Below are 115,343 nucleotides of genomic sequence, written 5' to 3' on the forward strand. Positions count from 1 at the left end.
TCCATGCCCGGATACATGTCGCCATTGAAGTTCATGGTGCCGCTGCCCGCGATGTCTCGCCAGATCGGCTGCGTGAATGTGCAGGTATGCGTGAAGCCGATGCCGCCTAGTTCCTTGTGGATGTATTCGAACAGGCGCTTCTGGTATGGCAGGCCGTGCTTGCGAAAGACTTCCGGTGGCAGAATGTCCGACGAATTGAAAGGGTCGAGGATATTGCAGACGTCGATACCCGACTCGAACATCAACCGACAAACATTCTTGACAATGTCTAGGGCCAGTTCAGTCACCTCATCCGCATAGTCCGGATCTTCGTTCAGAAAGGTGAGGAACTCAGATGAACCAGTCATCAACTGCGCCGTGGTGATAGGTCCGCCGACCGGCGTGGGAATGACGTGCGTATCCTTGTATCCGAGGCGAATAAATTCCTTCGCCTCCTTCATGATCTGAAGCACGCGATCGGATGGTTTGAACCCTTCCTTCTCGTACTTCTCCTTGTAACGATAGAACGCCTCCTTGGTCGGTGTAGGGTGCTTGACCAGTGACGGTTGCGCATGCGGCAGATAGTCGAGCTCACACCCTTCTACGCATTCGACGGGAGTGAAGAGATCCGTGCCGGCGATGACGACATCGCCGCCAAATTTTTGCTGTGCCTTGTGCTTGGCCTGCGCGGAGGCCACACCGTCGCGAAGCGCGGTGTCAACCGTAATGCCGCCCTCCTTGATGCCTCGAACCATCAACAGCGGAAGGCACGGTACTTGATCCGGCAGGGCTTGCATCGTGACCGCAGCGAACATGCGCTCGCGGCTGGTCATTTTACTTGGGGTAGCCATGTTAATCCTCCTCTTGCTGTTGATCTTCGGTTCAGTTTGGACCCAGCCGCTGCCGCGATGGGCGGGATTGCGGGCACACTCCCCTTCGCGAATCCAAAGGCGATGGGGAATTCCTCCTGCGTGATCGCCGGTAGCGCGGCGCCAAGCGCGGTTTGTCTTGCCTTGTCGATGAGGGAGCGAACGGGTCCAATGTCGCGAAGCGTGACCAGATCCTCTCTAGTGAGCGCTCGCACGAAGGCGGCTCCGAAGGTATTGGCCGTAAGCGAGGCGGCGGACGTGATGTTGTCGATTGGCGCGGCGATCGCCGGCATCGCCACCGCGATTTCGGTGGCGAGCAAGGCTAGTGTAGCCTTGTTGCCCTCGCGGACGGCCTCGCCGACCGCGGCAAGATTGATCGGCCCGTGAAGAATCGTCGCGGACGGAATTTCTCGCCGGACTTCGGGCAGGATCATGTTCTTTGCGTAGAAATCGAGATTGAGCATCTCAACATCGAGGCCAGCAAGATCGTTGACAATCGAGCGCACCGCGCCGCAAGAATGCAAGCAGATCGCAGCGTTTGTCATGCGGCGCAGCCGCGCGAACAGTGTCTGCATGCGCGGGTAGACGAAGGTCCGGAAATCGAGATCCGACAAGTACATACCCGACTGGAAGCCGAGATCGTCGCCGTAGACGATCACGTCGGGATCCGACGGCAGAGCGGCGAGTACGGTCTTATAGCTCTGCTCGATGGTTTCTGTGGCCCAGTCGAGCGTTGCTGAGGCAATGCGCCAGTTGCCGGTGAGATCGTCGAGAAACTGCCAGGCGTTGCGTAAGGCAAAGCAGGTGTCGAGAAGCCCTGGACACGGCGCATCGAGCACAACCAGGAGGTCGGTGCGCGCAGGATCGGGGATCTGGAGGTGGGTGGGCAGGACCGGTCGCGGATGGCGCGATATGTCCTTCCATTCGGCCGCCTGAAGCGGGTGCTGGAAGGGCGCAGGAAAGCCGTCGGTGAACAGCCAACCGACACCATATGCGTCCACGAACGCCTCGTCGCTCTCGTCACGGGGAGCGTGAAGAAAACCGACGCGCTGGAAGTCAGCTCCCAGGCGCGCGCAGTCAGACGCCGCGAGCGCCGCGGTGTTGTAAATCGGATTGGCGACATACGCACCAGATGGCGCACCCAGAGCGGCCAGCCGAACGCCGGTCAGTGACGTGGTCCCGATATCGACCGCTATCCGACCCGAAACGATCTCGCTGGCCCGTTGTCGCCAGTTGGTGCTCATGCAGCCGCCGTAAGCTTGAACATCTTGAGTAGTGCGTGCCCTTGCGGGAGACTGTGTCCGTCGATCTCCTGTGCTGCGAACCCAAGAAACACCTCGGCACTGCCGAGAGCGTGCGCCGCCACGCGGCATTTCTCGATGATTCCGTAGTGGAGGAAGTCGCCGCCCGCCATCCGCGTGCAAACGAGCGCGGTAGCCAGCGACAGATTGACCCATTCCCGGCCGAGGCTAGACAACCCCGTCCACTGCGGAAAGCAGTTGGAGAACGCGCAGCCCGCTGGATAGCCGAAGCGTTGACGCACCGCCTCGATGGCACGTATGGCGATACCGACCGAGGGCGCATCCATGACGCCGACGTCGACAATCGGCACGTCGACGCCAATCTCATCGAGCATCGGACGAAAATGGCTTTCGATCATGTTGCAGGAGCCTTCGGGTGTGGGGTCACTCACATCGTTGGCAAGAATCATCACGCCGGCTGGTCGGTGCCGATTGAGCGCCTCCAATTCCTGGTCTTCGGTATCTTCATTGAGGGATGCGAAGACACAGCGATCGAGGACACCAAGCTTTGCCGCTTCCGCGAGGCCGGCGATGCGCACCTCCGCTTCTGTAGCGTTTAGAAGCAATGGCAGGCGGGTCCTCTCCGCTACAAAACGTATGAACTTGGCAAAAGCGTCTGGGTCGGAACCAATTACGTCGAAGGCCATCTGGACGCCGTACTGCTCGGCGAGGCCATTGACGCGCTCAATCAGTCCGACCGCCTTTTGCTCATCAAATATGCCTTTGGTGGCATCGCTGATCAGGGAATGGTTGTCGTAAAAGATGCTGCCGACAATAAGTCCGGTATGCGAACCAAGCGGTCCGCCGATTGTGCCGTTGCCAATTTGCAACGTCCTAGCCTGCGCCACGCGCAATCTCCTTAAACGTTCGCCTCGACGGAACCCGGGTCATTGGATGCCCAAGTATTTCCAAGAAAATAGACTAACCTGTCTGTCTAATTTTGCAAGCGCCTTCGGCAATATTTATTGAATTTTTGACTTTGCGACCCATATGATAGAAGGCCCCAGGGCAAATTGGCATGTTGCAGTGCAGCTCGTCCGGTTGTACCGGTAGGTCCGTGAGCGGCGGTGCATTGATCGAAACGTGAGTTCGATGAGAGAAGACACTGGATTTGAAAAAGCAAAAGCAAAGCGAATGCGGCGCCAGCAATCCAGCGCTCGCAGCCGGATCCTGAACTCGGCTTATGACTTGTTTTCGCGGCAGGGTGTCGCTCAGGTCGGAATCGACACGATCATTGCCGAATCTGGATGCGCGAAGGCGAGCCTCTACAATAATTTCTCCTCCAAGGAAGAGCTGGCTATAGCTTTCCTGGAGCGGCGCGAACTGATCTGGACGCGCGGGTGGCTGGAGGAGGAGGTTCGGCGGCGTACCGCTAATCCGGAGGGGCGATTGCTCGCAATCTTTGAACTGTTTGATGAATGGTTCAAGAAGAAGAACTTCGAAGGGTGCTCGTTCATCAATGTGCTGCTAGAGTCCGAGTTCGACAGTCCGATCCACCGCGCCGCAGCACTTCACCTTACCAATATCCGCTCCATCCTGCGCGGCTTTGCGATCGACGCCAATCTTGAGGATGTCGACGGTTTCGCTCAATCCTGGCACATCCTCATGAAAGGCAGCATCGTCGCCGCCGGCGAGGGGAATCTGGACGCAGCCAAAGACGCAGCCAAAGCCGGGCGGCTGGTTCTTGCCAATTGGCCGCGTCGTGCGTCGAAGCGGTGATGAGGGCTATCAGACCGTTCTGTCTATTAACGGTTTCCCCTGTTGAGGATTGGGATTCCCTTGTTCAGGGTTCGCGCATGGGCGCGTTGCGATTAGATTAAAAGGAGAAGCGGAAGAGTTCAGCTCGTTCCGCAACCGTGAGCGGCGAGACACATCCAGAGATGCCGCTTGATGAAGACCTCCGGGATGGCGGGTGTGCCGGAGAACCGCGGGCCAGGAGACTTGCCCCGAAATCATTATCCGGATACGGGGTGATTCCGGGACTGTCCATGGCAGCGGTGATATCCATTCATCGCTGACCGGCACTAGGTCCCTCGGCAAAACATGCGGCTGCGGCTAGTCTTGACCGAGGTTAAGATAGTGAACCGGCGAGCGACACTGAAAGCAACGCGTTCTACGTGCGAGCGAATTCTTGCGCCAGCCTACCAACTGTTCATGGGGCGAGGCATCGCACAGGTTGGCATCGACGCCGTCGTTGCGGACTCAGGTTGTGCCAAGGCGAGCCTTTACAGCTAAGGAGCTGGCTTCTTTGGAACAGCGCGAGGCCCTTTGGACGCGGGGTGGTTGGAAGAGGAGGTCAGGCGCTGGACAGCCGATCCTGAGGGCCGCTTAATTGCAATCTTCGATCTGTTAGACGAATGGTTTCACAAGAAGGACTTTGAAGGCTGGTTCGGTCATCAGCGTCCTTCTTGAATCGGAATACAACAGCCGTGGGCACCGCGCTGCAGCGCGTCATCTAAGAAACGTTCTGGCCGTTATTGGAGGATTTGCCATGGACGCTGGGCTGGATGACGGCGCGGGCTTTGCCGAGGTCCCGCACATCCTCGTGAAAGGAGCATCATCAGTGCTGGCGAAGGCAATCGCAACGCTGCGAAGTCGGCGCTGCGCGCGGGCCAGACGATTCTGAGGACGTGGCCGCGACTTATCCAGTTGCCCCCCGTCCAGCTACGGCGGACGCGGTTGACACCACGCGCGAGCCATTCGGGCCCGTGGCTTCGCCCCGGACCCTTTGTTGTCGTTCGGTTGGCTTCTCGCACCGCGCACAGCAAGATCGACCACAAACCAACGCCACTCCTCGGCCCTTCCACGTCCTCTCCAATGCCCGAACCTGCACTAGCGGTGGTGCCTCGTATGACCCTTCAACCGCCTGGTCGATTTAGCAAAGGCTCATCAGTCGTTGGATGAAACGTGGTCATTGGGTGACGGCTTATCGGCATTCCTGCTGATCAAATGACGGCCGCGCGGTGGCAAACGTTGCAAGACGAATGCCAATGCAATCAGGACGGTCGCCCCAACAATTGCAACCTGGATAAGCTGGAGAAGATGGCTGGAATCGGCGTATGCGATCAAAGGAATAGCGCCGGCAGGCGGATGAGTGATGCCGAGCGACATCATCACGACGAGCGAGAACGCGACCGCCAGCGCGGTCGCCCACACTGTGCCCGGACATTGGGACATCGCGAGGAAGCCGACCGCGGCCGCGATCGAATAGCTACCGAGCACGCTAAGCGGCTGAGCGAAAGCAGCGTGAGGGTAACCAAAGACGAGAATCGCGCTTGCGCCAAAGGGCGCGATCAGCAATGGCAGCCCCGTCGGTTCGAGCAAGCCTCCCAGAACGGCGATGCCAACAAAGGCGCCGAATCCAGCCTTCAATGTCTGAACCGCACCGACGGGTTCACGCCGCCAGAAGGACACCGGAATGATTTGCTGGCTCTGACCGCGGCGGTTCATTACTGCACCAGGATGATCTGAATGTCGGCCACGTTGGTGCCGGTAGCACCCGTCAGCAATAGATCGCCAGAGCAGGCCAGCGCAGGATAGGCATCGTTGTCGGCGAGATGTCGATCCGGATCGCATCCTTGGTGCCGCATCCAACTGAGCGATCCGGCATCTACAATCGCTCCCGCAGCATCACACGGGCCATCGCGGCCATCTGTGCCAGCGCTTAAGAAAACCCAGTCCCGGGGGATCGGCTGTTGCTCGTTCAACCGCGCAAACCGCATCGCGAGTTCCTGGTTACGTCCGCCTTTGCCGGGGCCCTTCACTTCGACTGTCGTCTCTCCGCCGCAGATCAAGGCTATTGGCCGATTGCTGGCCGCGGCTGCGCTCGCCATCGTGTGCAATTTGATGGCAGCTTTGTTGACATCACCCGCGAGCCAATCACACCCAAGCACAACAGTGCCGCAGGTCTCGCGCGCTCTTGCCATGACGGCTTGGAGGGACAAGCGATTGCTTCCGACGAGAATGTTGTCGACGTGGTCGAATGCGTTCGCGTCGTGCCGGCCGTCTATTGCGCCGCGGAGATAGGACTCCATGATCTGAGGTAACTCGTCGAGCAGGCCGTATTTTTCGAGAACGCAATGCGCCTGCTCCGGGGCGACCCGGGCGGCAACGGTCGGGCCGCTGGCTATCTTCGCCATGTCATCGTCCGGTACATCCGAAAGGATAAGGCCAAGCACCTGAGCGGGACGAGCGCGCATGGCCAGACCGCCGCCCTTCAGCCGTGAAAAGATGGGGCGGACAGCGTTGATTTCAGTGATATCGGCCCCGCAGCAGATCAAGGCCTTGTGTAGCTTGATTTTGTCTTCGAGAGTTATGCCCGGCCAGGGAGCGCAAAGAAGCGACGAGCCGCCGCCGCTGACCAAAACCAGCACGAGATCCCCTTCCCTCGCGGCCATCGCGGCGCGCTCGATTGCGAGCGCGCCAGCAAGCCCGTCATGATCGGGAATCGGATGTCCAGCGCCGATGACGACGAGACCAGGATGTTGGACAGCATTCTCATGGTTGGTCAGCGCAATCGCCTGACCGAGTTTGCCGCGAGCAAATGGCAATGCGGCTGCAGCCATTGGCACGGCGGCCTTTCCCAAGGCGAGGACGATAACGCGATCGGCGCGATCAATGCTGTCAGAATAACGATCCAGGGCTGCAGAAACCGCGCGCCGCGGATCGGCGGCTGCGACACCTTCACGAAACAACGCCACCGCTTCGGCGCGCAGACGTTCGATCGCGCTCGGGACGTATCCGGGTATCATCTCTAGGTTATCCGATCGGGCGGCTCTCGGCCCTCATAAAACGCCGTCAGGTTCTGTAGAACTTTCATACCCATAGCGACGCGGGTTTCTTCGGTCGCGCTGCCCAGATGCGGCAGGAGGACAACATTGTGTAGTGCCTTGAGGCGCTCCGGAATCCTGGCCTCGTTGGCGAAGACATCGAGGCCGGCACCGGCAATGCATCCATTTTCCAGGGCGTCGATCAGCGCGCCTTCGTCGACGACATCACCACGTGCGGTATTGATGAAGAAGCTATGTGGTCGCATCTCCGCGATTCTTGTCCGGTCTATCAGGCCACGATTTTTGTCGCCGCCTGGACAGTGCAACGACACGACGTCAGCGCTCGCCAGCAACTCCTCCAAAGTATCGCACTGCCGCGCGCGAAACGAGCGGAGCTCAGCATCATCAACGCGCGAACGATTGTGGAAAATGATGGACATCCCGAAGCCGAAATGAGCACGACGTGCAGTCGCGCGCCCTATCCTGCCCATACCAACGATCCCCAGGGTCCGACCGGTCACTTTGCGGCCGATCATGTGGGTCGGACACCATCCTTTCCAAACTCCGGCGCGCAGCTCCCTTTCGCCCTGGCCGGCGCGTCGCGCTACCATCAACATCAAGGTGATCGCGAGATCTGCGGTGCAGTCGGTCAGTACCCCCGGAGTGTTGGTGACAGTGATGCCGTGTTCACGTGCCGAGTCGATTGCAATATGATTATACCCGACACCGAAATTGCCAATAAATCTGGCGCGGATACCGCCTTTCAAGATCTCCTCGGGTAATTCGTCACCGACTGTCGTCAGCACTGCATCGAAGTCGCGCAACGACTCTGCTAGTTCCTGCCTCGTCATCCGGTGGTCATCGTGATTCAGCCGGGCATTAAAGCGCTCCGCTAATAGGCGCTCGACTGGTTCCGGCCAGCGACGAGTCACGATTACGCGCGGGCCCATTTCCTACGCTGCTCGCTTGCATTGACTGAGAACGCTTGCCACGATCGGACCGAACGTGGCTGGCGTCGGTACGATGGTCGCGCCCGCATCTTTGAGTACTTCGACCTTTTCCTGGGCAGACTCGCCAAACGCTGAGATGATTGCGCCGGCATGCCCCATACGGCGACCTTTCGGCGCCGAGAGACCGGCGATGTAAGCGATCAAAGGCTTCGTCATATTCTCGCGTGCCCATTGCGCCGCCTCGACTTCCTGCTGACCGCCGATTTCACCAATCATCACGACAGCATCGGTGTCGGTGTCTTCCTGGAAACGCTCGAGGACGTCGCGGAACGACGATCCATTGATTGGATCTCCGCCGATCCCCACGCTGGTTGAGACGCCGATACCGACCGCCTTCATCTGCGATGCGGCCTCATAGCCGAGCGTGCCAGAACGGCCGACGATGCCGACGCGCCCGGGCAAATAGATCGCGCCTGGCATGATGCCCATCAGTGCAAGCCCAGGCGAAATAATGCCCGCGCAGTTGGGCCCCACGAGGAGCATGCGATCGTTGAAGCGGTAACGCCGCATGTAACGCTTCACCCGCATCATGTCCTGCGCTGGGATGCCGTCGGTAATGCAGACACAGAGGCGGACGCCTGCGTCAGCGGCCTCCATGATCGAGTCTGCTGCAAAGGGCGGCGGCACGAAAATGATGCTGGCATCCGCACCGGTCTCGCGTACAGCGCCTTTGACGGTATTGAATACCGGAAGGCCTAGATGGGTCTGCCCCCCCTTGCCGGGCGTAATACCGCCGACGACCTTTGTGCCGTAGCTCATCATGTCCTGCGCATGGAAGCTCCCGATTTTGCCGGTAAAGCCTTGTATGATGACGCGCGTATTTTCGTTGAGGAGTATCGCCATCTTGTTCCCCTAGCTCACTTTTTTGAGGCCGTTAGCTCGCCAAGCCTCGACCACGCGATCAGCGGCCTCCGAGAGCGTATCTGCCACGAGGACATTTTCGCCGGACTCGGCGAGAATGCGTCGGCCTTCAATGACATTGGTTCCAGCGAGCCGTACGACAAGCGGAAGTTTGATTCGGACCTCCCGAATCGCTTTGACCACGCCTTCGGCGACCCAGTCGCAACGATTGATCCCGGCAAAAATGTTGACGAGGATCGCCTCGACATTCTTGTCGGCGAGCACGGCGCGAAACGACTTTGCTACGCGCTCAGGCGTCGCGCCGCCACCGATGTCGAGAAAATTCGCTGGCTCGCCGCCCGCCATTTTGATCATGTCCATTGTGGCCATGGCAAGCCCTGCACCGTTGATGATGCAGCCGATTTTGCCGTCGAGGCCGACATAGGAGAGGCCGCGATCACTGGCGAAGGTCTCGCGCGGATCCTCCTGTGATTTGTCCCGCAGCTCGGAGATTTCGGGCCGTCGGAACAACGCGTTCTCGTCAAACGACATTTTGGCATCGAGCGCCAACAGGCGTCCGTCGATGGTGACAACCAGGGGATTGATTTCCAGCATCGACGCATCATAGTCACGGAAGACGCGATAACATGCGAGCAAGGTTTCGGTCGCCTTGCCGATTAAGCTGGTGTCGAGGCCGAGGCCGAAAGCGATCTCACGGGCCTGGAATCGTTGCATGCCGGCGCCTGGATCGACGGTCACGCGTATGATCGAATCGGGTTCGCGAGCCGCGATCTCTTCGATTTCCATGCCGCCGAAACCCGAAGCGACGATGGCGACCCGTTCCGCTTTGCGGTCAAGCACGATGCCAAGATAAAGTTCCTGCGCAATCTCCACGCCTTCCTCGACGTAGAGCCGAGACACCAGCCGGCCGCGGATGCCGGTCTGGTGGGTAACCAGCCTGCGACCGAGCATGGCTTCGGCCGCAGTGGCGACCTCGGTGTCGTTGTTGCAGATCCGGATGCCTCCGGCCTTACCGCGCGCACCCGAATGGATTTGCGCCTTGACCACCCAGCGCGAGCCGCCTAGCTCGTTCGCTCGATAGGTTGCCTGTTCAGGGCTGTAAGCGATGTCGCCGCGGGGGATTTGCACTCCGTAGCGAGTCAGCAGCTCCTTGGCTTGATATTCGTGGATGTCCATAGCCGCCCCCTCAGGTCGACGCAGACGCGCGGCGTTCGATCGCCTGATGCACTGCGATCACATTGCGCGCCATGCGTTCGGATGCGGCATCGATCATCTTTCCATCCAGGGCAGCAGCGCCCTTACCTTGCTGCTCGGCCTCCTTGAGCACTTCGATGATGCGGTGCGCGCGACTGACTTCCTTCGCAGCCGGAGAAAAGACGTCGTTGGCCAGCGCGATCTGAGACGGATGGATCGCCCACTTTCCCTCAATGCCGAGCGCCGCCGCTCGACGGGCTGCGGCGAGATAACCTTCAGGATCCGAGAAATCCCCAAAAGGCCCGTCGATTGCACGCAGACCGTTTGCGCGACAAGCAACCGTCATTCTCGACAGTGCGGCGTGCCACTGATCGCCAGGATAGTCGGGGTTGAGCCCACCGATGTTGACCGTACGCGCCCTGCAGCTTGCGGCATAATCAGCAACACCGAAATGAAGGGCCTCGAGGCGACCGGAAAAGCTCGCGATCGACTCGACGTTAGCCATACCAAGAGCGGTTTCGATCAGAGCTTCGAGCGCGACTTGTGACTTGAAACCCTTGGCCGCTTCGATTTGGCTGACGAGGACCTCAACCGTATAGATGTCAGCGGGGACGCCAACCTTGGGAATCAGGATCGTGTCGAAACGATCGCCCGCCTGCTCCATCAGGTCCACGACATCTCGATACATGTAGTGGGTATCGAGGCCGTTGATCCGAACCGAGACGGTCTTTCCCTTGGCGCGCCAATCGATATCGCGGAGCGCCTGGATGATGTTGTGACGCGCACGCTCCTTGTCAGGGGGGGCGACGGCGTCTTCAAGGTCTAGAAAGACGAAATCGGCGGCACTAATCGATGCTTTGTCGATCATTTCCGGATTGGAGCCCGGGACGGCGAGTTCACTACGCTGCAAGCGGAGCTTGCGCAGATGATGCTGGGTGTGGCTCATGATTGATCAACCTTCATGCTCTTACGCCGCTCTGGCAACCGTCGAAGCGCGACTACGCTGGAAATAGTCGACCGCCGCGCCGACCCCGGAGCCGGATTGGATGCGGACGCCACAATCAATGAGCGCCATCTCGACGGCCGACAGGGCGCCGCAAACCATCACATCATTCAGCCAACCAAGGTGGCCGATTCTGAACACCTTTCCCGCAACCTTGTTGAGGCCCACGCCGAGCGAAGTCTGGTATCTGTAATAGGCGCACTTTACGACCTCATCGCTGTTGATACCGTCCGGTACATGGATCGCGCTGACCGTGTCGGAATGCCACTTGGGGGTCTTTGCGCAGAGCCGAAGACCCCAGGCATTCACCGCGCTGCGCACACCTTCGGCTAACCGACGATGACGAATGAAAATCGCCTCCAATCCCTCATCGGCGATCAAGTCGAGCGAAGCACGCAAACCGCGCAGCAATTGCGTTGCCGGCGTATAAGGAAAATAACCAACGTCGTTTGCCTTGATCATATCCTCGAACGAGAAGAAGCATCGCCGGTGACCCCCGCTGCGGGCCGCGGCTAACGCTTTAGGGCTAACCGAAAGAAAGCCGAGACCGGCTGGGAGCATAAAGCCCTTCTGCGAGCCGCTGACCGCACAGTCGACGCCCCACTCCTGCTGACGGAAGTCGATCGAGCCGATCGAGGAGACGCCATCAACGAACAGCAACGCGGGATGTTTGGCTGCATCGAGCGCGGCGCGAACGCCCGCGACGTCACTCGTGACTCCGGTCGCTGTTTCATTGTGGGTCGCAAAGACAGCTTTAATACGATGGCTGGTATCGGCGGCAAGGCGTTCAGCGTAGAGTTCGAGGGGCACGCCGGTGCCCCACTCACAGTCGATGAGATCGACATCCAGTCCGAAGCGCTCAGCCATGTCGGCCCACAGAAGCGAGAATTGACCAAAGCGCGACATCAGAACGCGGTCGCCGGGCGCGAGAACGTTTTCGATCGCAGCTTCCCAAGCGCCGGTGCCCGAAGAAGGATAAATGAAAACGCGACCGGTCTCGTTCTTGAAGACGCGTTTGATGTCTTCGAACAATGGCTTGGTGAATTCCGGGAAATTCGGTGCACGCATGTCTTCCATGGGAAGATTCATGGCCTGGCGCACTTGCTCAGGAATATTGGTTGGCCCAGGAATGAAGAGATGATTGAAGCCTGCCATCATAGAAAGTCCTCCCGAAACATTGATTATACGTCGCTTCGATTTCCGATTTTGCGGCCCAGCCCAGCAACACCTTGATGGGTAGAAAGAGCGCGCATCCCGGGTGGGGCGCACCTACCCGAACGAACAGGTGGTGATGAATTCAGTCGCCTCTCGCTCGAATAGAGAGCCACCGCCATGGCACGATTGCGCACATCGAGCTTCGCGTAGAGGTTCTTTAGGTGATACTTCACCGTGTTCTCGGAGATGCCGGTACGCGCGGCGATCTGCAGGTTCGTCCAGCCGTCCGCCAGAACGCCCAATAGTTCGCGTTCACGCACGGTTAGCTGCGAAAGCGGTGTGTCGTTGATCTTGCTGACATCGATGAAGGGGATGCAGATTCGCCCATGCGCTACGGCGCGCAACGTCTCGAAGAGGATCGCGGAGTCGTCGAACTGAAGGCAGAAGCCCTGCGCACCCAGCCGAACAGCCTGTTTGACGAGAGCCACATCTTGGTCGTTGGAGAAAATGGTGATCCGCAGCTTGCGCCCTTGTTCCCGCAATATAGCGAGGATCTCCGGAGCATCCATGTCGGTGAGCTTCCAACCGATGAGCGCGACATCGAAATCCGGTTCGCCGGCCAGTTCCAAGAGCGCGGCGCCGCTCTGAACGCACCCGACGAGTAGGAAATGGCCATCGCGCTCGATCATTTCACGTAATCCCGCCACGATGAGCGGGTTCGGCTCGGCGACAAGCACCCGGATAGTCGGCTGCTTTGTCATAGCGGCTCTGCCTTTCGTTCGCTTCCCTCGTCAGCAGCGGTCTTGCGCCGCTCGGCTGCCACTCAGAAATAGTAATGATAGACTGCTCTGTCTACAACAATTTGGGCATCTCCGAGGACTTGTCGATAGTCCGTGGAGCCGAAAAAGCTACCTTGCGGTCATCCGGACGGAGCGGCGCCGCTCATTCTCACCGACTGTCCACACCGGTCGAAGGTTCGGTCGATCGCGGGTTTTACCTACAGTCTTATATAGACAGACCCGTCTAATCAATTTAGAGTGGCGAGTTGGAATGTTTCGAAAGAAAATAATGGGAGGATGATGTGACAGAAGTGAAGTCTGACATTGAGATTGCGCGTGCAGCCAAAAAAAAGCCGATCATGGAGGTCGGCAAGGGGCTCGGAATTTCGGAGCAGCATCTTCTTCCTTACGGCCACGACAAGGCAAAGATCTCAGCCGAATTCATCAAATCGGCGCAGAAGAATACCGACGGGAAGCTCGTTCTGGTCACGGCGATCAACCCTACGCCGGCTGGCGAAGGCAAGACGACGACCACGATCGGACTCAGCGATGGGTTGAACCGCATCGGGAAGAAGGCCATCACGTGTATCCGCGAGGCGTCACTGGGGCCGAATTTCGGCGTGAAGGGCGGCGCGGCAGGTGGCGGCTATGCGCAGGTCGTGCCGATGGAAGACATGAACCTTCACTTTACCGGCGATTTCCACGCTATAACCACAGCGCATAACTTGCTTTCGGCACTACTCGACAATCACATCTATTGGGGCAACGACCTCGGGATCGATACACGTCGCGTCGCTTGGCGGCGCGTCATGGATATGAACGACCGGGCATTAAGAGAGATTGTCTGTTCGCTGGGCGGCGCCGCGAACGGCTACCCACGGGAGGCCGGTTTCGATATTACAGTAGCCTCGGAAGTCATGGCGATTCTCTGCCTCGCGAACGACCTCAATGATCTGAAGAAGCGGCTGGGCAGCATTATCGTCGCCTACCGCCGCGACAAGAGCCCGGTCTACGCGCGGGATCTCAAAGCGGACGATGCGATGACTGTGTTGCTAAAGGACGCCATGCAGCCAAATCTGGTGCAGACGCTGGAGAATAATCCCGCCTTGGTGCATGGCGGTCCATTTGCCAACATTGCGCACGGCTGCAACTCTCTGGTGGCGACGACGACGGCGCTGAAGCTCGCGGACTATGTCGTTACCGAAGCAGGCTTCGGCGCCGATCTCGGAGCAGAGAAATTCTTCGACATTAAGTGCCGAAAGGCAGGGTTGAAGCCGGATGTGGTCGTGATTGTCGCGACGGTTCGCGCCATGAAGATGCATGGCGGAGTTCAGAAAGAAGATCTCGGCAAGGAAAATGCTGCCGCAGTGACAAAGGGGTGCGCCAATCTCGGACGCCATATCGAAAACATCAAGCAGTTCGGCGTACCGGCCGTGGTGGCGATCAACCATTTCGTTTCTGATACCTCCGCGGAATTGGAGGTGATCCGTGAGTATGTTGCCTCCTTCGGTGAAGAGGCGATCGTGTGCCGCCATTGGGCCGAGGGATCAAAGGGAATTGGCGGACTCGCGGAGAAGGTGGTCGAGCTCGCGGAACGTGGTGGCTCTCAGTTCTCGCCACTCTATCCTGACGAAATGAAGCTATTTGACAAGATCGACACAATCGTGAAGCGGATCTATCGGGGCTCAGAAGCGATCGCTGACAAGAGCGTCCGCGATCAGCTCAAGCAGTGGGAAGATCAAGGCTACGGCAATCTGCCCGTTTGCATGGCCAAGACCCAATATTCCTTTTCGACGGATCCTGCCCTGCGCGGCGCACCAACAGGACACGTGGTCCCAGTGCGTGAAGTGCGTCTGTCTGCAGGCGCGGGCTTTGTCGTAGCGATCTGCGGGGAAGTCATGACGATGCCTGGCTTACCCAAGGTACCGTCGTCAGAGAAGATATTCCTCAACGAGTGCGGTGAGATCGAAGGACTGTTTTGAGACGGGTACTGTTTCGCTACCGCTTTCAGTCGCTGGCGAACTTCGTCAACCCGGCGGGCCTCTGAGCCAGAGGGAGCTAGGCAGTGTCGCACAGCACGATTTTAAGGCCCCGCCCCTAGACACAGGACCGAAGGCTGCTTAGGCCACGCCCTCTGAAATTGATCATGTCCGCCTAGCTCTCAAGGGCGGCGCAAAAGCGGATCGGAGATACAAGATGCCAGCGGCGGCGAGAGCCGCCAAGGCGAAAAAGGTTAGGACAGTCGGTAGATGAGCTGGCGCGAGTTGGCAGTCGGGCCCGATGATAATTCCACTGTCGAATGATTCGGTGCTGTTCGAGCACACCGCGCTGGCGCCCGGATCGCTGGCGAGTTCCGTCTCGATTCGTGCCTCAAGGGCCGTTGCGGGTGACTGGTCGCCAGGGATTGCAGCCATGTGCGCGAGCAGTGCACGCGCCCCGGCCACATCTGCGTGGGAGCATTCGTTGAAGGGGCTCGCCTCGTCCGCAAGACTGCCGGGAACGAGGCCCCAGAAACACGCGAAGTGTTGCAGGCTCACGAAGCCGGCCAGTCGGCGCAAGGTGGGATCGGTGCGCGGCTGGCGCGCGGCCCGATCGAGTATCTCAGCGCGATATTTGGCGACGACCGGCATCTCACCGTGGGTGATGGCGGGAATGGCGATGCCGACGTTCGGCCCCTCATGCGGCGACTGATAGTGCGCCCGAACCGGGGCACAAGCCAAGAGCATCGCGACGACGACGAGCCGGCATCGCCATCCGCCGGCGGTCACGGTGCCTTGGCGCGCGCTCATCGCTCTTCCTTCAGGGGAAGCAGGGCCGGCGAGCGTCCAGCGCCCGCCGCTCCCCGAAAGCTTGGTCCGCGTCAGCGGCGCGATATCGATGTGCCGGAGGGTTTCAGGGCCGGCGCCAAGTGGGTGAGCGATCGCCGCGCGAATGACTGAAGCGTGGGTAATCGCAAGGACTGAGCCGTGACCTGCGAGTAAACCATCCATCCATCCGCCGACGCGCCTCGTCACGTCAGCAAAACATTCGCCGCCATGCGGCGCAGCATGGGGATTCTGCAACCAGTCGTCGACGGCCTGCGGCGCCTGCGCTCGGACTTCGGCTAAGGATCGCCCCGCCCAGCGACCGAAATCGCAATCCCGTAGCCTCGGCTCTTCTCTGGAGGCGATCGCAAGGCCTTCGGCTGTCTGCGCGGCGCAGAGCGCCGGGCTGCGCAGGACAACGTCACACAGTGGAAGGCGGCCGAGCCTGGAGAGACGTTCTCGTCCGCGCATCCAGCGGCTCATCCGCCGCAAAGGCGATCAAGCTGACCGAAGCGGTCGAGGCTGAGCACAGCAGATTGAGGCGCGTCGTCATGGCCGTCTGCTGCGAAGGGCGCTCAAGACGTCGAGCGGTGCTGCGCAAACTGGCGCTCGGCGGCGACACCGAACAACAGGCCGAGCGTCGTCCACATGATCAGCTGTTTTCCATGACTTAGAACTGCCAGTGCGCGCGGGCGGCAAAGATATTGACCGGTCCGCGGTCGGAATTGTAGCCGGGATTGTCGACGAATTGATAGTCGAAGGTGATCCGCGTCGACAACGTCATCGCGTAGCTGTAATAGGCTTCCAGAATCCTCTCGGTGCCGTAATTGGGCAATTGCCCGTCGCCGACCAAGATGCCGATCCCGCCGGCATTGAGGAATGCAATGTGAGCGCTGCTGATACCGTTGACGATGCCCGCGATGCCGATCGTGTCGTCCGGCCGCCCCCATGATTTGCCATTGATCGAAACGCCGCCCTGTACGGTACGGTCAATGTCGGTAAAATCCCATGGCTCCTTATTGCCGTCGGCCCAACCAGCCCGGAAAAATAATCCGAAATTATCGTTGACCTGCTGTTCAACATTCAAGCTGACGCCGGGCCGGCTGGTGTAGGAGCGAACCGCGTTGATGTCGGCAGGCGTTCCGGTCACCTGCGCCAGCGCCACCGCCGCGGAATATTCGCCCATGCTGCCACGTTCCAGGTACCCGGTGATCCTAATCTTGCCCGGCTGGCCCCACAGTTTGTGCCGCTCCTCGAGTTCGCCGACCAATTCGAACTGCTGGAAGGTCGGATCGAGCGCGTAGCCCGTCGGACTGTTGCCGCCGGCTGGCGTGTTGGACAGGTTAAAGATGCCAGCGCGCAGCGTCCACCGCCCTGTGTACCACTCCGCGGCAGCGCCGTAGCTATAACCCCAGCCGTCGCCGGCATAGTCGAAGGTGCCGGCGTTGATCATCGACCAGTTGAGGAAGTCGACTTTCGGGTTATTGGCGTATTTGTTCGTGTCGAAAATATCGACGATGCCGAACCGCCCCACCGTGAATACCAGTCGGTCGGTGCTGCGCGTGCCCGCGAACTGAAGAAAATCGTCGTCGACTTTCTCCTCCTGTCGGGCATTCTCGACATCGCCGCCGAGATCGATAGTCTGACGCAGGAACGCGCGTTGCAGGCGGGCGTAGGGATAGGCCGACCCGAGCTTGTAGGATTCCGCGCTGGGGAAGCCGGCGACGCCGTGGGTGTTGTCGAAGCCGAAGCCCTGATCGATCTCCGGATTGGCCCAGAACTCGGCGCCCTGCCACAGCTTCACGCCGGTCGACAGCACCAGGTCGAAGGTCTCTCGGCTCGTCCCACCCCCGGACAGGCTGTTGGTGCCGTCGTAAGGCGAGCGGAACGACGGGTGGGCCTGATTGACGAAGGTCGCCTGGCCGTGAACCGCGAAGATATCCATCGCGGGCATGAAGCGCGACGGTGCATAAGCATCCGGTCGCGTAGGATCATCGAAGCGATAGTTGAGGCCGAGACGGAACTGCTCCAGCGAGAGATCAGAACTAATGCGTTGCCCCGAACCCGGATAGCTGACCGTCTGGGTCGGGAAGCCGGTCCACAGAAACTCGCCCTTCACCGTCCAGCTCGGCGCTACCGGCACTTCAACACCGGCACCCGCGGCCCAGCCGAACCGCCACAGCAATCGGGATTCGTCGATGCCGGGACCAGCTTGAGTCAAGTCCTGACTGTTATAGGTCCACGCAAAGCCGCCGGTTGCGTAGAACAGCCAATTGCTGGGCGCGTAGCCGATCCGGGCGCGCACCGTGCCGGACGCCAGCATGGTCTCACTGTAGGTGACCGCACCGAGCGTTGGCGAGGTGAAGCTGGCGATGCCGCCGGTGGAGAGGCCGGAAAGATCCTGGAACGTGGGGAACGTGGCATCGGCTTCGACGCCGAGCACCACCCGGTTGTACAGCATGTAATTGTAGCCGCCCTGCACGCCTATCAGCCAGCTTCCGCTCTCGTAGAACGCATCGGGCGAGCGATACATGTCGAGCGAGCCGGATACCGGCGGCGTGCCTGGCGTCGTTGCATTCGCGGTCCAGTTCGAATTACCGAGCGCGAGGCCGACATGGCCGCCAATATAGAAGCCGGTCCATTCGTAGATTTGGTTTTCCACCGGCGCCTTCGCGGCGAATGGCGAGGATAGATCGGCCGCGTCAACTCTTGGTGCAATAAACACGCTCGCTGCCGCACAATATGCACGGGCCAGCGATACAATTCGAGATGCAAAGTGGACAGAACAGATTTTGGCATGCGGAGCCATGGCGGCACTCCTTCCGCGAGACAGACATCATTCGTCGTCATCGCAGCGAAGAACCGCCCCAAGCGCGCGCACCGCACGCTGGATGGATGACTGTTCAGGCCGGTCTCCTGACTTGCGGGTCGATGCTCTGTTTCCGCCTTCCCGGGCTAGAAAGCCCAGTGGCTTTTGGAAGAGAGCTCACCGCCTACAGTTGCGGGCGCAGTTGCGGATTTGGCTAAGCCTCACCGCATTCCCATCTCGTTGATCTCGCGACCAACGAACCTGAACGTGACCATTCTTCAGTTCGGTCGCTCCAGATGTCAAGCGGCCGCCGATGAGCCCGCCTAGAAACCGCTGTCAGCCCCTCCGCTCATGCGAAAAGCATCGTCGCGGCGCTGGAGCGCGAAGGGGACGCGGAAACCGCAGCAGCGATCCGCGGCCTAGCGCCAACGAACGTGCGGCGCGTTTCGGCGAGACGGATCACCAGCGCGCGGGATTTGATGGCCCACGGCTGCGGCAGATGGTTGCGCAGGCGCTAGGCGAATCCAGGAGCCGGGCCGAATTCGACGCGAAACTGGCGACGCTGGGTCTCCGGCTCCGGATGGGTGACCATAAGGATATCCGCGTCGTCGAGGCCGCAGACGGCACAGTGCTGGGGTCGTTGGCTCGATTGACGGGGCTGCGCAAAACTGCGCTCGAAGAGAGGATGGCGTTCCATGAGCGAAGGCAATCAACAGCGGCCGAACATCCATCAGACGACAAACAAGCTCCTGCGGCGCCTGGCGTGAGGGGGTGACGGAAGGGCGCAGAATGCGCTTGGGTACGACGGTGGTGGAGACCAACATCCACTATCTGACCGCCTCGAGCTCGTTGGGAGACGGTGTTCGGGCGCTGATCCGCACCATGAAGAAGATCACAACGATCACTGGCGAGGCCGGAGCCAGGCTGTGCGACCATAGCCGGACCGTGAGGCTGTGGGTGCTGGACATCGCGCGTGCGGCGCGTTCCAAAGCCAAGCAGAGCCGGGAGAATCTCGCGCGGGCGTACGGCAAACTGCGCAATTCGACCAGCCGTGGTGGGACAGGCGAAGCGGTTCTCCAAGGAGATCGCCGAACAAGTGAAGCGCGCTTCGGGAGCCCGCAAGCAGCTGATGCTGGAGGGCCTGCGTCAGGAACTCGATGCGATGGTGCCGCTCATCAAGCAGGTGATGAAGCAGACCAGAGCGCGCAGCTTCCGTGGTGATACACGCTCTGCAGGCAAGATCGTCAGCCTGTTCGAGCCGTCGACAGAAATCATTCGCAAGGGCAAAGAGGGCAAGCCCAACGACTTCGGCAAGATGCTGAAACTACAGGAGGCCGAAAACCAGATCCTGATTGACTATGAAGTCTACGCTCAGCGACCGCACGATTCGGAACTGCCGATTGCCGCCATCGAAACGCATCAAACGATGCTCGGACGTACCCCACGCTTCGTAGCGGCAGACGCCGCCTTTTACTCCGCAAAGAATGAGGCAGCCGCGAAAGCGAAAGGCGTCAAACGCCTATGCATCCCCAATGGCACCGACGTCGCTCCTTATGAATGCCTTGACTATCGGGCTTGAACGGTCGCACTGCGAATGAGTCGGCTCGCAACAATGCTTCGGAGATTGGCAATTCGCCTCGGATGTACCCCATGATGGCCACACCCCCGATCCTACATAGAGGCAAGTGCTGGCGAGAGGCCCACGCGAAAACGGATTGACGAGGCGGCCCGTTAGACAAGGCCGCGCCGGCAATAAACCGAACTGTAGTTCAGTTCCGCAACTCGGACGTAGCCGGCGCCAGAGAAAACGGCCGGCGCTCAACTGTAAATCGGAAACCGTGCGACTAGATCCCGTACGGCGTCGCGAGCGTTCCTCTCGACCGCCGCGTTTCCGCCCTCACCGTTGGCTCCAAGCCCGTCGATAATGGCAAGGATCAGGCGGCCGACCTCAACAAATTCAGTGGCGCCGAAGCCGCGGGTCGTCGCAGCGGGCGTTCCGAGGCGAACCCCAGACGTGACTGTCGGCGGTTGCGGATCGAAGGGAACCCCGTTTTTGTTGCAGGTCAGGTGGGTCCGGCCGAGGGCAGCTTCGACGGCTTTGCCGGTCAGGCCTCTCCTGCGAAGGTCTACCAGCATCAGATGAGTATCAGTGCCGCCCGAGACAACATCAACGCCACCAGCCATGATTGTGTCGGCGAGGATACGGGCGTTCTCGGCAACCGCTCGGGCGTAGTCCCCGAACTCAGGACGCAAGGCTTCGCCAAAGGCGACTGCCTTCGCCGCTATCACATGCATTAACGGCCCGCCCTGAAGGCCAGGAAAGACAGATGCGTTGATTTTCTTGCCGATCTCGGGGTCGTTCGACAATACCATGCCGCCGCGCGGCCCGCGCAGGGTCTTATGAGTAGTGGTCGTAACAACGTGAGCGTGATCTAGTGGATTGGCGTGAACCCGACCCGCGACCAGGCCCGCAAAATGCGCCATATCGACCATCAGGATAGCACCGACTTCATCAGCGATCGTCCTGAAGGTGGCAAAATCGATGAAGCGAGGATAGGCTGATCCTCCAGCAAGAATGATCTTCGGGCGATGTTTCCTGGCGAGATCGCGAACCTCGTCCATGTCGATACGATGATTGTCCTCTCGCACGCCATAGGAAACGACATTGAACCATTTTCCGGACTGGTTCACCGCCGCGCCGTGGGTCAAATGACCCCCGGCGGCAAGGTTGAGGCCAAGAAATGTGTGCCCCGGTTGCATGAGCGCCATAAACACAGCCTGATTGGCTTGGCTACCGGAGTTTGGCTGGACATTGACGTACGTGCAGTTGAAAAGGCGGCGCGCACGCTCGCGCGCCAGTTCCTCCGCCTCGTCGACAAACTGGCAGCCGCCATAGTAGCGGCGCCCGGGGTAGCCTTCGGCGTATTTGTTAGTCAGAACTGACCCCTGTGCTTCCAGGACGGCGCGCGAAACAATGTTCTCTGAGGCGATGAGTTCTATTTCATTGCGCTGTCGGCCCAATTCTCTGCCGATGATGCCATATAGATCGGGGTCGGCCTCCACCAGTGCAGACTGAAAAAATCGATCACCGATGGCACCAGCGCCAAATCGTGCGGAACTCTCCATCTCTGCTCCTATCCGCCCGTCGTGGGCGTGTCCCGAGTTAACCTGTCCAGCCCAAAGCCGCAGAGATGCAATTCATCGACATCAGAAGCGCTTTCACCGACCGTGGAGGCGGATTCTGACCATACGATCGGACCTCACCCAACAACTCGACTTGAAGTCGGTGGACGCCGTCCAGTTGCGGGCGCAAACGACCGATCCGGCTCCTGAAAGCGGGAAACCGGTGCGACAAGTCAACCTCACCCGTAATTTCGCGGATCATCCTTACCGTGAGGGCGTGCTCGCATTCGATTTTTGCGAACACCTGTTCGCGAACCGTTTGGTCCTCGACTAATCCGGCATAGAGCGCCCCTATTCCGAGATCGGTCTGGTAAAGCGTCTTTTCGACCTCGTCGATGATGAGCCGGAAAAAGCGAAAGCGTTCGAACATTTGGTGAAGCAGTGACCGGCCTTGCCCACCGCGCACGCTTACAAAGGAGTTAAGCGCGGATCCAATTCCGTACCACCCTGTAATGAGATGGCGATTCTGACTCCAAGCGAAGACCCACGGAATCGCTCGCAGGTCAGCGAGCTGCTTGGCGCCGAAACGACGTTGGGGACGTGATCCAATATTTAGCAAGGCTAATTCTTCAACCGGACTCGCCTGACTGAAGTAGGCTACAAAACCCGCCGTAGCAATGAGGCCGGAATAGGCGGCAAGCGACATGCCCGCGAGTGCCTCCATAGCTTCGTCGAATTCAGGGACGTGCTTTTGCGGACCTTCCGTGGACGACTTTAGCGTATGGGCTAGTACGCTGGCAGAGAGGGTCTCAAGGTTGTGCAGCGCAGTACCGCGGTTGGCGAATTTCGCCGACACAACCTCGCCCTGTTCGGTAACACGCATGCTACCGCCAACTGTTCCAGCTGGCTGAGCTGCGACCGCGCGAGCGGTGGGAGCCCCGCCACGGCTGACCGAGCCACCGCGGCCATGAAAGAACGCAATACGGATGCTGTGCTTCTCGCCGATCTTGCGGATTTCCTTTTGCGCCTTAGCAAGCTCCCAATTCGACGCCAGAAATCCTCCATCCTTGTTGGAATCGGAATAACCGAGCATGATTTCTTGGCAGTTATCGAATTGGCGCAGCGAGCGTCGAACGAGCGAATTTGAAAACAACTGGTCGAGGATTTCGGGTGCAGCGCGTAGATCGGCGATGGTCTCGAAGAGAGGTACAATTCTCGCCCCAATCGTCCCGCTTCCGTCGTTAGCAGTGGAAAGGCCGGCAAATTGGGCTAGTAGATAGACCGCGAGCAAATCGTCTACGGATTGCGTCATGCTCAGGATGAGACTACCGACGGCGTAGGGATCACGCTTTCGCGCGATGCCAACCAGCGCGAGGAGCTCAAGCAAATCCTTACCTTCATCGGAAAGGCCGATGTATCTATCGCCAAGACATTCAGGCGATCGGAGCGCCGCGCGGATGCGCTCGGACCAAGCGGCACTGGGCCCAGAGGGCACAACTCCGGCATCGTCAGCGAGAGCCAAGCACTCCCGTAGCAATCGATTGGTGACAGTTGAATTTTGGCGAATGTCCAAGGACGCAGTGTGAAAGCCGAAGGTCGCCACACGTTGGAGCAGCGGATGCAGGAGGCGCCTCGCGACGGTCTTGCTGCCCAACGATTCGAGCGCAGCCGACAGGACTGCAAGATCCTTGTAAAAACTGGCCGCATTTGCATACCCTACTGCGTGCCCTTGATCGGAATTACGTGTCGCGACGATCCGGGCCAGCAATGCGGCAACATACTGCCGGAACGGCTCGTCGTGGTTACGTTGCGCGATCACGTCCGCATCGCCGGACAAACGAAGCAACTCAGCCAATGCGTCCGAGAAGCTTTGAGGCACGACGATAACGTTTGTGCTGGCGCTGAGCGCGATGAGCAAACGGCCGAGAGGCTCTTCATAAGAACTGAGCGCCGCTTTGCGATATTCATCCAGCGCTGCGCGGGTCACAGCGGCGGTCACGTAAGGGTGGCCATCTCGGTCCCCACCGATCCACGACGAATAACGCAGGAAACAACCCACATCCATCTCGCATTGTGGATAGTGGCGCTCAAGTGCATGCTCGAGCGCGTCGTAAAGCTGGGGTGTAACCTCGAAAAGTACTTCACTGAAGAAATGAAGGCCCCAGGCGACCTCACGATCGACGGTCGGTCGCTCCAGGCGGAGCTCACCTGTCATCCAGAGTATCTCTATTTCGCTACGCAGTTCGTCGATCAAGCGCATGCGCTCGCGGGGAGTCCAACGCTCCTGTTCGAGATCATTGAGCTTGCGGTAGATGCGGCGATGCGATTCGAGGACGGTGACTCTCTTGGTCTCGGTTGGATGGGCAGTGATTGTTGGCCCAACTCTCAGCGCAGCGACGACGGATCGAATTTCTTCCGCGGAATAACCGTCGCGAGCAAGTTCACCTATAACGCAAGAAAACGAACCAACAACGGCGTCGGCGGTACGGGATCGCTCAAGGGCCCGCCTGGAGCGCATGTCGATGATTTCGCTGGCGATCGCTGATATTTGAAACCAGATACCGAGTGCCTGGAGCCCAGCGATGCGCGTTTCCACGGCAAGGGCATCCACAGAGTGGCTACCGTCGATGACTGCCAGTAGGCCCGAAGCGCGCGTCCACGCAACAGACTTGACAAGCGCTAGTAGAAGGCCGCGCACATCCCCGTCAGACGACAAGTTGAGCTCGGCAACATCAATCACCGAACCGGCTTCCCGTACGTCGGGCCGTTCGGCAACTGTCCGAATACTGACCATAGTCGCCATTCTCCCGTCTGTGCTTCGGTCTCAGTTGCGGCGCGATCTGAACGTCGCGCCCGTTCAGACTGCATGGGTTTTTCGCGACCGCAATCGCCTAAGCAGGTAGGAAAAAAGCTACCACTGGGTAGGAGCTCTCTTTCCGATCGGAGACGTTAACACCTTGGCGATCGTTCCACAGACGGAGCGAAACAGCGGCAATATCTGCAGCGCATCGCCGGAACGTTAGTGACTTTCCGGGCGTCGCAGCCGGCCTACAGGGATCAGCGCGCTCTGGTCAAACCATGTCCAACTGGTTAGGATAGCAACGCTTAAATCAGCATCGGAGACGATCAGATGTTGTATCCATTGGCCAACCTCAAGTCCAACCATCTCAAGGCAATTCAAGATCTAGAGAGGGAAATTGGCAGCCCGCTAATTGCAATGTTAGGGGTAAGCGTTGAAAGCGCTACTTTGGCCGACGATAAGCTGAGCCAGTTACAGACTCTCGAGGAGAAGTTGGGAGTGGTTCTGGTGGCAGTGAAGCCCAACTGATTTGGGCGTCAACGCATCCCTCGAGGTAAGGCATCTCACTTTAGAGTGTCCGGCCCGATGTTATCGGGCTGCTGGTTGTGTTGTTTCTAAAGCCCGACCAGTTCGCATGTTCCGCCGTCCTTTCGCTGGCGGCGATGTGGATGTTATCTGCTGATGAATCCAGAAGCTCGCTCAGCGAGCGCGGGTTCTATGGCAATTTCCTCAAGCGCTGGGTTCAGGGTCTTGGGCAACCACTCGTCGGTTTCCTGACAGCCAGAAGCAGTGCCAAAGACCTTTGCCCGCACGTCAACCGATTGCAACGATACGCGAGGCGGCAGATAGACGTCACGAGCCCTCATTTCAACTCAAACGCAGTCGAGCTTGCGCACGCGTTGTCGGAAGCGACGTTTTAAAGCTGCCGAAAAGCGGTCTTTTCCGACCGGTTGAGGAACGAGTCGACGATCTTCATGTCGTCCATGTCGTGGGGCCCGCCAAATCAATAGGACGGTTCGCGGGCCGTGAGGTAAGTCACGACGGAACGTCGGTCGAGCAGCGCCACCCTCTCGTCCAGTGATCGCAACTGCTCGACGAGTAGCCGCAGGATTGGTCTGGCCAACTCAGTTCTTTCATATTGGAGGCCGTTGCCCGCTGAAGCGTACCTAAGCTGGCGGAATGATCGGGCTTCTGTGTTTGTTCTGGCCGTCTTGGCTTCGCCATTCAAGTCGAAGATGAGGCTTGAGGTCGCTGGCGCCGCTCGCTTTCTTCAGGTCCAAGACCTGGTCGCCGATCGCCACGCCGATTCGCGCGATCGGGTCGGCTTTGGTGCTGAATACGCCGAGCGGCAGGTTCTGGATCGGAAAATCATTATCCGGACGGTTGGCGTCTTCGATAAAACTGCGCCGCGCCGGATCGTGGGTCTCGTCGAGATTGTGAGTCATGACGCCTCTCTGGTCCCGCTCAAAAGCTGGCCGCGCACAGGCTCGTGCGCGGCCCTACATGCTCACTTTTTTCAGGAAGGTAGCGACGTGGACGTCACCTCGACGCCTTCCGTGATTGCGGCGGTGAAAGAACCGGTCGTCGGGACGAGCGCCATGCCCAAAAATCCTCCGAGGATTGAACGTCGAAGCCATAGAAGGTGCGGTGTCATGGATCTTTTCAGTGCTCGAAACACGGGCCATTGGACGTTCGTTTCCCGGCTCAAAGCATCAGATGTCGGGACGCGCCGCACAAGGTCATTTACTGCCAAAGTGGAGGTCATTTCATGCCGTTACCTCCATCATGCCATCATCACGCGATGGCGGACTGCTTGACATCGCGCGTCGCATATTAGCCAAAGGTCTCGAGCCGTATCGAAGGCGCTTGTGTCCTTCGGACAGCCAATTGGGCCAGCCGGATCACGCCGGCCTGCAAGGTCATGATGCCCAGTCGGGCTTCCGGGAATACAAAGCGGCCTGACTGTACCGCTACGATCAGGTCGCAACTGAGCGCCAGTTCGAACCCCCCGACAAACTGAGCGGACACCGAGATACGGTTCATTCCGCAACCACGACGAATTCAAGCGCCTTCGACCCAATCGCAGAACGGAGAAAATTGGTACGACGGGTTGATGAGAGACAGTCGAAGGAGCGTTGAGTCCTTCAAGACGACCGAGCTGCCGTACATCATCGCGCCGCTTCAAGTGTTGAAGTATCCAACAAGCTGGCTTCTCCGAGAACCGGCCCTGGCTCAAGCTCCCAACGATCACCGAGATGACAGTCATGTTCGCTCTTCCAGCGCTGGGACTTCACCATGCCAGGCGCGATCGAACGCCTAATCGATTTCCACGGCGCCGCCTTTGAATGAATTTCAACGAGCAATCGAACTCGAACTAACCGAATCTTGCTTAGTGAAGGCGACCCAACTCGATCGGCATCGAGAGAGCTAAGGAGTGCTCTTCATCCGTACCCCTTGGCCGGATGTCTCGCTTGGGAAGATGAACTCGACGCCCTCACGCTCGAACGCTTGCCGTATAGCCCTCAGAGCATCTCGGCGTCGTTTGTCCTTGGACGAGAAATCGGACTCACCCTCCAGTTTGGAAATCGTTCGCTGCTTGAGGCCGGCCCGTTCAGCGACCTCGGCCTGGTCGAGTCCCAACAGACCTCTCGCTGCGCGCATGAGTGCCGGCGTCAGATCCTCTCTGTCCGATGTCATTCGCCCGAATCCCCTGCTTAGCCCGAATTAAGGTTAACAGGCAGATTGAGCTATGGCAGCACGAAAATCATTGCAATCAAGAAAGTTTGTGCTACTATAGTATGAACGTAATACGGAGTTAGCGATGCGTTATGCAACCTACATTGGAAGCGAGGCCTGGCGGCGCAATCCTGCGCGCCTGAAAGCGCTGTCCGACGCCGACGGGCGGTGCCGCCTTTGCGATTCGAACACGGCGCTCGAGGTTCATCATTCGACCTACAAGCGAATGGGCCATGAACACGAGAGCGACTTGATCGCGCTGTGTCGCGATTGTCATGTCGAAGTGACGAGCTTTCTGCGCGCGCGGCGATATGCCGTCTTCGAACCCAAATGGTCCGATGTTCTGTCGTTGCGCGATGGCCGAGTCCTTCCAAGCGACCCAACCGCCGAGGCCTACTGATGCAGCGCGAAACCATTCGTCTTCGCGTCACCGGCACCAAGCGGCTGCTCATGCACAGCGGTCGTTTGGCCGATCCGCTCGATCCGATCACACAGGACCTGGCGCGACTCACGTCGAAGCGACCGAAGACGGTCGCCGACCATAAGCAGATCAGTAAGGTGGAGTGGTACGGCAGCCTCTGGCTGCACAACGGCGTACCTTGCATACCGGCCGAGGCACTCATGGCAGCTTTCGTCGGCGGTGCGAAAGTGCTCAAGCGAGGCCCGCAAGCCGCGGCGGGCCTCGCCGTCGAGCACAGTGCGCCGCTTGTCTACGACGGCCCCGCCGACATCGACAAGCTGTGGGAATCCCGTGAGTTCTTTCTGCGCTGTGGCGTGAAGGTGGGTATCAACGCGAAGACCATGCGGACGCGACCGTGCTTCAAGGATTGGTACGCTGAATTCACCGCAAGCTACCTCCCATCCGTCATCGACCGCGAGCATCTGATTCAGGCGCTCGCCCAGGCGGGAGTGCGTCGCGGGCTCGGCGACTGGCGGCCGCAAAACGGGACGTTCGAGGTGAGGGAAATCGATTAGCGAGCTCGTGGCGGGGCGTGGTCCGGCGAGGCACGGCATGGCCCGGTATGGCGAGGTGAGGTAGGGGTGAAGCGGCGGGATTGCCGACGCTTCCAGACTGTGAGGGCGGCGGCCTAGCCGACGTCTCCACACCATCCAAACAATCGGCGGTCTTTCGGATCGCGCGGAGGCATCCGCGCGCACGGCGAAGCATTGCCCAACGAACGAGAGACACATGACGACGAAGACGATGAACATTGTCCGGCGTGTCAGCGATGATCGACGGATCCGAAAGGAATCGACGCCGCTGCCGCCACTCTCCTGGTGGCGCAATATGCGTGCCGATCGTTTCAACGCCACGGTCGCAAAGCTCTTGCGCGAAGCCGTTGCTGTGGTCGCAATCATCGAGGAGCCGACGTGGAATGCCGCAGTCGCAGGCGACGCGGGAGCCGCCGTCGGGTTGGCGCTTCGTCTGAACCCAGTTAGCTCTAGCCCGGCAATCTACGACCTGGTCATGACCGCGCTTCTCGCCTGCGCCGCCGAGGACGATACGACAGCTTGCCTGGTGATGGCTCACATGTTGCGACGCCGTCCGAGCTCGGGCCGGGCAGAGGCCCGGATCGCCACCAGTTGGCTCGTGCGCAATTTCACGAAGACGACGTCGCTCGAAGCCAAAGCCGGTCGCTCGACATGATCGTACAAGTCATGTCCGACCTCCACCTCGGTCCTGGATCGGAAGATCTCCCGCCGCTCGTGGACGGCGCGAAGCTGGTCGTGGTCGCCGGCGACACCTGCGAAGGCCTGGTCAACGCCATCGAATCGCTTCGGACCGCATATCCAGACGTGGGCATCGCGATGGTGGCGGGAAATCACGAATTCTATGGTCGCGTATACAAGGAGGAGCTGGAGTCCGGCCGCAAACGAGCCCATGAGCTCGAAGTAAGCCTGCTGGAGAACGACACGGCCTTCTTCGGACGCCTCCGGATTATAGGTGCTTCGTTCTGGACGGACTACCTCCTATTCGGGCCTCATCTGCGGCTGGCTGCGATGCGCGCCGCCTATGACCAGATGCGCGACCACAAGCGGATCCGCTGGAATCGCAACCCCTGGCAGCGGTTCCGCCCGCACGAAGCGCTGTCTCTGCATGTTCGTTCACGCAACTTCTTCGAAACCGAATTGTCTCGACAGCACGATGGTCCGACCATGTTGCTGGCCCATCACGGAATGATTCGAGAGGCGCTCGACCCGGCGAACGAGCGGTCCCTCCTCGCGGCCGCATACGCGTCCGAGGTGCCGTTCGCAACGCAGGCAGATCTCGTAGTCACGGGGCATACGCACCGGCCGATGGATTTTCATCGCGGCCGCACGCGCTTCATTTCGAATCCCCGCGGTTATCGCGGCGAAGGCGTGCGCTTTGACCCCTGCTTCGTCGTCGAGGTCCCAAATGTCGATTGATGTTCCGATGGGCAGCGCTGGCGTTGCCTTGAAGGCGAGCCATCCGAAACAACACGCTGGTTCCAATCCGAGTGAAAAAGGGCGAGACATGACTTCCGTTTCTAAATTTCCTGCGACCATGCCCGAGCACCCGGCGACCGGCGGCCAGATCATCGATGGCCCTCGCCGGCACATCGCCACCGCCGATGAAGTGTCCTCTGTCGCCATGGGTCCCTTGGAGCTCAAGACCTACCGGGAATGCTGGCTCGCATCGTCGCGCTTCCGACGGCGCGACGCCGAGGTCGCGGCTGAGCGAGATCGTGAGCGCGCGATAAACCAAGCAGAAAAAGCGGCCCGCATCGCGATCGAGAAAGCGATGCGAACGGGCAAGGCGCCGACGCGCTCTAAGCAAAAGAGCGGGCATTCGGCATCTCGACATCCCGTCACGGATTTCGACGATGAAGATCCCAAAGCTCGCTCGCGGCGCACATCCGGCGACGACATCCATCCTCCAAACGCAGGTGCGGTTGCCGCAAGCCTCATGCTGGCGCGCTCGTTCGATCGACGGCCCGCTCTGCTGGAATCGCTGCGAAACGGCGCTCCCGTGGTTCTCATCGACGTCGCAGACGTCCAGATGCTCGATCACGTCGCAATGATCTGGCGAAGCGTCCTCTTTGAAAGTACGGCGTCCTTCATGGACCTCGCCCAAGATCCCGTTGCACGTCGTAAGGATCTGGATGCCGTATATCTGGTCGCTGAAGCACACCTCCTAAGGGCAAGTCATCGATCGAGAAGACAGCGCTCTCGATGCTGGCGTTCGCGCTTCCGGTGATCGCCATTTCTCCGCTGGCTCGGACTCATCTTCCGCAGGCGGTGAACGCCGCCGCGACGGATCGCATCGATTTTCCGGCGCTCGACGCTGCGACAGTCCTGCGCACAATCCGGATCGTCACCGGAAAGACCTGCCGCGAAGCGATTGCAAGCGAGACGGTTGCGCGAACGACCCTTGCCGACCTTGAGATCGCGGTGCGCTTCGACCGCACGCCGCTCGAATGCGTATCGGAGCTGCGCCGGCTGGGAGCGGCGAAAGAATCAAGCAAAAAGTCGCGGGATCTCACGCTTTCGCAGCTCCACGGCCTCGGCGAAGCACGCGCCTGGGCGGAAGCGACAATCTCGGATATCGACGCCTGGAAACGTGGCGAGATCCCCTGGAGCGCCGTTGCGGCCGGAGTTGCGCTCAATGGCCCGGCAGGCTGCGGAAAGACGACCTTCGCCTCCGTTTTCGCGGCTTCCGCTGGCCTCAACTTCATTAGCGCTACATTGGCCAAGTGGCAGTCAAGCGGCGAGGCTCATCTCGGTCACCTTTTGCGCGCGATGCGTCAGGACTTCGAAGCCGCGCGCGCACAAGCTCCATCCTGCCTCTTCATCGACGAGATCGACAGTTTTCCGGAGCGGGCCGGAGTCACCCATTCGCATCGCGACTACGTCATCGAAGTCGTAAATGCGCTCCTTGCGGAAATCGACGGAATCGCAGGCCGAGAGGGCGTCGTGATCATGGGCGCAAGCAACGACATACGACGTTGCGATCCGGCCCTTCTGCGTGCAGGTCGCCTGGAGCGCGTCGTACAGATCGGCCTCCCGGACATCCCCGAACTGGAAAAGATGTTTCGCGTGCGGCTGGGCGCAGATCTAGTCGGCGAGAATATTATGGACGTCGCTGAGCTCGCGGCCGGTATGACCGGCGCAGACGTCGAGCGAGCGGTCAAAGACGCGCGGCGCGCGGCGCGCCAGGACGGCGGCCGTACCCTTACGTTCGGCGATCTACGGAACGCACTGGTCGAAGAGGACGACCGACCGGAGGAGCTACGCTGGCGTTTGTGTGTCCACGAGGCGGCGCATATCCCCACACGCCCAAGGTAGTTCACCATCGCGACGGTAAGACCGGCGACCTTGGCAGCCTGACTCACAGTGAACAAATCAAGAACATGTGATGGCATTAAATAGTCTAGCTCTCTACTAATCAAAACGCAACCTGGAGTTCCAGCACCCATGGCGTCATTGCGCAGAGCCGGCTCGAACTGCTCCATCGCGCGATCCATGTTGGCCGCGGGATCGGCGGATCGCGGGACTGTCACTGACAGAATCCGGCGAAAGGTCTTCCCGGCCGGCAACCGGCGGCCAATCTCGAAGCGGCGAACGAAGCCAAATTCCCGATCAACGAGCACGGACTGGAGGCGCCGCCGTACGCGAGTGCCACCACGAGCGCACGACAAAGGGTCACTCCGCGCGTGACGACTTCCCCGCCTGGCGTGAACGACATGGTCGAGGTCTTGCCGGTCATCGCACCGTCTCCATCTGCGTCAGACCGGATACCGCGGCAGTTTCTCGATCTCGCGGAGCGCGACCAGGGGCCACGTCTCCCCGTAGCGATCGGCAACCTTCACACCGGAGTGGCCCTGGATGATATTGCGAACGTCCTCGGGCATCGCCAGGAAGCGAGCGAGCGAGGAGAAGCGGTGGCGCCAACCGTGGTTCGGAGCGACGCGCTCGTCGAGACCCAGCGAGCGGACCCACTCGGCCAAGCGTTCGCCCACCTTCTTGTAGTGCGGATTCGAATCCTTACCGCCTCGGCTGCGGCGTGGGTCGTAGAACAGCGCCCGCGCGCCACGGGACTTCACGTAGTCAAGCAATCCCTGCTCGATCAGATGGGTGTGGAGCGGCACCTCGCGGAACTTACGCGTCTTGTTGTTCTCCGCGCGGACGCGGATCATCCAGATGCCGTCGCGCCGGACGAAGTCCCGCCCGGTCAGCGGCGTGATCTCGTTGACGCGCGCCCCGGTGTAGGCGCAGATCCAGGGCACCCACCGGCGGGCCGCTGCCATCTCGACGCTGATTTTGTCGGAGGGCTTGCGCAGCGTCGCCGACAGAATGGTCTCGGCCTCCTTGCCGTCGAAGCCCTTGTCGCGCTCCTGCAACGCTTCGCGCACGCGCACCTTGACCCCGGCGGCCGGGTTTTCGGCGAGACGCCCCTGGTCGACCGCGAACTGCAGCGTCGCCTTGATCGCCGCCACGTAGACGTCGCGGACCGTGATGTTCGAAATGCTGCCGTCGAGGAGCGCGTCCTTCCAGGTAACGATGTCGGTGCGGGCTATCGCCGCCGCGTCGTCGTGGCCCAGGTGGGCGATCAGGCGGTCGACGACCGGCGACCAGCGCTTGACCGTCGAGGGCGCGAGTTGGGCTTCTTTCGCATAGGATTCGAAGATCGGCCGCAGCGGCGTCGGCGCTTGCATCGGAATCCTGGGCGGGCCGCCGGCCGCGTTCGGGTGACGGTCCGACGGGCGACGATCTCGCCGCCGCGCAAGTCGGCTCCGCCGCGGCGGCGCACGCCGGTCCGACCGCGGCCTCGTATTCGAAACGCTCGCGGACCTGTCCGTGAGCGTCCACTATCGCGGCGTCGATCCCCGACCACGCGCGCTCGAGCCGCGCCGCCTCTTCGAGATTGCGTATCCGTGCGATGACGGGGTCGCGGGTTCGAAGCGAGAACTTGATCTCGCTCTTGCCAACGGACGGCTTCAGCCGTTCAGGAACGCGCTTCCTGAACAGGTAGATTCCGCTTTCCGGATGCCGCTTCGGAGTGCCGAGCGCTTGGACCATCTGTGTACCGACTTTGTGTACCGACGGTCGTCCGAAAAACCCTTATGTTTCAAAAGGTCCGCTATTTTAGGGCTGTTTTCGAGGCGGTGGCGGAGAGGGGGGGATTCGAACCCCCATTGTGCTCGTGGCGAGATCGCTTCTTACACCAACTATACCAACGGCACTACGGGCCGACCGCTGACCAAGGACGTGCGGTAATGGAAGCGATGCGAGTTGGATCGCCGCCAGCCGCCAGCCTAAACAATTCGCGCGTTGGATCTCTTCAGCGATGAAGCCGAGGAAATGCAAACCTGCTGAATTGGACGCGCAGACGATTGGTCATGGCGTCAAGTCATCATCCGAAAATCCCCAGACTAAGCTGGAATTTTAGTCTGGGCTACCGTAGACGCATCCCGAAATTGCTTGGCCGGCCAGAGTGTTAGATGGCGCGCCCGGAACGATTCGAACGTCCGACCCTCAGATTCGTAGTCTGGTCAGGATCGTTGAAATTGCTCAGGTCTGTTACCGTAAGGCGCGGGCCAAACGTGCAAAACCGCACGAATTAAGTTCAACGGACGCTGCGAAGTTACCGGGGACCGGTAGCCATTGCCGGCCAGTGGCGGAGAGAGTGGGATTCCCTTCCCCCATCGCATTTTTCTCCGGAAACCCCGTAAAATGAGGCCTTCGCGAAAAGTCCGGTTGCGTTTTGTGACCACCGCTGTGTACCACCGCCGGAGGGTCCGAAGGACTCGTTTTCCGACCGATCTCGACCCGAACCGAGCGCTTTCCGGCCTTTTCGCGCGTCTCCAAGGCAATCCGGTCAGGTTCGTTCGACCGATCTCATTCCGCCAAGTCCGGGCGACCTGCCCGCCGGTCGCTGGGTCCGGCCGAATGAGGCCGGTGACGTGGAAGCAGCCGGAGCGGCGTGGTATTCGAGCCGTGGCGCAGCCGGAGCGGGCTTCAGCCAGAAGGCCCTCGATGACATGGCGCCGAGGCGAGGCATTGGACAAACGACCGGTGGAACGGTCTCCGGCGGTGATTGACACTCTTCGGTAGGGGGGCCGACCATAATGCGCGTTGTCCGGCGTCATATCCTTGATTAAGAGGTCTCGCGGACGAACTGCGGCTGAACCGCCGTTCTCTCCGGGGGCGCGCCCTTACTGCTTGCCACCACCGGTGTCTCCTCCGACAAGCCCACAGAGACCTCGGTGCGTCCGCCGTCGGTGAGACCAATCTTGACTGCAAGCCGTGTGATCCGATTCTCAATGATGGTGTACACGAAACTGCCGTCGCCATCCGAACCTACGGCGGAGGCGGGTACGGTAAGCGCATCGGGACGCCGGTTCATTTCCAGCGAGACCTCTGCATACGTGCCCGGATAAAGCCGCTCTTTCGGGTTCGACAGATCGATCTCGGTCCGCATATTGCGGGTCTCGGGATCGAGACGCAGGGAGAAGCGGGTTACCTTGCCGATGAACGGCTGACCCTCGAAGCCGGCCGGCTTGACGACGGCCGGATCGCCGACGTGAAGGTGAGGCACGTCGTTCTCCGGAACGTCGCAGAACACCCGGATCGTGTCGATCCGCTGCACCTTGAAAAGTGACCCTGCGGACGGGGTCGTGCGCGAGGCCGTGGGGGCCTGGACCAGATCACCCCGGTTCACCAGGCGCTGCGCCACCACGCCGTCGAAAGGCGCCACGATCCGCGTATAGCCGAGCAGCGTCTTGACCTTCTCCACCGTCGCGGCCGCGACGTCGACCTGGTTGGCCGCCAGGGCGCGGTTCGCTTCCGCAACGCCGAGATCCGCCTTGGCGATGTCCGCGTTGGCGTGCACCTGATCGAGTGTCCGGTCGCTGATGAAATTCCGTCCCTCGCCGAGCTGGTCCCGGTCTTTCGCCAACGCGTTCATAAGCGCCAGGTTCGCCTTGTTGTGGTCTATTTGGCGGCGCGCGCCCTCCAGCGAACTTTTCCTGGACTCGAGCTGGGCCTCTGCCTCGGCAAGCTGCTGCTGCATTTCGGGGACGTCGATCACCGCGAGCACTTGACCCGCCTTCACGTGATCGCCGATGTCGACACGAACATCGGACAGGTATCCGGAGACGTTGGCGAAGATATCCGCTTCTTCGAAGGCTTCGAGGCTGGCGTTGATTTCGAGACGCTGGGCCACCGTGACGCGGCGCGGACGCACCACCTCGACCCGCGGAGGGTTATCCGCCTTCGTGGAATTCACGGGCGCCGGCGATGCCGCCAGGTGCCGCTCGGCAACGATGCTCCCCGCACCGACGGCGACCACGACCACCAAGGCCTTTATGCCCGTTCGACCCGTGAAGTTCATTGTGTTCCGCCTTTCAATCCGTTCTGGCTGTTCGGCTATTCGGCCGCCCGAGCATGGTATTGGGCGCCTCCGTCGCCACGATCAGTCGCGAGCCGCTGCTCCGCCTCGAAATAGCGGCTGTGCGGGTCGTCAGGATCGAGCGACGCGGAAATCCGGGCATGCCGCGACTGCAGCGTGGCCACGATCGCCGGCAGGATGATCAGCGTGGCGCACGTTGCGCCGAGCAGACCGCCGATCACCGCGCGCCCGAGCGGCGCGGTTTGCTCTCCGCCCTCGCCGAGGCCCAGCGCCATCGGCACCATGCCGGCCAGCATCGCGAAACTGGTCATCAGGATCGGACGCAGACGGCTGCGTGCGCCCTCGATGGCTGCCTCCCAGGGTTCGCGGCCCTCGACCCGGCTGCGCTCGGCGAAAGTCACGAGCAGGATGGCGTTTGCCACGGCCACACCGATCGCCATGATCGCGCCCATGAAGGATTGAATGTTGAGCGTGGTCCGGGTGAGCCAAAGCATGAGTACGACCCCGGCAATGACGGCGGGAATCGTCAACCCGACCGCCAGGGAAAGCCGGAACGACTGGAAATTGGCGGTCAGCAATAGAAGAATGACACCCACCGCCATCAGGAGCCCGAGACCGAGGCCCCTGAACATCTCCTCCATCGGCTGGACTTGCCCGCGCACCGTCACGTTGACGCGATCGGGCGGTTTTCCCACATCGCTGATCGCCTGCCGCACCTGGGCTGCCGCGTGTCCCACATCCTCGCCGGAGATGTTCGCGCTGAGCGTCAGCATGCGCTGCATGTTGTAGCGGTCATATTCGCCGAGCGCCGTGCCGTCGGCAACGCCGGCCACATTGCGGAGGTCGATCTGTTGACCCGACCGGCGAGCGATGGGGAGGTTCTTTAGATCCTCGAGGGAATTCATCTGGTGCTCGGGAATCTCGACCTGCACCTGATAACCAATGCCGCTCTTGGGGTCGGGCCAATAATTCGCGGAGGTGTAGCGGCTGGATGACGTGCCAGCGACGACCGATTTCGCCACATCATCAGCCGTCACCCCCAGAACACCCGCTCGCTCGCGGTCCACTGCGACCTTTACGGTCGGGTAATCGAGTTCCTGCTCGAATCCCAGGTCTCGCAGCGTCGGCACCTGTGCCAATTTCGCTTTGAGCTTGTCGGCGTACCGGCGGCTATCGGCGAGGTTCGGCCCGCTCACGGCCACTTCGATCGGTGTCGGCGCGCCGAAGCTCATGACCCGGCTGACGATGTCACTTGGCTCGAACGAGAAGCGCACATCCGGCAGTTCCTGGGGCAATTTCTGACGCAGCCGCTCCTTCAAATCCTCGATGCGGATTGCGGCGCTTCGCTTGAGCTGTACCTGCAGCACCGCTTCCTCGGAGCCGGAACTCCAGAGATAAATGGTGTTGATGGGGTAATTGGGCGGCTGCGTGCCGACAAAACCAAGGCTGATTTCCACGTTATTCGGACCCACCTCGCGCTTGATCACGTCGAGTGTCTGTAGCGCGATGTGCTCGGTGCGCTCGATGCGCGTTCCCGCCGGAGCCCGCAGATGCAATTGGAGCTGGCCGGTATCCACGACTGGAAAAATCTCGGTCCCGAGAGTGCTGCCGACCAGGACAATGATTGCGCCGCTGATGACGAGATAGGAAAGTACGACGATGCGCCGCCGTTTCATGACGGAGCGTGCGAACCGTTCGTACCTGGCACGCAGCCGGTCGAAAAACGTCTCTTGGGGCGTGTGGTGCGCGCTCGGATTGCGCAGCATCCAGACCGACAGTACCGGAACGAAGGTACTGGAAAGCAGATACGATCCCACCATCGAAAACCCGACCGCCAAGGCCAGCGGTACGAACAGGTTGCGCGCGGCGCCGGTCATAACGAAGGCGGGAATGAACACCGCCAGAATGCAGAGCATGGCGACGAACCGGGGCACCGTCGTCTCGGCCGTGGCCTCGCTCGCGGCACGGGCAAGGGTGCGGCCATCAGCAAGATGGGTGCGGATGTTCTCGATGGTGACTGTCGCCTCGTCGACCAGGATGCCGACAGCCAGGGCCAGCCCGCCCAAGGTCATGATGTTGATGGTCTGACCTGATACCCAGAGCGCCGTCACCGACGCGAGGATCGCGAGGGGAATGTTCAAGACCACGACCAGCGAACTGCGCCAATCTCGCAGAAACAGCAGCACCATGAGGCCTGTGAGCACCGCGCCGAGAGCGCCTTCGACGAACAGGCCCTCGATGGCGCCCGTCACATAGGGGGACTGGTCGAACTGGTAACTGACCTGGACATCATCAGGCAATACGGATTGGAAGCGTGGCAGGTTGGCTTTGACGGCTTGGACGACCGCGAGTGTCGAGGCGTCCGCTCGTTTGGTGACGGGGATGTAGACCGTGCGGCGTCCATTCACCAGCGCGTACCCGGTCTGGATGTCGGCGCCGTCTTCGACCGATCCGACGTCGCGGATGAAGATGGTCTTGGTTCCCTGCGAGCGGATGGGAATGTTGTTTAGTCCCTTGAAATCCCCGACGACGGAGTTGACGGGCACCATCGGCAAGAGGTCGCCGATGCGGACGTTACCCGATGGGCTGACTGTGTTGCCGGCAGCCAACGCCTGCACCACCTCGTCCGGCGACATGTTGTAGGAACGCAGCTTGCCGGGATCTACGCGGACGAGGATGGTGCGCTGGCTCGAGCCGAAGGGCGGCGGCGCCGACACGCCTGGCAAGGTCGCGAACAACGGGCGCACCTTGAAGAGCGCCGCGTCCTGAAGCTCGGCGACTGTCTTCGTCTTGCTGGAGAAGACGAGGTCGCCGACCGGCACGCCGCCAGCATCGAACCGGACCACGAACGGCGGGACGGTCCCGGCCGGCATGAAGGCGCGCGCGCGGTCCACGTAGCTCACGGTCTCGGCCAGCGCCTGGGCCATGTCGGTGCCGGGATGGAATTGCAGCTTGATCAGCGCAACGCCTTGGATCGATTTGCTTTCGACATGCTCGATGCCGGTAATGTAGAGGAAATGGTATTCGTAATAGTTGGTGATGAACCCTTCCATCTGCGCCGGATCAAGGCCACCATAAGGCTGCGCGACGTAGATGGTTGGCACCCCGAGATCCGGGAAGATGTCCCGAGACATGCGATCGACCGCCAGAAAACCGATCAATGCAACGGCTACGACCATCGTCAAAAGCGAGATCGGGCGCCGCAATGCGAGCGACACCAAGCTCATCGAGATACCTCGGCGGCCTCTGCCGCGCCCGGACGACCGAGTGCGCCTCGACGGCACCAACGGAAACTAGGGGGACATTTCGTAGAAATTCGACTCATATTTCAGTCCACAGCTCAACCCTCGAGCTCCAATGACCTCGAGTGACGAGCAGAACTTGAACGGCGAGCCGTCTTGGAATGCCGGGGGTCTGCAGGCCCCGACAACCGACGACATAGTTCAGCGAGACCCCTCGCGGAAGGTGTCGAGGACTTGGCGCACCGTTTTGTGATACGCTCGATACGGCCTGGTGTATTATCTGACGGCCAATCGCGTGCGGACTGCATCAGGGATGAGTTGCGGCGCCGACGCTGAAACTGTTCGTGATCGCCGCCCGGCATAGCGTGCGGCGCTGCCGGTTGACATAACGGCCAACCAGGGTTTTTATTCGCGACACGGGGAAAGCGATCTCCCCGCGAGGCGACATGCCCAAGAATCGCGTCCTGGTTCACCAAGGGCGCAGCATGTCATCATACACCTCGATTTCATCCGACAAACTTTCCCGTCTCATCGGCACGGCGAACGCGCCGGTGCTCGTCGATGTCCGCATCGACGAAGATTTCGCCGCGGATCCCCGTCTGATTCCGGGCGCCTTGCGGCGTTCGCATCGCGATGTCCAGGACTGGGCCTCCGGCTTCTCCGGGCAGTCCCTCGTCGTCATCTGCCACAAGGGACAGAAGCTGAGCGAAGGCACGGCCGCCAGGCTGCGTCATGGCAATATCGCGGCGGAAGTCCTTGAGGGCGGTCACGTCGGCTGGAGGCAGGCGGAACTTCCCACCGTCCCAGCCGACAAGATTCCCAAGCGCGATGGACGCGGCCGCACCGTCTGGGTGACGCGATCACGGCCGAAGATCGACCGCATCGCGTGTCCGTGGCTGATCCGCCGTTTCGTCGATCCCGCCGCCGCCTTCCTGTTCGTGACGCCCTCGGAAGTCGAGGCCGTGGCCGAGCGTTTCGAGGCGACGCCGTTCGATATCGAGAACGTGTTCTGGAGCCATCGCGGCGAACTCTGCGCCTTCGACGTGACGATCAAGGAGTTCGGCCTCTCGGCGCCGGCGCTTGAGCGGCTTGCGACGATGGTGCGGGCCGCCGACACGGGACGGCCCGAGCTCAGTCCGGAGGCCCCCGGATTGCTCGCGGCCTCGCTCGGCCTCTCGCGCATGTTCGACGACGACCTCGAACAGTTGAATGCCGGCCTTCTCCTTTGCGACGCGTTCTACCGGTGGTGCCGCGACGCGACCAAGGAGACGCACAACTGGCCGACCAACAAGGTGAAGCCATGACCGACGTTGCCGCAACCGATAAGGTCGGCGCGCAGGAGCCGACCCACGGCATCTCCTTCAACGAGGCGCTTCTCGTCTGGATCCGGGTGGCCATTCTAAGCTTGGGCGGCCCCGCCGGCCAGATCGCGGTGATGCACCGCATCCTGGTCGAGGAGAAGAACTGGATCTCCGAGGGGCGTTTCCTGCACGCCCTCAACTACTGCATGCTGCTGCCGGGGCCCGAGGCCCAGCAACTTGCGACCTACATCGGCTGGCTGCTGCACCGGACCCGCGGCGGCATCGTGGCGGGAGGACTGTTCATCCTGCCCGGCATCTTCGCCATCATGGGGCTCAGCTACATCTACGCGGCCTATGGCAACGTAGGTTTCGTCGAAGCCTTGTTCTACGGCCTGAAAGCGGCGGTCCTCGCCATCGTGATCCAGGCGGTGGTTCGGGTCGGCAAACGTGCGTTGCGCAATCCGATCATGATCGGCATAGCGGCGGTCGCCTTCGTGGCGATCTTCTTCTTCGGGGCGCCGTTCCCGCTGATCATCGTCGCCGCCGGCGTCATCGGCTTCGCGGGTGCTCGGCTGGGCAGGCCGGAATTCGCGGCGATCGAGCACGTCGGAAAGAGCTCGGCGGCGATCGACACCATGCTGGGCGACGCGGTGCCGGACCACGTCCGGCCGAACACCTCACGCACCCTTCGGGTCGGTGCCACCTGGCTTGCGCTCTGGCTTGTCCCCGTCTTCGTGCTTCTCGTTGCCTTGGGGCCGAATGACGTGTTCAGCCAGATCGCGATCTTCTTCAGCAAGATGGCGATGGTTCGGCGGGGCCTACGCCGTGCTGGCTTACGTCGCCCAGCAGGCCGCCGAATACTATCACTGGGTCAATCCGCGGGAGATGCTCGACGGTCTCGGCATGGCGGAGACCACGCCCGGGCCCCTCATCATGGTGGTCCAGTTCGTGGGCTTCATGGCCGCGTTCCGCGAGGCGACCGGGTTGTCGCCGATGCTGGCCGGCACGCTCGGCGGGTTGTTGGCGACGTGGGTGACCTTCACGCCCTGCTTCCTCTGGATCTTTGCCGGGGCACCCTACATCGAGGCGCTGCGGGGCAACAAGGCACTCGCCGGCGCGCTGTCGGCCATCACCGCGGCCGTCGTGGGCGTGATCCTCAATCTATCGATCTGGTTCGCGCTGCACACGCTTTTCCGGCAGACCTCTCCGCTTCACGGGTTCGGTCTGTCATTTGACGCGCCTGTGCTGAGCAGCATCGACTTGCCGGCGGTCGCTCTCTCTATCACCGCGGCTACGGCGATCTTCGGCTTTAACTTAGGGATGCTCGTCGTCCTCGCCGCTTCATGCGTCACCGGCATCGTGATGCGTCTGGCGGGCGTCATCTGAGGGAGCGCTGCCACCGAACGGACTTCACATCGGGCAGGGACATCACCAGGAGAACGAACATGCGAACACGGACAATCTTTTACGCAGCTCTCTTGCTGGCGATTGGCGGCGGGCTGTCCCCCGCACATGCCCTGACTCAGGAGGAACTCGTCGCCAAGATTCAGGCGGCCGGCTACTCGCAAGTCAGCGACATCAAGTCGACCGCCGAGGGCACGACCGTCAAGGCGATGAAGAACGGAAAGGAAGTGCGGCTCGTTGTCGACAGCAGCGGCCAGATCAAAGAGCGGAAGCCGACGGAGTGACCAACATGATGAGATCAACAGCGATCACGTTAGCAGCCGTTCTGCTACCAGGCTTCGCAATGTCTAAAGGCGCCGCCGTCCACCCGCCCGCGACCGAGACGTTGCGTGGCGTTGTCGACAGCGTCGATCAGGGAAACGACACGATCAAGATTCGGCTGTCTCCGGACAAGACGGAGGAGTTCAAAGTGCAGGATTGCTTGATCTTCAATTCGGTTCGCTTTGGTGACCCGGTCGAGCTCTCGGTGCAAAACATCTCCGGCTTCAGGACCATCATCGGGCTCTCGAAACAATAGCGAAGCGCGCTTTTATAGCTTCGGACGCGCCGCAATCCCGAAATCAAGTTCAAGGAGCAGAACAATGCGACATACAATCCCGGCGTTGCTCGGCATCGGCGCCTGTTTGTTCGCCTTCGACGCAAACGCTCAGCAGATCGATTGGCAGGTGTTCGCCGAGCCATTCGTCTCGACCGCCCGCGCCCAGGATGTCGATTGGCAGAAGGTCGATGAAACCCTGGGCAGGAAGCCGGCCATCACCGGCGACGTGCATCGCTACGGCTTTCCGCGGACCGATCTCACAGTGACCCTCGACGGCGTGACCATCAAGCCCGCGCTGGCACTCGGCGGCTGGGTCGTGTTCAAGCCGATGCATGGCGGCGCGATGGTCATGGGCGATCTGGTACTGCTGGAGACCGAGGTCAATCCGGTGATGACCAAGATGATCGCCGACGGACTCCAGATCACCGCCGTTCACAACCATCTGCTGCGCGCCAGCCCCGAGACCTTCTACATGCACATCGCCGGCCACGGCGATCCCGTGAAGCTCGCCACCGCGATTCGCGAAGGGTTGGCCGCGAGCAAAACGCCGGGGGCGCTACCGGCGCCCGCCAATCCGCCGCCCGCTGTCGATCTGGATACGGCGCAACTCGACCAGATCATCGGCGTCAAAGGCCAGGTCAACGGCGGCGTGTACCAGTTCAACGTGCCGCGCCGCGATCCCGTTACCGAAGACGGCATGCAGTTGAGTCCGGTCGGGCCGATGGGCGTCGCCATCGGCATCAACTTCCAGCCGACCGGTGGCGGCAAGGCTGCCATCACCGGCGACTTCGTCCTCACCGGCGACGAGGTCAACCCTGTGATCATGGCATTCCGGACGCACGGCGTCGAGGTTACCGCGCTCCACAGCCACATGCTGGACGAACAGCCGCGCCTCTTCTTCATGCACTTCTGGGCGAACGACGACGCGATCAAGCTGGCCAGGGGACTGCGCGCGGCGCTCGACAAGACGGCGAGCACGAAGATCTGAGATTCAATAAGGGCGCTGGGGCGCGACATACAAGCAGGAGAATCCAATGACCATGAATACCGAACGCCGAAACTTCATCAGGGGCGTGGGTGCCGCGGCCGCATCGACCGCCATGCTTGCGGCGACGCCAGCGCTTGCGCAAGCCAATCAACAGACAGGAGCCAAGCCGATGGCATATCAGCCCAAACCGATGCCGTTCGATCCCAAATCCATCGCCGGCATCTCGGAGAAGGTGCTCGTCAGCCACTACGACAACAACTATGTCGGTGCCGTGAAACGGCTCAACGCGATCGGAACGCAGCTCGCCGAGCTCGACTTCGTCAAGGCGCCCAACTTCGTCGTCAACGGCCTGAAGCGCGAGGAGTTGATCGCCGCGAACTCGATGATCCTGCATGAAATCTATTTCGATGGGCTTGGCGGCGGCGGCGACGCGAGGGGGCCGCTGATCGAGGCCATCGTGCGCGATTTCGGCACCATGGAGCGGTGGCGCGCAGAATTCTCCGCCATGGGCAAGGCAGAAGGCGGCGGCTCGGGTTGGGTAATCCTTGCCTACTCGCCGCGCGACAAGCGGCTCGTCAACCAGTGGGCCGCCGATCACACGACGACGCTCGCCGGCGGCCGCCCGGTGCTGGTGCTCGACATGTACGAGCACGCCTATCACATGGACTATGGCGCGGCGGCCGCGCGCTATGTCGACATCTACATGGAAGCGATCAGATGGGACAACGCCGCTAAACTGTACGACCAGTACAGCCGCGAAGCCTAGGGTGATGCGCCAGGGCGGCTTGCGACGTAGCTATTCCGGCGATTTCCATCAGTTCAGGGTGGCATGCAATTGCATGACGCATTCCATCGATGGCGCCGGGATGGGAGGTCAAAAACTCAAGTAGTGATCGGACTTCTCCAATGACTGCTTTGGGGAGGTGCGAACGCTGCCCACGCGGGCGCGGGGAAGGAAAAAGCGCAGTCCTGCGCGCCTGATAACTCGAGGAGATTGCGCATGATCGGAAGTGATCCGTTGGACCTCTCACATAAGTTCGGGGCCGCTCGGCGCGTTCATGACTTGCTTCGCCGCCAAAATTGGTCCGCCCCGCAAAGGCTTGCACGCATTATTTTGGCAAGCGCCATGTTGATCACCGTGATCAGCTCGCAGGCTTTGGCTGAACGAACCCTGAGGGGAGTCGTCGTCAAGGTGGACGGGATAATCGGAATCATTTCGGTTCGCGAAATGCACGCCGACGCAAGCGGGGTGACCTCCTACAGCGCGCCCGAAGAGTTCAAGGTGCAAGATGGGCTGCTGTTCGATGCAGTGCGGCCCGGAGATGAGGTCATGTTTGCCGCCTCCGAGATGAATGGAGCCATGACGATCACGAAGCTCAGCGAGCAGTGATGGCTTGGCTACGTTTGGCCGCCGAGGCGCCGCCTAACCGTTCGCGCCATCGCCGCCGGGGCCTCGTCGGGGATCGCGAAGCATGAACTCGCGTTGATTTCGCAGAGGACGTAGGTGTCGGCGCCGGACGCATCCCGCGGACCGTAGAGCAAGTCGGCGTCCCAGATGACGGGGAGAGATCCCTCGTCGATGCGAAGCGTTTCCATCAACTGCGGGGTCCACTCCTCCTCCATCGACCTTCTCAGCGACTTGAACGCAGGGGCGTCCGGTCCATGCATGTTCCTTGCACCTGGCTGCGCCTCCGGAGACTCCGCGCCTTCGGGTCGAGGCGGGATCAGGGCCTTGATCAGTTGTTGCCCGAAGCCTGCCACCCTGGATCCGCTCATGTAGCAGCGGATCATTCCTTCAGGCAGGCGGGGTTGAAACGCCTGGTCGATGATGCAGCCGCCCCATCCGAAATAGGTCTCGCATCGGGCGATGAAGGCCTCGAGCGGCATCTCCTCGGGTCGGCTGCCCCGTTGCGCATGAAGCACCCGCACCATCGAGACCATATTCGGCAAGGCTTCCACCTTCCAGACGCCCTGGCCTGCGTTCCCGCGGTTTTGTTTGAGGACCCTCGGGCCGGCCGCACGGAGACGCGACGGGAATTCGGAGCGCAGCGCGACCATGCTGTCGTATCGATGCGTATCGGCGCCCCAGCCCAGGTGGCGCGTCCGGTGGAGCACTTCCTTGACGCCCATCTTCAGAATGACGTCTGGATGCGCGCTCACCCACGGGCCTTGCGCCGCGACCTCGCGCAGCAGGGAATCCAGCGCCTCACGTGTCTTGCCCTGATGAATCGGATCTACCCAGACGAGTACGCCGTCCGCCGCCAGCAGTTCGTCGCGGACCGCGTCGGCGAAGGCTTCGTCGTAGACGACGGGACGTGCCTCGATGCCGACGGCCTCGAGCGCCTCGAAGACCCGGATGAAACGGCTGTTCTGCGGGGTCGCGTCCCGGCGCGCCGCTGCGTCGCCGCGCGACAGGATGGCGATCGTGGAATGAGAAAATGTCGGTCGCGTGGGGTCCATGCGCAAGCTCCCTCGATATGTCGGGCGATGCGCAGAGCTTGGACTGACGTCTCGCGGGGAGTCTGCTTTTTTCCCCGTGCGTGGAACGCTAGTCCGATCCGAGATCGGACGCAAGATACCGCCGATATGTCGCTGAAAGGCCCTCCAAGTCGGCGCACAAAGAACCCGGCCTCTGATAGACTGTAAGCATGTCTGAGCATGAACATTCGCGCGCGCACCTTTGGCCCGGCGTTCCGTTGGCATTGACGTCGGCCCTGCTGTTCGGCGCGTCGGCACCGTTCGCCAAGCTGTTGCTTGGCTCGCTCGGCAGGACTTTTGTATCTCGGCGCGGGCGTCGGTCTCGCTCTCGTCCATGCCGGACGTGCGGCGCTCGGAATCGCGGCCCCCGAAGCTCCGCTGCGAAGGACGGATGCGCCGTGGCTGGCGGCCGTGATCCTGTTCGGAGGTGTCGCCGGACCGCTCTTGCTGATGCTCGGTCTCGCGCGCACCTCGGCATCTTCAGGATCGCTGCTGCTCAACCTCGAGGGACTGGCTACGATGAGTATCGCCTGGGTCGCGTTCCGCGAGAACGTCGATCGGCGGCTGCTGGCCGGTGCTTTGTCGATTCTCGCCGGAGCCGTCGTTTTGTCCTGGCAGGGACAGGGTGTCCGGAGCGATAGCGGCAGCGTTCTGATCGCGGCAGCCTGCATCGCATGGGGTATCGACAACAACCTTACCCGGAAGCTGTCGTCCGCCGACCCCGTCCAGATCGCGCTTATCAAGGGGCTCGCCTCCGGGGGCGTGAACTTGACGCTGGCTCTGCCGCGTGGCGCAAGGCTGCCGTCCATCGAGGTGGGGGGCGCCTCTGCCATCGTTGGATTTCTTGGCGTCGGCGTGAGCCTGGTGCTGTTCATCCTTGCGCTGCGTCACCTCGGAAGCGCGCGAACGGGGACGTATTTCTCGCTGGCTCCCTTCATCGGCGCGATCGTGGCCTTGCCGCTGCTGAACGAGCCGGTCACCTTGCAACTCGTCGCGGCGGGGCTGCTGATGGCCTTCGGTCTGTGGCTGCATCTTGCGGAGCGGCACGACCACGAACATGCGCATGAGGCCATGGAGCACGAACATAGCCACGTGCATGACGGGCATCATCGTCATGGTCACGAGGGCGCCGAGACCGAACCGCATTCACATGGCATCGCCACGAGCCGATGCGCCATAAACACGTCCACTATCCCGATCTCCACCATCGACACGGTCATTCGTAATCTGCGGTTTTTCAGGCAAACACTCAGGGCAGGTTTTGCCACATCGATGCCGGACCACGCTGCTCGATGCGCTCCGCGAGCACATCGGTCTCACGGGAAGCAAGAAAGGTTGCGATCCCGGGCAATGCGGCGCCTGCACCGTCATGGTCGGGGACCGCCGCGTGCTGTCGTGCCTGACGCTGGCGCTTGCCGCGCAGGATCAGCCGATCGTCACCATCGAAGGCCTTTCCAAGGGCGGCGATCTGCACCCGATGCAGCAGGCGTTCATCGATCAGGACGCCTTCCAGTGCGGCTACTGCACGCCGGGGCAGATCGTCTCGGCGGTCGCCTGCGTCAAGGAAGGCCGCGCTGCCACCGACGACGATATCCGCGAATACATGAGCGGCAACATCTGCCGATGCGCCGCCTACCCGAACATCGTCGCCGCGGTCAAACAGGTCGGAGTTGGAAACGCGGCGCTGCGGAGAAGGTTGCATCGCCACACGCCGGCGCCGGCTCCGGGCCAATTCGCGCTGCAACGTTACGGACCTTCTCCGTCCGAGCGTGTGAAGGGCCGCACCTTCGCGCAGGAACGGATCGACGGCCGGTTGTCGCGTTCGATTTCGGAGAATTCGAATGTCCAAGAGCGAACAGCCCACTTTCACCCGCCGTCACGTCGTCGGAGGAGCCGGCGCCGGGCTGGTGGCTTCGGTCGCCCCCACGATCGCGCAAGGAAACGAAACCATGGCCACGGAAAAATTGCGGAACCCTGCCGACAAATACCCCAAGCCGCCGTACAACAAGCAATCGCAACCCTGGCCCGGCCTCGCCAGCAAGATGGATCCGCGTCCGGACCACGGGGGAAACCAGCTACAAGGGTTCGGGCCGGCTGGCCGGCCGGAAGGCACTGATCACCGGTGGCGATTCCGGCATAGGCCGCGCGGCGGCCATCGCGTATGCGCGCGAGGGCGCCGACGTCGCCGTCAACTACTTCCCGACCCAGGAGCCGGACGCCAAGGAAGTCGTCGACCTGATCAAGGCCGAAGGCCGGGTGGCGGTCGCCATACCCGGCGACCTGCGTGACGAGACGTTCTGCCGGAACCTCGTTGCTCGCGCCGTCGAAGGACTCGGCGACATCCTCGCCAGCAACGCGGGTCGGTAGCAGGCCCACGATTCGATACTGGACATCTCGTCCGAGGATTTCGACGCGACGATCAAGACCAACATCTATGCGCCGTTCTGGATCATCAAGGCCGCGCTGCCGCACCTGAAACCCGGATCCGTCATCATCGGTCCCGTCTTAGACCAGAGCCACTTGTTGCCCAGGTCGTCCAAGCGTTTGTGATAAGCGCACAACTGTTAACCTTTCAGCATCGAGGCTGAAGGTAGGAACTGACGCTTAGCTGGCATTCTTCTCTTGAGCGGAAATGACATCGTATTCGGAGCGTATCGCTTCCTTGCCATAAAGGCGCTCAAGCCGGCGCACTGTGAAATGGCCGCGCGCTATCTCCTGGAAATGCTCCATGAACGCGTAGTTGACGGCGGCGCCGCCCAGCGCCCCGACAACGGGAAGGGCCTGAGCCGCGGCCTTCTGTGTGACGACGAGGCCGAAGCGCGAGGCGACCTGCGCCACGAACTTGAGTAGGATGGGAGCGCCTTCCCTGACGACGCCGCGTTCGGCGATGAACCTTGCGGCTTCCGAGACCGTCTTGGCGAGCACGCTCCTGACGGCGAAGTATCCGCTCTCCGAAGCGTCGGACGACCCGGTCCGCCCGCCCAGGGCGAAAACTTCGACGCAGGCGAGGGCCGTCTCCGGATCCGTCAGGTCTTCGCCTTCGCTCCGTGCGATGTCGGCGATCGAGCGCAGCATAATGACGGTCGAGACCGGCAGTTCGACCGGAAGCGCCGCTAGTCCGAACATCCCGCCCGCAGCGCCCGACGCGCTCGCGAGCGCTCGGTGCAGCGGCTGGGAATGCGTAGAAGATGACGACGGGAGCGTGCGCAGCGCAACCTTGAGCGCGGCCTCCAGCCCTTTCGAAGTCGCGGACGCGATCGCTTGGGAGGCGACGGAGGGCAAGGCGTAGCCGATCAGTTCGACAGGCTTGCCGACAAGATTGGTCAACCTGCCGGCGAGGCTGGGATGTTCGAGCGCTTTGACGGCGTTTCGCAACGCCTCGCGATCGTTGCAGGTCAATTCTGCTGTCTCGTGCAACGACAATCGAGCGGTCCCATGAAGCCATTTTGAAAACGACCGCGGGTCCGTTGGGTTCCCGCTCAACCGGCCTTGCCCGGGTGCTCAGACCTGAGAATTCCAAGAGTCGCTGGATCCTTGCCATCGGGATAGAAGGCCCCGATCGCTTCGGCGAATATTTCATGCTGCGAGACGGCATCGAATAGCGTCATGCATGACCGGAATTTCATGTCGTCCGGCGAACCCAAAATATCGGTGATCGTCTTCTCGCTTGCCGCCAGGACGAGCCGGGTGCACTCGAGCAGACGAGGCCCCAACACTGCGTGCTCCAGATAAGAGACCGCTTCTGCACGCGAGCCGATCGCAAAGCGTTGCGCCATGGCGCTCGAACCGAGGCCGGTGATCTGGGGAAAGACGAACCACATCCAATGCGTCCGCTTGCGGCCGTGCGACAGCTCCTCGACGACCCGTCGATAGACCGGCTCCTGGGCGTTCACGAAACGGCGGAGATCGAACGGATCGCTCACGTGGCTGCGCTTTCCACAACCGTCAGACCGGCCTTGTGGCCAGGGCCGGACTCACCGTAACCAGATGCGCGATTTGACGCCAATGATGACGGGTTTCGAATGCCTGGTAGAACGACCGAATTGCCCAAAACAGGTTTCGCCATCGAGATCGACGGACGAGTGAAGACCGAATTCAGCACCAAGGAAGGTGCTGAGCTCGGCGCGATCGAATTGAAGCGGCGTTTTCCGATGCTTCAGATCCGGATTTACGACGCCAGCTCCCATTCGACACACGATCTTCCTGCCTAGGCGATGGCTTCCGCAAGCGTCTCCCGCGCGGCACGCACCACCGCTTCCGCATTGATGTCGAACTTCTTGTAGACGTCCGCGATCTTTCCGGATGCCCCGAAGGAGTGCATTCCGACAAAACGACCTTCGAGGCCGATGTAGCGCTCCCATCCCAGCTCAACGGCGGCTTCGACCGCGACGCGGGCGCGGGTCGAGCCGAGCACGGCCTTCCTGTAGGCGGCGTCTTGCTGTTCGAACAGAAGCCTGCACGGCATGGAGACGACGGCCGTCGGTACGCCTTGCTTCTGGAGGATTTCGCGTGCCTGGACCGCGAGGTGGAGCTCCGAGCCGGTGCTCAAGATGGTGAGCCTGCGCTCGCCGCGTTCCGCTTCTTGCAGCACGTACCCGCCTCTGGCCGACCTGTTCTCGGTGCCGGGCTCGCGTCGGAGCAGAGGCATCGGCTGCCTGGACAGGGCGAGCAGGGCGGCCTGGCGAGGCGTGCTCAGGATCGCCTCCCAGCACTCGGCGGTCTCGATCGGATCGCCCGGCCGGTAGACAGCAAGATGGGGGATAGCCCGCAGCGCCGCGAGCTGTTCGACGGGTTGATGGGTTGGCCCGTCTTCGCCGAGGCCGATGGAATCATGCGTCATCACGAATATCGTCCGCACCTGCATCATGGCCGCCAGGCGGATCGAGGGGCGGCAGTAGTCCGAGAAGCAGAGGAAGGTGCCCCCGTAGGGGATCAGGCCACCATGCAGCGCGATACCGTTCATCGCCGCCGCCATGCCGTGCTCCCGAACGCCGTAGTGCATGTAGGAGCCACCGTATTCGCCCGGCTTGATCTCGACCATGCCCTTGGCTTTGGTGTTGTTGGACGTCGTCAGATCGGCCGACCCTCCAAGCAGTTCCGGAATCGCCGCGGTCAAATGGTTGAGCACGGCGCCGCTGGCGGCCCGCGTCGCCACTTCCTTGCCGCTGGCAATGAATTCCGCGCGGGCAGCGGCGATGGCCTTCTGCCAGTCGGCCGGCAACTCGCCGTCGTTGCGGCGCTCGAACTCTGAACGCAGGTCGGCAGGGGACTCCTTGGTCCGGTCCGCCCAGGCCGTGCGGGCCTTCCGGCCTTTCGCGCCGATCTCACGCCATTGCCGCAGCAGCGGCTCGGGGATCACGAACGCTGGCGAATCCCAGCCGAGGATCTTACGCGCGCCGGCGATTTCGTCTTCACCCGGCGCGTCGCTGTGAGCCTTCTCCGTGCCGGCCTTGGTCGGGAAACCGAAGCCAATGATTGTCCTGCAGGCGATCAGAGACGGCTGGTCAGTTACGGCGCGCGCGGAGGTGATGGCATCGCGGATTGCATCGGTGTCGTGCCCGTTGATCTCCTGCACATGCCAGCCGGAGGCCCGGAAGCGCTGGATTTCGCTGTCGGAGACCGCAAGTCGGGTAGGGCCGTCGATCGTGATCGAATTGTTGTCCCAGAAGGCGATCAGGTGGCCGAGCTTGTAGTGACCCGCCATCGAGATCGCCTCCTCGCTGACGCCCTCCATCAGGCAACCGTCGCCCATGAATACGTAGGTGAAATGGTTGCAGAGATCGTTTCCGAACTTCGCGTTCAGAATGCGCTCTGCGAGCGCGAAGCCTACCGAATTGGCGATGCCCTGGCCAAGGGGACCCGTCGTCGTTTCGATACCGTCTGCGTGCTTGTATTCAGGGTGACCGGCCGTCTTGCTGTCGATCTGCCGGAAACGCTTCAACTGGTCCAAGGTCATGTCCTCGTAACCGGTCAGGTAGAGGAGGCTGTAGAGGAGCATTGACGCGTGGCCGTTCGATAGGACGAACCTGTCCCGGTCGAACCAATGCGGATCGGCCGCGTCGAATTGCATGAAGTCCCTGAAAAGGACGGTCGCGATGTCCGCCATGCCCATCGGCGCACCTGGATGGCCGCTTTTGGCGTGCTGGACGGCGTCCATGGACAGGAAGCGGATGCAGTCCGCCAGGTCGCGAAGGTTCTGATCCCGGGGCTTTGGTACCGTTTCGACGGCAGGAGCCGGCGTTGCATCGACCATGTCAGGCTCCCGATCTTCGCGGCGCGAGAGCCTAAGCCTCAACACGCGGTTTCGTTCCGGAATGAAGCCCATTGCGAGCCGGGGTGAGGTCGGTTCGGCCGCGCCTTCGGCTCGCCGAAGGACGGTTTGGCGGCCGAATAGCGACTCCGAGTTCGCTTTAAAGGACTCGATTCAGATTTAAGGGCACAGGACCGTCGGCGGCGGAGCGGCCGACGCCGAGGCTCCGAAGAAGCCAGCCAAGAAGCCGCGGAAGGCCGCCGCCGGCCAGAAGGAGATGCTGATGCCGATCGAGGGCAAGAAGCCCGCGAAGGAGACGGCGAAGAAGTCGTCGGCCAGGCAGCGCAAGTCGGCCTGAAGGGGCGCCGTCTCGTCGGAGGAAACGGGGGTCGTGAGCGTTTCCGGTCGCCCGCCCGACGACGGGATCGCGTGGAGCAAATGTCTAGGCTTTCGGGTCGTTCGTGATCGGGAAATGGTTCCGGATCGTGCGATCAAAGACCAGGGTCCGGCTTTGAGCCGCGCCCGGCCGATGACGCAATTCTGCGGGTTATACCGCGGGGTGCACGGAGCGATCAAATGCACTTCCTATGGATCGGATCGACCCTACGGAAGTTGACGTCGATGGTCGGCGGCGCGGCGACACCGGAGGAGCAACACATGACCCCGTTCTTCCACGAGGAATTTTCAGCCAGGTTGATCGACCGCAGTTCGTTCGTGGTTTTGGACGTCATGACGCCGCCTCGAGATCCCGATGATGATGGAGACGACGAGGACGAAGAGGAAGGCGACGAGGACGAAGGCGCAGACGAACCGCCGGTTGTGCGCGAGCCGGACGAAGGCTAGAGCACCATGAAGGGGAATCCGCTTAGGAACGGAGCGATCCGCCGGTCGGTTGCTCCGGCGCAATCGTGGGAGGACAGTATGGATGTGAAGGAAGCCTCGGAGATGACGGAAGCCTCCGGGCTGACGAACGACGCCATCGAGCAGACTTCCGGGGCACGCCGGCGACCGCTCCAGTCGCCTTCCCAGGAGATCGGATTCATGCCCGATTCGATCACGATGCCTGCTGCACTAAAAAGGCCCGGCATTTCTGCCGGGCCTTTCCTAGTGATGGGTGCTGAACAGTTGGACTTAGAAGTCCATACCGCCCATACCGCCCATCCCACCGCCGCCCGCAGGCATGCCGCCGCCGGCATTCTTCTTCGGCACTTCAGCCACCATGGCTTCGGTGGTGATCAGCAACGCCGCAACTGAGGCCGCGTTCTGGATCGCTACGCGAACCACCTTGGTCGGGTCGATGATGCCCTTGGAGATCAGGTTGACGTATTCGCCGGTCTGCGAGTCGAAACCGTAGGCGTACTGATCCTTCTCGAGGATCTTGCCGACGATCACCGAACCATCTTCACCTGCGTTGATCGCGATCTGGCGGGCCGGCGCGGACAGCGCCTTGCGCACGATCTCGACGCCGGTCTTCTGGTCGTCGTTCTTGGTGCGAAGCCCCTTGAGGTGCTCGGAGGCACGCAGCAGGGCGACGCCGCCGCCCGGCACGATGCCTTCTTCAACCGCCGCACGGGTCGCATGCATCGCGTCATCAACGCGGTCCTTGCGCTCCTTCACCTCAACCTCGGTCGCGCCGCCGACGCGGATCACCGCGACACCGCCTGCGAGCTTGGCGAGACGCTCCTGCAGCTTCTCACGGTCGTAGTCCGAGGTGGTTTCCACGATCTGCGCCTTGATCTGATTGACGCGTGCTTCGATGTCGGTCTTCTTGCCGGCGCCGCTGACGATGGTGGTGTTCTCCTTGTCGATCATCACCTTCTTGGCGCGACCGAGCATGGCGAGCGTGACGTTCTCCATCTTGATGCCGAGATCTTCCGAGATCGCCTGACCGCCGGTCAGAACCGCGATGTCCTGCAGCATCGCTTTGCGGCGATCGCCGAAGCCCGGAGCCTTGACGGCTGCAACCTTCAGGCCGCCGCGCAGGCGGTTGACGACGAGGGTGGCAAGCGCCTCGCCTTCGACGTCTTCTGCGATGATGACCAGCGGCTTGCCGCTCTGCACGACAGCTTCGAGCAGCGGGAGCAGCTCATTCAGCGAGGAGAGCTTCTTCTCGTTGATGAGGATGTAGGCATCTTCCATTTCCACGCGCATCTTGTCGGCGTTAGTGACGAAGTAAGGCGAGATATAGCCGCGGTCGAATTGCATGCCTTCGACGACTTCAAGCTCGGTTTCGAGCGACTTAGCTTCTTCAACAGTGATGACGCCCTCGTTGCCGACCTTTTTCATCGCGTCTGCGAGGAACTTCCCGATTTCGGCGTCGCCATTGGCGGAAATGGTGCCAACCTGGGCGATTTCCTCGTTCGAGGTGACCTTCTTGGAGTTCTTGACGAGATCCGCGACCACGGCATCCACTGCCAGGTCGATACCGCGCTTCAGATCCATCGGGTTCATGCCGGCGGCAACCGACTTGGCGCCTTCACGGACAATGGCTGCGGCCAGCACGGTCGCGGTGGTGGTGCCGTCCCCAGCAGCATCCGCCGCCTTGGAGGCGACTTCGCGCACCATCTGGGCGCCCATGTTTTCGAACTTGTCTTCAAGCTCGATTTCCTTGGCGACGGTGACGCCGTCCTTGGTGATGCGGGGAGCGCCGAACGACTTCTCGAGCACGACGTTGCGGCCCTTGGGGCCGAGCGTGACCTTCACCGCGTTGTTGAGAATGTCGACCCCGCGCAGCATTCTGTCGCGGGCATCGACGCCGAATTTGACTTCCTTGGCTGACATAATGATCTCCGTTTTCATCTGGTCAGATCCCAAAGGCCGCGCGACCGGGCGGGTTCTTGAAGGATGAGATCTGAATTGCGGGCCTCATCCTTCGAGACGCCGGCTACGCCGACTCCTCAGGATAAGGAAATCGGGCTGGCGCTTATGCGGCCTTCTTCTTGGCCGCGGGAACGTCGGTGAGGACGCCCATGATGTCGCTTTCCTTCATAATCAGCAGCTCCTGGCTGTCGATCTTGACCTCGGTACCCGACCACTTGCCGAACAGAACGCGGTCGCCGACCTTGAGGTCGATCGGGATCAGCTTGCCGGCTTCGTCACGGCCACCGGGGCCGACGGCGACGATTTCGCCCTGCAAGGGCTTTTCCTTGGCGCTGTCCGGAATGATGATGCCGCCAGTGGTTTTCTCTTCGGCGTCGATACGCTTGACTACAACGCGATCGTGAAGCGGACGGAATTTCATGGCGGCCTCCTCGGTTTGGTTTTTGTTTGGAGTTAGCACTCAGGGTTGGCGAGTGCCAACCACCTCGCACATAAGCCTGCGTTGCGCAGGCACAAGCCCTCGTGACCGGTCTCGAGGTGACTTTCCTTGAATTTGGGAATGTTGCAAGGATCCACCGGCCTCGCGCAATCTCATGCCAGGTGATTTGCGCCCGTGCATAAGTCGGCCCCGAAGCATGGGCGCCGATCTACATGGAATGAAGCGGGTGCGACTTCCGTTCTGGGTCACGAACCGGTCCTGGCGCCGGAGCAATCCGACTTCGGCAATGCCTTCGGAAGCAGACGCTCCCAGGGTCTGGCAGCAGGTCGCGATGGGCCAAAGGCAGAAGTCGCGTTTCGGCTATAGAACAAGCAAGCTTCTGTTAACGCAATGGCCATGATAATGCATATTGCGCATGATGAACGCTTAAGTTGTTGTCTATGAAACGATTTATGTTTTTCACGCTGATATCGCTCGTCGCTGCCTTCGCGACTTATAAATTCTTCTATCCGACCTACACCTATCGCTACCGGTTAACAGTCAACATTGAGGCGGACGGCAAGCTCCACTCGGGTTCAAGTGTGGTCGAGGTGATCTGGTACGCGCACTTTCTGCCAGAACTAGTGTCATTTTCACCAGAATTGCGCGGTCAGGCGGCGCTAGTACCTCTGCACAGTGATTATGACTCTTTGGAAGCGTCTGGGTAGGCTCGGCCCATTTTTGCGCGGGCTTTTTCTGTCGTGAACATCCATTTGATGCGGGAGCGTGCAGCATTTCTCTGCCGTTCCCAAGCGGTGATTTCGCGGCGCAGTCGCTTGGGGTCGTCGATCCTGCGAGCGAGGCACTGTCCCCGCAAGACGCCGATCTCGATCTCAACCATGTTGAGCCAGCTTGCGTGCTTGGGAGTGAAGTGGAACTCGATCCGCCGCGAGATCCGTCTGGCTTCGGCGGGCGGAAAGGTCTGATACAGGGCGCCGGCGGAGTGGGTCGATAAGTTATCCTGCACGACCCGGATGGTCTCGGCATCGGGATAATGGATGTCGACGAGGTCACGTACGCATTCGGCATAATCTTTTGCCGCTCGTCGCTCTGTAAGTTTGACCTTGCGCCAGGGACGATGCACGTCGAGGAGAACGAAGAGATTGACCGTCCCGTTGCGACGATACTCGTAATCGTAACGTTCGAGCCGGCCCGGCTTCATCGGGATTGGCTGACGGACCTCGCCGATGAGTTGCACCGGACTTTCGTCGAAGCACACGACCGGCCGCTTGGGATCGGGCACCTCGGCATAGAGATCAAGCACGTCCTCCATGCGGGCGACGTATTCGCCATCGACCTGCGACCTGCGGAATGCACCACATATCTTTGCGCCATGGTTTGAGGTCATTTTCCGCCAGGCGTCGCCGAACCGTCTCGTGCGACAGGCTGTCGTGTTCGGTGAGATTGACTATCGCACCTGCCAGCAGCTTGAGCGTCCAGCGGGCACGGCCCTTTGGGGGGCTGGCACAGGCGGTCGCCACCAGCAAGGCTTCTTCCTTGCCCGTGAGTTTGCGCTCCGCTCCGGGACGCGGCTCTTCGCTCAGCGCCCGCTCCAGATTGCCTTCCACGAAGCGTCGCTTGGTCCGGTACACGGTCGAGCCGCTCACGCCAACGCTCCTGGCGATCTCCTCGTCGCCGGCCGCGGCATCGGCAGCCAGCAAAATCTGTGCTCGCTTGAGCTTGCGGGACGCATGCTTGCCGCCGCTAAGCAGCGCCTTGAGTTCGGTCCGCTCGACTTGGCTGAGTTCGACCCGATAGCGTACATTCATGCCTGCCTCCTTGATCGAGGCACGCACGAACAACTGAATCGGATGGCCGGCGTGAGTCCTTCGGCAAAAGCCTTCACGCCCAAACAGGGGCAGTACCTCGCCTTCATCCACCTCTATACGCGTCTGCACCGCAGACCCCCGGCGGAAACCGACATGCGAGAGTATTTTCGCGTCACCCCGCCTTCGGTTCACCAAATGGTGCTCTCGCTCGAGCGAGGCGGCCTCATCAAAAGGCAGCCCAGGACACCTCGTAGTATCGAAGTCCTCGTCGATCCCAACGACCTGCCGGAGCTAATCTGACCGCCGACCCAACCCGTCAAAATCACTGTGCAGAGCCACTAGTTGATCTTGGGGAGCGCGGCGTGGTGGTGGCGACGCTAACAGCCGATGATTGGGGTTGGCACAATAGCAATGCGGGTTGGAGCGCACAGTGGCTTGTTCCTCGCGCATTTGGTGTCGGGGATTCAAATGAAGGGTTGTCCACACTTGCTAGTCTGCGCGGCAAGCGCGAACTCTCCCTCGACAATCTCCCGCGCTTTTTGTGGTTCTCGAATCCGCGAGACCCAACCACAGCTAAGACGATACTTGTAGACGATATGCCGTCCGAATTCGGCTCCTCTGCCAAGTTTGCGGGAGCATTTGTTGAGATCACAGGCGACCCGCTCGTAATCAACATCCTTGAACGGCTGCCGTGGATTAGGTCGCTGGAGAACAAGCCCGCCGGCGAAGATCGTATCTACCTACCGAACAAGCTTAGCATCGGCCGTTACATGTTTATTGGAGACGCTTCGTGAGATCGGAACGTCTGCAAACGCGTCGCTTCGGAGGACGGCCAGTCGGTTCCGGTCTACCCCGGTAAGCGGACCATATCTGAGCGCGCTTGCACTTCGCATATGGGCCAACAAGAGAAGTGTTGTCGTCAGCGTTGGAGCGATTTAGGCTTCTAGCCGTCGAGGGCGCTTTATGGACATCAAAAGGGAATTACCCCGGCCGCAAATTCGAAGCGTCGTACGCTCGTTCGAGGAGAGACGCGCTAAATTGGGAAGCACGGTGTTGACTTGGCCCGTTGCGGCTCGGCCTCATCAAATACTGAATATCCACTTGGCCGAGCCGTATCAGGTTCGTATCGATGGTGGGTCACCAAATGCTACGCCGGAAATGAGTGTGATCGGGCCACAGACCTATCGTCGCGCGCACGTCTATCTCTCAGGTTCGGTTCATGTTTTCAACATTCTGTTCCAACCGACTGGATTGAGCCGATTGGTTGGAACCAACATGAGGTCCTTGGTCAATCAGGACCCTGCGGCCTCGGATGTTCTCGGCAAATCTGCCGTCATCCTCGGCGACGCTGTACGCGCGGCACCGGACTTCTGTGAACGTGTAGCCGCCGTCGAACGGTGGGTAGGGACGATGATGGATGAATGCGAACCCGATGGGGTGATCGGCCACGCATCGCGTCTGCTGATAGCCGCTGGGGGCCGGGCACGGATCGAGGGCCTCGTTGAAAGGTCCGGCCTCAGCACCAGCCAATTTCAGCGCCGGTTTTCGACACAGGTGGGCATGACGCCCAAACTGTTCGCACGAACGATCCGGTTCGACAGAGCGCTGATTGCTAGGCGCAATGCTCCGGGCCGGCTTTGGACCGACATCATCCACGAACTGGGCTACTTCGATCAGGCTCACTTCATACGAGAATGCCGCTCTTTCACCGGCTTGCCGCCCGGCGGCCTCATCGGCGATTGGGACAACATTTTTTTCCCGGCGGATGACTAAAAAATACAAGCGCTTTCGCTAACCCGACGGCAAAGTGTCCCTGAACGGGAGACCGACAATGAGCATGACGCGGCGCAATCTCGGCATCGTGACTGCCAGCATCGTCGCTGCCGCTTCCGACGCAAGGACTGGAGCGATGGCTATGTCTGCAAATCTGGAACGCTTCAAGGCGATCGTCGAGCGCGGCTTTTCTCAAGGCGACCTGGCGGTGGCGGACGAAGTTTGCGCGGAGAAGCTGCTCGAACACGAATATCTTTCCCCGACCGATCTTCCCGGACCGCAAATCTTGCGATCGCAGATCGAGGGCGCGCGGCGCAGCATCAAGGATCTGAAACTGACGATAGAGGCGATCGTGGAAACGAGCGATACGGTCTGGGCGCGCAGCAAGGCGACAGGTTTCGATCCACGCTCAGGTAAGTCGGTGACCATCGATGTCGTGGACATTTGCCGATTTTCCGATGGAAAACTCGTCGAACATTGGGGCGTGCCAGACCGATTTGCACTTCTTCACCAGGTTGGCGCCTTACCACCTCCACCCAAAGGGATTTAAAATAGTGTGATAACCAAAGCGCCTTTGCCGATCTTTGTAACCGATTCAAGCGACTCCGACACACTGGAACAGATCTTTTATTGAGTTGTGCCGGTCTGCTTGTTTCCGTGTTGGTGCTTACTTGCGGCGTCGATCTCAGTCCGGGCTTCTTCTGAGCCGCAGCGTCGAAGTCCAGGTCCGCTTTGGGTGGTCAAAGGCAGACATCGCACGCTTGTGCTTTTCCCGGTTTAGGCCGTTGGTGGCGGAGCGCTGTTTAGAAGTTGCGAAACGGCGGTCACCAGCTGCGCTGTCGCGAACGGCTTTGCCAGCATAACGCTATTTGGAACACCCTTTGATGCCCAATCGTTGGCGTGCGCGCCGCTCATGTAGACGACCGGAAACACGGGGTCTATTTCGCGGATTTGCGACGCGACTTCCCAGCCGTTCAGTCTACCCCTCAAGCCGACATCGGTGACGAGCGCTTTGTAGTTTTTCAGCCTGCCCTTGAACAGGGTCAGAGCTTCTTCGCCAGAGGAAAGGATGTCCGTTGCAAAGCCGCCCTCGGTTAGCATTTCCTCGATGAGGCCTTGGACGGCATACTCGTCCTCAATGACGAGGATAACCGGTAACTCTTCCATGCCATTCCCTCACTTTGTCCGCACAAGGGCGGGCCGACCAGTACTACCCGGGAGGGGGACTTTAGTTTAAGCCCGAATTGTACAAAAGTGAACATAGCGGCATCGGGGCCCGCGTTGGGTCATGTGTGGACGACGCCCGCGTTGCAAGAGGAATTTGACGTTCGGCTTGCGGTCGGGTGCAAGTCATGTGTCCGGCCTGTTTGCGCGGCACCATGGCCGCTGGCCCTGATGTAGTCCGCGGATCGGGTCCCAATCAATCGCACGGGCTTTGACGCCCATGACCCAGAAGCGGGTTGTCCCAATCGACGGCTCGACCGTTTCGCATCACGCCATCATCACCCTCGCAATTCGATTGCCTTGCTCCATTGCCGCCTCACACTCCCATTGCCAAGCCTCTTCAGGCGGCTGCAGCAAGCTCCGGCGCTCGATAGTATCCTCCCTTGGCCATAATTGCCCACGCGATGCGCGCCATCTTGTTGGCAACGGCGACGGCCACGAGCTTGGCCGGCTTCTTGGCCAGCAGCCTCATGACCCAGGGATGCTTTTGCGGATGCTGCCGGGCATGTCGAACAACGGCTGTTGCACCGATGACGAGCAACCGTCGGAGATAGCGATCTCCTTGCTTGGAGATGCCGCCCAGCCGCTCCTTGCCCCCCGTCGAGTGCTGCCGCGGCACAAGTCCGATCCATGCGGCAAAATCCCGACCGGATTTGAAGTCACTCGGGTCCGTAACTGTGGAAGCGATGGCCGTGGCCCCGATGACGCCAATTCCAGGCACGGTCTCAAGGCGGCAGCTTATATCATTGGTACGATGATGGGCGTGAATGGCGCGATCCAGAGTCCCGATCTGCAATTCGAGGGCAGCGAGTTGATCGGCAATTGCCTGCAGCGCCTGTTTCATCGCAACTGGAAGAGCTTCGCGATTACTTTCGTCCGTGATGATCGCAGCAAGCTGCGCAACACCTTCGCGTCCCGTCTCCGCAACGAGGCCGAATTCGGCAAGGTGGGCTCGGAGCGCATTGATCAGCTGCGTGCGCTGACGGATTAAAAGATCTCGCGTTCGATGCAGCATTAGCAGGGCTTGCTGATCGGTCGACTTAATCGGCACGAACCGCATCGATGGACGTGTCGCGGCCTCACAAATGGCGGCAGCGTCCGCAGCGTCGTTTTTCGACCGTTTGACGTAGCCCTTCACGTAGCTCGGCGGCATCAGTCGCACGGTATGACCAAGTTTAGAGATTTCACCCGCCCAATGATGAGCGGTTCCGCAGGCTTCCATGCCGACCAGGCAAGGAGGAATTTTGCTAAAGAAATCGATGACTTGCTTGCGCCGCAACTGACGGCTGACAACGACCTTGCCCGCACTATCTACGCCGTGCACTTGGAACACGTTCTTGGCGAGATCAACGCCGATGGTGCTAACCTGCATGTGGACGACCCTCCGGTGATTCGTTGTTCAACGATCCCCCTTGGCACATTCGACGCCGGGAGCGGGCGTCGTCCACCACATCAATCGCGTCGTTTTTTGCAGTCGGCCAGCTACTTCCGGTCTACCCTCGATGTCGGACATGTCGCTGCACTGTGCTAACTGACGCGATGGGCCACTAACGGACTGGCGGCTTTCGTAATCGCCAGGAACACGACATTGATCGAGTAAGTCGCGCGGACGAGTGCCGTGTGCTGATAGATAAATTGGCCGTGGGGCGATCGCCTCGTCACATCGGTGGCTTCACGCCCTCAGCGCCGATCACGACCGCGGCGGCCTCAGGGCTGTCCTTTTTCATAACGACGAAGACCTTGCGCCCGACTGCGAGCTCGCCCGCCGACGGTGCCTTGACAAAGGCGACAACCGTCGCGTCCGTCGGGATGGTGATCGTCTGTTCTCCGCCTTTGTAGTTGACCCTTACCACACGGTCCGTTCCGACCTCCTCGATCTTGGAGATATTGGCGTTGGTCATCATGTTCGGTTTGGCTTCAAGATCCCATGGGTAGTGCCCCTCGGCCAGACCGCGCAACGATTCGTCAAACACATGAACCTCGCGTGCGACGCGCTTGCCATTCTGCTCGAAAGACGTGATGCCGACGAACTTGCCAGACTGGATGGCGCTCATATCGGCCTTTGTCACCAGGAAGAGGCCAGCGTCGCTGGCGAGTTTGACCGATACCGTCTCGCCCTTGGCGTTTTGCACGCCGATCATTCCGTCCGTGACGTCGGTCAGCGTGCCGCGGATATGCGCCTGCGCGAAGGCCGGCCCGGAAAGCAGCAAACCAACAAGGACCGCCGTGGCTGCAATCGGTGCGCTCAGAGTTCGAGGTATCAGCATTTGATTTCACTCCCTTTGGCGCTCGGCAGACAAGGTATTGCCCACTCCAGCGATTAGAATGCGCGCAATTGTGGCGACCTAATCTGGCCACTTTGAAGACGTCGCGGCTAAATCGAAGGAATTTTGGAGGTCGCCGACGTCCGAGAAGGTAGAGTCGAGGATGGGCGCGGTAGCTTGGGGCCAATGGCCAACGCCCCGTTTCCCATCCCCGCTCATCAAACCGGACGGGCCGATTTCCGGCATCCGGCTTTCCGACCAGCTTCACCGCAAGGCACGCGACGGGACCGCTCGGGGCAGGCGTTGGAGGCACAGAACGCCGAGTTCTCGATGAATAACATCGAATGTGAATCGGCGATTGCCGCGCCCTTGCACCTTGTGCCTTCGCGCGAGGAACCTGCGCAATCGTTCAAAGACGTATTGGTCGACGCTGCGGTATGCCTTGCTCCGCGAGCCGTAGCCAAAGTAGTTGGACCAGCCTCGCAGAGACCTGTTCAGCTTGTCACATACTTCCGGCCATGGATCGATATTGCTCGGCACCAGAAGATCGCCGATTCTTGTCTTGAACCGTTGCACACTCTTCTTGGACGGGCTTGCACCCAGATACCAATTCCCGTTCGCCTCAAACCGATGCGCGCCGAACGAGTAGCCGAGGAAGTCGAAGCGTTCCTGTCGGGCGTTTCTCAACGAAGTTTTCGCCTCGTTGATCGTCAACCCGAGCTTGGTCATCACCACCTTCGTCCACGCTAGTGCCTCCGCCGCACGACCGCGGCTGAGGATAACGAAGTCGTCGGCATAGGAGACGACGTGAGCCTGGAAGCTCTCGCCGCAGCCAGTCAAACGCCAATGCTTCAGGAACCGGTTCATGTAGATGTTGGCCAGCAGTGGACTTGCGACACCGCCTTGCGGCGTGCCACGCGTGTTTCGCTTGCCGCCACTCATACTCCGGGCTCCGTCCGCGTCCCGTTCCTCGATCGGCGCCCTCAGCCACATCTTGATGAGGCACAGGACGTTTCGATCCACCACACGCCGGGCTACTGACTTCATCAGCTCGGAATGCGGTATCGTATCGAAGTACTTGGACAAATCAGCATCAACTACGTCGGCATAGCCCCGGCATAAATGCCGGTGCACTTCCTTGACCGCGTCCACCGCCCCGCGAGCGGGCCGGTAGCCGTAGGCATTGTCCTCGAAGTCAGCCTCGAAGATGGGTTCGATCACGATCTTGGCGGCAGTCTGAATCACACGATCACGAATGGTCGGAATGCCGAGCGGACGCTCGCCACCATTCGCTTTGGGGATCATCACCCGCCGCACCGGATCAGGTCGGTACGTCTTCGAGACCAGTTCCGCGCGCAAGCCCGCCAACCATGCTTCCGGGCCCTGCTCCTCGATGCGAGCAAACGTCATCCCATCCACACCCGGTGCACCCGCATTAACGCGGGCGAGCCGATAGGCGTGGTCTAGGATGTCCTCGCGACAGATCTTGTCGTAGAGCAGATAGAAGCGGAAGGTGGGCTCCGCCTTCGCTTTGCAGTAGAGCTTTCTCTGAAGGCTCCGGATCTTATCAGGCGTTGTCAGGCTCATCACCAATCACCTTCACCTCACCATCTTCAAAAGCGCACCAGAAGTCGGGGCCCTTTGCTCCACCGGCATTACCCGGCATCAACGCTCCTACTGCCCCGTCCGACTCCCGCCGTGACCACCGCCTGATGCGATGCTGAGGCCGCTACCCTCGTCCGCGACGGGTCTCCCCCTGTAACTGCGAACTACCCTTCCGACGTGCCGTGCCCACTACCCCGGCGGATCGCGTGGGTGCGCGTGTCGATTGCTTCCCCACACGTGCGGCCTTCCCCAAATGACCGGAGGGTCGGCATCCGCATTAGAACTTTCGAGGCCTGCTCGGGCTTCACTTTTGTTACGGCCCATCAGATCGCTCAGCAGCCCACGGCTGCCTTCGTCGCAGGGCTCCGACCCAGCCAGTTACCCGGCCGAGCCGCCTGCCAGCTTCCGGACCAATCGACAATTATCCGGGTGAGTTCCTCCCTCACTGGTAGTTCGCGCCCTCGGGGCGCACGGTCAACAGCGTCGTTTGGGAGGTCGGCCAGTCACTTCCGGTCTACCCTGATAAGCGGACCGTCACAGCGGCCGCCCGCAAAGCAGAAGAAGTAGGGCACGATTGCAGACATCAAGCTCGTCAACGTCCGGCAGGTTGGCGCGCACATCGAGGGTGAGATCGATCTGAACATCAACTTCGGATTCGGCTCCATCGACTTCACCCTGCCGTTCGACGTCGATGGCGGCGCCACGGGCCATCTGCCCCGGCGCGTTCGTACATTGTCCTTGGCCTGCGGACGCCGTTTGCAGGATTGCTCTCGATGACTCCAGCTTCGATGGCGGAGGTAAGGATGCGAGAGTGTTCTGCGCGGTGGCAACGGGCTTGTCGTCCGATCGAAAACTCTCGGAAGCTTTTGGTCGCCGCATCACCAGGCGATCTGGCTTCGGTCGGGCTGATTGCTCAGGAGCGGCTTCCCGAACAGCGAGGGCGCGAGATCGTCGAGAAAGAACAGGAGCTGTGCCCGAAATCCCGGCCCGGTGCCGCCGGCATGATTAAGCGGCAAAATCGCTTCGGCCGAGACCTGCCAGGTCACGGCGACATAGGCGAAGCCGGGGTTCGCCGTCGCAGCGGTAATCTGACCCCGCGGGCTATCGAACCTGAACTCGACCAACGGCACCCATTGATTGAGCGGCTCCTCCTTCGGAGGTCCGCCGTCGAATCGGCTGGTCAGATAGAGCGTGCTGTATTGGATTGAGAAGCCCCAGTGCAATGTCTCGACGGCAGGAGACACAACAGAACCGAACCCACCGGTCGTCAGATTCGGTGCAAGCGCCCTGCCCATCGTTCCCAGCGGGATTTCGTCGATGACCGCGCCCGTGATCGCAAACGGACGCAGCCAGGAAAGCGAGTTTGGGAGATCGCCAAATCCCTTGCCGAAGAAGATGCCCGGCTGAATCGTGTTCGGCGCGTCGGCCCCCACAGAAGCGGTGCCGGAGTGACCGATGCCCCAATCAAGACTGACCGAGACCAGCGCCTCATGCTGATTGTTGCGGTAAGCCTCGTATTTCAGTCCGATGTCGGTCTTGTCGAAACCCGAGGTGTGGCCGACCGGAAAATTCTGGTGAATCCATCCGCTATCCATCGTGATCGCCAAGGTCGGCGTCAGCAGACGCGCAAACGCCCAGTTGATGCGGTTTTCGGCCACGTTGCTGCCTTGGGTCGGATATTGGGAGTTAGCCCAATGCGGCACGATCGCTTCATCGGCGACCGCGGGGTCGTCGAACGTCATGGTGCCATCGAAATAGCGGTTGCCCGCGATGCCATGGGCGCTGGCGGCTTGCGCCCAGACCAGCGGCGCGAGCAGAAGCCCTGCGTTTCGGATCAATTTTGGATTCATACGTCCCACCCGCAACGCCGTGGCAACATCGCGCTGCTTCCATTGGACATAGATAGTATACCCCCCTATATTATGATGGATAGAGAAAAGCAAATGGCTCATACGATCCGCGAAAAAGCAAAACTTCTGGCCCGGGTGCGTCGCATTCGCGGCCAGGTCGAAGCCGTCGAACGGGCTCTCGAAGGGGAGGCGGGCTGCGCTGAGGTGTTGCAGCAGATCGCCGGAGTCAGAGGCGCCGTCAACGGCCTGATGGCTGAGGTGGTCGAAGATCACATTCTGATGCATGTGGCCGATCATGGCCTTGGTCAGAAACAGCGTAGCGAAGGCGCCGCCGAACTTATCGACGTCGTGCGGGCATACCTGAAGTAACCCATGAGGACTGCCATGAGCGAGAATAGCGGCGCAGCCGACGCGGCCTTCCATAGCCATGTGTTCCTCGGTGAGGAACACCAAAAAAGTGAGCGAAAGACCTGGGCGGTTATTTTGCTTTGCACCGCGATGATGATTGCGGAGATTGTCGGCGGCTGGCTGTTTGGATCAATCGCCCTAATCGCTGACGGATTGCATATGAGCACCCATGCGGGTGCACTTCTGCTCGCGGCGCTCGCCTATACCTATGCCCGCAAATTCGCAAGCGACCCGAGGTTTACCTTTGGAACTGGCAAGCTCGGCGATTTGGCCGGATTCACCAGTGCCATCATCCTAGCGATGATCGCTTTGCTGATCGGCTATGAGGCCGTGAGTCGCCTTTTCGAACCGGTGCCAATTCAATTCGCTGAAGCCATCCCCGTTGCCTGTCTTGGACTCGCAGTAAACATTGCCAGCGCCTGGCTGCTGAGCGGTGGCGGACATCATGACCACAGTCATGGCCATGGTCACAGCCACGGACCGACAGAGCACGATCATGACGAAACTCACCAGATCGAGACCAAAGACGGCGACCTGGTTCTGGAAGTGTTCGAGGACGGGGTTCCGCCACGCTTCCGGCTTCGTTCCGAATCCGGTCCTTTGCCTGGCGCTTCCGCGGCCTCGATCGAAACGGTGAGGCCAGACGGTGCACGGCAACTCTTTACCTTTGCCGATCACGGCGACTATCTGGAGTCGGTCGATGAAATTCCCGAGCCCCATGCCTTCAGCGCTAACGTCAAAATAAGCGGGCAAGCCTATTCCGTGACGTTCGAGGAGCATGAACACGCCCATGGGGCGGCGGCCCGCGACAACAACATGCGGGCAGCCGTGATCCACGTTATCGCCGATGCTGCCGTGTCGGTGCTGGTCATCGTTGGCCTGTTGCTTGCGCGTGCCTTTGGCTGGCTCTGGATGGACCCGCTGGCCGGTATCATCGGTGCATTTGTTATCGGCAGTTGGTCATTCGGGTTGATCCGCGATACGGGAGCAATCCTGCTCGATATGACCCCGGACCGACGTATGGCCGAGAACCTCCGCCGCTCGATCGAGGACGAGGGCGACCAACTCGCCGACCTCCACCTCTGGCGATTGGGGCCAGGTCATCTCGGCGCCATCGTGTCGGTGATCACGTCTTCACAGCGGGGCGAGGCTTATTATCGCGCGAAGATAGCGCGGTTCCGGTCGCTTTCGCACCTGACCATCGAGGTCAGACAACTTGATCCGTCGGCCACTGGCAGCGTTGTCTAATCCGGGTAAAGCGGCGCTATTTCCAGATGGCCGGCGCACCGCCGCTTGGCTACCTGCTCCATATGCGCCCTCGCCGCCCATCAATTCGCGACGAACGGACTCTGGAGAGCAACCGCAGTCTTGAAACGCGGGCACGATCTCGCGTAGAGTTGTTCACGAGGGGATAAGGCAGACTCCCCGTGAGACCCTCGGTCCAAGCTCTGCACGACACGCGATCCGTCGTGGAGCTTGCGCATGGACATCGAACAACAGACATCTCATCGTTCCAAAGTCGCGATCCTGTGGCGCGGCGACGATGCCGCGCGCCGGGAGGCGACCCCGCAAAACGACCGCTTTGTCCGCGTCTTCGAGGCACTCGCCGCTTCCGGCATCGAGGCCCTTCCCGTCGTCTACGACGAGAGCTTTGCCGACGCGGTCCGGGACCAGCTGCTGACTGTGGATGGCGTGCTCGTCTGGGTCGATCCGATCCATCAGGGCAAGACGCGCGTGGCGCTCGATCCGCTGCTGCGCGAGATCGCGACGCAAGGCCCATGGGTACAGGCCCCCGCTTCGCATCGATGCCGCTTGCGATCGGACTCCGCCGAGCGCCCCATCTTGGATCAGTGTTCTGCCCAGTACAATTCTGCTAAGCTTTTTCCCATCACGTTAATCTCCTATGTTGAAGTTGACGCGCGGTTGTCCGTTCGTGCTGGTCTCGTGGCCATATAGTCGTCTCCCTTGGGCAGGACGGGCGTGACTGTGCCAAAGACGGCGAGGGCCAAGAGGGCGCCGATGGAGCGGCTGACGTTAACGAGGCCGTTCGGCATATGGATTCCGGCGAGCTGTCCAATCGTATCCAGGAAGACTGGACCGGAAAACGCGTAGTAGATGATCAGAGACAAGCACACGAACAAACTCGTCAGGCGGGCCTGGTTTGGGGTAGTGCAGGCGCGTTCAGAAGTAGGCACGTAACAAGGGGGCCGAAAAGTTGGAGCTGAATGTTTTTCATTCTCGTTGCTCACGCATCTTATCTCGACTTGTCCGCGAACAGGCCGTCAATCCGGAACGAATACCCTACGCCAACAATGTAGCTTGGAGCGTTGTGATTGAGCCCGAAGCCAACATGGAAATCAACCTGTTGTGTTGGGCTCAAGTGATACAATCCACCCGAATTCAGAAGCTGACTTGAACGCGCATTTTCGGGGTAGTCGCCAACATACTCAACGAATAGGCTCGCTCTCTCACTTACCTTCTTCTCAATTGCGAAGGTGGCTTCCGTGATCCGGGGCGTAGCTACGTCGGACGGACGAAAAAACTCTGTCAACATACCGCTGAGACCCCACCCCTCATGTAGTTCCCATGACCAGGGCATTTGCAGATATGGCTGCATGCCAGGACCAGCTATTGCGACTGCTCCGGTGGGCAACCCCACGCCAGCTACCAGCGAGACATCCACCTTTCCCGGGATCGGGCTGACCTGCCATTTGATTGCCGGCTCGACGTCTGCGAATCCCGAGCTTCCCGGGCCGCGAACCGGGCCAAAATAGGTTGGCAGGTCCACCAATACTTCAAGGCAAGGCGCAATTCCCAAGCGCCAGCGAGTGTTGGTGCCATCAACGATCTGGCCGGCGTCTTGGCTTCTAAAATTAATACCGTTCTCGCTCTGGAAGCTACCCACCGGGACGACCAGACTAGAATTCGTGACGTCAGGCCGATCCGTCGCAATTTCGTCCTTGGCCGTTGGGCATGACGATTCTGCCAGTACGCGGGTAGCCGCAAGCGACACGAGCAATATGAGACCTACACCGAGGGCGCGTAGCTTCATAGAAATCCTGAACGGAAAGACGATGGTGCAGAATGGCTGCCCATTGTACCCTTCGCACGAGTGTCGCGGGAGCGAAAATGCAGCGGCCGCTACGCCTTGGTGTGCCCGATCGGGTCCTGAATGCTGGTAGAGATCTCCGTATGCATAGCCCGGTCACACTAGGGGCCCGCAAGCGCGCGCGAGCGCACGTCGCCGAGCGCAAGCTTCGGCACGATCGGGCGCTCCATCAGGTACCCCTCGGTTACGCCGGCTGCGCCGACAGGGGAGGGTGTGGCGGCTTGGCCGTCGAGGCGAACGTCTGGAGCTGTCTCAGCTTCTGTTGCCGCAATCCGGAGAAGTGCGACCGGGTTTGCCGGAACAATCCCGACTATGCCTTTCGCGTGCAGGAGATCGACGGGTTCGAGTTGAACTTGCCGGCGGCCCCGCTGTTGCCTGCGCCGACGCCCCCTCCCGTCGTGCCTGAGATCTTCCACGGGTCCAAGCCCAAGCGGCTCTTCGCCCCGGCTCTGGCGAGCGTCTCGCTCTACAGCATGTTCGATCGCAAGGAGGCCAGCCGAAATACCGCACGCGCGGCGAGCTCAGCGACAACTTCAAGATCGCGACCGATACGCCGCTGCTGCTCACCGCGATCCAGCGGGACCGACCGCTCGAAAGATGGTGGGAGCTCGGGCAGGCTCGGCGGAAGGTGATTATTCAGGCGGCCCGGGATCTCGGTGCGGTCCTGGCGACGACGCCGAACTACAGTCTCTTCGTCGACAGGCCGCGTTGGGACGATCTTCACGCGATGAAGCGCATCGCGCTCGCGCACGCTGAATTCCTGAACGCTGGAATGCCGGCCGCATTGCACGTCAATGGCCGGACCGAATGGGATTTCGCGCGGTGGGCGGATTTCATCCTCGCACATCCGGAGGTGACGCACCTCAGCTTCGAGTTCACGACGGGGACCGGGCGTCCTACCCGTCGTCGACAACATGGGGCCTGGTTGTGCGAGGTGGCGGGGACGGCGGGGCGACCGTTATATCTTCTCGTTCGCGGCGGCAGCGACCTCTTGCCGGAATTGAGCGCTGCGTTCGCCGGCGTCACGTTCCTGGAGACTACGTCGTTCCTCAAGACCATGATGAGGTACCACGCGGTGAAGGGGCCTCGGTAGGTTGGTGGCCCTATCCCACCGCGGCCGGCCAGCCCCTGGACGACCTGTTCGAGATCAACTGGGAGATCTGCCGCGATGCCATCGCCAATGTGATGCGTCGCGATTTCCCCCCGACGCCGGCGTCCGCAATTGCCTGAGGTCGAAGACCTGACCTTCGCCGCACGGGATCGCCTTCGCGGCGTCCCGCCACCGCCTCGCCGACGTGCCCGAATATTCCGGTGTTATGGCGCAAACGCCACCGGCATTAGGAAAACGAGCAGCGCGGCGCTAAAGATGGCAACGCCAAGACAGATGCGCGCGGGGACTGAATACGGGGCGGGATGGGGCTGTTCGATCATGACGCTTCCCCCTGTGATACAGGGAAAGTTTGCGCTCGGATTTGATAGAACGCGAGTGTTATTTGGCGCTGATGAGATTCCAAAGGCACCGATAAAGCGTCTAGTCATTCACGCGTATCGGCATGCCGCCGCGCAGCGCCATGACACCGGCGGTGACGAATGCGGTCCGGCCCTGGTCGATGCTGTCCTCGATCTCCACCGTCGGCCTTTGCAGCCGCGCGGCCGAGCCGCGTCGGCCTTGCTCCGGACCTCCGCTGGAGCGTCCGCAAGGCGATTGAGAAGAGCAGCGACCTCCCGCGCCTCGTCGGCCGCGCTGCCGGTTGCGCCGGCAGCCGCTCTCAAGAGAGCCTGCGCTGCGCTGCGGATCGCCGCGACATTGTCCTGATCGCTCGGCGCAGGCTGCAGCCCGGAAGGATTGAGCGCCGGGCCGACAGCGCGCGATGCATCGCGCAAGGCCGCGATCTTCTGCTGCTGGTCATTTGGAACGAAGTTGTTCAGCGTCATCACGCGCGAGACCTCGGGAACGGTCGCGAGGCGCTTGGCTATGGTGTCGGCCTGTTGGAGCGACGGCGCCAAAACCTCTGCGTCGTTGCCGCTGGTCTGCGAATCGGACTGCAGTTGCCGATAAGTGACGACCGAGGGCGAGTCGGGATTCTGCAAGTCGACCGGGTTGAAATCGAATCGCAGATGGACCAGCAGTGGTGAGGCGGCCAGCACCACGCCGATCGTGCTGGCGATGACAGCGATGCGGTGCCGCTGCAGGAAATGATCCAGCGGCGCGAGGCTCTGGAAACCCATCGCGGCGCGTTCTCCCGGCGGATTGAGCACTGCGAGCATGGCGGGCACCAGGGTAATGCTGCAGGTGAAGGCGATCAGCATTCCGCATCCGGCGATCAGGCCCAGTTCAGAGAGACCGCGATAACTGGTCGGCAGAAAGGCGAAAAAGCCGACCGCGGTTGCGGCGGCTGCCAGGGCGAGCGGCTTGCCGGCCTTCTGCGCGGCGCTCCGCAAAGCTTTTCGCAGGTCGCCCAGCTCGTGCCGCTCAGTGCGGTAGCGCACGCTGAACTGAATTCCGAAGTCGACCCCCAAGCCTACGAACAACACGAAAAACGCGATCGAGATCAGGTTGAAAGAGCCGATCATGGTCAGGCCGAGCGCGGCAGTGGCCGCAAGGCCGGCGATCAGGCTGAAAAACACCGAAACGATCAGTTTCCAGGAGCGAAGAGCGAGCCATAGAACCATCAGCACGCCCAGGAGCGCGGTCAACGTGTCGCGCAACGCGCTGCTTCGGATCGCTGAAAACTGATCGTCATTCATCGGTACCTGGCCGGTAAGGCTCACTGTGGCGCCGAGATTGCTCTTCAGGTTCAGATCGGCCGCTGTCTTGTGAATTCCCTGCTCCGCTGCGCGCCCCGGCTGAAGCGCCGCAAAATCGAGCTTGGGCGCGACCTCGACAAAGTGTCTCAGCTGAACGACCGGCAAGGCGTGACCTTCCAACAACTCCTGCCAGGAGAAGAAGGCCGGCCGACCCGAGAGGGCGTCGTTCAAGGTTTGCCTGGCCAGCGAAAGCGGCCATGACAATTGTTCCAGCTTGATCCTGCCCGCCTCAACGCCTTCGGCCGCAGATGCGAGCACGCCCATGACGCCTCGCAAGCGCGGATCGGCCGCAAGTGCCAAAAGGAAGGGCCGCGCATGGACCAGCCCGTCGGCGGTCTTTTGCACATCCGATACGGAGCCAAACAGCAATCCGTTGTGCTCAAAGAAATCTCCACTGTCCGGCTGCGCGACGTTACGGAACAAGTTCGGATTCTTTGCCAGCGCGCTTGCCAGCTCATTGGTGGCCATCTCCGCATTTTCCGCTGTTGGTGCTCTGACGACGGCCAAGATCGCCCTTTGCGGAAAGGCCTGGGCCAATTGAACTTGCCGTTCATGCCAGGGAATGTTTTGCGCGATCAATCTTTCAACATCGGTGTTGATCGAAAAGCGCGTGGCGGCATAGGTCGCCGTTGCCAGCAGCAGCAATACCCCGGCAATGATGACGATCCACCGGTAGCGAGCGCAGAAATCGACTAGTCCGACAATCGCGGTGTTCATCGCAATGGGAGACTGTAGCTGGTTGAGAAATCCAATCGTTCCACGGCAAACGTGTTCATGACTTGCCGTCCTCCGACTGATCTAGAGATACGTTCCGGCGACGTTCGCTCCCGGCCGAATGAGTGAAATCTAGCAGATATCGCCGGCACGGCACTTGCTGTGAATAGCTACTAATTGGGCGTTCTTGCGCGGAAACGATCGACCGAAATTTCGAACTAAAAGAACTCCGTGGCCCGGCTATCAGGACTTGGTCGCGTTTCTTGGCGGATACCAGCTCATCGCCAGTCGAGAAGTTCAACCACTGAGGTCCTATTCCCTGACGAGCCCGGCCAACGTAATCCAAAGTGTATACCCAAGTATCGATTACTCATCAGACGTAAATGCCGCGATGAACCTCGGTACAATGGACCGCGCTGGCGTGCACGATAATCTCAAGCGACGTGAGAAGCGCTATTCAACCATGTTGTGTAATCGGCCAGACCGCGATGTCCAGCGGTCCCGCTGCCTTTTTTGGCGGACCGGCACAATGGTTGCCTGGACACGCCGATGGCCTACGTGGCTCACGCGAAGCAGAAAGCACAAACTACGATCGGAGGGCATGCGCGCCACGTCCGCGTTTGGGCACGGCGAACGTTCGCGGCCTGAGACGGGGCGGCCCTCAACCCGCTGCAATCTCAACAGGTGGCACATGAATCTTCAACAAGTCTGCGAAGCGCTCCGCTCTGCCGTGTGGTTGCTGGCGATTGGGGCGCAGTGCGCACCGTGCTTTTATGCCGGCGCTCGAGCTCGCGATCTAGGGCAATGGGAGACCAACGACCCCAACGTCCGTGCTTGGTTTCAAAGCTTGATGATGCCGGATGTTCCGACTGCATCATGCTGTGGCGAGGCTGACGCGTACTGGTGTGATGACATCCACGTCAGGAATGGCAAGACCTTCTGCACCGTCACCGACGATCGAGACAACATCCAACTGAAGCGAACGCCGGTCCCGATCGGCACCGAGATCGAGATTCCGGACAAGAAACTGACCTGGAAAGACGGAAATCCGACCGGCCACAGCATCGTTTTTCTGAGCACCGCCGGCTATGTCTACTGCTTCGTGCAAAACGGCGGGGTGTGAATGCCAGACCTGGGTAGATCGCAATGCTATTGCGGGCAAATCGGGGGCAATCTGGCTCGGCCCATGTGGTCGTGCTGGGCAACGAGAAAGGCGGATCGGGCAAATCGACTGTTGCGTTGCATATTGCCGTCGCGCTCTTGAAGGCAGGCCAGCGCGTCGCCACGATCGATCTCGATTGGCGGCAACAGAGTCTCACGCGCTACATCAATAACCGCGGCGCTTGGGCGCGGCGCACCGGCCTTAGTCTCGCGCTACCGGTCCATTGCTGCATCACGCTCGGTGAGACCATGCAGATCGTCGAGAACGAAAACTCCGAATTTCAGCAATTCGTGGACGTGGTCAGCGCGGTTGAGCGGACCTTCGATTTCATCGTGATCGATACGCCGGGAACCGACAGCTACCTGATGCGGCTCGCCCATTCAATGGCCGATACGCTGGTTACGCCGATCAATGACAGCTTTCTGGACTTCGACGTGCTCGGCACGGTGGATCCCGCGACCTATGCCGTGACCGGTGTCAGCCATTATGCCGAGATGGTGCGGGACGCCCGCCGCATGCGCCGCAAGCTCGACGGCGCCACCACCGATTGGATCGTGATGCGCAACCGCCTGTCGATGCTGGGATCGCGCGACAAGCAACTCGTCGCCGACAGCCGTCGCGCTGTACCCGGCCACCTCAGAATCCGAAAAGGTCTCTTTTAATCAGTTGAACCGGAAGACCGGCCACCGCATAAAGTACGAGAGGAAGGTCCAAACCGAGGGTGCGAATTGGGACGAGGAAGCAAAGCGGTTGAAGGCGGCCCTGCGTCGCGCCGGCGGTCATCGTTTTTTCGACGAAGGCCGCGCTCGCAAAAATCACGTCGATCTTGCCTTTCTTCGCGACGGTCTCGTAGAGGCGGCCGAGGTCATCGAGCTTTGAGATGTCGGTCTTAACGCCGGTGACGTTCTCGCCGATCTCCGCGACGGCCTTGTCGAGCTCGGCCTGGCGGCGACCGGCGATGAACACATAGGCGCCCTCTTCAACGAATCTCTTGGCGGTCGCGAGGCCGATGCCGCTGCTGCCTCCTGTGATGACGGCGATCTTGTTATTCAATAGAGACATGTTGTTTTCTTCTTCGTTGAATGCAGAGCCCAGGGGGCGTGTTTCCCCGACGATGGCGCCGAGTCGGTATGCCGTTTCATTCAGGACTACCCCTCGCCAGGGCCACGTTGCTTTACAGCTAACCCGGCCGGGTTGTTTGTTGTCGTCCTGCTGACCTTGTCGGTGGTCTCCAGCGGGACACGGCAGCCATTGAGCCACAGGCCCATGAAAATGAAGAATGTGGACAAGCACCGAAGTGGGACCCCGCCCTGATCAGCCTCAATGCATTGATACTTCGCGAGGAATTTCATTTGAGATGGGGTCCCGATCGGCGCCGATCGGGACCCCATCACGCTGCTGGCTTCCTTAGCTGATTCAATTGGTTGGCGCGGTTTCGGCAGGGGTCCCGCTTCGGAGCTTATTCACATTCGAGGCTCGTAGGCCAAAACCCACCACTTGAACTACTGCCGAAACTGGCATTTCGCCTCCGATCCTTTCATGGAATCGATCGTGGCTCATCGAAATGGTGGCTAATCGGTGCGGGCGCGATCTGCACTACAGCTGTTACTTTTGCCGAACCGATCAAAGGTGCGAGCAAGCGTCTGATGTTGCCAGACGGCGGCTTCGACGTAGCGTTTCCTACTGGTTTGGTGGACGGGCAGGATCTGCGTCTACGCGGCAAGGGAGCACCTAGTTTGGGACAGATCATAACGGCTTAGAACGCGCGATCTAAGCCTTGGAAAGCGCCTGATCGACTGATGTGCCCGTTTGTCTGCGCGGCGTTCAACGAGGCAGCCACACCGGTCGGCTGGAGCCAATTGGATTGATGATCGGATCTGCCCAGAACTCCGGCGTCTTGGTCATCTCCACCTGAGAACCCATTCGCGTGAATTCGCCGAATGAGGTCTGCCCGGTCTGGAGGTTTGGTTTGATGGGCTTGTGCTCGAGCCCAAGGCTATCGAGGTTGAGAAGCGTCGAATTGTCGACAAGTCCGATCGCCTGCTCGAGCATGACGGTCTGTGCAAGATTAACGGAAACACGGTAGCTGCCCCCCTCCGTTGCGCGGCGCAGCAGCGCCGCCTGCACGCCAATCGCGCCCAGATAACCGGTCAGAAAGTCGCAAATGACATTGACCCCGTGCGGCAGCTGCGGCTGATCGGCCGAACCGATGTCGCAGAACATCCCGGTCATGCCTGCTGCGGTGAAGTCGTAGCCCGCCCAGTCGGCCCAAGGACCCTTTCGTGAATTGAGCTTCTGCTCGACGTAGATTATCCCGGGGCGATGCTGCGCGAGAGTTTCGGCTGAAAATCCCTGACGTGCTGCCAGATGGGGGCGTAGATTCTCGACGAAAACATCGGTTTGCTTGGCCAGCTCGTAAATCGGCTTCTTGCTGGCATCGATGCGCGCGTCCAAATAGGCTTGGCGCATTCCAGCATCGCTTTGCCAAAATATGGTCGGCTCTTCAATCCAATCCAGGGTGTTCAGGTTAAGGCAATCGGCGCCTTGGGCGGCCAGTTGGCGCATCGTCGCCGGCCCGGCCACGACATGGACCATGCCCAGCACGCGCAGGCCGGAAAGCGGCCGAGGTCCGCCCGGTAACTCTTCAGGCGCGCTATCACCGATCTTTTCGATATCGATGAGGGGAGTCGCCTTGTTATGCTGGTACTGTTCGGTGCGGTGATATTCCGCGCGCGTGCGACAGACCGCCAACGCCACACCGGCGTCCTGCGCCGCCCTTTCCAGCTCTTGCGAGTCCCACTTTCGGGTCGCGCGTTCGAGCTGCATGGGCAGCACACCGCAGTCGAGGAGCGCGCAGATCCGCGCCGTGTTGGAGGCGTAGAGTGAGGTGAGCACGACCCATCGCCCGTCGCGTGTCGGGAGAATGTGGGCGCCCAACTGCCCAACACTGCCGCCGAACATTTGCGGTGTACCGTTGATCAATGTGCAGTCCGCGAGGATGTCCTGCCAGGGGCTTTGTGTCACATAGGCCTTGCGCAGGTCGACATGGATGTCTTGCCCCTGCCCGGTACGCTTGCGCCAAAGGACTGCGCTCGCAATCGCGTTCGCCGCCGTAACGGCAGCGGAAACGCATCCGACCTTGATGTGCGTCGGGCGAATCGGGTCCATTCCTGCAAATGTCAGCGTCCCGCCCTGGTCCTTCCGATCCAGCCCGGCCTCGCTGAGGATAAGGTCCACGACCTTGGTCAAGTCATCATGATTATTGACGATCGGATAATTCAGCATTGCGCTTCTCCGCAAACGGATATTGCCCGGCCGTACCCTGCCAACAGCAACTTTCTTCGAGTTTTGCGCTGCCGTTGCTCGTATGGCCCGTCCGACCGGCAAACTCCTAATCTCTTACGTCGCCTTGCGGCAGCTGCGCCAATAAAACGTTCCAAAAGCCTGCTAATCGTCTCGGCGGACAACAAGCGGAGTTGCCGTCCGAGATGCACGATGTTGGATAGTTCGCGAGGCGGCAAGCCCGATGATGTGCGGCTAAAGCGAAGCGCCTGATCGACTGCTGCTGGTGTTTGCCTGTACAGTGTTCAACGGGGCAGCCACACCGGGCGGCTGGAGCCAATTGGATGGATAAGGGGATCTGCCCAAAACTCCGGCGTCTTGCTCATCTCGACCTGAGAACCCAATCGAGTGAACTCGCCGAATGAGGTCTGTCCCGTCTGGAGGTTTGGCTTGGCAGGTTTGTGATCGGAGCCAAGAGTGTCCAGCTTCAGAAGCGTCGCATTGTCAACCAACCCGATCGCCTGCTCAAGCATGACGGTCTGTGTGAGATTAACGGAGACGCGGTAGCTACCGCCCTCCGTCGCGCGGCGCAGCAGCGCAGCCTGCACACCAATCGCGCCCAGGTAACCGGTCAGGAAGTCACAGATGACATTGACCCCGTGCGGCAACTGCGGCTGATCGACTGAGCCGATATCGCAAAACAGCCCGGTTAGCCCAGCAGCCATGTAGTCGTAGCCCATCCAATCAGCCCATGGGCCCTTGCGTGAGTTAAGCTTCAGGTCAACATAGATTATTCCAGGACGATGCTGCGCCAGGGTTTCGGCAGAAAATCCCTCTCGGGATGCGAGCAACGGACGTAGATTCTCGACGAAAACGTCGGCTTGCTTGGCAAGCTCGTAAATCGGCTTTCTGTTGGCATCGATACGAGCGTCCAGATAAGCTTGGCGCATGCCGGCATCGCACTGCAAATATATGGTCGGCTCTTCGATCCAATCCAGCGTGTTCAGGTTAAGACAATCCGCGCCCTGAGCGGCCAGTTGACGCATGGCGGCCGGCCCGGCCACGACATGGACCATGCCCAGTACGCGCAGGCCGGAAAGCGGCCGAGGTCCACTTGGCAATTCTTCGGGCGCGCTATCGCCGATCTTTTCAATATCGATCAGCGGGGTGGCCATGTGCTGCCGGTACTGCTCGGTGGCGTGATATTCCGCGCGTGTGCGACAGACCACCAAAGGCACTGCAGCATCCTGCGCCGCCCTTTCCAGATCCTGCGAGTCCCATTTTTGGGTGGCACGCTCGAGTTGCATGGGCAGCACGCCGCAGTCGAGCAGATTACATATCCGCGCCGTGTTGGAGACGTAGTTTGAGTTGAGCACGACCCATCGCCCGTCACGCGTCGGCAGGATATGGACGCCCAACTGTCCGACATTCCCGCCGAACATCTGCGGCGTACCATTAATCAATGTGCAGCCCGCGAGGATGTCCTGCCAGGGACTTTGTGCAACATAGGCTTTGCGCAGGTCGACATGGATGTCTTGACCCTGCCCGGTACGCTTGCGCCAAAGGATCGCGCTCGCAATCGCGTTCGCCGAAGTCACGGCAGCGGCAACGCTCCCGACCTTGATATGCGTCGGGCGAATAGGATCCATTCCGGCGAATGTCAGCGCCCCGCCCTGGTCCTCGCGATCCAGCCCGGCCTCGCTGAGGATAAGATCCACGACTTTGGCTAGGTCGTCGTGATTGTTGACGATCGGATAATTCAGCATCGCGCTTCTCCGCAAGACGGATCCAGCGCGGCGATATTCTGCCAACAGCAACTTCTTCAATTATGCGCTGCCGCTCGCATGGCTTGTCCGGCCGATAAATCCTCGCAATCTCCTAGATCGCCTTGCGACAGGTGCGTCAATAAAACGTTCCAAAAGCCAGCTAATCGTCAGCGGAAACGGAACGTAGCTCCCTTCTGACATCCATTCGTCAGGTCCGCCAACAGGAGCATTCGTAACTTTTTGTACCCTTTAACTAGCCCGCGAGACTCGCCGCGAACAGTCTGGTCCCAATAGAGAAGGCCCAATGCTGGCTTAGCGACGTTTTGGCCAGGCAGGTTGTGACAAACGCAAAACCAGCAGGCCAAGCATGAAGATCCAGGCTCAACTACCGGTCAAGGGGCGCGATCTACGCCTCGACTTGTTTCGCGGCGTCGCCAATTGGGGAATTTTTCTCGACCATATTCCGAATAATGTGGTGAACTGGGTCACGACAAGGAATTATGGATTCAGCGACGCCGCCGACCTGTTCATTTTCATTTCCGGCTACACGGTGGCGTTCGTCTTCGCCCGCATGATGATCGAGCGGGGTTTCATCGTCGGCGCAACGCGCCTGATCAGGCGCGTCTGGCAGATTTACGTCGCGCATGTCTTCCTGTTCGTGCTTTATCTGGCGGAGATCGGATATCTGGCGCAGAAATACGGAAACAAGAGTTTCGCCGACGAGTTTAATATCCAGGGATTCCTGCATAATCCGGCGCAAACCCTGTTCGAAGGCCTGATCCTTCGGTTCAAGCCGGTCAATATGGACGTCTTGCCGCTATATATTGTCCTGATGGGGGTCTTTCCTCCCGTCCTATGGATGATGCTGCGCAAACCAAATTGGGTGCTGGCCGGATCCGCACTGCTCTATGTCGCGGCACGGCATTTCGGTTGGAATTTGTCAGCCTATCCGAGGGGTTACTGGTATTTCAATCCGTTTGCGTGGCAATTTCTGTTCACGTTCGGCGCCTGGTTCGCGCTTGGGGGCGCAAGTACAACGATGCCCTTCATCCGCTCTCGGACGGCGCTTGTTCTCGGGATCGCCTATTTGCTATTTGCCCTCGTGATTACGATGGCAGCCCGATTTCCCGAACTCAAGACTCTGATTCCTTCGCCCGTCTACGATACGTTCACGCCGAACGACAAGACCAACCTTGCTCCCTATCGTTTGCTGCATTTCATCGTGTTCGTGTTCATGGTGGTGCGGCTATTGCCGCGCGATTGGCCCGGCCTGGAGTGGCGGGTTTTCCGTCCAGCGATCAAATGCGGTCAGCAATCCCTCGAGGCGTTTTGTTCGGGAATATTCCTGTCATTCGTCGCTCATTTCGTCCTGGTGGAAGTGTCTGGCGATATCTGGATGCAGGTTCTTGTCAGCCTTGTTGGGATCGCGGCGATGACCGTGATTGCCTATTACCGTTCATGGTCGAAGCGCACGGACAAGGCGCCGCGGGCAGCTCCAGTTGCTGTGATCGCTTGATGGATCCAATTCTGAGAGACGAGTTTACGGTTCAGCTGAAAGATGTGTGGCGCCATGAGCGATACCCGAAAAATCACAGCGATACTGGCGGCTGATATTGTCGGATATAGCCGGCTCACCAGCACGGATGAAGATCGCACACTGGCCCGGCTCCGGACGCTGCAGAGCGACCTGATCGACCCAACGATCGCGGTCCATAAAGGCCGTATCGTGAAGCGCACGGGCGACGGAATCCTGGTCGAGTTCCGTAGCGTCGTCAACGCGGTGCTCTGTGCGATCGAAGTGCAGCGCGCCATGGTCGAACGCAATACGGGCCTGCCTGCCGAGCGGCGCATCGACTTTCGCATCGGCATCCATCTCGGCGACGTCGTCGAAGAGCGCGATGGTGACCTGATGGGCGACGGCGTCAATATCGCCGCGCGACTGGAGGGAATAGCCACGCCGGGCGCAATTTGCCTTTCTGAGGACGCCTACCGGCAGGTCAAGGCCCGGCTTGATCTCGCGGTCAGCGATCTTGGCGAAACTCAACTCAAGAACATTATCGATCCGATCCGGGTGTATTCGCTTCAAGTCGGAGTGACGACAGGCACGAAACCGCGGGCACAAAACGAGCATAACACGCTCCAAAAGCCTCTCTCACCCCTTGCGCTTCCCGACAAGCCATCGATCGCGGTTCTCGCCTTCCAGAATATGAGCGGCGACGCCGATCAGGAATTCTTTGCCGACGGCATCGCCGAAGACATCATCACCGCGTTATCCAAAGCGAAGTGGCTATTCGTTATCGCCCGCAACTCATCGTTCACCTACAAGGGCAAGTCCACCGATATGCGACAGGTCGGCCGCGAACTCGGCGTGCGCTACGTACTCGAAGGCAGCGTGCGGAAGGCCGGCAGCCGCGTCCGCATAGCGGCCCAGTTGATCGACACCAATGGCGGCCACCACGTCTGGGCGGAGCGCTATGATCGGGCTCTCGAAGATATCTTCGCCGTTCAGGACGAGATCACCCATAGCATTATAGGCGCCATCGCGCCGGGCATCGTCGCGGCGGAGATTCAGCGTACGCATGGCAAGGACGCCGCAGAACTCGGCCAATGGGAGCGCGTGATGCGCGCACATTGGCATGTCCGGCGATTTACCCGCGAGGATTATAACGAAGCCATTCGCCTAAGCGATGAGATCCTGCACCATGATCCAACCAACGCGATGGCGCTCGCCGATCTTGCCTTCAACTGGCATATGGGCAGTCTATTTGGCTGGACCAAAGAAGCGCCTAGTGTTGCGATCGAACGGGTGGGCGAGGCCGCGCGCCGCTCGGTCACCGCCGACGATCGGGACGCGGCGGCACAAACCACGCTCGCTGTTTATGAGCTTTTCACAAATCAGCACGATGAGGCAATCAGGCGTCTGCATCGCGCGATCGAGCTTGACCCGAATTCGAGCTTCGCGCGTGGCTACCTCGGCGCCGCCTACTGCTTCGGGGGTGAGCCCGACCACGCTCTCGCTGCCCTGCAGGAAGCGATCCGGTTGAGTCCACGCGATTACCTGATGGTGATCTGGCACTCCTGCAGCGCGTGGTCGCATTTGCACGCGGAGCGCTTTGTCGAATCGATCGAGTGCGCCAAACAGGCGATCGACTTCAATCCATACTTCCCCGCTTCACACGGCACGCTGACTGCGGCCGCAGCGCATCTCGGGCGCATGGCGGAAGCGCATGCCGGGCTCGACGGCTTTGTGCGGCTGTTGCCGGGTTTGTCCATAACTGACCCGCGCTTGATGCGGCCGTTTCGCCGCCTGGCGGACCGCGAGCGATTTATCGCCGGCCTACGCAAGGCCGGACTGCCGGAGTAAGATCGCGAGCCGCGGTCCGCCGCTGAAGCCGGCCAATCGGCCAGACGGCATTAGTTGCTTCGCTGCGACTGATTTAGTTCGATAACCCATCCGGAAAAGTGCCGGTGGCTTTCAAAGCTTCGACGCACCAATGGCCATTCCTGTTGGAATGCGGGCGTATTCAATAGCCGGGCGATATCCTCCTCCCAGATGCTCCAGATCGCATCGGCGACGTAGCCTCGGCGGTGCAGCGAGTAATATTCGAATATGAGGTAATAGGACGTGATAACCGCACGTCGCGCCTTTTCGGCAGCTTCGCCCGTGATTGCATCGGGCATCTGATAGATATCGGCCTCGATGGGTAATGAATTCCGCAGCCGATGAATGCGGTCCGAGTAGGCGAGAAATATCTGGGCGCCTATTTGGCGGTTATTGTTTCTAAGAGCGATGTAGACTGCGATGATACCGGTCACAATGCTTCCGGCGGTTACGCATTTCAGGATAACGTCAAACACTCTTGCCTCCTCCGCCGTTGGGAAACACGATGGGAGGATCTTTTCGAGCCCTCGTGCTCATGTCTCCAAGCCATCACGCAAAGCCGGCTCGACGCCAAACATTCCGGCGGGAACGAGTCACAGCCCTTCGTTCCGAGGTAACATTCCAAACGGCACGGTTCAATCTCCCGTCCGACCTCGTTAACATCAGCCGATCGGGGATCGGCCAAGATGCGTTCGATGGCGTATCGCATGTCGCCTGCATTGGCCCGTGTCACATACCCTATTTGCAGAAATTTACTCTGATTTGGCACGATTCATTCGGCTCGACCGCGTGCGCGTCATAGCATGGCGGAGGCAATCCATGGTGCTGGACGGCAGTCCTTTCCCCTATTCAGTTTGCATGGATGACGGCTTGGTACGTTAGTGAGCGCCGGACACAATCGGATCGTTCGCGAGCTTTCAATGAACGGACGACCGAACACGATTGCTCATCGGCCTTGGATCGCACCAGGCTTGTGCCTCATGAGCGGATGCTCCTCACAAGATGCCCCAAGCCTCGCTCTTTTCAGCGCCTTCTTTTCAGCCTGGGTGTCCTTGTGGGTTTCCCGCGCTCCCTGCGTTTCGCTTCGCGCCCTTTGGGCAACGAGGATAGGATTAAGGAGACGGCATGAGCGATACAAGAAAAATTACGGCGATACTGGCGGCCGATATCGTCGGATATAGCCGGCTCACCAGTACGGATGAGGATCGTACGCTGGCGCGACTCCGGACGCTGCAGAGCGACCTGGTCGATCCGACGATCGCGGTCCATAAAGGCCGCATCGTGAAACGCACGGGTGACGGAATTCTGGCCGAATTCCGCAGCGTCGTTAACGCGGTGCTCTGCGCGATCGAAGTACAGCGTGGCATGGTCGAGCGCAATACCGGTCTGCCGGCCGAGCGGCGCATCGACTTTCGCATCGGCATCCATCTCGGCGACGTCGTCGAGGAGCGCGACGGGGACCTGATGGGTGACGGCGTCAATATCGCCGCGCGACTGGAGGGGATAGCCACGCCCGGCGCCATTTGCCTTTCGGAGGACGCCTACCGACAGGTCAAGGCTCGGCTTGATCTGGCGGTCAGCGACCTCGGTGCGACTCAACTCAAGAACATTATCGACCCAATCCGGGTTTATTCACTTCAGGTCGGAGCGGTCGCATCAGCGAAACCGCAGGCGCAAAGCGAACCCGGCGCGGTCCAAAATCCTTCGGCACCTCTCGCGCTTCCCGATAAGCCGTCGATCGCGGTCCTCGCGTTCCAGAACATGAGCGGCGACGCCGACCAGGAGTTCTTTGCCGACGGCATAGCCGAAGACATCATCACAGCGATGTCCAAAGCGAAATGGCTGTTCGTCATCGCCCGGAATTCTTCATTCACCTATAAAGGCAAGTCCATCGATATACGACAGGTCGGCCGTGAACTCGGCGTGCGCTACGTGCCTGAAGGCAGCGTTCGGAAATCCGGCAACCGCGTTCGCATAACAGCCCAGTTGATCGACACGAATGGTGGCCATCACGTCTGGGCGGAACGCTATGATCGCCCGCTCGAGGATATCTTTGCCGTTCAGGACGAGATCACCCACAGCATCATAGGAGCCATTGCGCCGGGCATCGTGGCTGCCGAGATTCAGCGCACCCATGGCAAGGACGTATCAGAACTGGGCCAATGGGAGCGCGTGATGCGCGCGCATTGGCATGTCCAGCGATTTACGCGCGAGGATTTCGACGACGCAATCGGCCTGATCGATGAGATTCTGCGCAGCGATCCGACTAATGCGATGGCGCTCGCCGATCTTGCCTACAACTGGCACATGGGTAGTCTGTTTGGCTGGACCAAGGAGCCGCCTTGCATTGCGATGGAGCGGATGGGCGATGCCGCTCGCGGGGCGGTGGCCGCCGACGACCGGGACGCTGGAGCACAAACTGCACTCGCCGTTTATGAGCTTTTCACAAATCAACACGATGACGCAATCAGGCGTCTGCATCGCGCGATCGAGTTCGATCCGAATTCGAGCTTCGCGCGCGGATATCTCGGCGCCGCTTACAGCTTCGGTGGCGATCCGGAGCAGTCGCTCGCGGCGTTGCAGGAAGCCATGCGGCTGAGCCCGCGCGATTACCTGATGGTCATCTGGCATACTTGCAGCGCATGGTCGCATCTGCATGCGGAGCGCTTCACCGAAGCGGTGGATAGCGCCAAACAGGCAATCGACGTCAATCCATCCTTCCCCGACTCGCATGGCACGTTGACCGCGGCCGCAGCACATCTCGGCCGCAAGCCGGAGGCGAAGGCTGGACTCGATGGTCTTGTGCGGCTGTTGCCGGGATTGTCGATAACCGACCCGCGCCTGGTCCGGCCGTTCCGTCGCGAGCCGGATCGCGAGCGATTTCTCACCGGCCTGCGCAAGGCTGGACTGGCAGAGTAATATCGCGACGAGCCCTTCACCGCTGCAGCAGCGCCCATCGGCCAGACCTCGCGAGGTCGGATAAACAACCGGGAACTTCGGCTCTGATGCTGTGAAAGCACCATATCTTAGCAGGAGGGGAAATTCGGATGGCCGATCCGGTGGCCGCCTTGATTGACCCCGCATTCTCCTTCGGCTCGTTCTCCTTGCTTCCAGGCCGGCATCTGCTGCTCGACGGCGACACGCCGGTACGTCTTGGCAGCCGGGCGCTCGAAATTCTGGTCGCGCTCGTCGAGCGATACGGCGAACTCGTCAGTAAGGAGGCACTCATCGAGCGCGTGTGGCCCGGCATCCACATTGCCGAAGGGAATCTGAAATTCCAGGTCGCGGGTTTGCGACGGGCACTGGGTGACGGGCGGGACGGCCGCCGTTTTATCGTGGCAAGCCCGGGACAGCGTTACCGCTTCGTCGCGGCAGTCTCCGTGAGAGACGATAGCGTTGCCAATATCAAAATACCGCCGTCGACGGCCAGGCATAATCTGCCGGTCCAGCTGACCCGTTTGATCGGCCGCGCCGGCGTCGTCAGCAAACTGGTAGAACAGCTTGCGACGCAGCGACTGCTCACGATCGTCGGATCTGGCGGCATCGGGAAGACTGTGGTTGCCCTTGCTGTCGCTGAAGACCTGATACCGGCTTACGCGCACGGAATCTGGCTGATCGATCTGGCGCCGATCACCGACCGTCATCTCGTTCCGACGGCATTGGCTTCCGCGCGGAGGCTCGAAGTTCGGTCCGACAATCCAATGCCTGGCCTGGTCGCCGCTCTCAGCGATAAGATAATGCTGCTGGTGTTCGACAATTGCGAGCATGTGATCGAGACGGCAGCCAGCCTCGCTTCTGAGATATTGAAGGGATCCCGTAGGGTGCACATCCTGGCGACAATACGCCCAACATACAGCGAGCACAAATCGTGCGCTATGGAATGGCATATTCGTTTGTGCAGGCCCCCACCATGATGGCGATGGCCCAATGGCTCCAGGGTATGCTCGATCAATCGGCTCAAACCATCTGTGGCGTCCTGGCCGATACAGCCGACACGGACCAGCCCGTCTCGGTCGCTTTTGCGCTCAACTGGTGCCTTTTGACCCTTTCGCATGGGCAACTCGAGACCGCTGAACCCTGGATCGCCTGGCTCAAAGATCACGCCGGGAAGCACGCGATGAGCAGCTACTACGCTTGCGCGCTCGGATTCGAGGGCCTCTTGCGTGCGGAACGCGGAGATATCGCGGCTGGAGAGCAGTTGCTCCGCGCTTGCCTAAAAGGCTTGCGACAAGCTCAATACGAGGTCCTCTATGATCGGTTCCTGATTGGCCTGGCGGAGGTCCTGCTGGCGGCCGGCCGCTTTGATGAGAGCCTCGCCGCAATCGACGAGGCTCTTGAACTCGCCGACCTTCCACTCTGGCCGCGGAGAGCTGAAGCGCTGCGCGTCAAGGGCGAAATTCTTCTGTCGTCAAACAAAACGAACTTGCAACTGACGGAAGATCATTTTCATCAATCGTTAGACGTTGCGCGTCGTCAAGGGGCCTTGTTCTGGGAGCTGCGCACCACGATGAGCCTCGGACGGCTGCACCACGCTCAGGGTCGCGTCGACGAAGCACGCGATCTGCTGCAATCCGTGTATGCCCGATTTACGGAAGGGTTGGCTACGGCCGAACTCCAATCCGCCAGACATCTTCTCGAAGAATGGAGTCCAGCCGAGACCTCTAACGAACGGTCCTAACACGTCGCCTGAGGGTGCGTGAGGTCGGATGGACAAGCTGCAAGGCCGACTCTATTGTCGGCCCGTTGCCATATTTCGGAAGCTAGTCTCAATGGTCGACCCGGTTTCTGCCTCGACCGATTCCTCGTTCTCGTTCGGCCCTTTCCGCTTGCTTCCAGGGCGGCACTTGCTGCTCGACGGCGAGACACCGGTCCGTCTTGGCAGCCGCGCGCTCGAAATTCTGGTCGCGCTGGTCGAGCAACACGGCGAACTAATCAGTAAAGAAGCGCTAATTGCCCGTGTCTGGCCGAGCACCCGCATTGCTGAAGGGAATCTGAAATTTCAGGTCGCGAGCCTCCGACGGGCACTGGGTGACGGACGGGATGGCCGCCGTTATATTGTGGCAAGTTCGGGACGAGGCTACCGGTTCGTCGCGGCAGTCACAGCCGAAAACAGCGATGCCCGCACGCAACTGCCTTTATTGACGACACAGCATAATCTGCCGGTCCAGTTGACACGCTTGATCGGCCGCGCCGACGTCGTGAGCAAGCTCCTAGAACAACTCGCGACGCAGCGGCTACTCACGATCGTTGGAGCCGGCGGCATCGGCAAAACAGCCGTCGCCGTTAACGTCGCCGAAGAATTGATGCCGGCCTACGAGCACGGCGTCTGGTTGATCGATTTGGCACCGATCGCTGACCCTCGCCTCGTGCCGACGGCGTTGGCTTCCGCGCTGAGGCTCGAAGTGCGGTCCGACAACCCCCTGCCCGGCTTGGTCGCCGCTCTCAGTGATAGGCATATGCTGCTTGTGCTCGATAATTGTGAGCATGTGATAGAAGCGGCTGCCAGCCTCACCGCCGAGGTCATGAAGGGGACCCGCAAGGTGCATATCCTTGCGACCAGCCGCGAGCCGTTGGGCGTGAATGGCGAAAGGCTCTACCGCCTGTCGCCGCTGGACATTCCGAGCGAGCCGGCCCGACTCTCCGCCGCCGAGGCGATGCGATTTCCATCCGTTCAGCTCTTCGTCGAACGCGCCGCGGCGAATCTGAATGACTTCGAACTGAGCGACGCGGATGCTCCGAGCGCCGGCGAGATCTGTCGCAAGCTGGACGGAGTTCCGCTGGCGATCGAGCTGGCCGCCGCACGCGTCGACACGTTTGGAGTGCGCGGGCTTGCGTCACGCCTGGATGACCGCTTGCAATTTTTGACCGGCGGCCGCCGTGCGGCTCCCGCCCGACATCGCGCCATCGGCGCGACGCTCGACTGGAGCCATCAGCTCCTTAGCCGGCAGGAGCAGACGGTGTTCCGACGCCTCGCGATCTTCGCAGGCGGCTTCACCGAGGAGGCCGCGCACGCCGTGGCCGTGGCCACGGGTGGAAGTCCATCGGACATCACCGGCATCGTTGCTGACCTGGTTGCAAAGTCGATGGTTACGGCGGACGTCGGCGATGGCGATGTCCGCTTCCGCCTGCTCGAGACGATGCGAAGCTATGCGGCGGCCAAGCTCGCGGACAGTGACGAAGCCGATGCGGTAGCTCGATGCCATGCGACCTACTACCGGGACTTGTTGGAATCCGCGTCGATTGGTTCAATTGGAGACCATCTGGCCGCCGGGTACACGCCCGAGATCGACAACGTCAGGACTGCGCTCACCTGGGCGTTTGGCTCCGGCGGAGACGGACAGGTCGCCGTTGCGTTGGCGGCAACCTCGGCATCTCTCTGGCTCGAGAAATCATTGCTGACCGAATGCCACGGCTGGTCGGGGAAGGCGCTCGACATCCTCAACCCCGCGGACCGTGGAACACACCTCGAGATGGTGCTGCAAACCGAGTTTGGCCTCTCACTCATGTTTACCCAGGGCATGACCGTCGTGGCACATTCGGCGCTGACGAGGGCAAGGGAGCTTGCGGAAGGGCTTCGGGATCGCGACTATGAACTGCGAGCTCTCGGTGGCCTGACCATGTTCAGCATCCGGCTCATGGACTTTCCAGGGGCCCTCATTCTAGCTCGTCAACTTTCGTCGATTGCCAGAACTGCATCCGACCCGGTTGCCATGGGAACGGCGGATAGCGTACTCAGTGCCATACTCGTCGGTTTTGGCGACCTCTCCGGCGCATTGGCCCATGCCCAGCAGTCACACAGCCGAAGTACGGCCGCCATAAGGCGAGCGCAAATCGTTCGCTATGGAATGGCATATTCGTTCGCGCAGGCCCCCGCCATGATTGCGAAAGCTCAATGGCTCCAAGGTATGCTCGATCAATCGGCTCAAACGATCCGCGAACTCATTGCCAATACAGCTGACGGGGATCATCCCGTCTCGCTTAGCTTTGCACTGACTTGGTGCCTTAGCACCCTTTCGTACGGGCAACTCGAGGCTGCCGAATGCCTAATTGCGCAGCTCAAAGATCATGCCGGGAAGCACGGCATGAGCAGCTACTACGCTTGTGCGATCGGATTCGACGGGCTGTTGCATCTCGAACGCGGGAATATCGCGGCCGCAGAGCCCCTGCTCTGCGCCTGCCTGGAAGGTTTGCGAAAGGCCCAATATGAGGTTCTCTATGACCGTTTCCTCATCGGCTTGGCGGAAGTCCAACGGAAGACCGGTCGCTTTAGTGAAAGCCTGGCTACAATCGACGAGGCGCTTGAACTCGCCAACCTTCCACTCTGGGGATTGAAACCAGAAACACTGCGTATCAAAGGGGAAATCCTTCTTTCGTCCAACAGAGCTAACGTGCAACTGGCGGAGGATCATTTCCACCAGTCTCTGAATATAGCGCGCAGCCAAGAGGCCTTGTACTGGGAGCTGCGCACCACGATGAGTCTCGGACGATTGTACGAGTCTCAGGGTCGCGCCCAGGAAGCACGCCATCTGTTGCAGTCCGTATACGCGCGGTTCACGGAGGGATTCGACACGGCGGAGCTTCAATCCGCCAGGCGGCTGCTCGAAGAGTGGAGTTCGGGCAAAGCCCGCAACGGGAATTCCTGATGCACCGCATGTCGGGGCGCGAGGTCGGATAGACACGCGGCAGGGCCGGCTCTATTGTTATCCGATTGTTATACTGCGGAAGCAAATTCCGATGGTCGACCCAGTTGCCACCTCGACCGAATTCTCGTTCGGCTCCTTCCGCCTGCTTCCGAGCCGTCGCCTTCTTCTCGACGGCGAGACACCGGTCCGTCTTGGCAGCCGCGCATTCGAGATTCTGGTCGCGCTGGTCGAGCGACGCGGCGAACTCGTCAATAAAGAGGCAATAATCGCCCGTGTCTGGCCCGGCATCCACATTGTTGAAGGGAATCTGAAGCTCCAGGTCGCGGGCCTGCGACGGGCGCTGGGTGACGGGCGGGATGGCCGCCGTTTTATCGTGGCAAGCCCGGGGCAAGGATACCGATTCGTCGCTGCGACCGCGGTTGAAAACAGCGACGCCTCTACGCAACTGCCTTCACTGACGACCCAGCACAATCTGCCAGTCCAGCTGACCCGGCTGATCGGCCGGGCCGGCGTCGTCAGCAAACTGGTGCAACAGCTTGCGACACAGCGACTGCTCACGATTGTCGGATCTGGCGGCATCGGGAAGACAGTGGTCGCCCTTGCCGTCGCCGAAGAACTGATGCCGGCTTATGAGCACGGCGTCTGGCTGATCGATTTGGCGCCAATTGCCGACCCTCGTCTCGTGCCGACCGCGCTGGCTTCCGCCTTGAAGCTGGAAGTTCGGTCCGACAACCCACTGCCCGGCTTGACCGCTGCTCTCAGTGACAAGCAAATGCTGCTTGTGCTCGACAATTGTGAGCATGTGATCGAGACGGCTGCCAGCCTCGCTTCTGAGATATTGAAGGGATCCCGCAGGGTGCACATCCTGGCGACCAGCCGGGAGCCGCTCCGCGCTCCCGGCGAATATGTGCATCGCTTGCTGCCGCTCGCGGTGCCAGCGATATCGGATAGTCTCAGTGGTGCCGAAGCGCTGCGGTTTGCGGCCGTTCAACTGTTTGTCCAGCGCGCGGCGGCAAACATGAACGAATTCGAGCTGAGCGACGCGGATGCTCCGAGCGCTGGCGAGATTTGTCGCAAGCTGGACGGAGTCCCGCTGGCGATCGAGCTGGCCGCCGCGCGCGTCGACACGTTTGGAGTACGCGGGCTTGGCGCCCGCCTGGATGACCGCCTGCGATTTTTGACCGGGGGCCGCCGCGCGGGTCCCCTCCGGCACCGCGGCATCGGCGCCACGCTCGACTGGAGCTACCAGCTGCTTGGCCGAGAAGAGCAGACAGTGTTTCGACGCCTTGCGATCTTCGCAGGTGGCTTCACCGACCAGGCGGCTCGTGCGGTGACAGCGAGTACGGATGGAAACTCGTTTAACGTTACCGAAATCATTGCTGACTTGGTCGCGAAATCAGTGGTCACGGCGGACATCGGCGATGGCGATGTCCGCTTCCGCCTGCTCGAGACGATGCGAGCCTATGCCACGACCAAGCTCGCGGAAAGTGGCGAGGCCGATGTGCTTGCGGGACGCCATGCGGCTTACTACCGGGACTTGTTAGAATCCGCTTCGATTGGCTCAGTTGGAAACGATCTAGCCACCGAATGCACGCCCGAGATCGACAACATCAGAACCGCGCTCACATGGGCGTTTGGACCCGGCGGAGATGAACAGGTCGCCATGACTTTGGCCGCGAGTTCGGCACCTCTCTGGATCGAGAAATCATTGCTGACCGAATGCCACGCCTGGTCGGGGAAGGCGATCGAGATCCTCACCCCCGCGGATCGCGGAACGCGGATCGAGATGGCTCTGCAAACCGAGTTTGGCTTCTCCCTCATGTTTACGCAGGGCATGAGCGTCACGGCACATTCGGCGCTAAAGAGGGCGAGGGAGCTTGCGGAATGCCTTCAGGACCGCCACTACGAGCTGCGAGCCCTGAGCGGTCTAATAATTTTTTCAACACGCTCCATGGACTTCCGAGGGGCACTCGATCTCGCGCGTCAACTAGCGCCGCTTGCCAGAAAAGCGGCGGATCCGGTTGCCGTCGGGACGGTGAATTGCTCGCTCAGTGGCATACTCATTTGTATGGGTGACCTCTCCGGGGGGCTGCCCCATGCCCAGCAGGCTTACAAGGAAAGTACGCCTGCCATAAGGCGTGCGCAAATCGCTCGTTATGGAATGGCACATTCGTTTTTGCATGCGCGCACCTCAATCGCGAAGATTCAGTGGCTCCAAGGCTTGCTCGACCAATCAGCTCAAACCATCGGCGGCGTCCTGGCCGATGCAGCCGACGAGGATCATCCCGTCACCGTTGGCTTTGCGCTGACCTGGTGCCTTTCGACCCTGTCGTATGGGCAACTCGAGATCGCCGAACCGTGGATTGCGCGTCTCAAGAATCATGCCGAGAAGCACGCCATGAGCAGCTACTCCGCTTGTGCGCTTGGATTCGACGGGCTGTTGCATGCGAAGCGCGGGGATATCGTGACTGCAGAGCAATTGCTCCGCGCCTGTCTAATCGGCTTACGACAGGCTCAATTTGAAATCATCTATGACCGGTTTCTCAGCGGCCTGGCGCAGGTCCTAATGACGGCTGGCCGCCTCGATGACAGCCTTGCCGCAATCGACGAGGCACTGGAGCTTGTCGACATTCCGCTCTGGTTTTGGAAGCCTGAAGCGCTCCGTATCAAAGGCGAAATACTTCTGTTGTCAGACAGGGAGCAACCAAACCCGGCGGAGGATTGCTTCCGTCAATCCCTGGATATCGCGCACCGCCAAGGGGCCTTGTTCTGGGAGTTGCGAACCACCATGAGCCTCGGACGGCTGCGCCATGCTCAGGGTCACGTCCACGAAGCGCACCATTTGTTGCAGTCGATATACGCGCGATTTACGGAAGGGTTCGATACCGCCGAGCTTCAATCCGTCAGAAGGCTTCTCGAAGAATGGAGCCCAGGCGAGGCCTGCAATCGAAATTCCTGATCCAACGCTGTTCCGTTTCGGCTATCCACAGCGGCGCCATGGAGACGATCAAAGGGCGATTTATCAACATTTATATAAAGTTAGCCGCGCACCGAAGCCCAATCGGGGGCCGGGGCTGCTTCACTACAACTAACCGCACCTAACCGGACTTATCCCCACCCGATCCGGCGCTGGGCTAACTTAATCCGTGCGGACGCTGGGCGACTCTTCTTCCTCTGCGCCCAGGGCGATCCACCAGGCCCGGAACGGCGCCGGGGACGAAATCGGAACTGAGAGGTAATCATGGACCAGACCATTCCTGTCACCGTAGAAGGCCATAACCGCGAGCCCGGGTCGGCGCCCAGCGCCAGCGTTTTCGAAGCCGCCGCGCCGCGTGGATCCGGCAAAAACACTGCAATCTCCTTTGCCGGTGTCTCGGAACATGACCGTGCCATCTGCTTCGGCCCCTTCCGCCTGTTCACGACCCAGCGGCTGCTTCTGGAGGGCTTTAAAGCCGTGCGTATCGGCAGCCGTGCCCTCGATATTCTTATCGCGTTGACAAGGCATCCGGGACAGCTGGTTACGAATTGCGAACTGAGGGAGCTGATTTGGCCGAACACCTTTGTGGTGGAGGCAAATCTGACCGTCAACGTCGCTGCGTTGCGCCGGGTACTCGGCGACGGCCAAGGCGGCAACCGCTACATCGTGAATGTTCCCGGTCGTGGTTATTACTTTGTTGCCCCGGTCGCGCTCGAGGATGCGGTGACAACCCCGACCCGGCAGCATCCGACGATCATCTTGCAGCAATCGCTGTCGTCGGACTTCAAGGGCGCGGGTGACCAGGCGAGTGAAATCGGAAAGGCGATGCCGCCGAACTTCCGAATACTTGACATCGTCGAATCCGGCGATGGCGGAAAGACTGTCGTCGTAGTTGCCGTGGCAGAAGAATCGCGGCCGGCCTACGCGTACGCCAGAACCAATTGACGCCTCAAATCGCAGCTCGCGTGCTCCGAAGTCAGTTCGATTGGAGGAAGCTCCCTTCGATCACTTCGTACACGTCGCCGCGCTTGCCGTGGAGCATGACCTTCAGGGTGTAAAGACCCATCCCGTATGCCGGGTTTGATCTGCGTGGGCGGCGGAATCACCCGCTCCATTTTCACCGCCGCTTCCACGTTATCGGCGTTTGAAGCGGTTTCCCACAGCCCCCATCGCTTCCGCGACCTTTCCGAACTCGGATTTTTCAAGTCCGTGAAAGTCTGGATCATTTCTTCCGTCTTCTGCTCGATCTCAACGAAGCCGAGCTTGAAGATGGACAGCCTCAGGCCGAGCAACTAGCATTACACATTCAACGTCAACAGCTTGCGTGACTGGAATGCTCGAGCGAGCCAACACCAGCGAACGAACATACTTTTTCGGGCCGTTCCAATTGTTGGCGGGTCAAAAAGTGCTTTTGGAAGGCGACCGCCCTGTACGTCTCGGCGGCCGGGCGCTGCAAATTCTGATTGCGCTGGTGGAGCGCGCTGGCGAGCTGGTGAGCAAGCGGGAGCTCGTCGCAATTGTGTGGCCTGACACGATCGTTGTAGAGGCCAATCTTGCGGTTCACGTCGGTTCCTTGCGCCGCGCGCTCGGTGACGGGCAATCCGGAGCAAGATATATCGTCAACGCACCCGGACGCGGGTATCGCTTTGTTGCACCGATCAGGTTTGCCGACCGGCCGATCCATTTGCCGCCGTCGACCGCTTCGCCCGTCGCTCCGAATAATCTCCCGCCCCAGGCGACGCGACTGATCGGCAGAGGCCCGATCGTCGCGGAGATTTCTCAAAAATTGCTGTCGCAGCGCCTGCTGACCGTCGTCGGTCCTCCAGGCATCGGCAAGACCGCCCTGACGCTGGGAGTTGCGGAACATCTTTTGTCCGCTTTTGAGCACGGAATCTGGCAAATAGATCTGGCACCGATCGGAGACTCTTCGCTGGTCGCCAGCACTCTCGCGTCGGTGCTTCGCATCGAGATACGGTCTGGCGACCCGATTCCAGGGTTGCTGGCTGCGCTTCGTGACAGACGGATGCTGGTCGTATTCGACAACTGCGAGCATGTTATCGATGCTGCGGCCTCGTTGGTGGCGGCCGTCCTCAAAGGATCTCGGGGCGTCCACGTGCTCGCGACGAGCCGGGAGCCTCTTCGAGTTGAAGGCGAACAGGTTTATCGGCTCTCCCCGCTGGAGTGCCCGCCACCGGTGGAAGGAATGAGCGCAGCCGAGGTTCTCGCCTATCCCGCGGTCCAGCTTTTCTCCGAGCGGGCCGCCGCTGCGACCAGTGAATTTGATTTGATGGACGAAGATGCGCCCGCAGCCGGGCGTATCTGCCGCGAGCTCGACGGAAATCCCTTGGCAATCGAACTTGCGGCTGCGCGGGTCGATACGTTCGGGGTGCGAGGTCTGGCTGCGCGTCTGGACGACCGGCTGCCGTTATTGACGGAAAGCCATCGTGGGACGCCGCCACGGCATCGCACCATTGGTGCTGCGCTCGACTGGAGCTACCAGTTGCTCGACGAGCGAGAAAAAGCGGTCTTCCGGCATCTGGCTGTCTTCACCGGCGGATTCACTCTAGAATCGGCCAGCGCAGTGTCGAACCTCGCGGGCGAAGCGGATGTCGCGGGCATCATAGCCTTATTGGTACAGAAGTCCCTGGTTGCAGCTGAGATCGGCGAAAAAGCCGTGCGTTTCCGCCTGCTGGAAATTGCGCGGGCGTTTGCAATGGCCAGACTCATTGAAGATGGGGAGAAGGAATCAACCGCTCGACGTCACGCAGACTATTTCGTTTCCCTTGTCCAGGCGAAGTCAGACAACCTCGATAATGTCGATTTTGCCGAACAGTTTGCTCCCGATGTTGACAATTTGCGTGGTGCATTGTCCTGGGCGTTCGCGCCGGGTGGTGACCGGTCCCTGGCTGTAGCGCTGGTCGCGGGTTCAGCGCGTATCTGGCTCGAAATGCCTCGATTGTCTGAATGCCGTATTTGGGTCGAAAAGGCGCTTGAGATCCTCGACCTGTCGGATCGCGGCAAACGTCCGGAAATGGTACTCCAGGCTGCACTCGGTTTCGCGCTGATGTTCACTCAGGGCATGACCGATGCCGCGCGCAAGGCGTTGACCACCGCCAACGAACTTGCGGAGGGTTTCGGCGATCGCGCATGGCAGCTTCAAACGCTGGTCGATCTCACCATCTTCTGCCATCGCGTGGGTGACAATAGAGGGGCACTCGCGCTGGCTCGCCGAGCCGAGACCATCGCCCAGGTCGATGTCGACGCCCGCGTGGCAAGGGCTACGACAGACGGCATTACCTGTGGGTCTCTCTTCTTCGTAGGCGACCACGCCGCAGCCCTCACTTACGGCCGCCGCGCGCACAGCGAAGTGACACCTGCCGTGAGGCGTGCGCAAATAAATCGCTGGGGGCTCGACTATTCGATCTACGCGCGGTGTGTAGTCGGGCGGGCCCTCATGCACCAGGGACTTTTCGATCAAGCGGCAGAAACTGCCCGGGATGTCATCGCCGAAGCAGAAGCGTTTGCGCATCCCACTTCCCTATGCCAGGCACTGATCTGGTCATGCTCCATTGCCGTCGGCCTCGACGATCTCGATACTGCCGATATTCTGCTGGCCCGGCTACGGGACCAGGCCGAACGGAACGGACTCAATGCGTACCACGTTGCTACCTTCGCGTCCGAAGGGCGGGTCCGCTGGAAACGTGGGGACATCGAGGCCGGCGAGCGCCTGCTGCGAACAGGTATCGAGAAACTGCGCCAGGCCAAGTTCGAGTCTCAATACGTTCCGTTTCTTGACCATCTAGCCGAAGTGTTGGCGGCGTCGGGGCGTTTCGACGAAAGCCTCGCCGCTGCAGACGAGGCTCTTCAGCGCGTCGAACGCAACTCGATGCTCTGGTGGCTGCCGGAGGCGCTTCGGGTCAAAGGAGAGGCTCTGCTTGTATCGCCGTGCCGAGCGCTTGAGGGCGAAGCGGAAGACCATTTCCGCAGATCTCTCAAACTGGCGCGTAGCCAACAGGCCCTCATGTTTGAATTACGCAGCGCCGTCAGCCTTGGCCGGTTATTTGCGTCCACCGGCCGCCGGCGCGAGGGTTATGATATTCTCCAGTCGGTATACTCAGGGTTCACCGAGGGCTTTAGATTCGCCGACGTTCAGCGGGCAAAATCGTTGCTGCAGGAACTGCGAGCCGACTGACAATTTCCGGTTCGAGCGGTGTCAACCCGTACTAGAGCATTTTCACAATTGGTGGAATCGGAGGATTCCCAGCGCGGTTGCTCCATGATTCAGTTTCCGCATTGATTCGAGGCGGAGGCTTTGATGGGAGCACCTTATTCTCAAGATTTGCGTGAACGGGTCATTTCCGTCGTCGACGGCGGAATGGGAGCGTATCAGGCAGCGCCGCTGCTGCGGGTCAGCGTTTCCTACATTTACAAGGCGCTGGGGCGTTGGCGGGCGACTGGCGAGACGACGGCTCGCCCGTCGGGCCGCGGGCCGGCTCCGAAACTTGCTGCTCACGATGAAGCGCTGCGCCAGCGGATCGTGCACAAGCCAGACGCCACGCTGGAGGAGATCCGGGCGTGGCTGCTGGCCACGCACGACGTGAAGGTCAGTATCGGCTGCTTGTGGAAGCGCCTGCGCCAGCTCGGCCTGACGCTCAAAAAAAGTCACTGAGAGCTGCGGAGCAAGATCGGGCCGATGTCGCCGAGGCGCGTGTGGAATGGCGCGCCGGTCAGGCGGAATTGAGCCCGGAGCGCCTGGTCTTCATCGACGAGAGCGGCGCGTCCACCAAAATGACCCGGCTTTACGGCCGCTGCGCGCGCGGCAAGAGGCTCGTTTGCACAGTCCCGCACGGCCATTGGAAAACAACCACCTTCGTCGGAGCTTTGCGCCAGGACGGCATGACCGCGCCGTGCGTCTTCGACGGCCCGATGAACGGCGAGACATTCCTCGCCTGGGTCGAGCAGTTCCTCGTTCCGACGCTGCGGTCGGGCGACATTGTCGTGATGGACAATCTGTCGAGCCACAAGGTCAGGGGCGTCCGCGAAGCCATTGAGGCGGCCGGTGCGATGTTGCGCTATCTGCCGCCATACAGCCCGGACCTCAATCCGATCGAGCAGTTCTTCGCCAAATTAAAGTCCCTGCTGCGCAAGGCAGGCGCACGAACTCTCGAAGCCCTCGACAACGCAATCGCCGACGCCCTTACCCGCTTCTCGCCAACAGAATGCCTGAACTTTCTCGCCGATGCCGGTTATCGTCACCAACCATGAAAACGCTCTAGCCCGGCATTTCAAGGCTCGGCTCGAGCGCGAGCGGTTCGGGGAACCATCGCCTCTTTCACTTGCGATCGCCATAAGTGAGCGTTCCGTCGTGAGATCAAATTAGGCCTGCGTCTGCGCTGCGACGATCGCGTCGCAGCATCACCCCATCGGCATGGTCATCGGCATCATGTTGTGATTCAGGTTTGCCATGATCCAAAGCGAACCGGCGAGCACCAGAAAAACAATCAACACGCCAAAGGCAAGGGCCAGGACGTTGTTGGTATTGTCCGGCGCGGTCGTGATCTTGAGAAAGAAAACGAGATGAATACCCATCTGCGCGATGGCGAGAACGATCAGCGCAACAGGAATGCTTGGACCCCAGACGAGCGAGGTGCCGGAAATGAAGAACGACACGGCGGTGAGCAGCATCGCAAGCACCAGCCCGACCAGATACCCCCAAGGGGCCTCGGCAGCATCAAGCCGATCGTCGCCCGGTACAATGTCTCCGTAATGCGGGTCGCTTTCCAGATCGGAATGGCTCATTGCGCGACTCCCATCAAGTACACCACGGTAAAGACCGCGACCCAAACGATATCGAGGGCATGCCAGAACAGGCTGAAACAAAGTACGCGTCTGAGAATATCGGGCCGGTACCCCTTGGCGAACACCTGGGCAACCATGGTCAGCAACCACAGCAGGCCCAGAGTCACATGCACACCGTGACAGCCGGCCAGCGTGAAGAAGGCCGAGAGGAACGCACTTCGAGTTGGGCCCGCTTTCTGTGCGATCATCCCCGCAAACTCGTGAAGCTCGATGGCCAGAAACGCTGCGCCGAGCAGGAACGTTGCCGCCATCCCACCATAGAACCAGGAGCCGCGGTGCATTCGCGCGCCGATGCTTGCGATTCCGCAGGTGAAGCTCGAGAGAAGAAGGCAGACAGTCTCGATTCCGACATTGGGTAGATTGAAAAGCTCTCGACCACTCGGCCCACCCGCTGTCGCCCCTACTAGCACCGCGTACGCAGCGAAGAAGGCGGAAAACATGATGATGTCGCTAAGCAGGAAGATCCAGAAGCCGTAACCGGCAATAATGCGCTTCGACGCCAGTCCGCCGGCTTCCGATTCCGCCGTATGCCGATAATCGCTCGATTCTTGATGCGCGACACGATTCAGTTCCATGCCGCCGGCGGCCGCCTCGAACGTGCTCATTGTGCTGCCTGCATTTGGACAAGCGCCTCGCCGCGCCTGCTTCGGTTGGCCCGGTCGATGCGCGCGATCTCGTCGGCTGGAATGACGTATTCGACTCGATCCCGCCAGGCGAACACAACGAAAGTCGCGTATGCACCTACGCCAGCCAGAATGGCGATCCACCAGATGTGCCAGATCAACGCGAAACCCAAGACGGTGGCGAAGAAGGCGCAGATGAAGCCCGTTGGACTATTTCTCGGCATCTCGATATCCGTATAGCTGGGTTCCTCACTCAGCGTGTTCTGCTGGTGCACTCGCTGTTTGATGGTCCAGTAGGCATCCTGCCCCTCGACGCGCGGGAGCACCGCGAAGTTGAATGCCGGCGGTGGCGAGGGCGTAGCCCATTCAAGCGAGCGTCCGTTCCACGGATCACCCGTCTCGTCACGAAGGCTCTCGCGTCTGCGAATGCTCACGACGATCTGCGCGATCTGCAGGATTATTCCCGTGAGAATGACGGCCGCACCGCCGGCAGCGACCAGCAGCCAGGGATGCCAGGCCGCGACGTCGTAATGCTGCATGCGGCGCGTCATTCCCATGAGGCCGAGGACATAGAGCGGCATGAAGGCCAGATAGAAGCCGATGATCCAGCACCAGAACGAGGCCTTGCCCAGCCCCTCGTGCAGCCGGAAGCCAAACGCCTTCGGGAACCAATAGGTGTAGCCGGCGAACGCCCCAAACAACACGCCGCCGATGATGACATTGTGGAAATGAGCCACCATGAAAAGACTGTTATGGAGGACGAAGTCCGCCGGCGGCACCGCCATCAGCACGCCGGTCATGCCACCGATTACGAACGTAACCATGAACCCGATCGACCACAGCATCGGCGTGGAGTAGACGATCCGGCCGCCGTACATCGTGAACAGCCAGTTGAAGACCTTGACGCCTGTGGGTACCGCAATGATCATCGTCGCAATGCCGAAGATGGCATTGACATCGGCGCCGGCGCCCATCGTGAAGAAATGGTGCAGCCACACCATGAAGGCGAGGATGCAGATGCACATCGTCGCCATGACCATCGACCGGTAGCCGAACAACGGTTTGCCCGCGAAGGTCGATATCACTTCCGAGAATATGCCGAAGCAAGGCAGGATCAGGATGTAGACCTCAGGATGGCCCCATGCCCAGATCAGGTTCATGAACATCATCATGTTGCCGCCGCCTTCATTCGTGAAGAAGTGAAAGCCAAGGTAACGGTCCAGCAACAGCATCGCCAGCGTCGCGGTCAGGATTGGGAAGGCGGCGACGATCAGCAAGTTGGTTGCGAGCGTCGCCCAACAGAAAACCGGCATGCGCATGTAGGTCATGCCGGACGCACGACACTTCAGCACCGTCGTGACGAAGTTGACCCCGGTCAGCAAGGTCCCGATCCCCGATATCTGGATCGACCACAAGTAGTAGTCGACGCCGACGCCGGGTGAGTAGGCGATCTCGGATAGCGGCGGAAACGGCAGCCATCCGGTGCGCGCGAACTCGCCCACGACCAACGAAACATTGACCAGCAGTGCGCCGGTCGCGGTGAGCCAGAAGCCGACTGAATTCAGCGTCGGGAAGGCGACGTCGCGGATCCCGAGTTGCAGCGGCATGACGAAGTTCATCAATCCGATCACAAACGTCATCGCGACGAAGAAAATCATCAGCGTGCCGTGCGCCGAGAAGATCTGGTCATAATGCTCGGGCGGTAAGTAACCTCCCGACCGGAACGCCAACGCCTGCTGCGATCGCATCATGAGCGCGTCGGCGAAGCCGCGCAACAACATCACCATGGCGAGCAGGATGTACATGATCCCGATCCGCTTGTGGTCGACGCTGGTGATCCATTCCCGCCAGAGATACGGTAACCACCCCTTCAGCGTAATCAGGGCGAGGATGGCAACGATGCCCATCGCCACCACGCCTCCCGTTATCAGTGCAATCGGCTGATCGAACGGAATCGCCGCCCAGGTCAGGTTGCCCAACATGCTAATCCTCCGTCCGCGGCGTTGCGCTGGTTGCTATCGAATACCTGATGGAAGATACGCAAAGAGGCCATTCGGTTGCGGACGATGCGGTCCGATAGAGCAGCGCGGCCGGCGGGCCGGGACCAGGCGGCAGTTGCTGCGTGACAATTCTTTGGAACAACCCCGGATCGGCCGCCCGGTAAGTGAATGGACTTGTCTTCACGCCTTGCTTGGCCAGATCGGCGTAGCTCCTGTCATCGAGCGTTGGACCGGCATCGCGTGTGGCCTCAATCCAGGCGGCAAACCGATCCGCCGGCACCGCCTGCACTTCAAAATGCATGTCGGAGAAGCCGTCACCGTTATAATGGGCCGAAAGTCCGTGGAACGAACCCGGCGCATCCGCGCGCAAGTTCAACTGCGTCGTCATGCCGTACATGGTGTAGATCATGCTGCCGAGCTGTGGGATGAAGAACGCGCTCATGACGCTCGCAGATGTCAGGGAGAAGTGAACGGGCACGCCGGCGGGAATCACAAGCTCGTTGACGCTCGCGACACGCTGGTTTGGATAGATGAACAGCCATTTCCAATCCAACGAGACGACCTGGACCTCGATCGGCGCAGTCTTGGACGCCAGTGGCTTTGCCGGATCGAGGTTATGCGATCCGATCCAGGCGACGCCTCCCAGAAGAACGATCACCAGCAGGGGTATCGACCAGACGATGAGCTCAACGCGGCCGGAATAGACGAAATCCGGCAGGTAAGTTGCCTTGGTGTTTCCGGCTCGGAACCACCAAGCGAAGGCAAAAGTCGCGGCGATGGTTGGCACCACAATGGCAAGCATGATGGCGAGCGAGTCTACCAGGATGGCCTTGTCCGCAGTCCCGACCGGCCCTTGCGGGTCGAGGACGACCCAATTGCATCCACCGAGCAATGTTGCCGCGGAAAGGGGCAGCAGCCTGAGCGAGCGTCGACATCCCCCAGCGCATCTACTCAGGTGCCTCTTGGCGATCGGCGCTCGTCGAAGAGGTCTGTCGCGCATCATTCGCTGCATCCAGTTGTCCGTGCGTTGCCTCGCGACTGCAAGACAGGCAAGTCATACATCCCGACCGAACGGCGATTGAATTAAGGGTGGCAAATCGGGGCAAATCGTTGTGAGGCAACGCCAGGTTCGCGACTCTTGTTCGAATGAATGCTCTGCGATGCGGCCGTCGATTTCCTGGCTTCGATTTCGGGAAGTTCAAACGCGCGGCGACGTCGGCGGCACCTTGGTGGTGCGCCATCGTGTAGCGCCCACTCGATCGTGCTATCAGCTCCCGCAGCTCTGTCGCTCGGTTCGGCCGCTAATTTCCCCGATCAGAAGAGGCTTCGGACATCAGCCGCGAGCTGCGCTGCCCGGTAAAATATGACCATAGCCATTGAATGCGGACCCGAATGCGGTTTTGCCGCAGCGGAAGAGCAACGATATGAACGAAAGCCCAGGCGAGCCACGCCAGAAACCCACTCATGCGAATCCGGCCGGTCTCCAGAACGGCGAAATTCTTGCCGATGACGGCCATGCTCCCCTTGTCGAAATAACGGAACGGTTGCGGCGGCGACTTCCCCCGGAGCTCGGCCGCAATCAGCCGTCCGACGTAGCGGCCTTGCTGGATCGCGGCCTGAGCCACTCCGGGTACTGGACGGGCATCCTGAATCACCGAGGACGAATCACCGACGACGAAAACGCCTTCGCTATCCTCCAGGTTCATGAAGGGTCCGACGCTTGCCCTTCCCGCGCGGTCGGTCTTGCTACCGAGCATCTTGACGATCGGAGACGGTGCAACGCCCGCTGTCCAGAACACCGTTGCGCTCTGGATCAGGCGCCCGGCGACCGTCACGCCCTGCTCGTCGACCTTCTCGACGATGGCATTCGTCATCACCCTCACTCCCAGCCGCTCGAGCCTCTTGGCCGCTTTCATCGACAATGATTCGGCGTAGCTCGGCAGCACCCGCTTGCCCCCCTCGATCAACAGAAACGAGGCCTTCGCCGGATCGATTTTCCGAAAGTTGGATCGCAGCGTGACCGTGGCCAGTTGCGCCATGGATGCGGCCAATTCCACGCCGGATGGGCCAGCCCCGACCAGCACAAACGTCATTTGCCGCGCCCGTTCGTCGGGGTCGTCAGTCATTTCCGCCATCTCGTACGCCGTGAGCAGTCTTGTTCGGATGAGCTCGGCATCGGCGAGAGTCTTGAGCGTGGGCGCGTACCGGGCAAACTCGTCGTGACCAAAATAGCTCGGCTGAACGCCCGTCGCGACCACCAGATAATCGAACGGTATTTTTCTTGGGCGTACGCGGTGACAATTAACCTGGACGGCGCGGACCTCGAGGTCGACGGCTCCAACCTCAGCCCACATCACCGAGAGGTTCTTCTGCTTCGCCGTCAGCTGCCGTATCGGCGCGGCGATTTCGGAAGTGGCAAGCACAGCAGTCGCTACCTGGTACAACAGCGGCTGAAAGATATGGTGGTTTCGCCGATCGATCAGGATGATATCCGCATCGCATTTGCGAAGCGCCCGCGCCGCGGCAAGGCCGGCAAAGCCTGCCCCGACGATCACGATCCGCTTTTTCATGCCCTGTAGCTTGGCAGCGACGCGCGTTTCTTCCTGCTCCGGGGTCAGTTCCAATGTTTCGCTCATGTGTCGCCTCTCAAAGCGCTAATCGAACTAGGAACGGCCGAAGCGCTGGAACGATCACCCGAGCGCTTTATCGCCAACACCAACCGCCTTTCCAGGCACCACCGACGGCGTCTCCGATTTGGAGCGGAGTTCGAGGAGCCCGAGCAGAACCTCGTCGCGCTGCGTCGATAATTCATCCATGGAGCGCGACCCAACTTCCGCATGAAGGCCGTCGATGAGTTTCTGGCGGACCTCAAGCGTCAGCTCAGGTGAGCCCAGCACCTTCCACCAGGCCGTCACCGGACCCGTGAACTGTTCGAAGTAATGCTCGATACCACCTTGACCGCCGGCGAGATGATTGAGCATCACCTGCCCCATGACGCCCCAGCGCAGGCCCGGCCCCCAACACACCGCCGTATCGACGTCGGCGACGCTGACGACCCCCTCGGCAACGAGGTAATAGACCTCCCGTCCCAAGGCCGCCTGCAGACGATTGGCGACATGCCCGGGTAGTTCCTTGCGAAGGCGAATCGTCCGCTTGCCCAACGAGTCATAGAACTCCATGGCCCGCTTGATTGTATCTTCCGAAGTCCTTGCTCCGCCGACCACCTCGACCAGCGGAATCAGATGCGGCGGATTGAATGGATGTCCGATGACGCATCGCTCGGGATGGATCGGAGCTCCCACCTGGATCTCGCTCATGGTAAGGCCCGACGAGCTGGACGCAATGATGACGTCCGCCGGCAGCAGTTCATCGAGCTGCTTGTAGAGTGTTCTCTTGAAGTCGATGCGCTCCGGTCCGTTTTCCTGGACAAAATCCGCATTTTTTAGAGCCGCCGGCAGATCGGCGACAAACTTCAGGTTGGATTGCGATGCACCCGGCGCGAGCCCCAGTCGCTTCAACGCTGGCCAAGCTGCTTCAATGGAGCGCTTCAGCGATGCTTCGGCGTTGGGCGCAACATCTGTCGCGACCACCTCCAGGCCCTTTGCCAGGAAGAGCGCCGCCCAGCTCGCACCGATTACGCCGGTGCCGATGATCGCAACGCGATTGATTTTTCGTGTCATGGAGGCGGTCCTTTGCTTGTCCTGATGGTGTTATGACGTCATCTCGATAGTGATCGAGTGAAGCTTGCCAAATATCGACAAATTCCTGCGAACGCCGACAGGTTGCGCTCAGGCAACCTGATCGGCAGGATCAATGACGATTTTCAAAGTGGACTGACTGCGAATGGCAGACCCGTATAGGATGCGCCCGCCGCGCGGCGGCTACGAGCTCGCGGGAATATCCGCATACGCGATGCCGGTCAGGTTTCCCTCGGCGGCAAGCAGCATTTTGCTGTTCGACCCATCGAGGTTCGCGCTGTAAACGGAGCCGGCAAGGTCGGTCAGGAACATACGGCCGCCCTTGACATCCAGCGACAGTCCAATCCCTTCCATCAGATGATCAAAGACGATCTCCGGATCCTTGCGCTTCCCCGACTCCGCATCCATCGGTGCGCGGTTTACGGTGTTGCCGCGCGGCGGGTCGCCGCGATCCGTCCAATAGATCATTCGGTTGGCAAGATCGAGATCGAGATCGATGGGTTCGGGCAGGTCATCAAACAGCAGTTCGATGTCCTTACGATCGGCCGGAGTCTGACCCTTTGGAATTTCCAGATTCGTCCGAAAGATGCGGCCCTGGCCGGCGTTGTCGCCACCCTTCTGGGTCCAGTAGAGTTTGCCGCCTTCAACGTCGAGGGCGATCCCGACACACCAGTTTCTGGCGTCGCGCCGGTCGATCTCTCCGTGACCGGTTTCGATCAGCGTCTGGATATCCGAACCATCCAGATTTGAACGCATGACCCGCATGCCTTCGCGATCCGACCAGTAGAGCTTGCCATTCGCCTTGTCGAGCTGGAGCTGCTTGGGAGTGAAGGTGCCGCCCTCAGGAACAATATTCGTGAGATTAAGGCCGTCGAGATCGGCCCTTTCGATATTGCCGTCGTTCGCGTTGGGGTTGCCCATATTTGTCCAGTAGACGTGACCCGCCGTGACGTCGACAACCACGCCATCCGGATGCCGTCGCCCCTCATTGACGATCGTCTTCAGATCAGAGCCGTCGGCATTCAGGGAGAGCACTCGGCCGCCACTCAGGTCCAGAACGAACAGACGGCCCGCAGTTGTTTTCGATGAACTCATTCTCTAGCTCCCGTGGTTACCGCATTCAAAAAGGGCGGACGGCTATGCCTGCATTTTTGGCGGTCGTTGGTGTTCACATCGCCTCCGCCACCAGACACAGCACGGCCAGCAGCAGCCGAATGACGAGTATCGCTCGTGTTTGGTCCGGTGAACGTCGAAAGGGCCGCGCCATCGACTTGGCGACTACTGTACCCATGGAGATCTCCCGTTGAAGCGACCCAAAACAGCGCGCGCGAAAGACGATTAGTGCGGGACTGTTACGCGGCGTGCCCGAAAACATCGAATAAATCCGGCCAAAGCGTCCCAAACGTTTGAAAATGGCGCTGGAGGATTCGACCGAGCGGTCGCGGTGGCGGTGGCGGCGCCGATTCCAAATCGCCGTCTGGTCTTTTTGCAGGAATTTGCAGAGTTTTGGCAGCCTTGTCACGCAATGATCCAGATATCTGAGTAGCTGTCTTGCTTACGACGGCCGCACGATATCGCGGCCACGCCAGATCATACGCGCCAGCTCGGCGACACCGCCATGGGACCGGCACAGAACGCGCAGGATGACGGCTCGGATGAAGGGATCCTGATCAACGATCCGCGTCATCCTTTCGGAGCAACAGAGGCAAAATTCTCATGACGGCGCAGGATGGTGAACTTTTAAATGCAGGTCGGCGTCCGAACCTTCCGGAGCCGCGGCCAGATTCGGAAGCACCTGATACGCCTTCAAAACCTGGAACGACCGGTGGCCCCAACGCTGTCAAAGTAAACCCGGCCAGGGCACCGGCAATCATCGCCACGTTGCTTGTCGGCGGAATCGTTGCGCTGTCGCTTTGGTATCTGGTCCAGCCGCAGCCGATCCTGATCCAGGGCGAGGCCGACGCAACCCGCATCGACATCGCCGCACGTATCGACGGACGAGTCGGCCAACGCCCGGTTTCGCGAGGCGATAACGTGTCTGCGGGACAGCTTCTGTATCAAATCGACAATCCGGAGCTGCTCGCCAAGCTGCGTGAGGCTCAAGCCAGTCTCACGGTCGCCGCCGCCGAACTTTCCCATATCGAGGCCGGCACGCGCGCCGAAGAGGTCGCGCAACGCAAGGCCATGGTGGATAGCGCGACTTCGGATTTGACGCTGGCCCAGCAAACCTACAATCGCGTCAAGGAGCTTGCTTCGAGCGGCAACGCCCCTCTCCAGCGGCTTGACGAGGTCACCAACTCGCTTCGCGTTGCGCAGCGGAGCGTCGATCAAGCAACGTCGGCCTACCAGGAAGCCATTGCAGGCTATACGCCGGAGCAAAGAAGCATTTCGCGGGCGAATGTCGCAAAAGCCAAGGCCTCGATCGATACCATTCAGGCCCAAGTCGATGAACTTGCGGTGAAAGCCCCGATTGCCGGGCAGATCTATCAAATCGGCTCCGAGCTCGGCGAGTACGTCTCCCCTGGTGTGCCGCTTTTGTCCCTAGTCGATCTGAGCGACGTTTGGCTGCGCTTCGATCTTCGCGAAGATCTCGTCAAGGGGCTCAAAATCGGCGATCAGTTTCAATTGCGTGTGCCGGCACTCGGCGACCGATTGATCACGGTCGCAATCAGGGTCATTGCGACCAAGGGCGAATATGCGGGCTGGCGCGCGACGCGTGCCACCGGCGACTTCGACCTCAGAACCTTCGAGGTCCGCGCCTATCCCGTTTCTCCGGTTCCGGAGCTACGGCCGGGCATGAGCGCCTACGCTGAATCGCCGGTCAAGCCGCGATGAGGGTGGCCCAGCAACCCGGTATACTTCTTGTTGCCACACGCGAGTTGCGATGGATGCGTCGCGACCGGCTCGCGCTGTTCCTCGCCGTCGGTGTTCCCCTGATCGCTTTCGCACTGCTGACATGGACGTTCAGCAACGCCGTTATCCGCGACCTGCGCGTCAGTGTTGTGGACGCAGATCGATCGGCGACGTCGATGATGTATGTCCAGGCGGTCGCCTCAGCACCGGGCGTCACGGTGGCCGAGCGTTCGGACGACCTTACCCGCGCAATGCATGCGATCCGCTCGGGCGAGGCCATCGCGGCGGTTTATATTCCGTCCAATTTCGAGCGCGACATGGTGGCACGGAAACGTCCTCAGATCGTCGTCTTCTACAACAGGCAGTATTTCACACCCGGCAACAACGCTTCGAGCTCGCTGTCAAATGCGATCTCAGCCGCAACCGCGACGATCGCGCCAGCTACGGCAAGCGCCGGTTTTTCGCCAGGCTCGCTTGTCGTCGAGCAATATGTGCTGACGAATCCCGCGCTGAACTATGCCCAGTTCCTGCTGCGGGCCATCCTGCCGACGGTGCTGCACGTTATTGCCGCGATCGCCGCGGGATACGCTGTCGGATCGGAATTTTCCATGCGCAATCGCAGGGCTTGGCTGGCCACGGCCGGCGGCAGCCCGCTCGCGGCGCTTGTCGGAAAGCTGCTGCCGCTGTTCGTCATTTTCGTGCTGATGATGGTTGTCGGAGCCGGAATAATCCACGGCCTCTATCATGTCCCCTTCCGCGGCGACTCGATCATGATGGGCGCCGCAGTCTGTTTGTTGCTGATCGCCTATCTGTCGCTCGGCGCGCTGCTCCAGCTCCTGGTCCGCAATCTCGCGACGGGTCTGAGCCTGGCCGCCATCATCTGTTCGCCGGCATTCGGATTTGCCGGCGTCGGCTTTCCCGTTTTGGCCATGGGCACCTTCGCCAAATACTGGGGCGCGCTGTTGCCTCTGCGCTGGTATGTCGAATTGTTGTTCGATCAGGCGGTGCGCGGACTGCCCGTCTCGGTGTCCGCAGTCCCCTTTGCGATCCTGGGCGGTCTGGCCTGTCTTTTCTTTGGCCTTGGTTGGCTCCGCCTTCGGGCCATCGCAACTGCAAAGCAGGTCAAGCGTTCGGCCATTCAATCCTCCTCTCCCGATGCGTCAGGACTCGGGATGACGTCCGCGATGGCGGCCGAGTTTCGCCGGGTCGTCGGCGATTCCGGAGTTTTCGGCCTGATCGTGCTTGCCCCGATCGTGTACGGCGTATTTTATCCCCAGCCTTATCTTGGCCAGTTGCTTCGAGGGCTGCCCATCGCGGTGGTTGACCAGGATCACACCGAAACGAGTCGCAACCTCATTCAAGCCTTGAACGCTGACGAAGCGACCAGGGTCGCTGTTCGGGCCGATACGCTCGCGGCGGCGCAAGACTCGCTTTCGAGACGGCGAGTGTTTGCGGTGGTGGACATTCCAGAGGGAACCGAACGGGAAGTTCTTAAGGGCAACAAGGCTCGGGTCGCGGCCTATGTCGATTCCGCTTATTTCCTGATGTATAGCCGCGTGCTGCAAGGGATATCCGAAGCGGTCACCACGGTCTCGGTCACGATATCAGAGCGCGGTGCGCGATCCGACGGCAGTCTCGCCCACGCCGCCATCATCCGAAGCTCTCCCGTCGAACTATTGACCGAGCCCCTGTTCAACCCCACCGGCGGATATGCCAGCTACATTGTCCCGGCCGCTTTTGTACTGATATTGCAGCAAACCCTTTTCATGGGTGCTGCGACCTTGGGCGGCATCGCGTTCGAACAAGGCGGCTTCGCCGCTCGACGGCGGCGGAGTGGAATACGCACCATCGTCGGACACGCGCTCGCCCATCTATGCGTTGCGATTCCGGGCCTCGCCCTCTATCTCATCGTGCTGCCGCACATCTACGGCTTTTCAACATTGGGCCATCTTGCCGATCTGCTTTTGTTGGCGGTGCCTTTCGTGCTTTCGGTCAGCTTCCTTGCTCAGTTCGCTGGAGCCTGCTTCACGCGGCGCGAGAGTGCGGTGCTGCTGCTGGTGGCGACCAGCCTGCCGCTCTTCTTTATGGTCGGCGTCTCGTGGCCGGTCGAAGCCATTCCCGCAGCCATTCGCACGGCGAGCCGGATTTTCCCGAGCACCTCGGCCATCGATGGGCTGGTACGCATCAACCAGATGGGGGCGACACTGCTCGACGTGTCGCGGGACTGGATAACCCTCTGGGTGTTGACGGCCACCTACGCGCTCCTGGCAGCGGTGACGATCCGCGTCTTGAGCAGGGAGGATACCCGCCATGGGCACTAGGTCGCCCCGCCGCAAGATGCTGCTTCTTGCCGCTCTTTCAATATGGGCGGTCGTCCTCATCTTCGGTTATCGAATGAGATCGGCTGGAAACCTGCCTGCGCCCCTACCCGGCGTTGTGCACGAGACGGAGATACATATTGCTCCGGAAACCAACGGCCGACTTGACTCCGTGCGCGTACGCAAAGGACAGCGGGTACGCAAAGGGGACATCCTCGCGGTACTGAGCAGCCCCGAATTGTCGGCATCGGTCCTGGAAGCTAAGGCGGCTGCGGCCCAGGCCCGCGCCGACCGGGACAATGTAGATGCCGGCGTCCGCAAGGAAGAAGTCGATATAGCAGCCCAAAACGTCCAGATCGGAGAGGCAAACCTCGCCCTAGCCCAGCAACAATTCAAACGGTCGGACACACTCGCGGCAAAGGATGTGGCAAGCAAGCAGCAACTGGACCAAAGCACCGCCGCGTTACACAAGGCCGAAGCAAGTCTCGCGCAGTTCCAGGCGATCTATCAAGAGAGCAAAGCCGGCCCCACGGCCGAAGAGCGAGCCAGCGCCCACGCGAAGGTAATCCTGGCAGACGCTGCCACGGCCGATCTGGAAGCTAAGTTGGCCAAGACCGCGCTACTCGCACCGGTTGACGGAATCGTCGAGATCCTTGTCGGCACACCGGGTGAGGTGATTTCGCCCGGACAATCGATCATGACGTTGCAGGCCGCCGGGGAACGCTGGTTTACTTTCACAGTTCGGGAGGATTTGCTGGGTGGTATCGCAATCGGATCGCCCACAAACTTGGCGCTTGTCTCGGGACGCGCAATTTCGGGACGCGTTACGGAGTTGAGACCACTCGGCGAATTCGCGACATGGCGCGCGGCGCGCGCCGTCGATGACCATGACCTGAACAGCTTTTTCGTTCGTATCGAACCGTCCAACGCCAACGATAGCTTGGAGCCCGGAATGACGGTTTGGCTGCAACCGGTTGCAGGCAGGAGATAAGCCGCAATTCAGGCTTCGTACTTGGCCGTGGTTTGATGAACTGCAAGTCGGACCTTTCAGGAGGCACGGGTGCCTGAGGCATATGTCCAAAGGCGATTAGCAGCCATTCTAGCGGCCGACGTGGTCGGCTATTCCGCGATGATGGAGCACGCGCAAGAAGCGACCTACACCTGGATCGACAAACTCAGGCGGCAGCTGATCGAGCCTAGTTTGGCACGCCATGAGGGGAGACTGATCAAGACAACGGGCGACGGATTCTTCGCTGAGTTCGCCAGCCCCGTCGCTGCCCTGAGGTGTGCCATCGACATTCAGGACCTCCTCTCGTCTACCGAGGACTCGCTGCGCTTGCGGGTAGGACTCAATCTCGGCGACGTAATCGTTGATCAGCAAGGCGATGTTTATGGCGATGGGATCAATATTGCCGCCAGGCTTGAAGGAATTGCCGACCCGGGCGGTATCCTGATTTCGGGCAAGGTTTACGGCGAAGTCGAAGGCAACCTCGATACCGATTTCGAGGACAGGGGCGAGCAGTGGCTCAAAAACATCCATAGGCCGATACGCGCATACGCCGTCAGGACCAGGAACTCACACGGAGTAGGCTCGGCTCTATCCACCGCCGAAGCGGCGTCACTGCACGTGCCCAATAAACCTTCTATCGCCGTCTTGCCATTTCAGAATATCAGCGGTGATTCCGCGCAGGAATACTTTGCAGATGGAATCGTCGAAGACATAATAACTGCCCTCTCTCGATTCAGGTCATTGCTGATTCTCGCTCGGAACACCTCTTTCACTTACAAAGGTAAAGCGGTCGATATCAGGCGGGTCGGCAGTGAACTGGGCGTTCGATATGTGCTCGAGGGCAGCGTTCGCAAGGCAGGCGGTCGCGTGCGGATCACGGGGCAGCTCATCGACGCCGAAACGGGCGCCCACCTTTGGGCCGACAAGATCGACGGCGCATTGGAGGACGTGTTTGATCTTCAGGATCAAGTCACATCCAACATCGTTGGAGCTATTGCATCAACGGTGGAGCTCGCAGAAACCGAGCGCACAAAGCGAAAGCCGACCGCCAATCTGGACAGTTATGACCTGTGCATGCGCGGCTCGCACGCGGTGTGGGAAGGACGCCTGAAGGAAGCAATAAGCTATTTCAAGCAGGCTATCGAAAAAGACGACAGGTATGCGGAGGCTTACGGCCACTGCGCCGCCACATACGCGACCGTGCAAGCCTATTGGGGGGTCGCCATCAGCTCTGAGGATAAGGTTGAAGCCATCCGATTTGCAAATATAGCCGCAACGCTTGGAACTGACGACGCGATGACTTTGGCGCGAGCGGCGCGGGCGCTGGTGTATTTCGACAAGCAATATGAGCGTGCGATGGCCATGGCCGATCGGGCGGTTGCGCTCAATCCGAACTTGGCGAGCATGTGGCTGATACGGGGTTGGGTCCTGCGTTTGTCTGGCAGACCCGAAGAATCGATCAAGAGCTTCTCTCGAGCCCTGCAATTCAGCGAGTTTGATCCAGCCCGCATCGGCGCATATTGCGGCATCTCATACGGCTGCTTCATGTTGGGCAGATATGAGGAAGGTTGTGTATGGGCAGCGAAAGCGCTCCAGAAACATGAGAATGCGCTTTACCTTATTCCTCTCATTGCCAATGGCATTCGGGCCGGGCGCGAGGATGAAGTTCGAACTGCCGTTGCACGCCTTCTTCAGGTCGCGCCCGGTATTCGGGTCTCGCGTTTGAAGGAACTAACTCCTCTACGCAGTGGCGTTGAATCGTATGGGCAGGCACTGGTCGAGGCTGGCGTGCCTGAATGAGATCTCGCGTCCGTACAGCAGGCCATCACAGTCGATCATGAAATTGCAAGCCGCCGGGGAGCACTGGCTTACTTTCACGGCTCGAGAAGATTTGCTGGGCAATATTGCGATCGGATCAGTCGCAAGCCTGGCGCTTGCCTCGAGACATTCAGTATCGGACGCGTCACAGAATTGAGGCCGCTATCTCCCGGTAAAGCCAACGGAGGCGGCATCCGCTTCAAGACGCGCGGGCACATCCAGCGCCGTGAGGCAGGATAGACAAGCGGTAGCGCTTGCCTTATTGTTAGGCAGACGTCATTTTTCGAGAATCTGGATGGTCGATCTGGTGGCCGCTTCGAGCGAGCCCGCACTCTTTTTCGGCCCGTTCCGTTTGATTCCGAGCCGGCACCTGCTGCTTGACGGTGACACGCCGGTTCGTCTTGGCAGCCGAGCATTCGAGATTCTGGTCGCGCTCATCGAGCAGCGCGGCGAACTCGTCAGCAAGGATGCGCTCATCGAGCGTGTCTGGCCCGGCAGCCACATTGCCGAAGGCAATCTGAAATTCCAAGTCGCGGGCCTGCGACGGGCACTGGGTGACGGACGGGATGGCCGCCGTTATATCGTGGCAAGCCCGGGACAGGGTTACCGATTCGTCGCCGCGATCTCCGCAAGAGACGATAGCGTCGCCGATATCAAAGTCCCGCCATCGACGACCCAACATAATCTGCCGGTCCAGCTGACGCGCTTGATTGGCCGAACCGACGTCGTCGGCAAGCTTCTGGAGCAACTGGCGACGCAGCGACTACTCACGATCGTCGGATCTGGCGGCACCGGGAAGACGGTGGTTGCCCTTGCCGTCGCCGAACAACTGATACCGGCTTACGAGCACGGAGTCTGGCTGATCGATTTGGCGCCGATCGCCGACCCTCGTCTCGTGCCGACAGCGTTGGCTTCCGCGCTGACGCTCGAAGTGCGGTCCGACAATCCGCTGCCCGGCTTGGTCACGGCTCTCGGCGATAAGCAAATGCTGCTCGTGCTCGACAATTGTGAGCATGTGATCAAGGCCGCTGCCAACCTCGCCTCCGAGGTGTTGAAAGGATCGCGTCGGGTGCACGTCCTGGCGACCAGCCGGGAGCCGCTTCGCGCTCCCGGCGAATATGTGCATCGCTTGTTACCGCTCGCGGTGCCTGCCATATCGGATGGTCTCAGTGGCCCAGCAGCGCTGCGGTTTCCGGCCGTTCAACTGTTCGTCGAGCGCGCAGCGGCAACTGTGAACGAGTTCGAGCTGAGCGACGCGGACGCTTCGAGCGCCGGCGACATCTGCCGCAAGCTGGATGGCGTCCCACTGGCGATCGAACTGGCCGCCGCCCGCGTCAACACGTTTGGGGTGCGCGGACTTGCGGCCCGCCTGGATGACCGCTTGCGATTCTTGACCGGTGGCCTCCGTGCGGCTCCGCCCCGGCACCGTGGCATCGGCGCCACGCTCGACTGGAGCTATCAGTTCCTCGACCGGGAAGAGCAGACGGTGTTCCGGCGCCTTGCGATCTTCGCCGGCGGCTTCACCGAGGACGCGGTGCGCGCTGTGGCGGCGGGCATCGATAACAGTCGGTCAGACGTCGCAGATATCGTCGCCGACCTGGTCACGAAATCGGTGGTCACGGCGGACATTGGCGATGGCGATGTCCGCTTCCGCCTGCTCGAGACGATGCGGGCCTATGCCGCAATCAAGCTTATAGAGAGCGGCGAAGCCGATGCGCTTGCTCGACGCCATGCGACCTTCTTCCGAGAATTACTGGAGAAGCGAGGAAACGGTCGAGCAGCGGACGACCTCGCCGCCGCCCATGCGCCTGAGATCGACAATGTTCGTGCCGCGCTGAGCTGGGCGTTCGGACCCAGCGGAGATCAATCGGTCGCAGCGGCTTTGGCGGCAGCTTCAACGCCCCTCTGGCTCGAGAAATCACTTCTGACCGAGTGTTACGGCTGGTCGGAGAAGGCACTTGACATCCTCGACGCCGCGGATCGAGGAACACGCCTCGAGATGGTGCTGCAAACCGAGTTTGGCCTCTCGCTCCAGTTCACCCTGGGCGTGAGCGCCACCGGGGTTACGGCTCATTCGGCGCTGAAGCGGGCGAGCGAGCTTGCGGAAAGCCTTCAGGACCGTGACTACGAACTGCGCGCGCTCGTTGGCCTGGCAATGCTTTGCGTTCGGCTCAGGGATTTCGGCGGGGCGCTTGTTCTCGCGCGTCAACTTGTGCCGATTGCCAGAGCTGCCACCGATCCGATTGCCGTTGCGACGGCGCACAGCATGCTCGGCGCCATATTTCTTGCCACTGGCGATCTCTC

At 60.5% G+C, this 115,343-nt stretch carries 91 protein-coding genes, 1 tRNA gene, 12 pseudogenes and 2 riboswitches (2 of these 106 only partly in view); of the genes and pseudogenes, 51 read left to right on the top strand and 53 right to left on the bottom strand.

Annotation, left to right across the window (positions count from 1 at the left end):
- The 3 genes in view from ACP2YO_RS42685 to ACP2YO_RS42695 are tightly spaced (each overlapping or abutting the next) and all read right to left on the bottom strand, a layout consistent with a single transcriptional unit that may run on beyond the window.
- Positions 1-830, bottom strand: the 5' end (the start) of a protein-coding gene (locus ACP2YO_RS42685) for an MtaA/CmuA family methyltransferase (RefSeq protein WP_426437170.1). It extends 1,024 nt beyond the left edge of the window; only the first 830 of its 1,854 coding nucleotides appear in the window; it begins with the start codon at positions 828-830; its stop codon lies beyond the left edge, outside the window.
- On the bottom strand, positions 809-2,092 hold the full coding sequence (locus ACP2YO_RS42690) for a uroporphyrinogen decarboxylase family protein (protein WP_426437171.1): 1,284 nt from the start codon (positions 2,090-2,092) through the stop codon (positions 809-811). The genes ACP2YO_RS42685 and ACP2YO_RS42690 overlap by 22 nt, the downstream gene beginning before the upstream one ends.
- Positions 2,089-2,997 (bottom strand): tetrahydromethanopterin S-methyltransferase subunit H family protein, encoded by a 909-nt coding sequence (locus ACP2YO_RS42695; RefSeq protein ID WP_426437172.1) that lies wholly within the window; start codon positions 2,995-2,997, stop codon positions 2,089-2,091. Before ACP2YO_RS42695 ends, ACP2YO_RS42690 begins: the two co-directional genes overlap by 4 nt.
- 244 nt (positions 2,998-3,241) lie before the next feature.
- Here ACP2YO_RS42695 and ACP2YO_RS42700 point away from each other — a divergent pair, with 244 nt between their 5' ends.
- Complete coding sequence (locus ACP2YO_RS42700; protein WP_426437173.1) at positions 3,242-3,868, top strand: TetR/AcrR family transcriptional regulator; 627 nt, start codon at positions 3,242-3,244, stop codon at positions 3,866-3,868.
- Positions 3,869-3,918: 50 nt separating this feature from the next.
- Positions 3,919-4,112: riboswitch (cobalamin riboswitch) on the top strand.
- A 926-nt stretch (positions 4,113-5,038) separates the two neighbouring features.
- Here the strand turns inward: ACP2YO_RS42700 and ACP2YO_RS42705 are convergent.
- The 8 genes from ACP2YO_RS42705 to ACP2YO_RS42740 are packed head-to-tail and all read right to left on the bottom strand — an operon-like array spanning position 5,039 to position 12,902.
- The gene (locus tag ACP2YO_RS42705; protein ID WP_426437174.1) at positions 5,039-5,599 is read right to left on the bottom strand and encodes an HPP family protein; all 561 of its coding nucleotides are present in this window, start codon (positions 5,597-5,599) and stop codon (positions 5,039-5,041) included.
- The gene (locus ACP2YO_RS42710; RefSeq protein WP_426437175.1) at positions 5,599-6,900 is read right to left on the bottom strand and encodes a glycerate kinase type-2 family protein; all 1,302 of its coding nucleotides are present in this window, start codon (positions 6,898-6,900) and stop codon (positions 5,599-5,601) included. The genes ACP2YO_RS42705 and ACP2YO_RS42710 overlap by 1 nt, the downstream gene beginning before the upstream one ends.
- A 2-nt stretch (positions 6,901-6,902) precedes the next feature.
- Positions 6,903-7,868, bottom strand: coding sequence for a 2-hydroxyacid dehydrogenase (locus tag ACP2YO_RS42715; protein ID WP_426437176.1), 966 nt, complete (start codon positions 7,866-7,868; stop codon positions 6,903-6,905).
- 3 nt (positions 7,869-7,871) lie between these two features.
- A complete protein-coding gene (gene sucD / locus ACP2YO_RS42720; protein ID WP_426437177.1) occupies positions 7,872-8,771 on the bottom strand; it encodes a succinate--CoA ligase subunit alpha in 900 nt (299 codons plus the stop codon).
- A gap of 9 nt (positions 8,772-8,780) precedes the next feature.
- A complete protein-coding gene (locus ACP2YO_RS42725) occupies positions 8,781-9,965 on the bottom strand; it encodes a malate--CoA ligase subunit beta (RefSeq protein ID WP_426437178.1) in 1,185 nt (394 codons plus the stop codon).
- A gap of 10 nt (positions 9,966-9,975) precedes the next feature.
- A complete protein-coding gene (locus ACP2YO_RS42730) occupies positions 9,976-10,929 on the bottom strand; it encodes an HpcH/HpaI aldolase/citrate lyase family protein (RefSeq protein ID WP_426437179.1) in 954 nt (317 codons plus the stop codon).
- A 21-nt stretch (positions 10,930-10,950) separates the two neighbouring features.
- The gene (locus ACP2YO_RS42735) at positions 10,951-12,141 is read right to left on the bottom strand and encodes an aminotransferase class V-fold PLP-dependent enzyme (RefSeq protein ID WP_426443459.1); all 1,191 of its coding nucleotides are present in this window, start codon (positions 12,139-12,141) and stop codon (positions 10,951-10,953) included.
- A gap of 26 nt (positions 12,142-12,167) precedes the next feature.
- Positions 12,168-12,902, bottom strand: a complete 735-nt coding sequence (locus ACP2YO_RS42740; protein WP_426437180.1) for a LuxR C-terminal-related transcriptional regulator — start codon at positions 12,900-12,902, stop codon at positions 12,168-12,170.
- Positions 12,903-13,222: 320 nt separating this feature from the next.
- Between ACP2YO_RS42740 and ACP2YO_RS42745 the strand changes: the two genes are divergently transcribed.
- Complete coding sequence (locus ACP2YO_RS42745; protein ID WP_426437181.1) at positions 13,223-14,902, top strand: formate--tetrahydrofolate ligase; 1,680 nt, start codon at positions 13,223-13,225, stop codon at positions 14,900-14,902.
- A 162-nt stretch (positions 14,903-15,064) separates the two neighbouring features.
- Here ACP2YO_RS42745 and ACP2YO_RS42750 read toward each other — a convergent pair whose 3' ends face one another.
- The gene (locus tag ACP2YO_RS42750; RefSeq protein WP_426437182.1) at positions 15,065-16,207 is read right to left on the bottom strand and encodes a histidine phosphatase family protein; all 1,143 of its coding nucleotides are present in this window, start codon (positions 16,205-16,207) and stop codon (positions 15,065-15,067) included.
- Between ACP2YO_RS42750 and ACP2YO_RS42755 the strand changes: the two genes are divergently transcribed.
- Complete coding sequence (locus ACP2YO_RS42755) at positions 16,153-16,398, top strand: hypothetical protein (protein ID WP_426443540.1); 246 nt, start codon at positions 16,153-16,155, stop codon at positions 16,396-16,398. The genes ACP2YO_RS42750 and ACP2YO_RS42755 overlap by 55 nt on opposite strands.
- Here the strand turns inward: ACP2YO_RS42755 and ACP2YO_RS42760 are convergent.
- Positions 16,395-18,386, bottom strand: a complete 1,992-nt coding sequence (locus ACP2YO_RS42760; RefSeq protein WP_426437183.1) for a carbohydrate porin — start codon at positions 18,384-18,386, stop codon at positions 16,395-16,397. The two genes, ACP2YO_RS42755 and ACP2YO_RS42760, sit on opposite strands and share 4 nt — an antisense overlap.
- A gap of 227 nt (positions 18,387-18,613) precedes the next feature.
- Positions 18,614-18,812: riboswitch (cobalamin riboswitch) on the bottom strand.
- A 477-nt stretch (positions 18,813-19,289) separates the two neighbouring features.
- On the opposite strand from ACP2YO_RS42760, the pseudogene ACP2YO_RS42765 reads away from it, so the two are divergent.
- A pseudogene (locus ACP2YO_RS42765) lies at positions 19,290-20,067 on the top strand (ISNCY-like element ISBva1 family transposase); the annotation flags it as partial.
- A gap of 284 nt (positions 20,068-20,351) precedes the next feature.
- Here ACP2YO_RS42765 and glyA read toward each other — a convergent pair.
- Positions 20,352-21,659, bottom strand: a complete 1,308-nt coding sequence (gene glyA, locus ACP2YO_RS42770; RefSeq protein WP_426437184.1) for a serine hydroxymethyltransferase — start codon at positions 21,657-21,659, stop codon at positions 20,352-20,354.
- A 37-nt stretch (positions 21,660-21,696) separates the two neighbouring features.
- Entirely contained in the window at positions 21,697-24,450 is a 2,754-nt protein-coding gene (locus tag ACP2YO_RS42775) for a phosphoenolpyruvate carboxylase (protein ID WP_426437185.1), read from the bottom strand.
- Positions 24,451-24,786: 336 nt separating this feature from the next.
- Here ACP2YO_RS42775 and ACP2YO_RS42780 point away from each other — a divergent pair, with 336 nt between their 5' ends.
- The gene (locus tag ACP2YO_RS42780; protein ID WP_426437186.1) at positions 24,787-24,984 is read left to right on the top strand and encodes a hypothetical protein; all 198 of its coding nucleotides are present in this window, start codon (positions 24,787-24,789) and stop codon (positions 24,982-24,984) included.
- Positions 24,985-25,727: 743 nt separating this feature from the next.
- On the opposite strand, the pseudogene ACP2YO_RS42785 reads toward ACP2YO_RS42780, so the two are convergent.
- The 3 genes and pseudogenes from ACP2YO_RS42785 to ACP2YO_RS42795 all read right to left on the bottom strand — a co-directional run.
- Positions 25,728-25,901, bottom strand: a pseudogene (locus tag ACP2YO_RS42785) (fumarylacetoacetase); the annotation flags it as partial.
- 388 nt (positions 25,902-26,289) lie between these two features.
- Positions 26,290-26,499, bottom strand: a complete 210-nt coding sequence (locus ACP2YO_RS42790; protein WP_426437187.1) for an enoyl-CoA hydratase-related protein — start codon at positions 26,497-26,499, stop codon at positions 26,290-26,292.
- A gap of 384 nt (positions 26,500-26,883) precedes the next feature.
- Complete coding sequence (locus ACP2YO_RS42795; RefSeq protein ID WP_426437188.1) at positions 26,884-27,153, bottom strand: helix-turn-helix domain-containing protein; 270 nt, start codon at positions 27,151-27,153, stop codon at positions 26,884-26,886.
- A gap of 124 nt (positions 27,154-27,277) precedes the next feature.
- On the opposite strand from ACP2YO_RS42795, the gene ACP2YO_RS42800 reads away from it, so the two are divergent.
- The 6 genes from ACP2YO_RS42800 (at position 27,278) to ACP2YO_RS42825 (ending at position 31,500) form a co-directional block, all read left to right on the top strand.
- Positions 27,278-27,592, top strand: coding sequence for an HNH endonuclease (locus tag ACP2YO_RS42800; RefSeq protein WP_426437189.1), 315 nt, complete (start codon positions 27,278-27,280; stop codon positions 27,590-27,592).
- On the top strand, positions 27,592-28,167 hold the full coding sequence (locus ACP2YO_RS42805) for a hypothetical protein (protein WP_426437190.1): 576 nt from the start codon (positions 27,592-27,594) through the stop codon (positions 28,165-28,167). Before ACP2YO_RS42800 ends, ACP2YO_RS42805 begins: the two co-directional genes overlap by 1 nt.
- Positions 28,168-28,381: 214 nt before the next feature.
- Entirely contained in the window at positions 28,382-28,840 is a 459-nt protein-coding gene (locus tag ACP2YO_RS42810) for a hypothetical protein (RefSeq protein ID WP_426437191.1), read from the top strand.
- Complete coding sequence (locus ACP2YO_RS42815) at positions 28,777-29,601, top strand: metallophosphoesterase (RefSeq protein ID WP_426437192.1); 825 nt, start codon at positions 28,777-28,779, stop codon at positions 29,599-29,601. Before ACP2YO_RS42810 ends, ACP2YO_RS42815 begins: the two co-directional genes overlap by 64 nt.
- Entirely contained in the window at positions 29,591-30,412 is an 822-nt protein-coding gene (locus ACP2YO_RS42820) for a hypothetical protein (protein ID WP_426437193.1), read from the top strand. Before ACP2YO_RS42815 ends, ACP2YO_RS42820 begins: the two co-directional genes overlap by 11 nt.
- On the top strand, positions 30,388-31,500 hold the full coding sequence (locus tag ACP2YO_RS42825; protein ID WP_426437194.1) for an AAA family ATPase: 1,113 nt from the start codon (positions 30,388-30,390) through the stop codon (positions 31,498-31,500). Before ACP2YO_RS42820 ends, ACP2YO_RS42825 begins: the two co-directional genes overlap by 25 nt.
- 211 nt (positions 31,501-31,711) lie before the next feature.
- Here the strand turns inward: ACP2YO_RS42825 and ACP2YO_RS42830 are convergent, their stop codons facing one another.
- The 6 genes and pseudogenes from ACP2YO_RS42830 to ACP2YO_RS42855 all read right to left on the bottom strand — a co-directional run bounded on the left by ACP2YO_RS42830 (position 31,712) and on the right by ACP2YO_RS42855 (position 38,793).
- Entirely contained in the window at positions 31,712-31,921 is a 210-nt protein-coding gene (locus tag ACP2YO_RS42830; protein ID WP_426437195.1) for a hypothetical protein, read from the bottom strand.
- Between the two features lie 19 nt (positions 31,922-31,940).
- Complete coding sequence (locus tag ACP2YO_RS42835; RefSeq protein WP_426437196.1) at positions 31,941-32,870, bottom strand: hypothetical protein; 930 nt, start codon at positions 32,868-32,870, stop codon at positions 31,941-31,943.
- Between the two features lie 232 nt (positions 32,871-33,102).
- Positions 33,103-33,234 (bottom strand): annotated as a pseudogene (locus ACP2YO_RS42840) (DUF6538 domain-containing protein); the annotation flags it as partial.
- Between the two features lie 423 nt (positions 33,235-33,657).
- Positions 33,658-33,749, bottom strand: a tRNA-Ser gene (locus ACP2YO_RS42845).
- A 563-nt stretch (positions 33,750-34,312) separates the two neighbouring features.
- Complete coding sequence (locus tag ACP2YO_RS42850; protein ID WP_426437197.1) at positions 34,313-35,548, bottom strand: efflux RND transporter periplasmic adaptor subunit; 1,236 nt, start codon at positions 35,546-35,548, stop codon at positions 34,313-34,315.
- 35 nt (positions 35,549-35,583) lie between these two features.
- Positions 35,584-38,793: an efflux RND transporter permease subunit gene (locus ACP2YO_RS42855; RefSeq protein ID WP_426437198.1), complete on the bottom strand. Its 3,210-nt coding sequence runs from the start codon at positions 38,791-38,793 to the stop codon at positions 35,584-35,586.
- 500 nt (positions 38,794-39,293) lie between these two features.
- Here ACP2YO_RS42855 and ACP2YO_RS42860 point away from each other — a divergent pair, with 500 nt between their 5' ends.
- From ACP2YO_RS42860 to ACP2YO_RS42890, 7 genes and pseudogenes are all read left to right on the top strand, one after another.
- Entirely contained in the window at positions 39,294-40,112 is an 819-nt protein-coding gene (locus tag ACP2YO_RS42860; protein WP_426443460.1) for a chromate resistance protein ChrB domain-containing protein, read from the top strand.
- Positions 40,109-41,495: pseudogene (gene chrA / locus ACP2YO_RS42865) on the top strand (chromate efflux transporter). The gene ACP2YO_RS42860 and the pseudogene chrA overlap by 4 nt, the downstream one beginning before the upstream one ends.
- Before the next feature lie 59 nt (positions 41,496-41,554).
- A complete protein-coding gene (locus ACP2YO_RS42870) occupies positions 41,555-41,797 on the top strand; it encodes a PepSY domain-containing protein (RefSeq protein ID WP_426437199.1) in 243 nt (80 codons plus the stop codon).
- A gap of 5 nt (positions 41,798-41,802) precedes the next feature.
- Complete coding sequence (locus ACP2YO_RS42875) at positions 41,803-42,090, top strand: hypothetical protein (protein WP_426437200.1); 288 nt, start codon at positions 41,803-41,805, stop codon at positions 42,088-42,090.
- A gap of 64 nt (positions 42,091-42,154) precedes the next feature.
- Positions 42,155-43,099 (top strand): DUF1259 domain-containing protein, encoded by a 945-nt coding sequence (locus tag ACP2YO_RS42880; RefSeq protein WP_426437201.1) that lies wholly within the window; start codon positions 42,155-42,157, stop codon positions 43,097-43,099.
- Positions 43,100-43,268: 169 nt separating this feature from the next.
- The gene (locus ACP2YO_RS42885) at positions 43,269-43,865 is read left to right on the top strand and encodes a superoxide dismutase (RefSeq protein WP_426443461.1); all 597 of its coding nucleotides are present in this window, start codon (positions 43,269-43,271) and stop codon (positions 43,863-43,865) included.
- Between the two features lie 234 nt (positions 43,866-44,099).
- Positions 44,100-44,489, top strand: coding sequence for a copper-binding protein (locus ACP2YO_RS42890; RefSeq protein ID WP_426437202.1), 390 nt, complete (start codon positions 44,100-44,102; stop codon positions 44,487-44,489).
- 8 nt (positions 44,490-44,497) lie between these two features.
- On the opposite strand, the gene ACP2YO_RS42895 is transcribed toward ACP2YO_RS42890, so the two are convergent.
- A complete protein-coding gene (locus ACP2YO_RS42895) occupies positions 44,498-45,559 on the bottom strand; it encodes a Cj0069 family protein (protein WP_426437203.1) in 1,062 nt (353 codons plus the stop codon).
- A gap of 188 nt (positions 45,560-45,747) precedes the next feature.
- Here ACP2YO_RS42895 and ACP2YO_RS42900 point away from each other — a divergent pair.
- From ACP2YO_RS42900 to ACP2YO_RS42910, 3 pseudogenes are all read left to right on the top strand, one after another.
- A pseudogene (locus ACP2YO_RS42900) lies at positions 45,748-46,803 on the top strand (DMT family transporter).
- A pseudogene (locus ACP2YO_RS42905) lies at positions 46,803-47,240 on the top strand ((2Fe-2S)-binding protein); the annotation flags it as partial. The pseudogenes ACP2YO_RS42900 and ACP2YO_RS42905, both read left to right, overlap by 1 nt.
- Before the next feature lie 286 nt (positions 47,241-47,526).
- Positions 47,527-48,097, top strand: a pseudogene (locus ACP2YO_RS42910) (SDR family NAD(P)-dependent oxidoreductase); the annotation flags it as partial.
- Between the two features lie 84 nt (positions 48,098-48,181).
- Here ACP2YO_RS42910 and ACP2YO_RS42915 read toward each other — a convergent pair.
- Both ACP2YO_RS42915 and ACP2YO_RS42920 read right to left on the bottom strand, forming a co-directional pair.
- Positions 48,182-48,976, bottom strand: coding sequence for an EcsC family protein (locus ACP2YO_RS42915; protein WP_426437204.1), 795 nt, complete (start codon positions 48,974-48,976; stop codon positions 48,182-48,184).
- 80 nt (positions 48,977-49,056) lie between these two features.
- Entirely contained in the window at positions 49,057-49,500 is a 444-nt protein-coding gene (locus tag ACP2YO_RS42920; protein ID WP_426437205.1) for a DUF1810 domain-containing protein, read from the bottom strand.
- Positions 49,501-49,599: 99 nt separating this feature from the next.
- Between ACP2YO_RS42920 and ACP2YO_RS42925 the strand changes: the two genes are divergently transcribed.
- The gene (locus tag ACP2YO_RS42925) at positions 49,600-49,788 is read left to right on the top strand and encodes a hypothetical protein (protein WP_426437206.1); all 189 of its coding nucleotides are present in this window, start codon (positions 49,600-49,602) and stop codon (positions 49,786-49,788) included.
- On the opposite strand, the gene tkt is transcribed toward ACP2YO_RS42925, so the two are convergent.
- Positions 49,785-51,830: a transketolase gene (gene tkt / locus ACP2YO_RS42930; RefSeq protein ID WP_426437207.1), complete on the bottom strand. Its 2,046-nt coding sequence runs from the start codon at positions 51,828-51,830 to the stop codon at positions 49,785-49,787. The genes ACP2YO_RS42925 and tkt overlap by 4 nt on opposite strands.
- 177 nt (positions 51,831-52,007) lie before the next feature.
- Positions 52,008-52,265 carry a hypothetical protein gene (locus tag ACP2YO_RS42935; RefSeq protein WP_426437208.1) on the bottom strand — a complete coding sequence of 86 codons (258 nt, stop codon included), beginning with the start codon at positions 52,263-52,265 and terminating at the stop codon, positions 52,008-52,010.
- Positions 52,266-52,484: 219 nt separating this feature from the next.
- Between ACP2YO_RS42935 and ACP2YO_RS42940 the strand changes: the two genes are divergently transcribed.
- Positions 52,485-52,670 (top strand): hypothetical protein, encoded by a 186-nt coding sequence (locus ACP2YO_RS42940; protein ID WP_426437209.1) that lies wholly within the window; start codon positions 52,485-52,487, stop codon positions 52,668-52,670.
- Here the strand turns inward: ACP2YO_RS42940 and ACP2YO_RS42945 are convergent.
- The 3 genes from ACP2YO_RS42945 to ACP2YO_RS42955 all read right to left on the bottom strand — a co-directional run bounded on the left by ACP2YO_RS42945 (position 52,667) and on the right by ACP2YO_RS42955 (position 55,068).
- On the bottom strand, positions 52,667-52,915 hold the full coding sequence (locus ACP2YO_RS42945; protein WP_426437210.1) for a hypothetical protein: 249 nt from the start codon (positions 52,913-52,915) through the stop codon (positions 52,667-52,669). The two genes, ACP2YO_RS42940 and ACP2YO_RS42945, sit on opposite strands and share 4 nt — an antisense overlap.
- A gap of 43 nt (positions 52,916-52,958) precedes the next feature.
- Positions 52,959-54,608 (bottom strand): chaperonin GroEL, encoded by a 1,650-nt coding sequence (gene groL / locus ACP2YO_RS42950; RefSeq protein WP_426437211.1) that lies wholly within the window; start codon positions 54,606-54,608, stop codon positions 52,959-52,961.
- A gap of 142 nt (positions 54,609-54,750) precedes the next feature.
- A complete protein-coding gene (locus tag ACP2YO_RS42955; protein ID WP_426437212.1) occupies positions 54,751-55,068 on the bottom strand; it encodes a co-chaperone GroES in 318 nt (105 codons plus the stop codon).
- A 470-nt stretch (positions 55,069-55,538) separates the two neighbouring features.
- Between ACP2YO_RS42955 and ACP2YO_RS42960 the strand changes: the two genes are divergently transcribed.
- Positions 55,539-55,793, top strand: coding sequence for a hypothetical protein (locus ACP2YO_RS42960; RefSeq protein WP_426437213.1), 255 nt, complete (start codon positions 55,539-55,541; stop codon positions 55,791-55,793).
- Here the strand turns inward: ACP2YO_RS42960 and ACP2YO_RS42965 are convergent.
- Positions 55,766-56,894, bottom strand: a pseudogene (locus ACP2YO_RS42965) (IS630 family transposase). The gene ACP2YO_RS42960 and the pseudogene ACP2YO_RS42965 overlap by 28 nt on opposite strands.
- Positions 56,895-56,936: 42 nt before the next feature.
- On the opposite strand from ACP2YO_RS42965, the gene ACP2YO_RS42970 reads away from it, so the two are divergent.
- The 4 genes from ACP2YO_RS42970 (at position 56,937) to ACP2YO_RS42985 (ending at position 59,217) form a co-directional block, all read left to right on the top strand.
- Positions 56,937-57,194 carry a LexA family protein gene (locus tag ACP2YO_RS42970; protein WP_426437214.1) on the top strand — a complete coding sequence of 86 codons (258 nt, stop codon included), beginning with the start codon at positions 56,937-56,939 and terminating at the stop codon, positions 57,192-57,194.
- A gap of 62 nt (positions 57,195-57,256) precedes the next feature.
- On the top strand, positions 57,257-57,688 hold the full coding sequence (locus tag ACP2YO_RS42975; RefSeq protein WP_426437215.1) for a hypothetical protein: 432 nt from the start codon (positions 57,257-57,259) through the stop codon (positions 57,686-57,688).
- A 307-nt stretch (positions 57,689-57,995) separates the two neighbouring features.
- Entirely contained in the window at positions 57,996-58,667 is a 672-nt protein-coding gene (locus ACP2YO_RS42980) for a helix-turn-helix domain-containing protein (RefSeq protein ID WP_426437216.1), read from the top strand.
- Between the two features lie 58 nt (positions 58,668-58,725).
- A complete protein-coding gene (locus ACP2YO_RS42985; RefSeq protein WP_426437217.1) occupies positions 58,726-59,217 on the top strand; it encodes an ester cyclase in 492 nt (163 codons plus the stop codon).
- Positions 59,218-59,444: 227 nt separating this feature from the next.
- On the opposite strand, the gene ACP2YO_RS42990 is transcribed toward ACP2YO_RS42985, so the two are convergent.
- From ACP2YO_RS42990 to ACP2YO_RS43015, 6 genes are all read right to left on the bottom strand, one after another.
- A complete protein-coding gene (locus ACP2YO_RS42990) occupies positions 59,445-59,834 on the bottom strand; it encodes a response regulator (RefSeq protein ID WP_426437218.1) in 390 nt (129 codons plus the stop codon).
- A 397-nt stretch (positions 59,835-60,231) separates the two neighbouring features.
- Positions 60,232-61,263 carry an IS110 family transposase gene (locus ACP2YO_RS42995; RefSeq protein ID WP_426437219.1) on the bottom strand — a complete coding sequence of 344 codons (1,032 nt, stop codon included), beginning with the start codon at positions 61,261-61,263 and terminating at the stop codon, positions 60,232-60,234.
- A 286-nt stretch (positions 61,264-61,549) separates the two neighbouring features.
- Positions 61,550-62,032: a hypothetical protein gene (locus ACP2YO_RS43000; RefSeq protein ID WP_426437220.1), complete on the bottom strand. Its 483-nt coding sequence runs from the start codon at positions 62,030-62,032 to the stop codon at positions 61,550-61,552.
- A gap of 387 nt (positions 62,033-62,419) precedes the next feature.
- Positions 62,420-63,742, bottom strand: a complete 1,323-nt coding sequence (gene ltrA / locus ACP2YO_RS43005) for a group II intron reverse transcriptase/maturase (RefSeq protein WP_426435444.1) — start codon at positions 63,740-63,742, stop codon at positions 62,420-62,422.
- A 552-nt stretch (positions 63,743-64,294) separates the two neighbouring features.
- The gene (locus ACP2YO_RS43010) at positions 64,295-64,471 is read right to left on the bottom strand and encodes a hypothetical protein (RefSeq protein ID WP_426437221.1); all 177 of its coding nucleotides are present in this window, start codon (positions 64,469-64,471) and stop codon (positions 64,295-64,297) included.
- A gap of 167 nt (positions 64,472-64,638) precedes the next feature.
- Entirely contained in the window at positions 64,639-65,610 is a 972-nt protein-coding gene (locus tag ACP2YO_RS43015; RefSeq protein WP_426437222.1) for a hypothetical protein, read from the bottom strand.
- A 93-nt stretch (positions 65,611-65,703) separates the two neighbouring features.
- On the opposite strand from ACP2YO_RS43015, the gene ACP2YO_RS43020 reads away from it, so the two are divergent.
- The 3 genes and pseudogenes from ACP2YO_RS43020 to ACP2YO_RS43030 all read left to right on the top strand — a co-directional run.
- Complete coding sequence (locus ACP2YO_RS43020; RefSeq protein WP_426437223.1) at positions 65,704-65,979, top strand: metal/formaldehyde-sensitive transcriptional repressor; 276 nt, start codon at positions 65,704-65,706, stop codon at positions 65,977-65,979.
- Positions 65,980-65,994: 15 nt separating this feature from the next.
- Positions 65,995-67,266, top strand: coding sequence for a CDF family Co(II)/Ni(II) efflux transporter DmeF (gene dmeF, locus ACP2YO_RS43025; protein ID WP_426437224.1), 1,272 nt, complete (start codon positions 65,995-65,997; stop codon positions 67,264-67,266).
- Positions 67,267-67,500: 234 nt separating this feature from the next.
- A pseudogene (locus tag ACP2YO_RS43030) lies at positions 67,501-67,809 on the top strand (Cj0069 family protein); the annotation flags it as partial.
- A gap of 463 nt (positions 67,810-68,272) precedes the next feature.
- On the opposite strand, the gene ACP2YO_RS43035 reads toward ACP2YO_RS43030, so the two are convergent.
- The gene (locus ACP2YO_RS43035) at positions 68,273-69,070 is read right to left on the bottom strand and encodes a transporter (protein ID WP_426437225.1); all 798 of its coding nucleotides are present in this window, start codon (positions 69,068-69,070) and stop codon (positions 68,273-68,275) included.
- 685 nt (positions 69,071-69,755) lie between these two features.
- Between ACP2YO_RS43035 and ACP2YO_RS43040 the strand changes: the two genes are divergently transcribed.
- Positions 69,756-70,220 (top strand): hypothetical protein, encoded by a 465-nt coding sequence (locus tag ACP2YO_RS43040; RefSeq protein ID WP_426437226.1) that lies wholly within the window; start codon positions 69,756-69,758, stop codon positions 70,218-70,220.
- Positions 70,221-70,666: 446 nt separating this feature from the next.
- Here ACP2YO_RS43040 and ACP2YO_RS43045 read toward each other — a convergent pair whose 3' ends face one another.
- On the bottom strand, positions 70,667-72,652 hold the full coding sequence (locus ACP2YO_RS43045) for an MMPL family transporter (RefSeq protein ID WP_426437227.1): 1,986 nt from the start codon (positions 72,650-72,652) through the stop codon (positions 70,667-70,669).
- A gap of 688 nt (positions 72,653-73,340) precedes the next feature.
- On the opposite strand from ACP2YO_RS43045, the gene ACP2YO_RS43050 reads away from it, so the two are divergent.
- From ACP2YO_RS43050 to ACP2YO_RS43060, 3 genes and pseudogenes are all read left to right on the top strand, one after another.
- A complete protein-coding gene (locus tag ACP2YO_RS43050) occupies positions 73,341-73,772 on the top strand; it encodes a hypothetical protein (protein WP_426437228.1) in 432 nt (143 codons plus the stop codon).
- Between the two features lie 23 nt (positions 73,773-73,795).
- Positions 73,796-74,458: pseudogene (locus ACP2YO_RS43055) on the top strand (division plane positioning ATPase MipZ); the annotation flags it as partial.
- Positions 74,427-74,516: pseudogene (locus tag ACP2YO_RS43060) on the top strand (hypothetical protein); the annotation flags it as partial. The pseudogenes ACP2YO_RS43055 and ACP2YO_RS43060, both read left to right, overlap by 32 nt.
- A 96-nt stretch (positions 74,517-74,612) precedes the next feature.
- On the opposite strand, the pseudogene ACP2YO_RS43065 reads toward ACP2YO_RS43060, so the two are convergent.
- The 3 genes and pseudogenes from ACP2YO_RS43065 to ACP2YO_RS43075 all read right to left on the bottom strand — a co-directional run.
- Positions 74,613-74,873, bottom strand: a pseudogene (locus ACP2YO_RS43065) (SDR family oxidoreductase); the annotation flags it as partial.
- Positions 74,874-75,635: 762 nt separating this feature from the next.
- Positions 75,636-77,096 (bottom strand): CoA transferase, encoded by a 1,461-nt coding sequence (locus ACP2YO_RS43070; RefSeq protein ID WP_426437229.1) that lies wholly within the window; start codon positions 77,094-77,096, stop codon positions 75,636-75,638.
- A 302-nt stretch (positions 77,097-77,398) separates the two neighbouring features.
- On the bottom strand, positions 77,399-78,859 hold the full coding sequence (locus ACP2YO_RS43075) for a CoA transferase (protein WP_426437230.1): 1,461 nt from the start codon (positions 78,857-78,859) through the stop codon (positions 77,399-77,401).
- A gap of 367 nt (positions 78,860-79,226) precedes the next feature.
- Here ACP2YO_RS43075 and ACP2YO_RS43080 point away from each other — a divergent pair, with 367 nt between their 5' ends.
- Positions 79,227-80,375, top strand: coding sequence for an OpgC domain-containing protein (locus ACP2YO_RS43080; protein ID WP_426437231.1), 1,149 nt, complete (start codon positions 79,227-79,229; stop codon positions 80,373-80,375).
- A 54-nt stretch (positions 80,376-80,429) separates the two neighbouring features.
- A complete protein-coding gene (locus tag ACP2YO_RS43085) occupies positions 80,430-82,223 on the top strand; it encodes an adenylate/guanylate cyclase domain-containing protein (RefSeq protein WP_426437232.1) in 1,794 nt (597 codons plus the stop codon).
- Between the two features lie 50 nt (positions 82,224-82,273).
- Here ACP2YO_RS43085 and ACP2YO_RS43090 read toward each other — a convergent pair whose 3' ends face one another.
- Positions 82,274-82,717 carry a hypothetical protein gene (locus tag ACP2YO_RS43090; RefSeq protein ID WP_426437233.1) on the bottom strand — a complete coding sequence of 148 codons (444 nt, stop codon included), beginning with the start codon at positions 82,715-82,717 and terminating at the stop codon, positions 82,274-82,276.
- Between the two features lie 649 nt (positions 82,718-83,366).
- On the opposite strand from ACP2YO_RS43090, the gene ACP2YO_RS43095 reads away from it, so the two are divergent.
- The 9 genes from ACP2YO_RS43095 to ACP2YO_RS43135 all read left to right on the top strand — a co-directional run bounded on the left by ACP2YO_RS43095 (position 83,367) and on the right by ACP2YO_RS43135 (position 98,126).
- Entirely contained in the window at positions 83,367-85,160 is a 1,794-nt protein-coding gene (locus ACP2YO_RS43095) for an adenylate/guanylate cyclase domain-containing protein (RefSeq protein ID WP_426437234.1), read from the top strand.
- A 128-nt stretch (positions 85,161-85,288) separates the two neighbouring features.
- Positions 85,289-86,155, top strand: a complete 867-nt coding sequence (locus ACP2YO_RS43100) for a winged helix-turn-helix domain-containing protein (protein ID WP_426437235.1) — start codon at positions 85,289-85,291, stop codon at positions 86,153-86,155.
- Positions 86,152-86,919, top strand: a complete 768-nt coding sequence (locus ACP2YO_RS43105; protein WP_426437236.1) for a tetratricopeptide repeat protein — start codon at positions 86,152-86,154, stop codon at positions 86,917-86,919. The genes ACP2YO_RS43100 and ACP2YO_RS43105 overlap by 4 nt, the downstream gene beginning before the upstream one ends.
- Before the next feature lie 91 nt (positions 86,920-87,010).
- Positions 87,011-89,884, top strand: coding sequence for an ATP-binding protein (locus ACP2YO_RS43110; RefSeq protein ID WP_426437237.1), 2,874 nt, complete (start codon positions 87,011-87,013; stop codon positions 89,882-89,884).
- A gap of 91 nt (positions 89,885-89,975) precedes the next feature.
- The gene (locus ACP2YO_RS43115; RefSeq protein WP_426437238.1) at positions 89,976-92,843 is read left to right on the top strand and encodes an ATP-binding protein; all 2,868 of its coding nucleotides are present in this window, start codon (positions 89,976-89,978) and stop codon (positions 92,841-92,843) included.
- A 282-nt stretch (positions 92,844-93,125) separates the two neighbouring features.
- On the top strand, positions 93,126-93,806 hold the full coding sequence (locus ACP2YO_RS43120; RefSeq protein WP_426437239.1) for a winged helix-turn-helix domain-containing protein: 681 nt from the start codon (positions 93,126-93,128) through the stop codon (positions 93,804-93,806).
- A gap of 126 nt (positions 93,807-93,932) precedes the next feature.
- Positions 93,933-94,157, top strand: a complete 225-nt coding sequence (locus tag ACP2YO_RS43125; RefSeq protein WP_426437240.1) for a hypothetical protein — start codon at positions 93,933-93,935, stop codon at positions 94,155-94,157.
- Positions 94,158-94,194: 37 nt separating this feature from the next.
- The gene (locus ACP2YO_RS43130) at positions 94,195-97,053 is read left to right on the top strand and encodes an ATP-binding protein (RefSeq protein ID WP_426437241.1); all 2,859 of its coding nucleotides are present in this window, start codon (positions 94,195-94,197) and stop codon (positions 97,051-97,053) included.
- Between the two features lie 123 nt (positions 97,054-97,176).
- Positions 97,177-98,126 (top strand): IS630 family transposase gene (locus tag ACP2YO_RS43135; protein WP_426435017.1). Its coding sequence is split into 2 segments (ribosomal slippage): positions 97,177-97,513 and positions 97,513-98,126, totalling 951 coding nucleotides; the frame shifts between segments, so codons are not numbered across the junction.
- Between the two features lie 150 nt (positions 98,127-98,276).
- Here ACP2YO_RS43135 and cyoD read toward each other — a convergent pair.
- The 8 genes from cyoD to ACP2YO_RS43175 form a co-directional block, all read right to left on the bottom strand.
- Complete coding sequence (gene cyoD, locus ACP2YO_RS43140) at positions 98,277-98,660, bottom strand: cytochrome o ubiquinol oxidase subunit IV (RefSeq protein ID WP_426437242.1); 384 nt, start codon at positions 98,658-98,660, stop codon at positions 98,277-98,279.
- Positions 98,657-99,295, bottom strand: coding sequence for a cytochrome (ubi)quinol oxidase subunit III (locus ACP2YO_RS43145; protein ID WP_426443462.1), 639 nt, complete (start codon positions 99,293-99,295; stop codon positions 98,657-98,659). Before ACP2YO_RS43145 ends, cyoD begins: the two co-directional genes overlap by 4 nt.
- A gap of 26 nt (positions 99,296-99,321) precedes the next feature.
- Entirely contained in the window at positions 99,322-101,325 is a 2,004-nt protein-coding gene (cyoB, locus tag ACP2YO_RS43150) for a cytochrome o ubiquinol oxidase subunit I (protein WP_426437243.1), read from the bottom strand.
- Between the two features lies 1 nt (position 101,326).
- Complete coding sequence (gene cyoA, locus ACP2YO_RS43155) at positions 101,327-102,235, bottom strand: ubiquinol oxidase subunit II (RefSeq protein WP_426437244.1); 909 nt, start codon at positions 102,233-102,235, stop codon at positions 101,327-101,329.
- A 409-nt stretch (positions 102,236-102,644) separates the two neighbouring features.
- Positions 102,645-103,979 (bottom strand): NAD(P)/FAD-dependent oxidoreductase, encoded by a 1,335-nt coding sequence (locus tag ACP2YO_RS43160; RefSeq protein WP_426437245.1) that lies wholly within the window; start codon positions 103,977-103,979, stop codon positions 102,645-102,647.
- Between the two features lie 54 nt (positions 103,980-104,033).
- Positions 104,034-105,023, bottom strand: coding sequence for a 3-hydroxyacyl-CoA dehydrogenase NAD-binding domain-containing protein (locus ACP2YO_RS43165; protein WP_426437246.1), 990 nt, complete (start codon positions 105,021-105,023; stop codon positions 104,034-104,036).
- A 201-nt stretch (positions 105,024-105,224) separates the two neighbouring features.
- Positions 105,225-106,136 (bottom strand): 3-hydroxyacyl-CoA dehydrogenase, encoded by a 912-nt coding sequence (locus tag ACP2YO_RS43170; protein ID WP_426437247.1) that lies wholly within the window; start codon positions 106,134-106,136, stop codon positions 105,225-105,227.
- 73 nt (positions 106,137-106,209) lie between these two features.
- Positions 106,210-106,563 (bottom strand): hypothetical protein, encoded by a 354-nt coding sequence (locus ACP2YO_RS43175; RefSeq protein WP_426437248.1) that lies wholly within the window; start codon positions 106,561-106,563, stop codon positions 106,210-106,212.
- Positions 106,564-106,922: 359 nt separating this feature from the next.
- Here ACP2YO_RS43175 and ACP2YO_RS43180 point away from each other — a divergent pair, with 359 nt between their 5' ends.
- From ACP2YO_RS43180 to ACP2YO_RS43200, 5 genes are all read left to right on the top strand, one after another.
- Positions 106,923-107,876 (top strand): HlyD family secretion protein, encoded by a 954-nt coding sequence (locus ACP2YO_RS43180; RefSeq protein ID WP_426437249.1) that lies wholly within the window; start codon positions 106,923-106,925, stop codon positions 107,874-107,876.
- A 53-nt stretch (positions 107,877-107,929) separates the two neighbouring features.
- Positions 107,930-110,215, top strand: coding sequence for an ABC transporter permease (locus ACP2YO_RS43185; RefSeq protein WP_426437250.1), 2,286 nt, complete (start codon positions 107,930-107,932; stop codon positions 110,213-110,215).
- Positions 110,205-111,203, top strand: coding sequence for an HlyD family secretion protein (locus ACP2YO_RS43190; RefSeq protein ID WP_426437251.1), 999 nt, complete (start codon positions 110,205-110,207; stop codon positions 111,201-111,203). The genes ACP2YO_RS43185 and ACP2YO_RS43190 overlap by 11 nt, the downstream gene beginning before the upstream one ends.
- A gap of 69 nt (positions 111,204-111,272) precedes the next feature.
- Positions 111,273-113,021: an adenylate/guanylate cyclase domain-containing protein gene (locus ACP2YO_RS43195; RefSeq protein WP_426437252.1), complete on the top strand. Its 1,749-nt coding sequence runs from the start codon at positions 111,273-111,275 to the stop codon at positions 113,019-113,021.
- Between the two features lie 313 nt (positions 113,022-113,334).
- Positions 113,335-115,343, top strand: partial view of an ATP-binding protein gene (locus ACP2YO_RS43200; protein ID WP_426437253.1) — the 5' portion only. 868 nt of this gene lie beyond the right edge of the window; 2,009 of the gene's 2,877 nt are visible here — the first part of the coding sequence; the start codon lies at positions 113,335-113,337; its stop codon lies beyond the right edge, outside the window.

Source organism: Bradyrhizobium genosp. P (genome assembly GCF_049949265.1).
Classification (GTDB): domain Bacteria; phylum Pseudomonadota; class Alphaproteobacteria; order Rhizobiales; family Xanthobacteraceae; genus Bradyrhizobium.

Bases quoted from the DNA above. Each gene is read 5' to 3' on its own strand.
- ACP2YO_RS42690 (WP_426437171.1), bottom strand. From the start codon at position 2,092: ATGAGCACCAACTGGCGACAACGGGCCAGCGAGATCGTTTCGGGTCGG.
- ACP2YO_RS42700 (WP_426437173.1), top strand. From the start codon at position 3,242: ATGAGAGAAGACACTGGATTTGAAAAAGCAAAAGCAAAGCGAATGCGG.
- ACP2YO_RS42705 (WP_426437174.1), bottom strand. From the start codon at position 5,599: ATGAACCGCCGCGGTCAGAGCCAGCAAATCATTCCGGTGTCCTTCTGG.
- ACP2YO_RS42710 (WP_426437175.1), bottom strand. From the start codon at position 6,900: ATGATACCCGGATACGTCCCGAGCGCGATCGAACGTCTGCGCGCCGAA.
- ACP2YO_RS42715 (WP_426437176.1), bottom strand. From the start codon at position 7,868: ATGGGCCCGCGCGTAATCGTGACTCGTCGCTGGCCGGAACCAGTCGAG.
- sucD (WP_426437177.1), bottom strand. From the start codon at position 8,771: ATGGCGATACTCCTCAACGAAAATACGCGCGTCATCATACAAGGCTTT.
- ACP2YO_RS42725 (WP_426437178.1), bottom strand. From the start codon at position 9,965: ATGGACATCCACGAATATCAAGCCAAGGAGCTGCTGACTCGCTACGGA.
- ACP2YO_RS42730 (WP_426437179.1), bottom strand. From the start codon at position 10,929: ATGAGCCACACCCAGCATCATCTGCGCAAGCTCCGCTTGCAGCGTAGT.
- ACP2YO_RS42735 (WP_426443459.1), bottom strand. From the start codon at position 12,141: ATGGCAGGCTTCAATCATCTCTTCATTCCTGGGCCAACCAATATTCCT.
- ACP2YO_RS42740 (WP_426437180.1), bottom strand. From the start codon at position 12,902: ATGACAAAGCAGCCGACTATCCGGGTGCTTGTCGCCGAGCCGAACCCG.
- ACP2YO_RS42750 (WP_426437182.1), bottom strand. From the start codon at position 16,207: ATGAGCCGCTGGATGCGCGGACGAGAACGTCTCTCCAGGCTCGGCCGC.
- glyA (WP_426437184.1), bottom strand. From the start codon at position 21,659: ATGGAGAGTTCCGCACGATTTGGCGCTGGTGCCATCGGTGATCGATTT.
- ACP2YO_RS42775 (WP_426437185.1), bottom strand. From the start codon at position 24,450: ATGGTCAGTATTCGGACAGTTGCCGAACGGCCCGACGTACGGGAAGCC.
- ACP2YO_RS42780 (WP_426437186.1), top strand. From the start codon at position 24,787: ATGTTGTATCCATTGGCCAACCTCAAGTCCAACCATCTCAAGGCAATT.
- ACP2YO_RS42790 (WP_426437187.1), bottom strand. From the start codon at position 26,499: ATGAACCGTATCTCGGTGTCCGCTCAGTTTGTCGGGGGGTTCGAACTG.
- ACP2YO_RS42795 (WP_426437188.1), bottom strand. From the start codon at position 27,153: ATGACATCGGACAGAGAGGATCTGACGCCGGCACTCATGCGCGCAGCG.
- ACP2YO_RS42800 (WP_426437189.1), top strand. From the start codon at position 27,278: ATGCGTTATGCAACCTACATTGGAAGCGAGGCCTGGCGGCGCAATCCT.
- ACP2YO_RS42805 (WP_426437190.1), top strand. From the start codon at position 27,592: ATGCAGCGCGAAACCATTCGTCTTCGCGTCACCGGCACCAAGCGGCTG.
- ACP2YO_RS42810 (WP_426437191.1), top strand. From the start codon at position 28,382: ATGACGACGAAGACGATGAACATTGTCCGGCGTGTCAGCGATGATCGA.
- ACP2YO_RS42820 (WP_426437193.1), top strand. From the start codon at position 29,591: ATGTCGATTGATGTTCCGATGGGCAGCGCTGGCGTTGCCTTGAAGGCG.
- ACP2YO_RS42825 (WP_426437194.1), top strand. From the start codon at position 30,388: ATGCTGGCGTTCGCGCTTCCGGTGATCGCCATTTCTCCGCTGGCTCGG.
- ACP2YO_RS42830 (WP_426437195.1), bottom strand. From the start codon at position 31,921: ATGACCGGCAAGACCTCGACCATGTCGTTCACGCCAGGCGGGGAAGTC.
- ACP2YO_RS42835 (WP_426437196.1), bottom strand. From the start codon at position 32,870: ATGCAAGCGCCGACGCCGCTGCGGCCGATCTTCGAATCCTATGCGAAA.
- ACP2YO_RS42850 (WP_426437197.1), bottom strand. From the start codon at position 35,548: ATGAACTTCACGGGTCGAACGGGCATAAAGGCCTTGGTGGTCGTGGTC.
- ACP2YO_RS42855 (WP_426437198.1), bottom strand. From the start codon at position 38,793: ATGAGCTTGGTGTCGCTCGCATTGCGGCGCCCGATCTCGCTTTTGACG.
- ACP2YO_RS42860 (WP_426443460.1), top strand. From the start codon at position 39,294: ATGTCATCATACACCTCGATTTCATCCGACAAACTTTCCCGTCTCATC.
- ACP2YO_RS42870 (WP_426437199.1), top strand. From the start codon at position 41,555: ATGCGAACACGGACAATCTTTTACGCAGCTCTCTTGCTGGCGATTGGC.
- ACP2YO_RS42875 (WP_426437200.1), top strand. From the start codon at position 41,803: ATGATGAGATCAACAGCGATCACGTTAGCAGCCGTTCTGCTACCAGGC.
- ACP2YO_RS42880 (WP_426437201.1), top strand. From the start codon at position 42,155: ATGCGACATACAATCCCGGCGTTGCTCGGCATCGGCGCCTGTTTGTTC.
- ACP2YO_RS42885 (WP_426443461.1), top strand. From the start codon at position 43,269: ATGGCATATCAGCCCAAACCGATGCCGTTCGATCCCAAATCCATCGCC.
- ACP2YO_RS42890 (WP_426437202.1), top strand. From the start codon at position 44,100: ATGATCGGAAGTGATCCGTTGGACCTCTCACATAAGTTCGGGGCCGCT.
- ACP2YO_RS42895 (WP_426437203.1), bottom strand. From the start codon at position 45,559: ATGGACCCCACGCGACCGACATTTTCTCATTCCACGATCGCCATCCTG.
- ACP2YO_RS42925 (WP_426437206.1), top strand. From the start codon at position 49,600: ATGCCTGGTAGAACGACCGAATTGCCCAAAACAGGTTTCGCCATCGAG.
- tkt (WP_426437207.1), bottom strand. From the start codon at position 51,830: ATGGTCGATGCAACGCCGGCTCCTGCCGTCGAAACGGTACCAAAGCCC.
- ACP2YO_RS42940 (WP_426437209.1), top strand. From the start codon at position 52,485: ATGACCCCGTTCTTCCACGAGGAATTTTCAGCCAGGTTGATCGACCGC.
- ACP2YO_RS42945 (WP_426437210.1), bottom strand. From the start codon at position 52,915: ATGCCGGGCCTTTTTAGTGCAGCAGGCATCGTGATCGAATCGGGCATG.
- groL (WP_426437211.1), bottom strand. From the start codon at position 54,608: ATGTCAGCCAAGGAAGTCAAATTCGGCGTCGATGCCCGCGACAGAATG.
- ACP2YO_RS42955 (WP_426437212.1), bottom strand. From the start codon at position 55,068: ATGAAATTCCGTCCGCTTCACGATCGCGTTGTAGTCAAGCGTATCGAC.
- ACP2YO_RS42960 (WP_426437213.1), top strand. From the start codon at position 55,539: ATGTTTTTCACGCTGATATCGCTCGTCGCTGCCTTCGCGACTTATAAA.
- ACP2YO_RS42970 (WP_426437214.1), top strand. From the start codon at position 56,937: ATGGCCGGCGTGAGTCCTTCGGCAAAAGCCTTCACGCCCAAACAGGGG.
- ACP2YO_RS42985 (WP_426437217.1), top strand. From the start codon at position 58,726: ATGAGCATGACGCGGCGCAATCTCGGCATCGTGACTGCCAGCATCGTC.
- ACP2YO_RS42990 (WP_426437218.1), bottom strand. From the start codon at position 59,834: ATGGAAGAGTTACCGGTTATCCTCGTCATTGAGGACGAGTATGCCGTC.
- ACP2YO_RS42995 (WP_426437219.1), bottom strand. From the start codon at position 61,263: ATGCAGGTTAGCACCATCGGCGTTGATCTCGCCAAGAACGTGTTCCAA.
- ACP2YO_RS43000 (WP_426437220.1), bottom strand. From the start codon at position 62,032: ATGATCGGCGTGCAAAACGCCAAGGGCGAGACGGTATCGGTCAAACTC.
- ltrA (WP_426435444.1), bottom strand. From the start codon at position 63,742: ATGAGCCTGACAACGCCTGATAAGATCCGGAGCCTTCAGAGAAAGCTC.
- ACP2YO_RS43010 (WP_426437221.1), bottom strand. From the start codon at position 64,471: ATGGCCCGTGGCGCCGCCATCGACGTCGAACGGCAGGGTGAAGTCGAT.
- ACP2YO_RS43015 (WP_426437222.1), bottom strand. From the start codon at position 65,610: ATGAATCCAAAATTGATCCGAAACGCAGGGCTTCTGCTCGCGCCGCTG.
- ACP2YO_RS43020 (WP_426437223.1), top strand. From the start codon at position 65,704: ATGGCTCATACGATCCGCGAAAAAGCAAAACTTCTGGCCCGGGTGCGT.
- dmeF (WP_426437224.1), top strand. From the start codon at position 65,995: ATGAGCGAGAATAGCGGCGCAGCCGACGCGGCCTTCCATAGCCATGTG.
- ACP2YO_RS43035 (WP_426437225.1), bottom strand. From the start codon at position 69,070: ATGAAGCTACGCGCCCTCGGTGTAGGTCTCATATTGCTCGTGTCGCTT.
- ACP2YO_RS43045 (WP_426437227.1), bottom strand. From the start codon at position 72,652: ATGAACACCGCGATTGTCGGACTAGTCGATTTCTGCGCTCGCTACCGG.
- ACP2YO_RS43050 (WP_426437228.1), top strand. From the start codon at position 73,341: ATGAATCTTCAACAAGTCTGCGAAGCGCTCCGCTCTGCCGTGTGGTTG.
- ACP2YO_RS43070 (WP_426437229.1), bottom strand. From the start codon at position 77,096: ATGCTGAATTATCCGATCGTCAATAATCATGATGACTTGACCAAGGTC.
- ACP2YO_RS43075 (WP_426437230.1), bottom strand. From the start codon at position 78,859: ATGCTGAATTATCCGATCGTCAACAATCACGACGACCTAGCCAAAGTC.
- ACP2YO_RS43080 (WP_426437231.1), top strand. From the start codon at position 79,227: ATGAAGATCCAGGCTCAACTACCGGTCAAGGGGCGCGATCTACGCCTC.
- ACP2YO_RS43085 (WP_426437232.1), top strand. From the start codon at position 80,430: ATGAGCGATACCCGAAAAATCACAGCGATACTGGCGGCTGATATTGTC.
- ACP2YO_RS43095 (WP_426437234.1), top strand. From the start codon at position 83,367: ATGAGCGATACAAGAAAAATTACGGCGATACTGGCGGCCGATATCGTC.
- ACP2YO_RS43100 (WP_426437235.1), top strand. From the start codon at position 85,289: ATGGCCGATCCGGTGGCCGCCTTGATTGACCCCGCATTCTCCTTCGGC.
- ACP2YO_RS43105 (WP_426437236.1), top strand. From the start codon at position 86,152: ATGATGGCGATGGCCCAATGGCTCCAGGGTATGCTCGATCAATCGGCT.
- ACP2YO_RS43110 (WP_426437237.1), top strand. From the start codon at position 87,011: ATGGTCGACCCGGTTTCTGCCTCGACCGATTCCTCGTTCTCGTTCGGC.
- ACP2YO_RS43115 (WP_426437238.1), top strand. From the start codon at position 89,976: ATGGTCGACCCAGTTGCCACCTCGACCGAATTCTCGTTCGGCTCCTTC.
- ACP2YO_RS43120 (WP_426437239.1), top strand. From the start codon at position 93,126: ATGGACCAGACCATTCCTGTCACCGTAGAAGGCCATAACCGCGAGCCC.
- ACP2YO_RS43125 (WP_426437240.1), top strand. From the start codon at position 93,933: ATGCCGGGTTTGATCTGCGTGGGCGGCGGAATCACCCGCTCCATTTTC.
- ACP2YO_RS43130 (WP_426437241.1), top strand. From the start codon at position 94,195: ATGCTCGAGCGAGCCAACACCAGCGAACGAACATACTTTTTCGGGCCG.
- cyoD (WP_426437242.1), bottom strand. From the start codon at position 98,660: ATGAGCCATTCCGATCTGGAAAGCGACCCGCATTACGGAGACATTGTA.
- ACP2YO_RS43145 (WP_426443462.1), bottom strand. From the start codon at position 99,295: ATGGAACTGAATCGTGTCGCGCATCAAGAATCGAGCGATTATCGGCAT.
- cyoB (WP_426437243.1), bottom strand. From the start codon at position 101,325: ATGTTGGGCAACCTGACCTGGGCGGCGATTCCGTTCGATCAGCCGATT.
- ACP2YO_RS43160 (WP_426437245.1), bottom strand. From the start codon at position 103,979: ATGAGCGAAACATTGGAACTGACCCCGGAGCAGGAAGAAACGCGCGTC.
- ACP2YO_RS43165 (WP_426437246.1), bottom strand. From the start codon at position 105,023: ATGACACGAAAAATCAATCGCGTTGCGATCATCGGCACCGGCGTAATC.
- ACP2YO_RS43170 (WP_426437247.1), bottom strand. From the start codon at position 106,136: ATGAGTTCATCGAAAACAACTGCGGGCCGTCTGTTCGTTCTGGACCTG.
- ACP2YO_RS43185 (WP_426437250.1), top strand. From the start codon at position 107,930: ATGCGTCGCGACCGGCTCGCGCTGTTCCTCGCCGTCGGTGTTCCCCTG.
- ACP2YO_RS43190 (WP_426437251.1), top strand. From the start codon at position 110,205: ATGGGCACTAGGTCGCCCCGCCGCAAGATGCTGCTTCTTGCCGCTCTT.